Source organism: Actinacidiphila sp. bgisy160 (assembly GCF_965342435.1).
Taxonomy (GTDB): Bacteria; Actinomycetota; Actinomycetes; order Streptomycetales; family Streptomycetaceae; genus Actinacidiphila.
Window position 1 is genome coordinate 55,572 of record NZ_CBDRCM010000008.1, and the last position, 115,343, is coordinate 170,914.

Here is a 115,343-nt window from a genome sequence, read left to right on the forward strand (position 1 = left end):
ACGCGGGTGGTCTTCATACGGCGGCTCGCCGCGAGGTCGGCCGGGCCGAGAGAGATGCCCTGCATCCGGGGGCTGGCCCCGGCGATCTCCTCGACGTTCGCGACGCCCGTCGCGGTCTCCAGGATGGCGTGGACCAGGATCGGCCGCTCGATGCGCGCCTTGGCCTCCAGCTGGGCGAGCAGCCGGTCGACGTAGTGGATGTCCTCGGCGCCCTCGACCTTGGGCACCATCACGACGTCGAGCTTGTGACCGATCTCGGCGACCAGGGTCAGCAGGTCGTCCAGCGCCCACGGAGAGTCGAGGCTGTTGATCCGGGTCCACAGCTGGGTGTCGCCGAAGTCCTGGGTCTTGGCCGTGGCGACCAGGCCGGCCCGGGCGGCCTCCTTGCGGTCGGCGGACACCGCGTCCTCCAGGTTGCCCAGCAGGACGTCCACCTTGGGGGCGATGGAGGGGACCTTCGCCGCCATCTTCTCGTTGCTCGGGTCGAAGAAGTGGATCATCCGCGACGGCCGGAACGGTACTTCCCGTACGGGGGCCGGGGCCCCCACGGCCAGCGGTCGGAAGAAGTCCTTCGCGGAACGCATGCGGTCTCCCAGGGTTCGAGGGTGGGGAGCGTACGGCGCTCACTTTATGATCCGCGGGGCCCGCGCGTTACCGGTCGGTACGTGTGCTGTTGGTCACCGGTTGTCCACGGGTGGCAGACGGTAGGTCAGGTCCGGCTCGCCCTCCTCGTTCGCGGTGCTCTCGCTGCCGGGGACGGCCCGGAAGCCGTGACGTTCGTAGAACGCGCGTGCCGCGGTGTTGCGCCGGAAGACGTGCAACGACAGTGGGCCGTCCGGGTGATGCCGCACCACCTCGCCGAGCAGCCGCGCGCCGATGCCGCGCCCGCGCGCGTCGGGCCGCAGGTAGAGATGCTCCAGCCAGTCGCCTTCGAGGGCCGCGAAGCCCGCCGCGGCACCGGTCGCGGTCTGCTCCGCGACCCACACCCGGCACTGCTCCAGGACGACGTTCGCGACCCACCACCGGGTCTCCTCGTCGCTGTGCAGTCGGGGCAGCCAGGGCATGGCGGCCGCCCGGGACGCGAGGAAGACCGCGGTGATCGCGTCCGCGTCCGCTGCCCGCGCCGGCCTGATTCGTAGCGCTGTGTCATCGGTCACGCGATGACCGTACGCCGGGCGCGGGACGTGATCGAATGGGTTTTCCACACCCGGAAGGACGAGCCCATGACCGCCGCGACCGTGCACTCGCTGACCTGCTACCCCGTCAAGGGCTGCGCCGGCGTGCCCCTGGACAGCGTCGCCGTCACCGCGACCGGGCCGGCCCACGACCGTACGTTCATGGTGGTCGACGCGGCCGACGGGTCCTTCCGCAGCCAGCGGACGCTGCCGGGGATGGCGGTGGTGCGCGCGGACGTCACCGATGGCGGCAAGCACCTGGCGCTGTCGGCGCCCGGCGCCGGGGAGCTGACGCTGGAGGTGGCGTACGAGGGGCCGCCGCGCGAGGTCGTCCTGTTCGACCGGCCGCTGGGGGCGGCGGTGGACCAGGGCGAGGAGGCCGCGCGCTGGTTCTCCGAGGCGCTGGGCGCGCCCTCGCGCCTGGTGCGCGTGCGCCCGGGCTTCGACCGGGACGGCTGGGGCGAGCACCCGGGCAAGGTCAACTTCGCCGACGCCCATGCCCTTTCGGTGGCCTCGCTGGCCTCGCTCGACGGCCTCAACCGGCGCATCGCCGAGCGCGGCGGCACGCCCGTGCCCATGGACCGCTTCCGTCCCAACATCGTGGTCGCCGGCTGGGGCGAGCCTCACACCGAGGACCTGGTACGGCTCATGGACGTCGGCACCACCCGTCTCGGCTACTCCGTCCGCGCGATGCGCTGCTCCGTACCGCTGGTCGACCAGGCGACCGGCCGTACGTCCGGCCCGGAGCCGGTGCGCACCCTGGCCGGCTACCGGCGGGAGCCGGAGTACGGCAACAAGGTGAGCTTCGCGATGAAGGCGGCGGTGCTCCGGCCGGGCACGATCGCGGTGGGCGACCCGGTGGAGGTACGGGCCTGGGCGTGACCGCACTTCCGGTGGACCGAACGGCGGGCGACCGGATTCCGGCCGGTCGCCGCCCGCCGCGAAGTGAACGTCCACAGGTGGTCGCGCGCTGACCCGAGGGCTTCCGCCCCGACGGCCGGCCGTTGCGCCCGCTCTCCGGTGTCCTGCGCTGCTTCCGGACGCCGCCCGCGCGATGGCCGCACCGATGGGGATGCCGCGCGCGGTCGGGGGACGGGAGGAACCGCGGGACCGAGGGGCCGGCCTTCCACCGGGGCCACCTGGAGGTGGCCGAGCCGGCGGAGGCCCAACTCGCCCCGCCCGGGCGGGGCAAGTGCTACGTCCGGGGCAACGGCTTCTGCCTCGGGGGCTGCTGGGAGCGCGGGCCCCAGGAGACGCTCTGCCTGTCGTGGCCGCTGCCGCGCCCGGGCCGCAACGAGGTCGTGGTGCTGGAGCTCGATGGCTGTCAGGCGCCCGTCACCGAGGGCGGGACCGCCCGCGGCTCGGCCGGGACCGGGCCGCGGGCGGCTCACCGCGCGCGGATCAGCAGCCGCCGCAGTTGTAGTACAGGACGTCCCAGTGGTTGCCCTCGTCGGCGTAGATGTTGCCGGAGCCGGAGCGGTACTGGGGGGCGCCGTCACCGCGCAGGCCGATGTAGGTGAAGACGCCGTGGATGTAGTTGGTGACGCAACTGTTCTTGCCGTAGTCGAGCTTGTAGCCGTTCCAGTGCGAGTACGTACCGCCGGCGTGACCGGTCTCGGTGCCGCCGGTGATGTTCAGGGCGCACCCGCTGGCGCCCTTCAGGGTGACGGCGCCCTGGGCGGTGGCCTGGTTGAGCTGGTCGAAGGACGTGCAGGTCGCGATGTTGCGGTTGGAGCAGCCGCCTGACGAGGACCAGGTGATCCCGGCGTTGCGGAACATCGTCGTGGCCTGGGCGTGCGTCAGTTTGGTGACGGCGTAGGCGTCGTGGGACGCGGCGAGGCCGGCGCCGGGTGCGAACAGCACTCCGAGCGCGAGGACGAGCGCGCTCAGGACGGAGCGGAACTTCATGGGGATTCCTCCTGCTGGTGACCGTGCTTCCTGTGGGGCGGCTGTGCAGGTGGAGCAGGTGGAGTGTGCCCGGCGTTCTACGCGCGTATGCACGGCAGTTGGGCCGTCGTGGAAGGGGGGCGCGGACACGGTCGCACCGCGTCCGCGCCGCGCCCGCCGTGCGCCTTGGCCGGCGGCCGTCAGTCCTTCCGGCGCGGCTCCACGCCGGCGCGCAGCAGCCCGTACGCGTAGGCGTCCTCCAGGGCCTGCCAGGAGGCGGCGATGACGTTCTCGCCGACGCCGACGGTGGACCACTCGCAGACGCCGTCGGAGGTGGAGACCAGCACCCGGGTGATGGACTCCGTGCCGTGCTTGCCCTCCAGGATACGGACCTTGTAGTCCACCAGCTCCAGCTTCGCCAGTTGCGGGTAGGTCCGCTCCAGCGCGACGCGCAGCGCGCGGTCCAGGGCGTTGACCGGGCCGTTGCCCTCGGCGGTGGCGACGATGCGCTGGCCGTCGGCCCACACCTTGACCGTCGCCTCGTTGGCGTGGGTGCCGTCGGGGCGGTCCTCCACGATGGCGCGCCAGGACTCGACGCGGAAGTAGTGCAGTGGCCGGCCCTCGACCTCCTCGCGCAGCAGCAGTTCGAAGGAGGCGTCGGCGGCCTCGTAGGTGTAGCCCGCGAGTTCGCGCTCCTTGACGCGCTCCACGACCCGGCCGATCAGCTCGCGGTCCTCGCCGAGGTCGACGCCGAGCTCCTTGCCCTTGAGCTCCACCGAGGCACGGCCCGCCATGTCGGAGACCAGCATGCGCATGGTGTTGCCGACCAGTTCCGGGTCGATGTGCTGGTAGAGGTCGGGATCGACCTTGATCGCCGAGGCGTGCAGGCCCGCCTTGTGGGCGAAGGCCGAGATTCCCACGTACGGCTGGTGGGTGGAGGGCGTCAGGTTGACGACCTCGGCGATGGCGTGCGAGGTACGGGTCATCTCGGCGAGTGCGCCGGCGGGCAGCACCTTGCGGCCGTACTTGAGCTCCAGTGCCGCCACGACCGGGAAGAGGTTGGCGTTGCCGACCCGCTCTCCGTAGCCGTTGGCGGTGCACTGGACGTGGGTGGCGCCCGCGTCGACGGCGGCGAGGGTGTTGGCGACGGCGCAGCCGGTGTCGTCCTGGGCATGGATCCCCAGGCGGGCGCCGGTGTCGGCGAGCACAGTGCGGACGACGGCGGTGATCTGGGCCGGGAGCATCCCGCCGTTGGTGTCGCAGAGGACGACGACGTCGGCCCCGGCCTCGTGGGCTGCGCGCACCACCTCCTTGGCGTACCCCGGGTTGGCCTTGTAGCCGTCGAAGAAGTGCTCGCAGTCGACGAAGACCCGGCGGCCCTGGGAGCGCAGGTGGGAGACGGTGTCCCGGACCATCTCCAGGTTCTCCTCGAGCGTGGTGCGCAGGGCCAGCTCGACGTGCCGGTCGTGGGACTTGGCGACCAGGGTGATGACCGGGGCACCCGACTCCAGGAGCGCCCTGACCTGCGGATCCTCCGAGGCGCTGCCGCCGGCGCGGCGCGTGGCGCCGAAGGCCACCAGCTGGGCGTGCCGCAGGTCCAGCTCGGCGGCGGCCCGGGCGAAGAACTCGGTGTCGCGCGGGTTGGCGCCGGGCCAGCCGCCCTCGATGAAGCCCACCCCGAAGTCGTCCAGGTGCCGGGCGATCGTCAGCTTGTCGGCGACGGTGAGGTTGATGCCCTCGCGCTGCGCGCCGTCGCGCAGCGTGGTGTCGAAGACGTGGAAGCTGTCGTCCAGTACGGCCGTCATGGTTTGTTCCAACTCCTGTCGGGTGAGTGGTTCCGGAGGACCGGGCTCCACTTGCCCCCATCATCCCTCGCGCTGCGCCGCCTCCGGCGCGGGTGGGCCGGGAAACGAAAAAACCCCTCGCGGGTGCGAGAGGTCTGCGCGCGGGTCTGGGACACGGTGATCGCTTCCGCGATGGTCTGCGGTTCGGCGATCACTGAGGACCGGCGCGCCTGCTGCCGATAATCATGGCGAACGAGGGCACATCGGAAGTCTGCCACAGGACCCGCGGACGTGGGACACGGTCTCAGGATGCGGGCACCCGGTCGGCGGCAGGCCGGGAGGCCGTGTCTCCCGGCCGTCCGTCAGCCGGCGGGTGCCGGGGGGAGGGCATCACTCATGCCGACCTGCCGGCCGAGGCCCGCGATGGTCAGCTCTGCGAGCGCCGACCTGCCGTTCCTCCCCCGGACCGAAGCGCACCGAAGAGCCGGCCAAAACGTTCAGCCGCATTCCGTACGCCGCCGAACGGCCGAGGCCCAGCCGCGGGTTGGCCTCGAAGAAGTGGCAGTGCGAGGTCACGCCGACCGGTACGGAGGCGGTGTCGCGGACGGCCCGCACAACCTCCGGCGACCGCTCGGGGTGGGCCGGGCCGGGCAGCACGGCGCCCGGGCCTGCGCCCCCATCGAGCCCCGCCGATCGGGTCGGGGACCCCGGCCAGGCGGGATCCGTCGTCGAAGACGGCCTCGACGTGGACCTCGGTGACGACGTCCGCCACGCCGGGCAGCACGTCGTCGGGACCGAGCACGGCACGGACGGCCTCGACGGCCTCCGCGAGGCGCGCGCCGTCCCCGCGCGGCCTCGCGGACCGCGTCGGCGATCAGGGCGGTGGCCTCCGACACGTTGAGCCGCAGCCCGCGCACCCGGGCCGGCTCCGCGGCGCCGAACAGCAGCAGCCGGTCGCGTTCGGTCGGGGTGGGCCTCACGCCTGCGCACCTCCCACATCGGCCGTCACGGCCGCGGTGTACCTCGTCCTCAACGCGGGCCACGCGCACCCCGTGCCGGCGCGGTCCCCGGACCCGGTCGAGGTCACCGTGTGAGGCGGGCCGTTCCCCTGCCCGGCACCGCCGTCGCGCCGACGGTGTACGGCGCCGCACGGGGGCGGCGGGCGGATCAGCCGCCCAGGGGGTGCATCCAGCCGTGCGTGTCGGGGGACTGACCCGTCTGGATGTCGAGCAGCGCCTTGCGCAGCTTCATGGTGACCTCGCCCGGCCGGCCGTCGCCGACGGTCCAGTCCGCGCGGGTGGACTTCACGGAACCGACCGGCGTGATGACGGCCGCGGTGCCGCAGGCGAAGACCTCGGTCAGCGATCCGTCCGCGTTGCCGTTCTTCCAGTCGTCCACGGAGATGCGGCCCTCGCTGACCTCGTAGCCGAGGTCGGCGGCGATGCGCAGCAGCGAGGCGCGGGTGATGCCGGGGAGGAGGGAGCCGGTGAGCTCGGGGGTGACGATCGTGTTCCCGTACACGAAGTACAGGTTCATGCCGCCCATCTCCTCGATCCAGCGGCGCTCGATCGCGTCGAGCCACACGACCTGGTCGCAGCCGTGTTCGATGGCCTGGGCCTGCGCGACCAGGGACGCGGCGTAGTTGCCGCCGGCCTTCGCGGCGCCGGTGCCGCCGGGCGCGGCGCGGACGTACTCCTCGGAGAGCCAGACGGAGACGGGCTTGACGCCGCCGGGGAAGTAGGCGCCGGCCGGGGAGGCGATGACCATGAACAGATACTCGTTGGCCGGCTTGACGCCGAGGCCGACCTCGGTGGCGAACATGAACGGACGCAGGTAGAGCGACTGCTCCCCCTGGCTGGGAACCCACGCCTTGTCCTGGGTGACCAGCGCGTCGACGGCCGCGATGAAGGTCTCGACGGGCAACTCGGGCATGGCCAGGCGGCGGGCGGAGGCCTGGAAGCGCTCGGCGTTGGCCTCGGGACGGAAGGTGGCGACGGACCCGTCGGGCTGGCGGTAGGCCTTCAGCCCCTCGAAGATCGTCTGCGCGTAGTGCAGCGTCATGTTCGCGGGGTCGATGGAGAGCGGCGCGTACGGCACGAGCTCGGCGTCGTGCCAGCCGCGGCCCTCGGTCCACCGGATCGTCACCATGTGGTCGGTGAAGTGGCGGCCGAAGCCGGGGCTGGAGAGGATCGCCTCGCGCTGCGCGTCGGGCAGCGGGCGCGAGGAGGGCTTGAGCTCGATCGTGGGCGTCGTCATGTGTGGTGTCCTTCGCGTCAAGGTCAGGGCGGACCGCACCCGCCGCCCTCAGGTGCCAGGACGTCCGAGTTTCCCCTCGCACAGCGGCCCCACCGCTGATTATCGCAGCGGCGGGGCCGGGGACATACATGCGCGGCCCGAGAGTCAGGGTCAGTCGTGGTGCGGTCACTGACCGGCCGGGCCGACTGGAGGAGGCTGACCCGGCGGTCAGCCGGCTACTCGCGCGGCGAGCGCGTCGCCGATCGCCGAGGTGCTGCGGGTCCCGGAGCGCTCGGCGAGGTCCGCGGCGACGGCGGCCTCGATCCGCTCGGCCTCGGCGGTGTAACCGAGGTGCTGCAGCAGCATGCCGACCGAGAGCACGGTGGCGGTCGGGTCGGCCTTGCCCTGGCCGGCGATGTCCGGGGCGGAGCCGTGCACCGGCTCGAACATCGACGGGAACTCGCCGCCCGGGTTGATGTTGCCGCTGGCGGCGAGACCGATGCCACCGGTCACGGCGGCGGCCAGGTCGGTGAGGATGTCACCGAAGAGGTTGTCGGTGACGATCACGTCGAAGCGCTCGGGCTGGGTGACGAAGAAGATCGTCGCCGCGTCCACGTGCAGGTAGTCGGTGGTGACCTCGGGGTATTCCTCGCCGACCCTGTCGAAGATGTTCTTCCACAGGTGGCCGGCGTGCACGAGGACGTTGTTCTTGTGGACCAGCGTCAGCTTCTTGCGCGGGCGGGCCTGCGCGCGGGCGTAGGCGTCGCGCACCACGCGCTCGATGCCGAACGCCGTGTTGAGGCTGACCTCGGTGGCCACCTCCTGCGGCGTGCCGGTGCGCAGGGAACCGCCGTTGCCGACGTACGGGCCCTCGGTGCCCTCACGGACGACGACGAAGTCGATGTCCGGCTCGCCCGCCAGCGGACCCTTCACTCCCGGGAAGAGCCGGGAGGGCCGCAGGTTGACGTGGTGGTCGAAGGCGAAGCGGAGCTTGAGCAGCAGCCCGCGCTCCAGGACGCCGGAGGGGACCGACGGGTCGCCGACCGCGCCCAGCAGGATCGCGTCGTGGGCCTTGAGCTGCTCCAGTTCCGCGTCCGGCAGGGTCTCGCCGGTCTCGTGCCAGCGCTTGGCACCGAGGCTGTACTCCTTGGTCTCCAGCTTCACGTCCTGCGGAAGGACGGCGGACAGGACCTTCAGGCCCTCGGCCACCACCTCCTGGCCGATTCCGTCGCCGGGGATCACTGCGAGACTGATGCTGCGAGACATGGCGAGAACCCTACTCCCCCCGTCCATGGAATGACACGCGATGTCCGCATGGCGGACGCCGCGTCGCTCCGCCGGTGCGCTCCCCGGCAGGTGCTCGCCCTCGGGCCGCGGCCCACGTGGAACGGCGCGCGGGCCCGATCGGCGGGCACCTGGCCCTCGGCACCACCCCGGCACCCGGATGAGTCTCCTCGCAGATACCCCTTCCGGTGCGGGCCCTTCGTCCGGGTGCGACCGCGCCCTGGGACCTCGGCGCGGTTCGAGGCCGAGGGGCGCCGCACAGGGCCGCGCGTGCCGGACGGTCACGAAGGGCACGTCCAGGACCTGGACGGCGTGGACGCCTGTCGCCGCTGGGCAAAGGATGCGCACAAGGCCACGCAGACGGTGGAGTGGTCACGCGTCCGCTACACCGGCCACTCGTTCCTGGCCGTGCGGTCGCAGCCACCGCGCCGTCCGGCAGGACGGCGCGGCTGGTCCCTTCGGCGCTCGCCGAGGACGGCAGACGGATCGATCACTTCACCATCGCGCGGACGGCCAGGTAGGCCAGGCGCCGCAGACGGCTGATCCGGCGGGGCACGCTGGGGCCGCTCAACGCGGCTCGTGCCCCGTCGACCCGCCGTTGTCACGGCGGTCCAGGGCGCGCTGGAGGGCTTCGGCGGCGTTCTTGCGGGCGGTCTCGTCCATGGTGAACAGCTCCCGGAGATGAAGAGGAGGGTTGTGTCGCCATAGAACGGGGCGGGGAGCGGCGCTGCAGGGGGTGACCTGCCAAAGGCGCGCGGCTCACGTCCGCCGGTCGCTGGTGGAGCGAGACGTTCGGCTCCTACAAAGCTAGGACAGCTCCGCCGATCTGTCTCCACAATTACTCGGACTTCCTACTATCTGAGACGGCGAAGGCCCGGCACCCCACGGAATCGGGGGTACCGGGCCCTGCCCCTTGCGGGCTCGTCCGGGTGACGCGGAGGTCAGCCCATGTGCGGGTAGCGGTAGTCGGTCGGGGGCACCAGGGCCTCCTTGATCGACCGGGTCGACGTCCAGCGCATGAGGTTCTGCGCGGCACCCGCCTTGTCGTTCGTGCCGGAGGCGCGGCCGCCGCCGAACGGCTGCTGGCCCACCACGGCGCCGGTGGACTTGTCGTTGATGTAGAAGTTGCCCGCGGCGAAGCGCAGCTTCTCCATGACGTGGGCGACGGCGGCGCGGTCACGGGAGACGACCGAGCCGGTCAGCGCGTACGCGGCGACCGATTCCATCTGGGTGAGCATCGCCTCGAAGGCGCCCTCGTCGGCGTCGTCGTAGACGTGGACACCCAGAACCGGGCCGAAGTACTCCTCGCGGAAGATCTCGTTCTCCGGGTCGGAGGAGACCAGCACGGTCGGCCGGACGAAGTAGCCGACGCTGTCGTCGTAGGTGCCGCCGGCGACGACCTCGACGGTCGGATCGGCCTTGGCGCGGTCGATGGCGGCCTTGTTCTTGGCGAAGGCGCGCTCGTCGATCACGGCACCGATGAAGTTCGACAGGTCGGTGACGTCACCCATGGTGAGGCCGTCGACCTCGGCCGCGAACTCCTCCTTGAAGCCGTTCTCCCACAGGGAGCGCGGGATGTAGGCGCGGGAGGTCGCGGAGCACTTCTGGCCCTGGTACTCGAAGGCACCGCGGGTCAGCGCGGTCTTCAGCACCGCCGGGTCGGCCGAGGGGTGGGCGACGACGAAGTCCTTGCCGCCGGTCTCGCCGACGATCCGCGGGTAGGAGCGGTACTTGTCGATGTTGTTGCCGACCGTCTTCCACAGGTGCTGGAAGGTCCGGGTGGAGCCGGTGAAGTGGATGCCCGCCAGGTCCGGGTGCTCCAGGGCGACCTCGGAGACGGCGATGCCGTCGCCGGTGACCAGGTTGATGACGCCCTTGGGCAGCCCGGCCTCCTCCAGCAGCTCCATCAGCAGCACGGCGGCGTGCGTCTGGGTCGGGGACGGCTTCCACACCACGACGTTGCCCATGAGCGCCGGGGCGGTCGGCAGGTTGCCGGCGATCGCGGTGAAGTTGAAGGGGGTGATCGCGTAGACGAAGCCCTCGAGCGGGCGGTGGTCGAGGCGGTTCCAGACGCCGGGGGCGTTGGCGATCGGCTGCTCGGCGAGGATCTGCCGGGCGAAGTGCACGTTGAAGCGCCAGAAGTCGACCAGCTCGCAGGGGCTGTCGATCTCGGCCTGCTGCGCGGTCTTGGACTGGCCGAGCATCGTGGAGGCGGCGATCGTCTCGCGCCAGGGGCCGGCCAGCAGGTCGGCGGCGCGCAGGATGATGGCGGCGCGGTCGTCGAAGGACATGGCGCGCCAGGCCGGGGCGGCGGCCAGCGCGGCGTCGATCGCGTCGCGGGCGTCGTCCTGCGTCGCGTTGGCGTAGGTGCCCAGGCGGGCGCCGTGGTTGTGCGGCTGCACGACGTCGAACCGCTCGCCGCCGCCCATCCGCTTCACGCCGCCGATCGTCATCGGCAGCTCGACCGGGTTCCCGGCCAGCTCCTTCAGCTTCGCCTCCAGCCGGGCCCGCTCCGGGCTCCCCGGGGCGTAGGAGTGCACCGGCTCGTTCACCGGGGCGGGGACCTGGGTCACAGCGTCCATGGAAGACATCTCCTTGTGTCCTTGTGGGGTCGTGGGCTCAGCGGGTGGGGAGGAAGGACCGCAGGAAGAAGGCCAGGTTCGCCGGCCGCTCCGCGAGACGCCGCATGAAGTACCCGTACCAGTCTGCTCCGTAGGGGACGTAGATGCGCATGCGCTCGCCCTCCTCGGCCAGGCGCCGCTGCTCGGCGGTGCGGATGCCGTACAGCATCTGGAACTCGTACGATCCCTGCTTGCGGCCATGGCGGTGGGCGAGCTCCTGGCCGATGGAGATCAGCCGCGGGTCGTGGGAACCGATCATCGGGTAGCCCTCGCCCGCCATCAGGATCTTCAGGCAGCGCACATAGGCGCGGTCGACCTCGGCCTTGTCCTGGTAGGCCACGTCGGCGGGCTCCTTGTAGGCGCCCTTGACCAGGCGCACGCGGGAGCCGGCGACGGCGAGGTTGCGGGCGTCCTCCTCGGTGCGGAAGAGGTACGACTGCAGGACGGCGCCGGTGCCGGGGTGGCGCAGGCGCAGGTCGGCGAGGATCGCGAGGGTGGAGTCGACCGTGGTGTGGTCCTCCATGTCGAGCGTGACGGTGGTGCCGATCTCGCTCGCCAGGTCGGCGACGGGGCGAACGTTCTCCAGGGCGATGTCGTGGCCGCCGGACGGCAGGGCCTGCCCGAAGGCCGACAGCTTGACCGAGACCTCGGCGCGGGTGCCCAGGCCCTCGGCCTTCAGGGCCTCCAGCAGCCGCAGGTAGGCGTCGCGGGTCGCGAGCGCGGTCGCCTTGTCCGTGACGTCCTCGCCCAGGTGGTCGAGCGTGACCTCCAGGCCGGAGGCGGCCAGCGACCGCACGGTCTCCATGGCGGGCGCCAGCTCGTCGCCCGCGATGAAGCGGTTCACCACGGGGCGGGTGATCGGCGCGCCCGCGACGACGCGGCGCATACGGTCGCTGCGCGAGGCGGCGAGCAGCACGGGACCCAGCACGGTCTCCTCCTGGATGAAGGGCTGCCAGGGGGGCAGGCAGCGTCGCCGTGAAATCTAGGATTCACCTACCCCGCCCGCCATCGACAGCTGTCACGCATCCGATCGGCATCCCTCATACAGATGTATGAGGGAGAATGGCGGCGTGCGCGGTGACTACCAGGAGCTGGTCGACGAGGTCTCGGCGCTGCTCGGCGCCCCCGCGACCCTGGAGGACCGCGACTTCCGGCTGATCGCCTTCGGAGCGCACGACAGCGACGACGACAGCGCCATGGACCCGGTGCGCACCCGGTCGATCCTCACCCGCCGTTCCACCGCCGAGGTGCGCTCCTGGTTCGAGCGCTTCGGCATCGCCCGCGCCACGGCACCGGTCCGCATCCCCGCCGCCCCCGACGCCGGGGTCTTCCGGCCCCGGTTGTGCCTGCCGGTGCGGCACGGCGGCATCGTCCATGGCTATGTGTGGCTGCTGGACACCACCGGGCACACCGACGCCCAGCTCACGGCCGCCATGGCGGTCGCGGCCCGCATCGGCGCGCTGCTGGCGGCCGAGTCCCGCGCGGGCGCCGACGCCGGCCGGGCGCTGGGCGATCTCCTCCGCTCCGCCCCCGGGCCCGGCCGCACAGCCGCCCGGGAGGCGCTGCGGGCCGCGCTCGGCCCGGACGCGGACGAGGCCCACGCGATGGTGTGCGTCCTGCCCTGGCCGGGCGGCGAGGACGGCGAGGCCCCGGGACCGCGCAGCGTGCCGGGCGCCGCCGCGGTGTGCGTGGTACCGCCGCAGGAGAGCGCGGGCGAGACGCACCGGGAGCCCCCGGTCGCGGCGCTCGCCGCCCTGGTACGGCTGCGCTCGGCGACGGTGTCGGGGCCCGCGCTCACGGCGGCCACGCGGCTGATGGAGGGCAACGGGCGGCCGGCGGAGCCGAGCGCGCGGGCCGGGATCAGCGCCCCGCGCCAAGGGCTCGCCGAGCTGCCCGAGGCATGGCACGAGGCCGTCTCCGCGGCCCGCGCCGCACGCGCCCAGCCGAGGCTCGGGCGCACGGCGGAGTGGGATGCGATCGGCCCGTACCGGATGCTGGCCGCGCTGCCCGCCGGGGCGGTGGACCCGGCGGTGCGCCCGCTGCTGGACCCCTCGCACGCCGACCTCGCCCGTACCGCCGAGGTGTACCTCGACCGTGCGGGGCAGGCCGGGCGCGCCGCCGCGGAACTGCGGATACACCGCCAGACGCTCTACTACCGGCTGTCCCGCGTCGAGCGGCTGACCGGCCTCGACCTCGACGACGGGGAGGACCGGCTGCTGCTCCACATGGCCCTCAAGACGGCCGGGCTCGGGGACTGAAGGGACTGTTGCCGACCCGAGGGGGCACAAGTAACGTGGCGCGAGGCCGATGGGGGGCTTGATCAACACGTGTGGGACGCGGGCGAACCGCGCGTCCCGCGCGGACACCGCGGATGGCGAAACAAGGGGATCGGGAGCCGGTGACTCATTCCACGGAGGCCCACGGACGCGAACGCCCAGCACTGTGGAGGACACCGCCGGCCGTCGCCGGCAGATCCCGCCCCGACCGTAGGGTAGTCCTGGCCGGGCTGCTGCTGGCCGTGTCGCTGGCCGCCTTCACCGCGCTGTGCGTGTCGATGTCGGTGCCCATGGCCGACATGCAGGTCTACCGCGCCGAGGGCGCGGCCGCCGTCGACGGCACTGACCTGTACGGCTTCACGGTCACCGAGTGGAAGCTCCCGGCGACCTATCCGCCCTTCGCCGCGCTGCTGTTCGTGCCGACGACATGGCTGCCCGTGCCGCTGCTGAAACTGGCCTTCATGGGCGGCAACCTGCTGTTGCTCGGACAGCTCGCGCACCTGTCCTGCCGGGGCACGGGGTGGCCGCGCGCCCGCGGCTCGCGCTGGGTGGTGGTGCTGCTGGCGATGGCCCTCGGTCTGTGGCTGGAGCCGGTCTTCCAGACGATGCTGTACGGCCAGATCAACCTGCTGCTCGCGGTGCTGGTGCTGTGGGACCTGAGCAGGCCGGACGGCGCACGCGGCAAGGGCATCGCGATCGGCGTGGCGGCGGGCATCAAGCTCACCCCGGCGATCTTCGCCGTCTACCTGCTGCTGACCGGCCGGCGCAAGGAGGCCGCGGTCGCCGCCGCCGCTTTCGCAGGCACCACGCTCCTGGGCGCGCTCGCGCTGCCCGGCGCGACGGTCGACTACTGGACCCGCTGCCTGTTCGACACCAGCCGGATCGGCAAGGCCTGGATCGTGGACAACCAGTCCCTGCAGGGCCTCGCCGCCCGTGTGCTGCACACCGCCCACCCCGGCGCCGTGTGGGCGGTCGCCGCGCTCATGGTGGGCTGCGCGGGCCTCGCGGTCTCGGTACGGCTGGGCCGGCTGGGCCGGGAGGCCTGGGGTGTGGTGTGCTGCGCGGTGACGGCGCTGCTCATCACCCCGATCAGCTGGTCGCACCACTGGGTGTGGTGCGTGCCGATGCTGATCCTGCTGGCCGCCGAGGCGCCGCGCTGGGCGCTGCGGGTGGCCGCGGTGGTCTTCCTGGCGCGCACGCTGTGGATCGTGCCGAAGGCCGGTGACCTGGATCTGCACCTGGCGTGGTGGCTGCAGCCGTTCGCCTCGCCCTACCCGGTGCTGGGCCTGGTCTTCCTGGCCGCCGTGGCGCTGCGCTTCCGGCCCGGCTCCCCCGCGGTGGCGGCACTGACGGCGAAGGGGCAGCCGGCCCGGATCACCCGGGTCGGCCGCCCCCAGCGGAGCGAACCGGCGGTCAGTCCTCGAGATTGACCGCGCGGGCCGAGGTCGCACCGATCTCCTCGGCGATCTCGGCCAGCACCGGCGCCGGGATGGCGGTGTCGACCGTCAGCGCGACCAGCGCCTCGCCGCCGGCCTGGTCACGAGCGACCTGCATGCCCGCGATGTTGACGCCGGCGTCGCCCAGGATGCGGCCGATGGTGCCGACGACGCCCGGGCGGTCGGTGTAGCGCAGGAAGCCCATGTGATCGGCGAAGACCAGGTCCACGTCGTCGTCGCCGACCGCGACGATCTTCTGGATGTGCTTGGGGCCCGCCAGCGTGCCGGAGACGGACACCTCGGTGCCGTCGGAGAGGGTGCCGCGCACGGTGACCAGGTTGCGGTGGTCGGGCGACTCGCTGCTGGTGGTGAGGCGGACCTCGACACCGCGCTCCTGCGCGAAGAGCGGGGCGTTGACATAGCTGACGGTCTCGTCGACGACGTCCTCGAAGACGCCCTTGAGGGCGGAGAGCTCCAGTACCTTCACGTCGTGCTGGGTGATCTCGCCGCGCACTTCGACGTCGAGGCGGACCGCGACCTCGCCCGCGAGGGCGGTGAAGATCCGGCCGAGCTTCTCGGCGAGCGGCAGGCCCGGGCGGACGTCCTCGGCGATGACACCGCCCTGGACGTTGACCGCGTCCGGCACCAGCTCGCCGGCGAGCGCGAGGCGCACCGAGCGGGCGACGGCGATGCCCGCCTTCTCCTGGGCCTCGTCGGTGGAGGCGCCCAAATGCGGGGTGGCCACGACGTTGTCGAACTGGAAGAGCGGCGAGTCCGTGCACGGCTCCTTGCCGTACACGTCCAGGCCGGCACCGCCCACGCGGCCCTCCTTGAGCGCGGCGAACAGCGCATCCTCGTCCACGATCCCGCCGCGGGCGGCGTTGACGATGCGGACGTGCGGCTTGACCTTGCGCAGCGCCTCCTCGCCGATCAGACCGACGGTCTCCGGGGTCTTGGGGAGGTGCACCGTGATGAAGTCGGAGACCTGCAGCAGTTCGTCGAGGCTGAGGATCTTCACCCCCATCTGGGCGGCGCGCGCGGGCTGGATGTAGGGGTCGTACGCGACGATCTTCATCCCGAAGGCCGACATGCGCTGGGCCACCAGGGCGCCGATGCGGCCGAGGCCGACCACACCGAGGGTCTTCTCGGCGAGCTCGACACCGGTGTACTTGTTGCGCTTCCACTCGCCCTGCTTCAGCGCCGCGTTCGCCGGGGCGATGTTGCGGGCGACGGCGATCAGCAGGCCGCAGGCCAGCTCGGCGGCGGTGACGATGTTGGAGGTCGGGGCGTTGACGACCATCACGCCGGCCTTGGTGGCGGCGGAGACGTCCACGTTGTCCAGACCGACGCCCGCCCGGGCCACGACCTTGAGCTTGGCGGCGGCGGCGATGGCCTCGGCGTCCACCTTGGTGGCGCTGCGGATCAGGATGGCGTCGACGTCGGTGATCGCGCTCAGGAGGTCGGCTCGGTCGGCACCATTGCAGTGCCGGATCTCGAAGTCCGGCCCGAGGGCGTCGACGGTGGCGGGCGACAGCTCTTCAGCGATGAGTACGACGGGGTTGCTCACGTGAGTCCTCACTAGTCCCAGGTCAACGGCCGCGTCCCGACGGCCGAAGGCGGTGGAGGGGAATGGCATGCCGCGTGGAAGACGCACGACGCTGTGAGCCTGACGCGCTTGTTAATGGAGTGTATCGGCGGCGGGCCCGGCATCCTGCGCCAACGTGGAAGGATCACCCGCACGAGGGTGTACGGGGTGGCCAAAGCGGCCGGTCCCGGGGGCGCGGCGCCCCCGGGACCGTGTCGAACGCGGTGCGAAGGACTTACGCCTCCTCGTCCACCCAGCTCATGAGCTTGCGCAGCTTCTTGCCGGTGGTCTCCAGCAGGTGGTTCTCGTCGGCCTTCTTGTACTCGTTGTACCGCGGCAGACCGGCGTTGTACTCGGCGATCCAGTTGTTGGCGAAGGAGCCGTCCTGGATCTCCGCGAGGACCTTCTTCATCTCGGCCTTGGTGGCGTCGGTGATGATGCGGGGACCGGTGACGTAGTCGCCCCACTCGGCGGTCTCGGAGATGGACCAGCGCATCTTCTCCAGGCCGCCCTCGTACATCAGGTCCACGATGAGCTTCAGCTCGTGCAGGCACTCGAAGTACGCGATCTCCGGCTGGTAGCCGGCCTCGGTCAGCGTCTCGAAACCGGCCTTGACCAGAGCCGCGGTACCACCGCAGAGCACGGCCTGCTCACCGAACAGGTCGGTCTCGGTCTCCTCGGTGAAGGTCGTCTTGATGACGCCCGCACGGGTGCCGCCGATGGCCTTGGCGTAGGACAGCGCGAGCGCGAAGCCGCCGCCGGTGGCGTCCTGCTCGACGGCCGCGATGCACGGGACGCCGCGGCCCTCCTCGTACTGACGGCGCACCAGGTGGCCCGGGCCCTTGGGGGCGACCATGCACACGTCGACGCCGGCCGGGGGCTTGATGAAGCCGTAGCGGATGTTCAGTCCGTGACCGAAGAACAGCGCGTCACCGTCCTTCAGGTTGTCCCTGATGGACTCTTCGTAGACCCGCGCCTGGATCGGGTCCGGGACCAGGATCATGATGACGTCGGCCTCGGCCGCGGCCTCGGCGGGGGTGACCACGCGCAGGCCCTGCTCCTCGGCCTTCGCCTTGGACTTGGAGCCCTCGTGCAGGCCGACGCGCACGTCGACGCCCGAGTCGCGCAGCGACAGCGCGTGCGCGTGGCCCTGGCTCCCGTAGCCGATGACCGCGACCTTGCGGCCCTGGATGATGGACAGGTCGGCGTCGTCGTCGTAGAACAGCTCGGCCACTTCGGGTCTCTCCTTGGTGATCTGGGGGGTTGCCCACACAGTACGTCCGCGGGCTGAATCAAGTGTGGCGGTCTCGCTATGCGGTCCGGTCGAGGGCGCGCAGGGAGCGGTCGGTGATCGAGCGGGCACCGCGGCCGATCGCGATCGTGCCGGACTGGACGAGTTCCTTGATGCCGAAGGGCTCCAGCATCTTCAGCATGGCCTCCAGCTTGTCGGCGCCGCCGGTGGCCTCGATGGTGACCGCCTCGGGTGAGACGTCCACGGTCTTGGCGCGGAACAGCTGGACGATCTCCACGATCTGCGAGCGGGACTCGTTGTCGGCGCGGACCTTCACCAGGACGAGTTCGCGCTGGACGGCGGAGGAGGGCTCCAGTTCGACGATCTTCAGGACGTTCACCAGCTTGTTGAGCTGCTTGGTGACCTGCTCCAGCGGGAGGTCCTCGATCACGTTCACCACGATGGTGATGCGGGAGATGTCGGGGTGCTCGGTGGTGCCCACGGCGAGGGAGTCGATGTTGAAGCCGCGGCGGGAGAACAGGGCGGTGATCCTGGCCAGGACACCGGGCTTGTTCTCCACCAGGACGGAGAGCGTGTGCTTGGACATGTCGCGTCGTTCCTCTGCTTCTCTCTCGGTCCTCAGTCGTCCGCGGCGTCGCCGAAGTCGGGGCGGACGTCACGGGCGGCCATGATCTCGTCGTTGGAGGTGCCGGCGGCGACCATCGGCCACACCATGGCGTCCTCGTGGACGATGAAGTCCACGACGACCGGGCGGTCGTTGATGGCGTTGGCCTTCTCGATGATCTCGTCCAGCTCCTCGGGGGACTCGCAGCGCAGCCCGACGCAGCCCATGGCCTCCGACAGCTTCACGAAGTCCGGGACGCGGGTGCCGGCCGGCGGGGTCTCGCTGACGCCCTGGTGGGAGCCGCGGCCCGCGTTGGTCTCACCGGCGTGCAGGACGGTGTTGGAGTAGCGCTCGTTGTAGAAGAGCGACTGCCACTGCCGGACCATGCCCAGGGCGCCGTTGTTGATGATGGCGACCTTGATCGGGATGTTGTTCAGCGCGCAGGTGACCAGTTCCTGGTTGGTCATCTGGAAGCAGCCGTCGCCGTCGATCGCCCACACGGTGGAGCCGGGCCGGCCGGCCTTGGCGCCCATGGCGGCGGGGACGGCGTAGCCCATGGTCCCGGCGCCGCCGGAGTTGAACCAGGAGTTGGGCCGCTCGAAGGAGACGAACTGGGAGGCCCACATCTGGTGCTGGCCGACGCCGGCCGCGAAGAGGGTGCCCTCCGGAGCCAGCTCGCCGATCCGCTGGATGACCTGCTGCGGGGACAGGCTGCCGTCGGCGGGCAGGTCGTAGCCGAGCGGGTAGGTCTCGCGCAGCCCGTTCAGCAGTTTCCACCAGTCGGTGTAGTCGCCGCGGCGGCCCGCCTCGTGGTCGGCCTGGACGGCGACGATCAGGTCGGCGATGACCTCACGGGCGTCACCGACGATCGGCACGTCGGCCACGCGGTTCTTGGAGATCTCGGCCGGGTCGATGTCGGCGTGCACGATCTTGGCGTACGGGGCGAAGGAGTCGAGCTTGCCGGTGACCCGGTCGTCGAAGCGGGCGCCGAGCGCGACGATCAGGTCGGCCTTCTGCAGGGCCGCGACGGCGGAGACCGAGCCGTGCATGCCGGGCATGCCGACGTGCTGGGAGTGGCTGTCGGGGAAGGCGCCCAGTGCCATCAGGGTGGTGGTGACCGGGGCGCCGGTCAGCTCGGCCAGGATGCGCAGCTCGCCCGTGGCGCGGGCCTTGAGGACGCCGCCGCCGACGTACAGCACGGGGCGCTTGGCCTCGTTGATCAGCCGGGCGGCCTCGCGGATCTGCTTGGCGTGCGGCTTGGTGACCGGGCGGTAGCCGGGCAGGTCGGTGGCGGGCGGCCAGGAGAACGTGGTCTGCGACTGCAGGGCGTCCTTGGCGATGTCGACCAGGACCGGGCCGGGGCGGCCGGTGGACGCGATGTGGAAGGCCTCGGCGATCGTGCGCGGGATCTCGTCCGCGTTGGTGACGAGGAAGTTGTGCTTGGTGATGGGCATCGTGATGCCGCAGATGTCCGCCTCCTGGAAGGCGTCGGTGCCGATCGCCTTGGAGGCCACCTGACCGGTGATCGCGACGATGGGGACCGAGTCCATGTGGGCGTCGGCGATCGGGGTGACCAGGTTGGTCGCGCCCGGGCCCGAGGTCGCCATGCAGACGCCGACCTTGCCGGTGGCCTGCGCGTAGCCGGTGGCGGCGTGGCCCGCGCCCTGCTCGTGCCGGACCAGGACGTGGCGCACCTTGGAGGAGTCCATGAGCGGGTCGTACGCGGGCAGGATCGCACCACCCGGGATGCCGAACACCGTGTCGGCGCCGACCGCCTCAAGAGAACGAATGAGGGACTGGGCGCCCGTGACGCGCTCGGCGGGAGTGGGCTGCGGCGCGGCGCCGCGGGCCCGCGGCTGCGGGTGGTGGGCCCCGGTGGCCTGCTCGGTCATCTGGTTCTCATCTCTCAGGAGTTTGAGGGTGGAGAGGGCGGTATGTCTGGATCCCAGGCAACAAAAAACCCCTCGTGCCGGCAGGCAAGCGAGGGGAGCGCGTCGGTGCGTTCCACGAGGCGGTCAGGGGCCCCGGGTCAGCCGACGCGCTTTCCAAGTACGAGAATTCGGGTGCGCATGAATCTGACCTTCCTCCTCGCGAGCAGGGAGTGTCAAGCGGGTGGGACGGGCGTCTCATTATTTGAGCGTAGCTCTTCCGCCTTCCGTGTGCCGCGCACGGAGATCCGGGCGCTGCCCAGCGCAGTCGGGCCGTCGGGCACGGGGTAGCCCCCGCGGGTCAGGGAGGAGCGCAGCCGGTGCTCGTCCACCGGCCCCGAGAATGCCATGCCCTGACCATGGGTGCAGCTCATCTCCCGCAGGGCCAGCACCTGCTCCGGGCGGTCCACGCCCTCGGCCACCGAGCGGATCCCGAGGTCCTCGGCGATGCGCAGCAGCCCCGCGGTGATCTTTCGCAGCCGTGGGGACTCCACGACGCCCTCGGTGAGCCCCCGGTCCAGCTTGAGCACGTCGACGGGGAGCCGCCGCAGCGCGTTCATGGGCGCGTAGCCGCTGCCGAAGCCCTCCAGGGCGATGCGCACCCCGAGCCCGCTCAGCGCGGTCAGCCGCCGCTCCAGCTCGTCCAGGGAGATCCGCGGGTCCTGGTCGGCGATCTGCAGGACGAGGGAGTCCGGCGGCAGCCCGTGCCGTTCGAGCAGGGCCTCGACGTCCCTGGTGGGCAGCTCGCGGTGCATCAGGCGCCGGGTGGACAGGCGTACGGCGACGGGGACCGGGCAGCCCGCGGCATGGCGCAGCGCGGCCTGGCCGACCGCCTCCTCCAGCAGCCAGCGGGCCAGCTGCGCGGTGCGGTCGGTGTCCTCGGCGACCCGCAGGAACTCCGCGGGGGTGAAGAGGATGCCCTGGGCGGAGCGCCAGCGGGCCTGCGCCTCGACGGCCGTCACCTCGCCGGTGCCGAGGTCGACCACGGGCTGGTGGAGCAGGGCGAACTCGCCATCGCGCAAGGCCGTGCGCAGCCGTCCCGCGAGCTCGGCGCGGCGCACCACCTCGGCCTGCATGGCGGGCGCGTACATCTCGACCCGGCCCTTGCCGGCCTGCTTGGCCCGGTACATCGCCAGGTCGGCGTTGCGCAGCAGCTCGCCGGGGCTCACCCCGGGATCGGCGAAGGCCACGCCGATGCTGGCGGCCACCCGGACCTCGGTGCCGTCCACCCGGTAGGGCTCGGAGAGGGCGGTGCGGAGCCGGTCGGCGACCTCGTGGACCTGGTACTCGCGCAGATGGCGATCGGCGCTGGTGCCGCAGATGAGGGCGGCGAACTCGTCGCCGCCCAGGCGGGCGGCGGTGTCACCGGCGCGCACCGAGTCCTGCAGGCGCCGCGCCGCCTGGACGAGGAGCTCGTCGCCGGCCTGGTGCCCGACGGTGTCGTTGACCGCCTTGAAGCCGTCGAGGTCGATGAAGAGCACCGCTGTGGTACCGGTGTCGCCGTCGCCGGCCCGGCGGCCGCCGATCGCCTGGCGGATGCGCTCGGTGAACAGGGCACGGTTGGGCAGGTCGGTGAGCGGGTCGTGCGAGGCGTTGTGCTGCAACTGGGCCTGGAGGCGGACCCGCTCGGTGACATCGCGGCTGTTGAAGATCAGGCCGCCCTGGTGGCGGTTGACGCTCGACTCCACGTTGAGCCAGCTGCCGTCCCCGTGCCGTATGCGGCACTCGATGCGCGTGGCGGGTTCCTCGGTCGCGTGGGCGGCCAGGAAGCGGCGCACCTCGTGCACCACCCGGCCCAGGTCCTCGGGATGGATGTGGGTGGCGAACTCGGTGCCGACCCACTCCTCGGGATCACACCCGTACACGCCCCTGGCGGCGGGGCTCACGTAGCGCAGCACGCCGGTCGGGGAGGCGATCATGATGACGTCGCTGGAGCCCTGCACGAGCGACCGGAAGTGGTTCTCCTTCTGGGCCAGCTCCTGGGTGAGGGCCATGTTGTCCAGCAGCATGATGCCCTGGCGCACGACCAGGGCGAGCACGACGGTGCAGCCGGTGAGGAGCACCACCCGGTCGCTCTTGCGGCCGTCGATGACGTTGTAGAGGATCCCGAGCACGCAGACCGCGGCGGCCAGGTAGGGGGTCAGCGCCGCCAGCGAGCCGCTCATCCGGCGGCCCTGCTCCTGGTGCCGTGCCCTCGTCCCCCGCTCGGCGGTGTCGCGTTCCCCGACCCATGGGGCGTAGGCGAGCAGCATGCTGCCGGCGAACCATCCGGCGTCCAGGATCTGGCCGGAGGTGTAGTGCTCGCGCAGCAGGGGCGAGGTGAACAGCGCGTCGCACAGCACCGTGAGGGCGAGGGAGGCGATGGCGGTGTTCACCGCCGCCCGGTTGGCCGTGGAGCGCCGGAAGTGCAGCGCCAGCACCATGCTGACCAGCATGATGTCCAGCAGCGGGTACGCCAGGGACAAGGCGATGCGTGCCGTGCCGCGGCCCTCCCACAGGGCCGTCTGGGCCAGGGCCAGGGTCCACGAGAGGGTCAGCAGGGAGCCGCCGATGAGCCAGGCGTCCAGTCCGAGGCAGACCCAGCCGGCCCGGGTGACCGGCCGCTTGGCGAGCACCAGCAGCCCGATGATCGCCGGAGGCGCGAAGAGCAGGAAGCAGAAGTCGGCGACCGAGGTACGCGGCACATCACCGCGCAGCACGACCTCGTACCATCCCCAGATGCCGTTGCCGAGTGCCACCATGGCGGAGGAGACGGCGAACAGCGCCCACGCGGGGCGATACCGGTCGGCGGCGGCCCTGCGGACGTAGACGAGGCAGGAGACGGCCGCGGCCAGCGCGGCCGCGGAGAGCCCGAAGTCGCCCATGACCAGGGCCAGCCGGCTGGAGCCCCAGCCGAAGGCCGAACCGATGGCGTAGCCGCCGCAGAGCACGACCAGCAGCATCTGGGGCAGCAGGCCGGTCCGGTTGCCCGGCGCGGGCGCCTGCGAGAGGACCGCACCGGGCGTGCTCACGGCGTCGTCCCGTGAAGCCGCGAGCGTCCCCGGCACGGTGTGCCGCGGTCCAGCGTCGGATGCTCTCTCCATTGGCCGTACATCGCCCGTCGCCCCCCATCAAGTCCTGAGTCGTCCCACGCCCGTTCGCGGCTCGCCGAGCCGCCCCGGTCGTGCTCCCCCAGTGCGGGACGATACACCAGTCCAGTCACTCAGGGACATAGTTCCTCTACACAGCGTGACCACGCGTAGCGTCCTGCCCCACGCGTGCGGCACCCGGTGCCAGGCGCGCGGTCAGGTGGTCACGACGACGTTCGCGAGGTCATGGCCGGCCGCGAAACGGCGCAGTTGCTCGCGGAGCAGCCGCTTCGCCCTGGGCAGGAAGGCGGAGGTGCTGCCGCCCACATGCGGGCTGACCAGGACACCCGGGGCGTGCCACAGCGGGTGGCCCGGAGGCAGTGGCTCCGGATCGGTGACATCGAGTGCCGCCTGGAGCCGGCCGGCCTCCAGCTCCGCGAGGAGGGCCCTGGTGTCCACCACGGGTCCGCGGGCGACGTTCACCAGCAGGGCCCCGTCCTTCATCCCGGCCAGGAAGCGGGCGTCGGCCAGATGGCGGGTGGCCGGGGTGAGCGGCGTCGACAGGACGACCACGTCCGCCTCCGGCAGCAGCCGGGGCAGGTCCCCCAGGGCGTGCACGGGGCCGTGCGGGGAGCGGCGGGCCAGCCGCGCGACCCGCGAGACACGGCATTCGAAGGGGGTGAGCCGGTCCTCGATGGCGGCACCGATCGATCCGTAACCGACGATGAGCACGTGCTTGTCGGCGAGCGCCGGGTAGAAGCCGGAGTGCCACTCCTCGGCGTCCTGGCCGCGGACGAAGCGGGGGATGCCACGCAAGGCCGCAAGGGTGAGGGCGACGGCCAGCTCGGCGGTGCTGGCCTCGTGCACCCCGCGGGCGTTGCACAGCCGCACACCCGGTGGGAACTCCCGAAGGTGGGGTGCGACGTGGTCGACGCCCGCGCTGAGGGTCTGCACCACCTCGAGCCCGGACATCAGGGGCAGCGGGCGGCCGGCGACCTCCGGGCCCTTCATGTAGGGCACCACGTAGAACGCGACGTCGGCGGGGTCGGCCGGGAACTCCTCGTCGCCGTCCCAGAAGCGGTAGTCGAGTTCGGCGGGGAGCCCTTCGACGTCCTCGGCGGGGATCGGGAGCCAGACCGTGGGGCGGTGGTTCCGGGTGATGTCAGCCATGGTCAGGAGGCTATGGCACAGTGGGGCGGCGCGAGAGGTCAGCGGAGGTCAGCCAGGTGGAGCGCAGGACGGTCGGATCGGCGGCCCTGGAAGTGGGCGCCGTCGGCCTGGGATGCATGCCGATGAGCTGGGCGTACACCGCGTCCCGGCAGGACGGCGAATCGTCACTGCGCGCCGTCCACGCGGCGGTCGACCACGGCACGACGCTGCTGGACACCGCCGACATGTACGGGCCGTTCACCAACGAACTGCTGCTGGGGCGGGTGCTGAGGGAGCGTCGCCGGGAGGTCTTCGTCTCCACCAAGTGCGGACTGCTCGTCGGTGAGCAGCACCTGGTGGCCAATGGCCGCCCCTCATACGTGAAGCGGGCCTGCGACGCGTCGCTGCGGCGGCTGCAGACCGACGTGATCGACCTCTACCAGTTGCACCGGGCCGACCCCGAGGTCCCCGTCGAGGAGACGTGGGGCGCGATGGCGGAGCTGGTCGCGGCGGGCAAGGTGCGCGCGCTGGGGTGGTGCGCGGTGGGGGCGCGGGCGGCCCGGCGCGCGGGCGCGGGCATGTACGACGAGACGCTGCGGCAGTTGCGCCGCGCCCAGCAGGTCTTCCCGGTGAGCTGCGTGCAGGCCGAGCTGTCGGTGTGGTCTCCCGAGGCACTGGCGGATCTGCTGCCCTGGTGCACGCAGCGCGGGGTCGGCTTCATGGCCGCGATGCCGCTCGGCAACGGCTTCCTCACGGGCACGCTCACCCCGGGCCAGGGCTTCGAGCCGGACGACGTACGGGCCCGCCATCCCCGGTTCACGGCCGAGATGATGGCCGCCAACCAGCCGATCGTCGCGGGCCTGCGCAGGGTCGCCGGGGCGCACGGCGCGACGCCCGCGCAGGTCGCGCTGGCCTGGGTGCTGGCCCAGGGACCGCAGGTCGTGCCGATCCCCGGGGCGAAACGGGAACGGTGGACGACGGAGAACGCCGGCGCCGCGGAACTGCGGCTGTCCGACGAGGACTTCGCGGAGATCGCGGCGCTGCCGCCGGCGCGGGGTTCCTGGGACTGAGGTGCCCGTCGGGTCCGGCGGGGCCGAGGGAACCTGCGGGACTTGCCTGAGGGACCTGCGGGACTTGGGGGACTCGAGGGACCGAATGAGGCGGGGGGCGGCGAGGAAGTCCACGGCCGGCGGTGGGAACCACGAACGGCCGGGCGGTGTAGTGATGGACGTGATGTTCTTGGAGTCCGAGCCGGAGAAGCCCCGGGAGGAAAGCGTGGGACGCCGTGCCGCCGTCGTGACCGCCGCGCTGGCCAGTGCCGCGCTGCTCGCCACCGGATGCTCCTCGGACGGTGACCCCGCCCCGCCTCCCCCGGCCTCCGCCTCCGCGAGTCCGTCGGCACCGGCCTCGGGCGGCACGGAGGAGCCCTCGGCGCCGGCGAAGGGCACGGCGGAGGTCACCGGCACCGTCGCGACCGGGCTCAGCACCCCGTGGGGCGTGGCCGTCCTGCCCGAGGGCGATCTGCTGGTGGCCTCCCGGGACACCGGCCGGGTCGTCAGGGTGGCCGCCGGCAGTGGCCGCACGACGCAGGCCGGCACGGTGCCCGGGGTCTCCCCGGGGGGCGAGGGCGGCCTGCTGGGGCTCGCCGTCTCGCGGGACTTCGCGACCGACCACCTGGTGTACGCGTACTTCACCACCGCCTCGGACAACCGCATCGCGCGCATGCTCTACGACCCGGCAAAGCCGGCCGGGGAGCAACTGGGCGCCCCCGACACCATCCTGCGGGGCATCCCGCACGGCGCCATCCACAACGGCGGGCGGATCGCCTTCGGCCCCGACGGCATGCTCTACGCGGGCACCGGCGAGAGCGGCGACCGGGGCCTGGCGCAGGACAAGAAGTCCCTGGGCGGCAAGATCCTGCGGATGACCCCCGACGGCCGGCCCGCGCACGGCAATCCCGAGGCGGACTCCGTCGTCTACTCCTACGGGCACCGCAATGTGCAGGGCCTCGCCTGGGACAGCCGGGGGCGGCTGTGGGCCTCGGAGTTCGGGCAGGACACCTGGGACGAGCTCAATCTGATCGAGCCCGGGAAGAACTACGGCTGGCCGGTGGTGGAGGGCCTCGCCCGCCGCGAGGGCTATGTGGACCCGGTCGCGCAGTGGCGTACGGACGACGCCTCGCCCAGCGGCATCGCCTACGCCGACGGCTCGATCTGGATGGCCTCACTGCGCGGTGCCCGTCTGTGGCGGATCCCCCTGGCCGGGACGAAGGCCGCGGCCGACCCGCAGGCGTTCCTCGCGGGCGAGTACGGCCGGCTGCGCACCGTCGTGGCCGGTCCGGACGGCGGGCTGCTGCTGACCACCAGCAACACCGACGGCCGGGGCGAGCCGCGCAAGGGCGACGACCGGATCCTGCGGCTGCGGGTGAGCTGACCCACGACACCCCGGAGGTGCGATGTTCAACGCGCTGGACGAGCTGTTCGCGCCGGGCCGCAGGCACGCCGAGGACGAACGCAACCGCCTGGAGCTGGTGCGCGACGAGGAGGGCGACGCGGATCCCGGCCGGGGCCCGGTCGACCTGGACTCGGGCACCGTCCTGATACGTCCGCCTCGGGCCGGCCGGCCATCCGCCGTCAGGCCGTGACGGCCGGCTCTGCCGGCCGGTTCAGCCCGGCTGCCCGGCGAACAGCCGCAGCCGGTGGGCGAGCGCGGCCGCCTCGCCACGGCCTGAGACGCCGAGTTTGGCGAGGATGTTGGAGACGTGCACGCTCGCGGTCTTCGGCGAGATGAACAGCTCCTCCGCGATGCGCCGGTTGGTGTAGCCGGCGGCGACCCGGCGCAGCACCTCGCGCTCGCGCGCGGTCAGGCCGAAGGGTTCCGGTTCCCCGGCTGCCTCGGGGGCGGCGTCCGCCTCCTCCAGCGCCAGCCGACCCCGCCGGGCGAGCAACCGGACGGCGTCCCGCAGCGGCACGGCGCCCAGCGAGTCGGCGACCTCGCACGCCCGGCGCAGCAGGCCGGCCGCGTGGTCGCGGGCGCCGGCGTCGTGCCGGGCGAGCAGGGCCTCGGCGTGCCGGAGCCGGACCAGGGCGAGCGAATACGGGCGGTCGAGGCCGGCATAGGCCTCCTCGGCGGCGGCCCAGCGCCCGGGATCCGTGCTCCCCTCGGCGCGCAGCAGTTCGGCCTCGACGAGCAGGGCGTGGGCGGCCCACACCGGGGACCGCCGGGGCAGCCGGCCCGCCGCCTTGCGGATCAGGGCGAGCATCTCGGGGCGCCCGGCCTCCGCGCCGGGCAGCCCCAAAGCGTCCGCCTCCACGGCCGCCGCGGTGTGCAGCATCGGCCAGACGTAACGGTGGAACGCGGGCGGGAACCCGGCCTCCAGGGCGGCGCGCACCGCGGCCCGGGCCTCCAGGAAGCGTCCGCGCCCGGCGGCGACGGCGATGGTCAGATGACGCAGTGGCAGGGTGTTCTGCGGCTGGTGGTCCTGGGGGCCCAGATGGTCCCGCGCGGCAGCGACCTCGGCCTCGGCGCGGTCGTACTCCCCGCGCAGCACGGCGAGATGGGCCAGCAGCGTCGCGGCCCAGCCGAGGTAGAGGGCGTGGTCGGTGCCCTCCCGGCCGCGGGCGGCGACCTCGGCCGCCTCGTCCCAGCGGCCGAGGGCGAGCAGGGACTCGGCCTCGTTGGCGGCCGCGAAGGTGGCGCCGTCGCGCAATCCGTGGCGGGTGGCGCTCTCCACGCCCCTTCGGGCCACCTCGATCGCCTCCTCGGAACGGCCCACGGCCTCCAGCAGGGCGGCGAGGTTGGCGTCGGTGTTCACCGTGAGGTTGCCGTACCGGGCGGCGGCGGCCCGCTCGCGGGCGGCCTCCAGTTCGGCGATGCCGGCATCGGCGTCGCCGGCGTCGGCGAGCAGGATGCCCAGGGTGACCCGGGCGTGGAGCTCGGTCTCCTCGGCGCCGACCAGCCGGGCCAGTTCGATGGCGCGCTCCGCCGTGGCGATGCTGTCCGGCCCCGGGTCGTGCATCATGTCCCAGCCGGCCGCGCTCTCCAGCACCTCGGCGTGGACCGGGGACGGCGGCAGCCCCCGGACGAGTTCCTGGGCCTCGGCGATCTCCGCCCAGCCGTCACCGCGGCCCATCGCGACCATCAGCCGGGAGCGCTGGATCCAGAACCAGGCGGCGCGCAGCGGGTCGCCGGAGCGCTCCAGCAGGCGCAGAGCGCGCTTGGTCACCTCGTAGGCGCCCTCGCGGTCGGCGCTGAGACGCGCGGCCACGGTCGTCTCGGCGAGCAGGTCCATGTACTGCAGGGGCATGCTGCCGGGGTCGCAGCCGCCCGGGTCGCCCACGCCGGGGGCCAGGGGAGGGAACACCTCGACGTAGTCGGCGGCCCGCAGTTTTTCGCGGACCTCCTCGGGGGTGCCGTCCCACAGTTCCAGGGCGCGTTCGAGCAGCCGGTGCTGTTCGGCGTAGGCGTGCCGGCGCCGCGCCTCGACGGAGGCACTCAGCACGGCGGGCAGCGCCTTGCCGGGCTCGTGGGCGTGGTACCAGTAACTGGCGAGCCTGGCCGGGAGTTCGTCGGCGGGTACCAGTCCGGGGGCGGCCTCCAGGACCTGTGCGTAACGGCGGTTGATGCGGCTGCGTTCACCGGGCAGCAGATCGTCGCCGACGGCCTCGCGGACCAGCGAGTGCCGGAAGCGGTAGCCGTCGCCGTCGTCGGTGGGCTGCAGGATCTTGGCGCCCACGGCGGAACGCAGGGCCTCGATGAGCTCGTCCTCGCCGAGCCCGGCGACGGCCTCCAGCAGCCGGTACTCGACGGCGGAGCCGCCCTCGGCGACGACGCGGGCGACGCGCTGCGCGGTCTCGGGCAGCGTCTCGACCCGGACGAGCAACAGGTCGCGCAGGCTGTCGCTGAGGCCGGCGCGGCAGCCCTGCGTGATGCTGCAGGCGAGTTCCTCGACGAAGAACGGGTTGCCGTCGGAACGGCCGAAGACCCGGTCGACCAGGCTCGATGAGGGCTCGGCGTCGAGGATGCCGGCGACCTGGGCGCGGACCTCGGCGCGGTTGAAGCGGGACAGTTCCAGGCGCGCGACGGAACGCATCCGGTCGAGTTCGGCGAGGAAGGGCCGCAGCGGGTGGCGGCGGTGGATGTCGTCGGAACGGTAGGTGGCCAGGACGACGAGCCGGCCGCGGGAGAGCGAGCGCAGCAGGTAGCCGAGGAGTTCGCGGGTCGAGCGGTCGGCCCAGTGCAGGTCCTCCAGCGCGACCACGAGCGTGCGCTCCTCCGAGAGCCGCTCCAGCAGCCGCGAGGTGAGCTCGAACAGCCGGGCGCGGCCGTGCTCGTCGCGCTGGTCGGCGAGGAGGTCGGGGCCGTCCGTCCCGCTCAGTCCGGGCAGCAGGCGGGCGAGTTCGCCCTCACGGCCGGCGGCCGCGGCGACCAGTTCGTCGCCGAGCCGGCGGTGCAGGGCGCGCAGGATCGTCGCGACGGGGGCGAACGGCAGTCCGTCCGCGCCGATCTCCACGCAGGCGCCGACGGCGGTCACGGTTCCCGGTCCGTCCTCGGCCGCGGCGAGGAACTCCTCCACGAGCCGGGTCTTGCCGACGCCGGCCTCGCCGCCGATCACCAACGCCTGCGGCTCGCCCGCGTGGGCGCGGGCGAGCGCGGAGGTGAGGCGGGTCAGTTCGCGGGCGCGGCCGACGAACACCGGGCTGACCGACTGGTTCTGCACGTTCCCGAGCATCGCACGGGGCCCTGACGGCGCGGTACCGGTTTCCACCGGCACCACGGTGCTCATCCGGCGGCCTTCAGCCGCCGGGTGAGGCGGCCGGCCCTCCTTCCGTGCCGCCTTCCCTCGTCCTGGCCGGCGGCGGCCGCGCGCCGGGCGCCGGCGGCCCGGCCGGCCTTGCGAGCGGCCTCGCGGGCCTGCTGCGCCAGGCGGTGTTCGGCGGCCTCGCGCAGCAGTTGCTCCGTCCGCTCACGGCCCAGCAGTTCGTGCATGTACATCTCGCGCTCCTCGGGTTCGGACCGATGTTCCGGAGTCGTTCTCCGTGCCATCAGCCTCGTCCCCAAGGGGTGTGGGGCACATCGGGCAACCGCCCAGGCTTCGGGGGTGATGATGCCTTAGGGCGTGTCGTCACATGAGCGCCGGCCGCCCGGAGGGCGGGCCCCGCGGTGTCTGGTGCGGTGCATCGCAAGGCGGAGAGTCGTCCTCGTAGTGGGCTTCTCGGACGATTCGACAACGCAGCCAGGTGCCGTGCCAGGCGTCGCGGGGCAGGCGGGCATGTGACAAGACGCCCTAGGCCGCACGGCGGACCGCTCAGGTCGCCGGGAACCGCACGGCCGCCTCCTCAGATGCCTCAGCCGCCCGACGAGACCGGCGCCTGTGCCACGGTCGGCAGCCCGCCGAAGAGGTCGAACCACGTCCCGGCCGCGACGAACAGCCCGAGCACGCCGAGGACGAGACCGCCCCAGGCCACGCCGCGCACCCAGGGTGCGGCGTTCCGTCCGGCGAGCAGCACCGCGCCGAGGACGACGAGGCAGGCCAGTGCGCAGACGCCGTTGACGGCGGCCGTGGTGTGCCAGGGGGCGCCATATATCTGCTCGATCTGCTGGGCGGCGCTGCCGGAGGAGGCGTTGATCTGCCCGACCAGCTGCCGCCGCTCGGCCAGTACGGTGCCCAGCCAGGTGCCGGTGAGTGACGCGAGGCCGAGAGCGGCGCCCACGACGGCCGCGGCGCCCGGGACGACGCCGGCGGGGCGGGGTGCGGAGGCGGCTGCGTCCGGCGCGTCAAGGGTGCCGGTCCCGTCGGGGTCGTCGGTCTCGTCTAGGTCGTCGGGCGCGGCGGGCGCCTGCGGCTCGCCGGATGCGGCGGGCTCGGCGTCGGGCGCGGTCGCGGGCGGCGCGACCTCGTCCTCGGTCCGGTCGAGCTCGGCGTCCGCGGCGAGTTCGCCGGCTGCCGCCCCGTGGGTCTTGGTGGTCTCCATGGGCGGCAACCGTACGGTCAGATTCTGAGAGCCTTCTGAGAGCCGGACACGTCCGCGGCGGGCGCGGCGGCTTCCGCCGGGCCCTCGATGCAGATTCGTGGCAGCCGGTGCTCCAGCCAACGGGGCAGCCACCAGTTCCAGTCGCCCAGCATGTGCATCAGCGCCGGCACGAGCAGCGTCCGCAGGATGAAGGCGTCCAGTGCGACCGCGGCGGCCAGGCCGATGCCGAACATCGCGATCACACGGTCGCCGCTGAGCACGAAGGCCAGGAAGACGGAGATCATGATGACCGCGGCGGAGTTGATCACTCGGCTGGTCTCGGCGAGACCGACCCGGACCGCGCGGCGGTTGTCATGGGTCTCGCGCCACTCCTCGTACATGCGGCTGACGAGGAAGACCTGGTAGTCCATGGAGAGCCCGAAGAGCACCGAGACCATGATCACCGGAAGGAAGGGCTCGATCGGGCCGGCCGCCCCCAGTCCCAGCAACTCGCTCCCCCAGCCCCACTGGAAGACGGCGACCACGATGCCGAAGGACGAGGCGACGGCGGCGACGTTCATGACCGCGGCCTTGAGCGGGATGCCGAGGCTGCGGAACGCCAGCAGCAGGAGCACGCAGCCCAGGCCGATGACGGACCCCACGAAGAGCGGGAGCTTGCCGACGATCACCGAGGCGAAGTCCGCGTAGCCCGCGGTGACACCCCCGACGTACACCTCCAGGGAGGTGCCCTCGGTGGCCTCGGGGATGACGTCCTCGCGCAGGTGGGTGACGAGCCGGTCGGTGGCCTGGTCCTGCGGGGAGGTGGTGGGGACGACGTCGATGACGTCCAGCCCACTGGCGTGGCGGGCCTGCTTCATGTGCACCGCGGCGACGCCCTCGGTGTGCCCCAGGACGACGGTGAGCTGTTCCAGCGCCGCGCGGTCGGCGGCGTCACCGGACTTGGCGACCAGTTGCAGCGGTCCGTTGAAGCCGGGCCCGAAGCCCTCGGAGAGCATGTCGTAGGCCTGGCGGGTGGTGCTCCCCGCGGCGCTGTTGCCCTGGTCTGAGGCGCCCAGGTGGAGGGAGGTCGTGGGCAGGGCCAGGACCGCCATGACGACGGCGGCGACCGCGCCGAGGACCTTGGGGTGCCGTTCGACGAACGCCGACCAGCGGGCCGCGAACCCGGTCGGCAGTTCGGGTGACGGCCCGTGCTCGACCAGCCGGCGGCGCTCGCGGCGGCTGAGCGCCTTCGTGCCGATCGTGCCCAGCAGCGCGGGCAGCAGCGTCACGGAGGCGGCGACGGTGAGGATCACGGTGAGGGAGGCGGCGATCGCGACGCCGCCCAGGAAGGACAGCCGCAGGATCAGCATGCCGAGCAGGGCCACGCAGACCGTGCCGCCGGCGAAGACCACCGCCCTGCCGGTCGTGGCGACCGCCTTCTCGGCGGCCTCCCGCACCGGCAGGCCCTGTTTGAGGCCTCTGCGGTGGCGGGTGACGATGAACAGGGCGTAGTCGATGCCGACGCCCAGGCCGATGAGCAGGCCGAGCATCGGGGCGAAGTCGGCGACCCTGATCAGGTGGCCGAGCAGTTCGATGGCCATGTACGCGGTGCCCACGCTGACCAGCGCGGTGACGATCGGCATGAACATCGCGAAGAGCGAGCCGAAGGCCATCAGCAGCACCACGGCCGCGACGGCGACTCCCAGGACCTCGCTCATGTGCCCGCCGCCGCCCTCGGTGAGCGCGATGGCGCCGCCGCCCAGGGCGACCTGGGTGTTGTCGTCGGCTGCGGCCCTGGCCGTGTCGACGACCTCGCGCACCTGGTCCGCGTGCAGGTCGTCCGAGGGCCTGTCGAACATCACGGTCGCGTAGGCGGTGTGTCCGTCCTCGCTGATCTGCGCGGCGCCCTCGGTGCTGTAGGGGCTGGTCACCGAGGCGACCCCGGGGAGTCCGGCCACCTTGTCCAGCGTGCCGGTCAGCCGCTCCCTGACGGACGCGACGCCGACGGTGCCCTTGTCGGTGTGCCAGACGATCGTGTCGCTGTCCCCGGCAGAGCCCGGGAAGGCCTCCTTCAGCAAGGCGGTGGCCTTGCTGGAGTCGGTGCCCCTGATGTCGTAGTCGTTCGAGTAGGCCGACCCGGCAAGCAGGGCGGCCGTGGACAGACCGAGCAGGGCGACGAGCCACAGCAGGACGACGGCGAGACGGCGGTTGAGGCACCAGCGGGCGAGTGCAGCCATTGCTCTCCTGGGATTGCGCGGATCTTTCAGGCCGGGGAAGAGCCCGAAAAGAACACAACACGTACGTCCTCGACTGAACCAGGAAGAAAAGATCGTTGGCCGCATTAGTGCGTTTAATCACACCCCGAGAGGGGAATTTATGCGGCCCTTACAAGCCGCGGACCTGCGACGACACGAAAAGGGGGCGGGCCCCCGACCGGGAGCCCGCCCCTTTTCGCGCCTGTCGGCCGTACTCGGCCGCGCCGTATCAGCCCTGGACGCCCAGCTTCTCCAGCACGAGCTCGCGCACGCGCTTGGCGTCGGCCTGACCACGGGTGATCTTCATGACGGCGCCGATGAGCGCGCCCGCCGCCGCGAGGTTGCCACCGCGGATCTTGTCCGCGACGGCGGCGTTGGCCGCGATGGCCTCGTCGACGGCCGCGCCGAGCGCGCCCTCGTCCGAGACGACCTTCAGGCCGCGCTTCTCGACGACCTCGTCCGGCTCGCCCTCGCCGTCCAGCACGCCCTCGATGACCTGGCGGGCCAGCTTGTCGTTGAGCGAGCCCTCCGCCACCAGCGCCGCCACCCGGGCCACCTGGACCGGGGTGATGGGCAGGGCGGTCAGTTCCACGCCGTCCTCGTTGGAGCGGCGGGCCAGCTCACCCATCCACCACTTGCGTGCGGCGGCCGCGTCGGCGCCCGCCTCCATGGTGGCGACGATGGGATCGATCGCGCCCGCGTTGAGCACCGACTGCATCTCGTGGTCAGAGATGCCCCAGTCCTCCTGCAGGCGCCTGCGCCGCACCCTCGGGAGCTCCGGCAGGCCGGCCCGCAGCTCCTCGACCCACTCGCGGGCCGGGGCGACGGGGACGAGGTCGGGCTCCGGGAAGTAGCGGTAGTCCTCCGCCTCCTCCTTGATGCGGCCGGAGGTGGTGGAGCCGGTGTCCTCGTGGAAGTGCCGGGTCTCCTGGACGATCGTGCCGCCGGAGGAGAGCACGGCGGCGTGCCGCTGGATCTCGAACCGGACGGCCCGCTCGACGCTGCGCAGCGAGTTGACGTTCTTGGTCTCGCTGCGGGTGCCGAACTTGTCGGTACCGTTGGGGCGCAGCGACAGGTTGACGTCGCAGCGCATCTGGCCCATCTCCATGCGGGCCTCGGACACGCCCAGCGCCTTGATCAGCTCGCGCAGCTCGGTCACGTACGCCTTGGCGACCTCGGGCGCGCGCTCACCGGCGCCCACGATCGGCTTGGTGACGATCTCGATCAGCGGGATGCCGGCCCGGTTGTAGTCCAGCAGCGAGTGCGAGGCGCCGTGGATGCGGCCGGTGGCCCCGCCCACGTGCGTGGACTTGCCGGTGTCCTCCTCCATGTGGGCGCGCTCGATCTCCACGCGGAAGACCTCGCCGTCCTCCAGCTGCACGTCGAGGTAGCCGTTGAAGGCGATCGGCTCGTCGTACTGGGAGGTCTGGAAGTTCTTCGGCATGTCCGGATAGAAGTAGTTCTTCCGGGCGAAGCGGCACCACTGCGCGATATCGCAGTTGAGCGCGAGACCGATCTTGATCGCGGACTCGACGCCGGTCGCGTTGACGGCCGGCAGCGCGCCGGGCAGGCCCAGGCACACCGGGCACACCTGGCTGTTCGGCTCGGCGCCCAGCGCCGTCGAGCAGCCGCAGAACATCTTCGTCTTGGTGCCGAGCTCGACGTGGACCTCGAGGCCCATCACCGGGTCATAGGACGCGAGCGCGTCCTCGTACGACACCAGGTCCATGACGGTCACAGTCTTGATACCTCTCAGTTCCCCGTCAGGATGCCAGCACGTCATCGTCGCCGAGCCGCCGCAGCTGGCGGACCAGCAGGGCCACACCGGTGGCGATGGCGGCGGCGCTGACGACCGCGTCGATCAGCAGCAGCGTGTCGTTCTCCGCGCGGCCCCGCTTCAGCTGCCGCGCCACACCGACCGCGCCGAAGAGCGTCGTGCCGATCGACAGGTACGTGCCGGACTTGCTCTTCTTGAAGCCCTTGGCCTTCTCGAGCTTGCTCACAGGATCGGTGCCTCCTCCAGCAGCGGGTGACCCCAGCGTGCGGTGAACGCGGCCTCGACGGCCGCACCGACACGGTAGAGGCGGTCGTCGGCCATGGCGGGGGCGATGATCTGCAGACCGACCGGAAGCCCGTCCTCGGGCGCGAGGCCGCAGGGCACGGACATGGCGGCGTTGCCCGCCAGGTTGGCCGGGATGGTGCACAGGTCGGCGAGGTACATCGCCATGGGGTCGTCCACGCGCTCGCCGATGGGGAACGCGGTGGTGGGGGTGGTCGGCGAGATGACCACGTCGACCTGCTGGAAGGCGCGCTCGAAGTCCCGGGAGATCAGGGTGCGGACCTTCTGGGCGCTGCCGTAGTACGCGTCGTAGTAGCCGGAGCTGAGCGCGTACGTGCCGAGCATGATGCGGCGCTTGACCTCGGGGCCGAAACCGGCCTCGCGAGTGAGCGCGGTGACGTCCTCGGCGCTGCGCGTGCCGTCGTCGCCGACCCGCAGTCCGTAGCGCAGGCCGTCGAACCGGGCCAGGTTGGACGAGCACTCGGACGGCGCGATGAGGTAGTACGCGGCGAGCGCGTACTCGAAGGACGGGCAGGACAGCTCGACGACCTCGGCGCCGAGCTCGCGCAGCAGCTCGACCGACTCGTTGAACCGCTCCATGACGCCGGCCTGGTAGCCCTCGCCCGCGAACTCCTTGACGACGCCGACCCGCAGGCCCTTGACGTCGGCGTTGCGCGCGGCCTCCACGACCGGCGGGACCGGCGCGTTGATGGAGGTGGAGTCCATCGGGTCGTAGCCCGCGATGACCTCGTGCAGCAGCGCCGCGTCCAGCACGGTGCGGGCGCAGGGGCCGCCCTGGTCCAGGGAGGAACTGAAGGCCACCATGCCGTAGCGGGAGACCCCGCCGTAGGTCGGCTTGACGCCTACCGTGCCGGTGACGGAGGCCGGCTGGCGGATGGAGCCGCCGGTGTCGGTGCCGATGGCCAGCGGGGCCTGGAAGGAGGCGAGGGCCGCGGACGAACCGCCGCCGGAGCCGCCGGGGATGCGGGTGAGGTCCCACGGGTTCCCGGTCGGGCCGTAGGCGCTGTTCTCGGTGGAGGACCCCATGGCGAACTCGTCCATGTTGGTCTTGCCGAGGATGACGATGCCGGCCTGCTTGAGGCGGGCGGTCAGCGTCGCGTCGTACGGCGGGATCCAGCCCTCGAGGATCTTGGAGCCGACCGTCGTCGGGACGCCCTTGGTGGTGAAGATGTCCTTCAGCGCCAGCGGGACGCCCGCGAGGGGGCCCAGCTTCTCGCCGGCGGCGCGCTTGTCGTCGACGGCCTTGGCGGCCTTCAGGGCGCCCTCGGTGTCGACGTGCAGGAAGGCGTGGACCTTCTCGTCGACGGCCGCGATGCGGTCAAGGTGGGCCTTGGCGACCTCCACGGCGGAGGTCTGGCCGGAGGCGACGGCGGCCGCGGTCTCCGCGGCGGTGAGCCTGGTCAGATCGGTCATCGTGATCAGTCCTCCCCCAGGATCTGCGGCACCTTGAAGCGCTGCTTCTCCTGGGCGGGGGCGCCGGACAGCGCCTCCGCCGGGGTCAGGCTGGGCCTGACCTCGTCAGGGCGCATGACATTCGTCAGCGGCAGCGGGTGGGAGGTCGGCGGTACGTCCTCGCCGGCCACCTCGGAGACGCGGGCGACCGCGCCGATGATGGCGTCGAGCTGTCCGGCGAAGTGGTCGAGCTCTTCGTCCTTCAGCTCCAGACGCGACAGCCGGCCGAGGTGGGCGACCTCCTCGCGCGTGATGCCTGGCATGCAGCGATCCTCTGGGGGTGAGTTTGGTCTTTTCGCGCCCAATCCTATGGGCGCGGGCGCCCCGGGGGCGAAACGGTTTGCGCTTCACCCGGCCGGGGGCCGCCGTGACGTGCCCGCCGTGGCCACGGTGCAGCTGGGGCCGGTGAGGCCGGCGGGGCTCCCGCGCGCGGCGCGGCGGGTGCGGACCCGCTGGTCGCGGGCCCGCAAACGTTACTGCGCGTCGGGGACCGCGGCCCGCTCCTTCGCGGCCTCCAGCTCCGCCGGGCGGCGCCATCCCGCGCGGCCGCGCAGCCGCAGCCAGGCGGTGGTCTCCTCCGGGGGCATGGCGGCGGCGACGAGCCAGCCCTGGATCGCGTCACAGCCCAGGTCCCGCAGGCGCTCCCACGTCTCGTCGTCCTCGACGCCCTCCGCCACGACGAGGAGGCCGAGGGAGTGGGCGAGGTCGACCGTGCAGCGCACGATCTCCGCGTCCTCGGCGTCGACGGACAGCCGGGCGACGAATGAGCGGTCGATCTTCAGCTCGCTCACCGGCAGCCGCCGCAGGTGCACCAGAGAGGAGTACCCGGTGCCGAAGTCGTCCAGCGACATCTTCACCCCGTGCCCGGTCAGCCCGGCCATCGTGTCGGCGGCGCGCTGCGGGTCCTCCAGCAGCACGTGCTCGGTGATCTCCAGCTGCAGCGCCCCCGGCGGGACCCCGTGCCGGGCAAGGCGCGCGGCGACGGCCCCGGCGAAGCCGGGCGAGTGGACGTCGCGCGGCGAGACGTTGACCGCGACAGGGACGTCGAGGCCCATCGCCCGCCACCGGGCGACCTGCCCGAGGGCGGTCTCCAGGACGTACTCGGTGAGCTGCGGCATGAGCCCCGAGGTCTCGGCGATCGCGATGAACTCCTCCGGGCTGACCCGGCCGCGCTCGGGGTGCACCCAGCGGACGAGCGCCTCCAGGCCGGCGACCTTCCCGTCGAAGCGGACCTTCGGCTGGTAGTGCAGCTCGACCTCGCCGCGGTCCAGGGCCCGGCGCAGGTCACCGAGCAGGCCCAGACGGTCGGGGGTGTTGCCGTCGCGGGAGGACTCGTAGACCTCGACGCCGCTGCGGTCGCGTTTCGCCTGGTACATCGCGACGTCGGCGCGGCGCAGCAGGCCCTCGGCGTCACCGGCGTGATCGGGGTAGACGGCCACCCCGGCGCTGGCCTCGAGGACCAGGGTCAGGCCGTCGAGACTTAACGGCGAGCTCAGCGCGGCGACCAGGGCCCTGGCGATGCGCTGGGCGCGGGTCGGCGCGTCGCAGGTGGGGAGCAGCACGGCGAACTCGTCGCCGCCGAGCCGGGCGACCTCGGCGCCGCGCGGCAGGGCGAGCCGCAGTCGGTCGGCGATCTGCAGCAGGAGCCGGTCGCCGGCCATGTGGCCGAGGGTGTCGTTGACGGAGCGGAACTTGTCGAGGTCGATCAGGACCAGGGCGGCGCGCTCGCCGCTGCGGGCGGCGTCGTCGAGCGCGGTCCAGGTGCGCTCCAGCAGCCACTGACGGTTGGGCAGTCCGGTGAGGGGGTCGCGCAGTTGTTCCTCGGCGCGGGCGTGGGCGATCCAGAGCGTGGAGTCGAGCGCGATCAGGGGCACGGCGAACAGCGGCAGCAGCAGGGGCAGGTCGGCCGCGACGATGATGATCAGCGGGGAGATGCCGAGCAGTGCGACGCCGACGAAGCCCTGGCGTATCAGCGCGGTGCGGGCCACGGTGGGCAGCGCTCCGGCGCGCGGCACGATCGCATACCACAGAAGCGTGCGGGTCGCAGCCAGGTAGCCGAGTGCGGCGGCGAGCACCGCGGGGATGGCGGCCATCCCCCAAGTGGCGGGTTGCCAGGGCTGTTCGACGGACGGGTGGGTCCCGAAGGCGGAGAGCGCGAGCGAGGCCGCGCCGATGCCGAGGATGTCCACGGCGCCGTGCAGCAGCGCCTCCCGCCAGCGGTGCCGGCGGGCCGCGCCGACCAGGACGACGACGGCCAGGCTGACCAGCACCGCGGGCACCCAGCCGTAGAGCAGCAGCATGGCGAGGGTCAGGGCGGCGCCGGAGCCGGTGCCGCCCCACCAGCGGTCCCGGCCCATGGCGACCAGGTGGCCGACGATGATGCCGGTGAGCACGGCGAACGCCCAGCCGACGTCGCCGCCGGGGAAGAACGCGTTGCCGTCCACGAGTATCCGGACGACGCCCACGACCAGGGCCGCCGCGGCAGCGCCCACGACGGAGTACCTGAGTGCCGCCGCGGGCAGCACCGGCGCGGCCGGCCCGAGCAGCCGCTGCGCCGGTCCGGCGCTGTCCGTCGGTTCCATGCCCGTACCCTCTCGCAGCCGCGTGCGCCGTTCCACCACACGCCCTTGCCCGCGGCATTGACCGCCGGGCTGCTGGAGGGCCCAAGCCCGGAAGGCGCGCCTCTCAACAGTAGGGCGACAAAGGCTGTCACGGGCACCGATCGGCTGCTGTTGCCCGAATGGATCGCACTCTCCCGGATCGTTCCACTATGGGCCGAAAGGGTGATGATGGGGTGTCAGCCCTCCGGGTTCACGGCGGCCTCCCGGGCCGCGTCGGCACCCTGTCCGAGCAGCACGGCGAAGCCGTCCTCGTCCAGGATCGGCACCTTCAGCTGCACTGCCTTGTCGTACTTGGAGCCGGGGCTGTCGCCGACGACCACGAAGTCGGTTTTCCTGGAGACCGATCCGGTGACCTTGGCCCCGCGACTCACGAGCGCCTCCTTCGCACCGTCCCGGGTGTGGGTGGCGAGGGTGCCGGTGACGACGACGGTGAGGCCCTCCAGCGGGCGCGGCCCCTCGTCGGAGCCCTCCTCGGTGAAGCGGACCCCGGCCGCCTTCCACTTGCGCAGGATCGCGCGGTGCCACTCCTCCTCGTACCACTGCTTGAGGGAGGCGGCGATGATCCCGCCGACGCCGTCGACCCCCGCCAGGCGCTCCTCGTCGGCGGCGAAGACGGCGTCCAGGTCGCGGAACTCGCGGGCGAGGGCCTCGGCGGCGACCGGGCCGACGTGACGGATCGACAGGCCCGCGATGATGCGGGCGAGCGGGCGCTCCTTGGCCTTCTGGATGTTCTCCAGCATGGCCACCGCGTTCTTCTTCAGCTCTCCCTGCTGGTTGGCGAAGACCGGGACGACCTTCTCCTCGCCGGTGGCCGGGTCGCGCTTGGGCAGGCCGCTGTTCTGGTCGAGGACGTGGGCGCGGATGGGCAGCAAATCCTCGGGGGTGAGGTCGAACAGGTCGCCCTCGTCGCGCAGCGGCGGGTCGGCGGGCTCCAGGGGCCGGGTGAGCGCGGCCGCCGCGACGTAGCCGAAGTTCTCGATGTCCAGGCACTTGCGGCCGGCCAGGTAGAACAGCCGTTCCCGGATCTGCGCCGGGCAGCCCCGCGCGTTGGGGCAGCGCAGGTCGATGTCGCCCTCCTTCATGGGGCGCAGCGGGGTGCCGCACTCGGGGCACTGCGCGGGCATCACGAACTCGCGCTCGTCGCCGGCCCGCAGGTCGACGACCGGGCCGAGGATCTCCGGAATGACGTCGCCCGCCTTGCGCAGCACGACGGTGTCGCCGATGAGCACACCCTTGGCCTTCACCACGTCCTGGTTGTGCAGGGTGGCGAACTCGACCTCCGAGCCGGCCACCGTGACCGGCTCGACCACCGCGTACGGCGTCACGCGGCCCGTGCGGCCCACGCCGACCCGGATGTCGACCAGCTTGGTGTTGACCTCCTCCGGCGCGTACTTCCACGCGATGGCCCAGCGCGGCGCACGGGCGGTGGAGCCGAGCCGGCCCTGCAGCGGGATCTCGTCGACCTTGACCACGATGCCGTCGATCTCGTGCTCGACGTCGTGGCGGTGCTCGCCGTAGTAGGCGATGGTCTCCTTGACCTCGGCGAGCGTGCCGACCACCCGGGCGTACCTGGTGGTGGGCAGGCCCCATTCGTGCAGCAGTTCGTAGGCGTGCGACTGGCAGTCGATGGCGAAGCCCTCGCGGGCGCCGATGCCGTGCACCACCATGTGCAGCGGGCGGCTCGCGGTGACCCGGGGGTCCTTCTGCCGCAGGGAGCCGGCGGCGGCGTTGCGCGGGTTGGCGAAGGGCTTGTCGCCGGCCTCGACCAGGCGGGCGTTGAGCTCCTCGAACTTCTCCATGGGGAAGAAGACCTCGCCGCGGATCTCGACCAGGGCGGGGACGCGCTCCCCCGCCAGCCGGTCGGGGATCTCGGCGATCGTGCGGACATTGGGCGTGATGTCCTCGCCGGTGCGGCCGTCGCCGCGGGTGGCGGCGCGCACCAGGCGGCCGTTCTCGTACGTGAGGTTGACGGCGAGCCCGTCGACCTTCAGTTCGCACAGGAAGTGATAGGTGCCGCCCTCGCCCGCCGGGGGGCCCAGTTCCGCGACGAGGCGGTCGGCCCAGGCGTTCAGCTCCTCCTCGGTGAAGGCGTTGTCGAGGGAGAGCATGCGCTCGCGGTGCTCGACGGAGGTGAACTCCGTCGCGTACACGCCGGCGACCTTCTGCGTCGGCGAATCCGGCGTGCGCAGCGAGGGGTGCTCGTCCTCCAGCGCCTCCAGCCGCCGCAGCAGCTTGTCGAAGTCGGCGTCGCTGATGACCGGCTGGTCCTTGACGTAGTAGCGGAAGCGGTGCTCCTCGACCTGCTCGGCCAGGGAGGCGTGCAGCTCGCGCGCCTTCGCCGGCACATCCTCGTTCCTGGCGCCCTCGGGGATCACGGAGTCCTCCACGTCCACGTCCTTCCTCATCCCAGACTCACTCAGGGTTGTCGACGAGCGAGCGTGCCGCCTTCGCGCAGTGCACCAGAGCGGCACGGGCATAGGCCGGCGAGGCCCCCGCCAGACCGCAGGACGGGGTCACCGCCACGGAGGTGCCCAGATCCCCCGGCGACAGCCCCAGCCTGCGCCACAGCGCCCGAACACCACCGACGCTACCCGCAGGGTCCGACAATGGGGCGTCGGTCCCCGGGACGACACCGGTGAAGAGCGCGGTTCCCGCCTCGACCGCCTCACCGAAAGCGTCCCAGTCACTCTCCGTGAGCAGCGAGAAATCGAACGACACCCCCGCCACGCCGGCCCGCCGCAGCAGCGCGAAGGGCACCTCCGGAGCGCAGGAGTGCGCGATCACCGGTACGTCACCGACGGCCGCCATCACGTCCCGCAGCGCGCCCTCGACGACGCCCCGGTCCGCCGCACGGTGCGTGCGATAGCCGCTGGCGGTCCTGACCCGCCCCTGGAGCACGGCGGTGAGCGAGGGCTCGTCCAGTTGCAGCACGGGCCGCGCGCCGGGGATGCGCCGGCGTACCTCCTCAAGGTGCAGCCGCAGGCCCTCGCCGAGCGAGGCGGCCAGGTCGCGGCAGGCGCCCGGGTCGGAGAGCGCCGCCTCACCGTTCTTCAGCTCGACGGAGGCCGCGAGCGTCCACGGCCCGACGGCCTGGAGCTTGAGAAGGCCCTCGTGGCCCTGGGTGAACTCCTCCAGGGCGTCCAGGTCCTCCCCCAGCCATGCCCTGGCCCGGCGGGTGTCCCGGCCCGGGCGGTCGCCGAACCGCCACCCGCTGGGCTCCACGCGCGCGTACAGCTCGACCAGCAGCCCGAGCGTGCGGCCGATCATGTCCGCGCCCGGGCCCCGCGCGGGCAGCTCCGGCAGGAACGGCAGCGCCTCCAGCGCCCCCGTCGCCGTCCGTGCCGCCTCACGCGCGTCACCTCCCGGCATCGAGCCCACACCGGTGGCCGACCCTTGGGGCAGCCGGAACTTCGCTTCGGTAGCTTCCGTGCTCACCGGTGCAGCCTACGACGACGGGCGCGTCAGGCTCCCGGCCGGATCGTCAGGTCGTTGATCTCGGCGTCCCGAGGCAGGTCGATCGCCGTCAGGATCGCCGTCGCCACCGATTCGGGGGCGATCCAGCGCGAGGGGTCGTACGCCTTGCCCTCCTGCTGGTGCACCTTGGCCTGCATTGGCGTGGCGGTGCGGCCCGGATAGACGGAGGTGACCCGCACCCCGTTGGCGTGCTCCTCGTGACGCAGGGAGTCGGCGAGCGCCTTGAGGCCGTGCTTGCTGGCCGCGTAGGCGCCCCACTCGGCGTGCGCGTTGAGCCCGGCGCCGGAGTTGACGAAGACCACATGGCCTCGGGAGAGCCGCAGTTGGGGAAGGACGAGCCGGGTGAGCTCGGCGGGGGCCACGAGGTTGGCGGCGAGCGTCCGGTTCCAGACCTTCGGGGTGAGCTCGCCGACCGGCGCCAGGTCCACGACGCCCGCGATGTGCAGCAGGGAGTCCAGCCGGTCCGGCGGCGACTGGTGGCCCAGCGCCCAGGACAGCCGCTCCGGCTCCGCGAGGTCACCGACAAGGGTGTGCGCGCCCGGGAAGCGGTCGGCCAGCTCCTTGGCGCGTCCCGCGTCGCGGGCCAGCAGCCACAGTTCGTCGCCGCGGTCGAGGAGGCGCCGCGCCACGACGGCGCCGATGCCGGAGCCCGCGCCGGTGATCAGATGAATCGACATGGGCCCCATGCTGTCATCCCCGCCGGCTCAGACGATGCCGGCGTGCTCCTCCAGGTAGGCGAGCGCCGAGACGCCGTCCTCCGCGAAGAACACCAGGTCGGTGAGGGGCAGCGGCAGGAAGCCCTCCTCGTCCATGCGCTGGAACTGCTCCTTGAGCCCGTCGTAGAAGCCCGCCGTGTTGAGCAGCACGACCGGCTTGGTGTGCAGCCCGTGCTTCTTCAGCTCAAGGATCTCGGTCGCCTCGTCCAGCGTGCCGGTGCCGCCCACCATGACCACCACGGCGTCCGCGCGCGCCAGCAGCTCCGCCTTGCGCCCGGCGAGGTCGGCCGCGATCACCATCTCGTCGGCGCCCTCGCGGGCCTTGGCCGCCAGGAACTCCACCGACACCCCGACCAGGCGCCCGCCGTGCTCCTGCACCCCGTCCGCCATCACCTTCATCAGGCCCACGTCCGAGCCGCCCCACACCAGGGCGTGGCCGCCCTTGCCGATCAACTCGGCGAACTGGCGGGCGGGTTCGGTGTAGCGGGGCTCGAGGTCGGCGGCGGAGAGGAAGACGCAGATGTTCATGCGGGCCAGTCTGGCGCAGGGCCCCGGGCGCCGGGCAGGGGGCCTGCCCCGTTCCGTACCCGAACCCCGCGCTCAGGCGTTGGCGGCGGCGCGGCGGCTGCGCTCCGTCGTGGCGATCGTCGCCGAGCCGACGACGCGCGTGCCGTCGTAGAGCACGACCGCCTGGCCCGGCGCGACGCCGCGAACGGGACCGCCGGTGAAGCGGACGCTCAGTTCGTCACCGGCCAGCTCGGCGGTGACGGGCACGTCGTCGCCGTGGGCGCGCAGCTGGGCGGTGTACGCACGCGGCCCGGCGCCGTCGGGCGCGGTGCCGCACCAGCGCGGGCGGATGGCGGTCAGGGCCGTGACGTCCAGCGCCTCGGCCGGGCCGACGGTCACCGTGTTGTTCACCGGCGAGATGTCCAGTACGTAGCGCGGCTTGCCGTCGGCGGCGGGCACGCCCAGGCGCAGGCCCTTGCGCTGGCCCACGGTGTAGCCGTAGGCGCCGGAGTGGGTGCCCAGGCGGTTGCCGCCCTCGTCGAGGATGTCGCCCTCGGCGGTGCCCAGGCGCTGGGCGAGGAAGCCCTGAGTGTCGCCGTCCGCGATGAAGCAGATGTCGTGGCTGTCCGGCTTCTTCGCCACGGACAGGCCGCGCCGGGCCGCCTCCGCCCGGATCTCGTCCTTGGTGGTGAGGGTGTCGCCCAGCGGGAACATGGCGTGCGCCAGCTGCCGCTCGTCGAGGACGCCCAGCACGTACGACTGGTCCTTGGCCGCGTCGGAGGCGCGGTGCAGTTCGCGGGAGCCGTCGGGGTTGACCACGACAGTGGCGTAGTGGCCGGTGCACACGGCGTCGAAGCCGAGGGCGAGCGCCTTGTCGAGCAGCGCGGCGAACTTGATCTTCTCGTTGCAGCGCAGGCAGGGGTTGGGCGTGCGGCCCGCGGCGTACTCGGCGACGAAGTCGTCGACGACGTCGGCGCGGAAGCGGTCGGCGAGGTCCCAGATGTAGAAGGGGATGCCGATCACGTCGGCGGCGCGGCGGGCGTCGTGGCTGTCCTCGATCGTGCAGCAGCCGCGGGCTCCGGTGCGGAAGGACTGCGGGTTCGCGGAGAGGGCGAGGTGCACGCCCGTGACGTCGTGCCCCGCTTCGGCGGCGCGGGCGGCCGCCACGGCCGAGTCGACGCCACCGCTCATCGCGGCGAGCACGCGGAGGCGACGGCCGTCGCCAGGGCCTGTGGGTGCACCGGGGAAGTCAGTCATAGCGCCTCCTAGAGTACGGCGCCCCGGCGGAACTCCGGCGGGCCGGTTGCCGCGAGTGCGGGCCCCTGGCGGGGGTGCGGGTGCGTGGGCAGGTGGGGGTGCGCATCTCCGGTGCGGGCGCGTGGGCGGGCGCGGGTCCGTTGCGCGTGCGGCGGGCGGTCTCCCACCCGCCCACCGGCCACCGCCTGCGCTGCGTGAACGGGGGGCGGCACGCTGCCGCACACGGTGGCCACCCGCACACGACCACGATGCCGCACGGGCGGGCCGGCGGGACAAGCCCGCCGCGGGCGCTACATGAGGCCCGCGCTGCGGGCGCGGGCCACCGCGGGGCCGATGGCCTCGCCGAGGACCGCGACGTCCTCCGCCGTCGACGTGTGCCCGAGGGAGAACCGCAGGGAGCCCCGCGCGAGGTCGGGGTCGGCGCCCATCGCGAGGAGGACGTGGCTGGGCTGGGGCACGCCCGCGGTGCACGCGGACCCGGTGGAGCACTCGATGCCCTGGGCGTCGAGCAGCATCAGCAGGGAGTCCCCCTCGCACCCGGGGAAGGAGAAGTGCGCGCTGGCCGGCAGGCGGCCGGCGGCGGCGGGATCGCCGTTGAGGATGGCTTCGGGGACGGCCTCGCGGACCCGGGCGACCAGGTCGTCGCGGAGGGCACCGATCTCCCGGGCGAACTCCTCGCGCCGCTGCGCGGCGAGCGTCCCGGCGACGGCGAACGCGGCGACCGCGGGGACGTCGAGGGTGCCGGAGCGTACGCCGCGCTCCTGGCCGCCGCCGTGGAGGATGGGGACCGGCCCCACCTCGCGCCGGAGCACCAGCGCCCCGACCCCGTACGGGCCGCCGATCTTGTGCCCGGTGACGGTCATCGCGTCGAGCCCGGAGGCCGCGAAGTCCACCTCGACCTGGCCGAGGGCCTGGACGGCGTCGGAATGCAGCGGCACCTCGAACTCCCGGGCCACTGCGCTGAGTTCGGCGACCGGGAAGATCGTGCCGACCTCGTTGTTGGCCCACATCACCGTGGCGAGGGCGACATCGTCCGGGTCGCGAGCGACGGCCTCGCGCAGGGCCTCGGGATGGACGCGCCCGTGGGTGTCGACCGGGAGCCACTCGACCCGGGCGCCCTCGTGCGTGGCGAGCCAGTCGACGGCGTCGAGGACGGCGTGGTGCTCGACGGGGCTGGCCAGGACGCGGGTGCGCCGGGGGTCGGCGTCGTGGCGGGCCCAGTACAGTCCCTTGACGGCGAGATTGTCGGCCTCGGTGCCGCCCGCGGTGAAGACGATCTCGCTGGGGCGGGCGCCGAGCGCGGCGGCCAGGGACTCGCGGGACTCCTCCACCGTGCGTCTGGCCCGGCGGCCGGCCGCGTGGAGGGAGGAGGCGTTGCCTGTGACGGCAAGGTGCGCGGTCATCGCCTCGACGGCTTCCGGCAGCATCGGGGTCGTGGCGGCGTGGTCGAGGTAGGCCATGATGAGCGTGATTCTACGGGCGGCGCGGCCCCTCCCCGGACCTGGGCCCGCCCGGGGCCCCGCCGTGCCCGTCGGTGCCCCGCTACATGTGGAGCTCCTCCGCGGCGGTGGTGCGCCGGTGCCAGGCGCGCGGGGCGCGCCAGTGGAAACGCATGGCCAGCAGCCTCAGGACGAAGGCGCTGACGACGGCGAGGACCCCGGTGCCGGGGGTCAGGGCCTCGAACTTGATGAGCAGCACCACGACGGTGGCCCCCACGATGGCCGGCACCGCGTACAGGTCGCGGTCCCAGCGCAGCAGGGAGGGGACCTCGTTGCCGAGCAGGTCGCGCAGCACGCCGCCGCCGACGGCGGTGGCGAGCCCCAGGGTGGCGGAGGCGGTGAGGTTGAGGCCGTAGTCGTAGGCCTTGGTGGTGCCGGCGACGCAGAACAGGCCGAGGCCGGCCGCGTCGAAGATGTTGATGGTGGTGTTGATCCGTTCGACCTGGGGGTGCAGGAAGAACACCACCGTGGTGGCGATCAGCGGGGTCAGGAAGTATCCGAGGTCGGTGAAGGCGGCCGGCGGGACCGCCCCGATGATCAGGTCCCTGATCAGCCCTCCGCCCAGCGCGGTGACCTCGGCGAGCACCGCCATGCCGAAGACGTCGTAGTTCTTGCGTACGGCGAGCAGCGCGCCGGAGATCGCGAAGACGAAGATTCCGACGAGGTCGAGCACGTGCTGGACGGAGTGACTGAACAGTTCGGTTTGCACCGGTCCCATTGTGCCGGGTGGGTGGCTAGGCCTTTTCGGCCGTCTTCCCGGCCGCCCCGCCGCCGGAGTCGCCGTCGGTGTTCTCCGGGTGGTGGCAGGCCACCTCGTGCCCGGTGGCCAGGGTGACCAGCGGTGGCTCCGTGGTCTTGCAGACCTCGGTCGCCTTCCAGCAGCGGGTGTGGAAGCGGCAGCCGGACGGCGGGGAGATCGGCGACGGGACGTCGCCGGTCAGCAGGATCCGCTCACGCTTGGCGCGCCGCTTGGGGTCCGGCACCGGCACCGCGGAGAGCAGCGCGTTGGTGTAGGGGTGCATCGGCTTGGTGTAGAGGGACTCGCGGTCCGCGACCTCCACGATCTTGCCGAGGTACATCACCGCGATGCGGTCCGACACATGCCGGATGACCGACAGGTCGTGCGCGATGATCACGTAGGTCAGGCCGAGCTCGCTCTGCAGATCGTCCAGGAGGTTGACCACCTGGGCCTGGATGGAGACGTCGAGCGCCGACACCGGCTCGTCCGCGACCACGAGCTTGGGCTTGAGCGCCAGCGCGCGGGCGATGCCGATGCGCTGCCGCTGGCCGCCGGAGAACTCGTGCGGGTAGCGGTTGTAGTGCTCGGGGTTGAGGCCGACCAGCTCCAGGAGGTTCTGCACCTCCTTCTTCACCCCGCTCTCCGTCTGCACCTTCTGCAGCCGGAACGGCGCGCCGACGATGGTGCCTACGGTGTGCCGCGGGTTGAGGGAGGAGTACGGGTCCTGGAAGATCATCTGCACGTCGCGGCGGAGCGGGCGCATGCCCGCGGTGCCCAGGTGCGTGATGTCGCGGCCCTCGAACTCGATCTTCCCGCCGGTCGGTTCGAGCAGCCGGGTGATCAGCCGGCCCATGGTGGACTTGCCGCACCCGGACTCGCCGACCACGCCGAGGGTCTCCCCGGGGTTGACGTGGAAGTCGATGCCGTCGACCGCCCTCACCGCGCCGACCTGGCGGCGCAGCAGGCCCTTGGTGATCGGGAAGTGCTTGACCAGGCCGCTCACCTTGAGCAGCGCATCCGACCCGTCGGCGGTCGACTGCTGGGGGATCGTCATCTCCTGGCCTTTCACAGCTTCGGCGCAATCTCTTCGGTCCAGATGCGCTCCCGGTCCGCCACGCCCAGGTGGCAGGCGGCGTGGTGCCGGCTACCGACCTCGCGCAGTTCCGGAACGACGGTGGTGCTGGCGCCGCCGGTGAGCTCCGCGTACGGGCAGCGCGGGTGGAAGGCGCAGCCGGACGGCACGTTGATGAGGCTCGGCGGCGAGCCCTTGACCGGGTTGAGACGTTCGGTGCGCTCACGGTCGAGGCGCGGCATCGAGCCCAGCAGTCCCCACGTGTAGGGGTGCTGGGGCTCGTAGAAGACCTTGTCGGCCGGCCCGCGCTCCACGCAGCGCCCGCCGTACATCACCAGGATGTCGTCCGCGAGCTCGGCGACGACGCCGAGGTCGTGGGTGATGATGACGACCGCGGAGCCGAACTCCTTCTGCAGGTCCCGGATGAGGTCCAGGATCTGCGCCTGCACGGTCACGTCGAGCGCGGTGGTCGGCTCGTCGGCGATGAGCAGGTCAGGGTTGTTGGACAGCGCCATGGCGATCATCGCGCGCTGGCGCATGCCGCCGGAGAACTGGTGCGGGTAGTCGTCGACGCGCTTGTCGGGCTGCGGGATGCCGACGCGGTCGAGCATCTCGATCGCGCGCTTGCGGGCCACGGCCTTGGACACGTCGTGGTGCACCCGGTACGCCTCGACGATCTGTGCGCCGACGGTGAAGTAGGGGTGCATCGCGGACAGCGGGTCCTGGAAGATCATCGCGACGTCCTTGCCGCGCAGCCGCCGGACCTCGTCCGGGTCGGCGCCGATCAGCTCCTTTCCGTCGAGCCAGATCTCGCCGGACATCCGGGCCTTGCTGCGGCCGTACTGGCCGGCCCGGTGCAGGCCCATGATGGCCAGCGAGGTGACGGACTTGCCGGAGCCGGACTCGCCGACGATGCCGAGGGTCTTGCCCTTCTCCAGCTGGAAGGAGAGGCCGTCGACGGACTTCACCAGGCCGTCGTCGGTCGGGAAGTGCACCTTGAGGTCGCGGACCTCCAGAAACGCCGTGGGCTGTGCCTTCCCGGCCACCGGCTCGTTCGGGGCGGAGTCCGCCCCGGTACCGGACTTCTGGATGGGGAGGTCGGTCATGACAGCCTCACGCGCGGGTCGACGACGGCGTACAGCAGGTCTACGAGGAGGTTGGCCACCACCACGGCGACGGCCGCGATCAGCGTGACGCCGAGGATCAGCGGGAAGTCCTTGTCCGAGATCGCCTTCACCGCCGCTTGGCCGATGCCGGGCAGGCTGAACGTCGTCTCGGTGAGGATCGCACCGCCCACCAGGGCGCCGAGGTCCATGCCGAGGATGGTGAGCACCGGGGTCATGGTCGAGCGCATGGCGTGCTTGCCGATCACGACCGGCTCGCGCAGGCCCTTGGCGCGCGCGGTGCGGATGTAGTCCTCGCCCATGATCTCCAGCATGGTGGCCCGGGTCATCCGGGCGTACATGGCGGCATAGAGGAAGGCGAGGGTGACCCAGGGCAGCAGCATGCCGCCGAACCAGCCCGAGGGCGAATCACCGAACGGCACATACTGGCCGTCGATCCATCCGAGCCCGTAGACGACCACCGCGAGGGCGATCATGCCGGTGAAGTAGATGGGGAGCGAGACACCGGCGAGCGCCACCGTCATCAGGGAACGGTCCAGCGCGGAGCCGCGCTTGAGGGCGGAGACGACACCGGTGCCGACACCGACGACGACCCAGATGACACAGGCGCCGGCGGCCAGCTGCAGGGTCACCGGGAGACGGTCGGTCAGGACCGGCCAGATCGCCTGCTCGTTGCGGAAGGAGTAGCCGAAGCAGGGGGCGGGGCAATGGGTGACGTCCGTGCCGTTGGCGTAGTCACGCCCGGCCAACAGCCCCCACAGGAACTTGCCGAACTGCACGAGGATGGGATCGTCGAGGCCCATCTTCTTCCGAATGCCCTCAAGGGAGGCCGGGTCCGCCTGCTTCCCGATGAAGTAGGTGGCGGGGTCGACACCGACCCATTTGGGGATCAGGAAGAAGATCCCGAAGGTCACCAACGTGATGACCAGCAACATGACGACGACAGCGAACAGTCGCCGGATGATGTATGCAAGCACTGTGCTCGGCCCGGCGGCGGCCCGGGGGTTCCCCGGGCCGCCGCACGCGGCCATCACCTGCCCTTCGTGCCTAGCGGGTGTGGCACTCGATCGATTCGAGGGTTGTTACTTCACGCCCAGCGAGGCGTAGTCGTAGCGGCCGTTGTACGCGTCGGCCGTGTAGACGTTGGTCAGGCGCGAGCTGCGCCAGATGATGTTCTTCTCGAAGGTGAAGGGCAGGTAGTACGCGCCCTCGGAGACCTTCTGGTTGATCTGCTTGTACAGCTCGGCCGCCGCGTTCGGGTCGGTCTGCTGCAGCGCCTGGTCGAACAGGCCGTCGATCGACTTGTCCTTGATCTCGGCGAAGTTGTTGTTGCCGCTCTCAAGGATGAACCGGCTGTCGACCAGCGGCTGGAGGAAGCCCTGACCCGACGGGAAGTCGGCGCCCCAGCCCATGATGATGATGCCGTAGCCCTTGGACTTGACCGTCTTCGGGGCACCGATGATGCCGGCGGTCTGCGCACCGTCGAACTCGTCGAGCTCGGTGGTGATGCCGACCTTCTTCAGCGACTCCTGCAGCGACTCGGCCGTCGCGATCTCGATCGGCTTGTTGTTGCGGACCGCGATCGTGGTCTTGAAGCCCTTGGGCTGGCCGCAGGCCTCGAGCTCCTTCTTGGCCTCTTCGACGTTGCCCGTCGTGTCCTTCAGGACGTTGTACGGGTCGTACTTGCCGTCGGCGCCCTTGATGCCCAGCGGGAGCATGTTCGGGGCGATCTCGCCGCCGGCCTGCGGGCCGCCGCGGGCGGTCTGCAGCGACTTGTGGTCGGCCGCGAGGATGACCGCCTTGCGGCAGTGGACGTTGTCCATCGGCTTGACCGTCGTCGGGAAGACCGCGTAGCGGATGAAGCCGGTGTTCGGGTTGTCGGCGTTGGCCTTGTTCTTGCCGAGCACCTCGGCGCGCGCGGCCTGGCCGACGCCGGTGGCGTTCAGGTCCAGGTCGTAGTCGCCGTTGATCAGGCGCTTGTCCATGTCGTCGGCGTTGGTGGTCAGGGTGACCGTGATCTTGTCCGGCAGCGCCTTGCGGAGGTCGTCGGTGGACGCGCTCCAGTTGGTGTTGCGGACCAGGACCATCGACTTGTTCGGCGTGTACGACTGGAACTTGTACGGGCCGCTGGAGAACGGCTTGAGGCCGTACTTCGCACCGGTGTCCTTGGCCGCGGGAACCGGGGAGCCGGACGGCATCGCCAGCATCTGCTCGAAGTCGCTGTTGGGCTTCGGCAGGTGGAAGACGATGGTCTTGTCGTCCGGCGTCTCGATGGCCGTCAGACCGAGCTTGTCGGCGGAGGTGTCCTTGTACGGGCCCTTGTACTTGCCCTCGGGGTCGAGCACCTGCTGCAGGTAGATCGGGCCACCGGAGATGACGTCCTGCGCCCAGATGCGCTCGATGCCGTACTTGACGTCCTTGGAGGTCAGCGGGGAGCCGTCCTCCCACTTCAGGCCGTCCTTCAGGGTGTACGTGTAGGTCTTGCCGCCGTCGCTGACCTTCGCGAGGCCGGTCGCGAGGTCCGGCTTCAGCGTGGTGCTGGCCAGACCCGGCTCCGGGGTGAAGGAGACCAGCTGACGGGTGTAGTACCGGGCGAAGTCCCACATGAAGCCGTAGTAGCCACGCTGCGGGTCCCAGGAGTCGGCGTCCTGCGTGCCGATGAACTTGAGCGTGCCGCCCTTCTTGTCGGACGCGTTCGCCACCTTGTTGACGGCGGCGTTGAATCCGGGGGCCTTGGCGTTGCCGTCGGACTTGCCACCGCCGCCTCCGCCGCCGCAAGCGGCGGTCGACAGCAGCGCGGCGACCACGACGGCCGTCCCTGCGGCCAGCCTGCGCCTCGATGAGCGTGGGGATGTCACTTTTTCGTAACCTCCGTGATTCGCGGTCCGCGGCTTTGCGCGGGCCTGCGGTCCTTCTCGGTGAGAAGCCACCTGACGGGAATGGCAGGGGCGGTGTGCGAGGGCTAGCGGGAGCCCTTCGGGTCCAGCGCATCCCGTACGCCGTCACCGAAGAGGTTGAAGGCGAGCACGGTGATGAAGATCGCGAGGCCCGGGATCAGCATGAAGATCGGGTCCGTCTCGTAGAAGGACAGCGCCTTGAAGAGCATCTGTCCCCACGACGAGGTGGGCGGCTTCACGCCGACCCCGAGGAAGCTCAGGGCGGCCTCGGTGAGGATGTTCGTCGGGATCATCAGCGTCGCGTAGACGGTGATCGGCGCGACGAGGTTCGGGAGCAGTTCCCGGAAGAGGATGTAGCCACGGCCCGCACCCAGGCTGCGGGCCGCGTCGACGTACTCGCGTTCCCGCAGGCTCAGGGTCTGGCCGCGGACGATGCGCCCGACGTAGGGCCAGCCGAAGAACCCGATGACTACCACCAGCACGCCCATGCGCACGCCGGTGCCGCTGAAGCCCAGCAGCGAGTTCGGCATGACCGAGACCAGGGACATGATGAACAGCAGCTGGGGGAAGGCCAGCAGGACGTCCATCACGCGGCCGATGGCGGCGTCGACCCAGCCGCCGAAGTAGCCGGCCATGATGCCGAAGAAGGTGCCGAGGACCACCGCGACGATCGCCGAGAGGAAGGCCACCAGCAGGGAGATCCGCGTCCCGTAGACGATGCGGCTGAAGACGTCGCGGCCGTTGACCGGCTCCACGCCGAGGAGGTAATCCCCGCTGATGCCGCCCCACTTGCCGGTGGGGGTCCCGAAGAGCGGGTCGATCTTGTTCTCGTGGAAGTCGTTCGGCGGGTGACCGAGGGCGCTGACGATGAGGGGGGCGAAGATCGCGACCAGGATGAGGAAGACGACGATCACGCCGCCTGCCAGCGCCACCTTGTCGCGCTTGAGGCGCATCCATGCGATACGCCCGGGCGAGCGGCCCTCGATCGCCTTCGCGGGTATGTCGGCGGCGACGTCGGCGACGGCCGTCTCAGCGGTGTCGTGCAGCGGTGCTGTCATGTCTCCTCGTGCATCCCCCTGCCGGCGGTGGCCGGCTTCGCCTGGCCGTCCGCCCGGGTCGACGGAGCGGACCGACCATGTCGGGCGCAGCTCTTGATGGTGGTGCGGTGGCGCTGGTCTGTGTGTTTGGCTTGTGATGAATCGTTAAGGCGACGTGTGAGGCGCCTTGGTGCGCGAGTCTTCATGGGGCATGGATCACGCGCCAGACCCCACAGGGAAGCGATGCGCAACCGTGATGTGGTGAGCCTTCGCCTGTTATTACCGCAGTGTTACGCGCGTTGACAGATCGCCGCGATGCAACGGGAGTCGCTACCTTCGATCCCATGAATGATCGGCTTCGCTCGGTGTGCGACCTGATGGTCCCCGTGGTCAGGGAGATGGCGGGACTTCACGAGTACGACGGCCAGGTGCAGGATCTGTCGCCCGACGGCGTCCGCCGCGGACTGTCCTCGCTCGCCCACGCCCGGCTCCGCGAACCGGCCCTTCCCGACTCCCACGACGAGCGGCACCTGTCGGTCTTCGAGGACACCCTCAAGGTCCAGTACGGCGAGCTGGAACTGCACCGACGTGACCCATATCCGCATTTGTCCAATCTCGAACTCACCGCGTACGACCGCGAGTACGCGCCCCGCGAGGAGCTCGCCGAGGCCCGCAGGCGCCACCTCCAGCAGTGGCCGGACGCCGTCGACGCGGCCATCGCCTCGCTCGACCGGGTGAGCGCGCCGGTCGCCGGGGCACTCCTCGGGGCGGTCCGCGGCCTGGCCGCCGACCTCGATCCGGACCGTGAGCCGCAGGCCGGCCCCGCGCTCGCCGCGCACGCCAGGCTGGTCGACCACATCGCCCGCGCAGCCGAGACCGGCGACCCCGACCCACGGCTCGGCGGGGCGGCGCTGGCCCTGCTGATGGGCAGTCAAGAAGGCTTGCACGTCGACCTGTCGGCCCTCGCCGACGAGGCCGAGCGCGAGCGGGACCGGCTCACCGCGATCCTCACGGACTCCTGCCGGCGGCTGGACCCGAAGGCCGGCGTGGACGAGCTCATCCCGCGGCTGCTCGCCGACCACCCGGACGCGGACGGGGTCATCCCCGAGGCCGCCCGGCTCACGGACGAGGTCATCGACTTCACCCGGCAGCGGGGGCTCGTGCCCTGGCTCGACGGCGACTGCCTCGTCGGGCCGGCACCGCCGTCGCGCCGCTGGTCGATGGCGATGATGACCTGGGCCGCGCCGGAGGAGGCCGACTCCGCGTCCTGGTACCACGTCACCCCGCCGGAGCCGGACTGGCCGGAGGAGGAACGCGAGGAGTGGCTCTCGGTCTTCAGCCGCACGAGCCTGCCGGCGATCACCGTCCACGAGGTGGCGCCCGGCCATTTCGCCCACGGCCGGGCATTGCGGCACGCAGCCACGCAGGTGCGGCGCGTCCTGCACTCGCTGTCCTTCTGTGAGGGCTGGGCGCACTACGTCGAGGAGGTCTGCCTCGAGGAGGGCTTCCGGGCCCGCGACCCCCGCTTCGCGATCGGTGTGGCCCTGGAGGCGCTCGTGCGCGTCACCCGGCTCGCGTGCGCCATCGGGCTGCACACGGGGGCGATGACGCTGGAGGAGGCCACGCAGCGGTTCATGCGGGACGCCCACCTCGCCCGGGCCGGCGCGGCCTCCGAGGCGCGGCGTGGCACCTTCGACGCGGCGTACGGGCGGTACACCTGGGGCAAACTGGAGATCATGCGGCTTCGTGAGCGCGCCCGGCGCGACTGGGGGCCGGGGTTCTCGCTGCAGCGGTTCCACGGGGCGCTGCTGGAGCTGGGCAGCCCGCCCCTGGGTCTCATCGACGCGGCCCTCTGACCGGGTGGGGCCCTCGCGGGGCGCCTGCGGGTGCGGGAGGGGTGCCCTGCGGGTGCGTGGGCGGGTGCGGGTACGTTGCGCCTGCGGCGGGCCGTCTCCCACCCGCCCGCCACCGCCTGCGTTGCGTGCACGGGGGGCGGCATCGCCCACAGGGGCCACCCGCACCCGCCGACGATGCCGCACGGGTGGGCGGGCGGGAAAAGAGCCCACCGCAGGACAACAACGCGCGAGCCGCCCACGAACCGGCACCGCCGCACCGCGGGGAACCCGCCGCAGGCGTCAGTAGGGCTGTGGGGCCCAGCCGTACGTCGCCCCGGGTGCCCCTGCCACGCCCGGCGCACCGTGGGCGTCGCGGGAGTAGAAGGGTTGCGCGGAGGCCCGCATCCACATGCCGACCGGGTCGTACTCGTCCGTGAGGGCGACCGTGGCGACCGGCAGCCCCTGCGGCACCGCCCCGAGGGCGGACTGCATCATCAGGCGCACCGATTCCGCGGCCTGGGGCCCGGCGTCGTAGAGGTCGACACCGATCGCGAGGTACGGCTCGCCCAGCACGGGCTGGACCCAGGCGCGCCGCAGCGAGCGGACTGCCGGGTTGCGATGGGCCTGCTGGCACAACAGGGCGTAGTACTGGGGGATCTGGAGCGCGGGCTCGCCGATCCGCAGCGGTCCGGCCGGGGAGCGGTCGAGGCCGAGGCAGACACGCCGCAGGTCGAGCCACGGGATGCCGACACCGCCGCCGGGGGCGTGCGGGTTGAGCCACAGGCCCCAGCGGTCGGGGAACAGCGAGGCCGCGATCTCGCGGCCGGACACCACCTCGTGGGCCCGGTTCCAGCCGCTTGCGGCGAACTCCTGCGGTGAGGTCACGCAGGGCGCGTAGCCGTGGCCGGCGACCTCCATGTTGCCGTACTGCGCGTCCGCCCCGCCGGGGGTCCCCTGCCAGAGCAGCATCCACACCTGGCTGTCGGCGAGGGCCCGCAGCACTTCCTCGTAGGCGTCGTACCTACCGGGCGTCACCTGCCGGAGCGCATGCTCCAGCCCCCCGCCCCCTCCCACGCCGGCGCTCACGTGTCCCGCCCTTCCGCGTCTGCCTTGTCCGCGTCGTCTGCTTCGCCGAATGACTCGGGTGTCGTGCCGGACCCAGGTTATGCGCCCGTGCCGACATAGAAGGGTCGCACGCGCTCCAGCATCCAGTCGCCGATGGGGTCCTGCGCGACGTCCAGCAGGACCAGATTGACCTGCCAGGGCAGCGGTACGGCGCCGAGCGCGCGCCCGAGGGCGGCCATGGCGGCGGCCCGGTCCTCCTCCTGCCAGCGGTCGAGTTCGACGCCGACGAAGAGCGTGGCGGGGTCGCCCTCGACGCTGGCCAGCGCGCGGCGGGCGGAGAGCACGACGGGGATCACGGCGAACTCGCCCGCGGCGGCGGCCAGAAAGTCGACCGGCTCCTCGTCCGGCGAGGGTTCCCACAGCCGGACCCGGGCCCCGGTCGGGGTGCCGGGCTCGCGGTCGGTGCGGCACAGCTCCATCACGGCGGCGGGCGGCAGCGGGATACCCACCGCGCCACCGGGGTTGACGGCTATCCCGAGCTGCGGAGGCAGCCCGCGGGCGAACTCGCGTGCGGGGGCGACGGCGAAGCTCATGCCGGAGCCGGCGGCGAGGAACTGCTGTTCGGAGCTGAAGACCGGGACGTAGACGCCGCCCTCGAGTTCGAGGGTCGGCAGGTCGAGGTCGGTGCTGTCGGGGCCGCCGCCGTTCGGCAGCGGGATCCACAACTGCGAGCGCCCGAGCACCTCCAGGACGCGGGCCGTGGCACCCGGGTCGCCGAGTGCCGCGGAGAGCACTTCCTCGAGTTCGTTGGCGGGCCAGCCGCCGGCACCGTGGACCGGCGGGGCGAAGCCGTCCGGTATCCGCTGCCCCGGGATGTTCACTGCGTCTCGCCTCGCAATTTCCTGTGGTGATGCGCTCCGTGGAAACCCTATCCGGCGGCGGGCGGAAGCGACCCCTGATCACACGGCCGTCACGCGAAGCGATCGTCCGGTTGCGAAGCGTGACAACGGCTCCGAAGGTAGGACGAGCAAGGAGAAAACCCTCAACCGGGAGATGTCTCGACATGCGCATCACCAGGATCAACTCCACCCTCATAGCGGCGGCTGTCTGCGCCTCGCTGACGATGGGCCTCACCGGCGGTGTCGCGAGTGCCCACGCCCCCACCCGGAGCACGGCCGTCGAGGTCGAGCACCTCGCCGCCCGCGCGGCGGAGACCGGCGACGCCCAACTCATCGCCAGTCTGGGTGACACGCTGTCCATCGGGGCCAAGCTCACTCAGGAAGCCCAGGTCGAAAGCCCGGACTCGGCGAAGCTGGAGGAACTCCGCAGGGGTCTGGAGGAGGCGAGCCGACAGCTGGCCTCGGTCCTCGACCAGGCTGGTGCGGTGTCTCCCGGCATCACCGACCCGGCGGCCATGGACCCGGGCGCGCCAGAGGCGGGCCTGGACCCAGGCGATCCCGGCCAGTTGGGTGATGTGGGTGATCCAGGCGCCATCGATCAGGTCGGCGGGCCGGGTGACCAGGGCGCCGCGGACGCCGTCGACGACGTCAGGACCGCGCTCACCAGGCTGGGTCAGGACGTCACGGACCTGCTGGCCAAGGTGGTGGCCAAGGACCTCGCGGGCGTGTCGGCCGGTGTCGCCACCGTCGTCGCCGACCTGCAGGCCCTGCTGATGGCGGTGCCGAAGCTGCTCACCGGCGCACTGCCGCTGCCGATTTCGCTGCCGCCACTGCCCCTGAACGACCAGGGGCAGCAGCTGTCGCCCGACGCGCAGTTCGCGCCGCAGGCCCAGCCGGACCCTCAGGGTCAGTAGCGGTTCCACCCCTCACGCGTCGCGGCCCGGCCGCTCAGCCGTCGAAGTCGATGGACTCGAGCTCCCGGGCCGCTTCGCGGTCCAGCAGCACCACCGAGACGCACGCTCCGGGCAGCCGGCCCGCCTCCGCCTCCGCCAGCAGGCGGCGGGAGGCGTTGCGGTGCCGGGCCATGGCGTACCCCGACACCCGGCGGCCGCGTTCGCGCTGGCCGTCCAACGCGGTCCGCACGGGGACGTCCAGCAGCACCAGGTGCATGCCCCGCCCCCGGCGTCGCGCCGCGCGGGCGACCCAGGCGCGCACCCAGCGCAAGGTGCCGCAGTCGTGCAATACGACGCTGTCGCCCGAGCGCAGCGCCCGCCACAGTCCGGCGTAGTGCGCGAGCCGCACCAGGGGCCGGTAGAGGGGGTACGGCAGCAGCCGCGGCAGCCGGGCCTGCCAGCGTTCGCGTACGTCCTGCGAGTCGATGAGGCGGGCGCCGCCCGCCGCGCGGCGCATGAGGGTGCTCTTGCCGCCGCCCGGGAGGCCGGAGACGACCAGGACGTCACCCGCCGGGTAGCGCAGGACGCGCACCGGCCGGCGCCCCCGCCGCAGGTCGAGCAGCCGGCGCGGCCGCACGGCGCGGCCCCCGCGGCGCGCCTCCCCGGCCCGCGCCGTTACCGGCCGGGACACGGCCGGGACCCCGGCCGTCGCATACGCACTCTGCCAACGCACAGTTCGCCCTCCGGGTCAGACATTCAAGAAATGGTAAATCCTGTGTCTTTGCCTACCCAGAGGAACGGCGTCGTTACTACCGGATCGGGACCGGACCGGGACATCCGGGACGCGATCGCGACAACGGCGTACGCCCGTGCAATGATGGCCGCCTCAATCTCATACCGGCCGTTCGAGGCCGCGCGGGAGAGTTTTCCGCACCGCTGCGGCGGGCGGGACGCCGAAGGAGCAAGTCCTCCCTTGAATCTCTCAGGCACAGATACCGCGCGTTCGAGGCACATCTGAAAAGCGGGCGCGCCCTCCCGGTCACGGGGGTGCCGCCCCACCCAAGGTGCAAGCCAGGACTCCTCCACCCGGGGGGTCCAGGTGAACCTCTCAGGTTCCGATGACAGATGGGGAGGACCTGCCCCGTCATCGCCCTACCTGTCCCTTCCTCGCCTTGGGAGCCCGACCGATGAGTGAACCCCGCCGTACCGCACTGGACGCGCTGCACCGCGCCCTCGGCGCCACCATGACCGACTTCGCGGGCTGGGACATGCCGCTGCGGTACGCCAGCGAGCGCGACGAGCACACCGCCGTGCGGACCCGGGCCGGCCTCTTCGACCTGTCCCACATGGGCGAGATCACGGTCACCGGTCCGGCCGCGGGCCAGGCGCTGGACCACGCGCTGGTCGGCCACATCTCGGCGCTGGCGGTGGGCCGCGCCCGCTACACGATGATCTGCGCGCCCGACGGCGGCATCCTCGACGACCTGATCGTCTACCGCCTCGGTGACGAGGAGTACATGGTCGTCGCCAACGCCTCCAACGCCCAGGTCGTCCTCGACGCGCTGACCGAGCGCGCCGCCGGCTTCGACGCCGCCGTCCGCGACGACCGGGACGCCTACGCGCTGCTCGCCGTCCAGGGCCCGCAGTCGTCCGCCATCCTGAAGTCGGTCACCGACGCGGACCTGGACGGGCTCAAGTACTACGCGGGCCTGCCCGGCACGGTGGCCGGCGTCCCCGCGCTGATCGCCCGCACGGGCTACACCGGCGAGGACGGCTTCGAGCTCTTCGTCGCCCCGGCCGACGCGGAGAAGCTGTGGCAGGCCCTGACCGAGGCGGGCGCGGAGGCCGGCCTGGTGCCGTGCGGCCTGTCCTGCCGCGACACGCTGCGCCTGGAGGCGGGCATGCCGCTGTACGGGCACGAGCTGACCACCGCGCTCACGCCCTTCGACGCCGGGCTCGGCCGGGTCGTCAAGTTCGACAAGCCGGGTGACTTCGTGGGCCGTGAGGCGCTGGCCGCGGCCGCCGCCAAGGCCGAGGCCGCGCCGCCGCGCAAGCTGGTCGGCCTGGTCGCCGAGGGCCGCCGGGTCCCCCGAGCGGGCTACCCGGTGGTGGTGGGCGGCGAGGTGGTCGGCGAGGTCACCTCCGGCGCACCGTCCCCGACCCTGGGCAAGCCCATCGCCATGGCGTACGTGGACGCCGGGCACGCCGCGCCGGGCACCTCCGGTGTGGGCGTGGACATCCGCGGTACGCATGAGCCGTACGAGGTGGTGGCCCTGCCGTTCTACAAGCGGCAGCGCTGAGTTCCCGATCACATCGGGCACAGTCGTCCCACCTGTCAAGACAGCCGTTCACCAGCACATACCGTCATCCAGGAGAATTCACGTCATGAGCAACCCCCAGCAGCTGCGGTACAGCAAGGAGCACGAGTGGGTCTCGGCCGCCGACGCGGACGGTGTGTCCTCGGTGGGCATCACCGAGCACGCGGCGAACGCCCTCGGCGACGTCGTCTACGTCCAGCTCCCGGCGGTGGGCGACACGGTCGCCGCGGGTGAGACCTGTGGTGAGCTGGAGTCCACCAAGTCGGTCAGCGACCTTTACGCCCCGGTCTCCGGCGAGGTCACCGAGGTCAACGAGGATGTCGTCAACGACCCCTCGCTGGTGAACTCGGCGGCCTTCGAGGGCGGCTGGCTGTTCAAGGTGAAGGTGTCCGACGAGCCGGGCGACCTGCTCTCCGCGGACGAGTACACCGCCTTCACCGGCAACTGACCGCTCGGGACCTCCCGACCGCTCCGCCCTGTCCACTCCGACCTCCGGACGGATGACCCCCCAGATGTCGCTTCTCAACAGCTCACTGCACGAGCTCGACCCCGACGTCGCCGCCGCCGTCGACGCCGAACTCCACCGCCAGCAGTCCACCCTTGAGATGATCGCCTCGGAGAACTTCGCTCCGGTCGCGGTGCTCCAGGCCCAGGGCTCGGTGCTGACCAACAAGTACGCCGAGGGGTACCCCGGGCGCCGCTACTACGGCGGTTGCGAGCACGTCGACGTCGTCGAGCAGCTCGCGATCGACCGGATCAAGGCGCTCTTCGGCGCCGAGCACGCCAACGTCCAGCCGCACTCGGGCGCGCAGGCCAACGCGGCCGCGATGTTCGCGCTGCTGAACCCCGGCGACACGATCCTGGGCCTGAACCTCGCTCACGGCGGGCACCTGACCCACGGCATGAAGATCAACTTTTCCGGCAAGCTCTACAACGTGGTCGCCTACCACGTGGACGCGGAGACCGGGCAGGTCGACATGGCCGAGGTCGAGCGCCTGGCCAAGGAGTCCCGCCCGAAGCTGATCATCGCCGGCTGGTCGGCGTACCCGCGGCAGCTGGACTTCGCGGCCTTCCGCCGGATCGCCGACGAGGTCGGCGCGTACCTGATGGTCGACATGGCGCATTTCGCCGGCCTGGTGGCGGCGGGGCTACACCCCTCCCCCGTGCCGCACGCGGACGTCGTCACCACCACCACGCACAAGACGCTCGGCGGCCCGCGCGGCGGCGTCATCCTGTGCAAGGCCGAGCTCGCCAAGAAGATCAACTCGGCGGTCTTCCCGGGCCAGCAGGGCGGCCCGCTGGAGCACGTCATCGCGGCGAAGGCGGTCGCCTTCAAGATCGCGGCGAGCGAGGAGTTCAAGGACCGCCAGGTCCGCACCCTGGAAGGCGCGAAGATCCTCGCCGAGCGGCTGACGCAGGGCGACGTCACCGCGGCCGGTGTCTCGGTGCTGTCCGGCGGCACCGACGTCCACCTGGTCCTGGTCGACCTGCGCGACAGCGAGCTCGACGGCCAGCAGGCCGAGGACCGGCTGCACGCGATCGGCATCACGGTCAACCGCAACGCCGTCCCGAACGACCCGCGCCCGCCGATGGTCACCTCCGGCCTGCGCATCGGCACCCCGGCGCTGGCCACCCGGGGCTTCGGCGCGGAGGACTTCCGCGAGGTCGCCGACGTCATCGCCGAGGCCCTCAAGCCGGGCTTCGACCCGGAGACCGCCAAGGCGCTCGGCGCCCGGGTCACCGCCCTGGCCGGCAAACACCCGCTGTACCCCGGCCTGAGGTAACCGGCGTCACCCGGTGTGCGGGACCGCCCGTGAGGACGGTCCCGCACACTGGAGCAAGCGCGGCGCACCCACGCCGCCCACGTACCACCCGGCGGCGACCCCGCCGGCCGCCCGCGGACAACGGGGTCCGCGAACCCGAGGAGTCATCGCACCGTGGCCATCTCCGTCTTCGACCTCTTCTCGATCGGCATAGGCCCGTCCAGCTCCCACACCGTGGGCCCGATGCGCGCCGCGCGGATGTTCGCCCAGCGGCTGAAGAACGACGGCCTGCTGGCGGGCGTCGCCTCCGTGCGCGCCGAACTGTTCGGCTCGCTCGGCGCGACCGGTCACGGCCACGGCACCCCCAAGGCGGTGCTGCTGGGCCTGGAGGGGCACTCCCCCCGCACCGTCGACGTCGACACCGCCGACGAGCGGGTCGAGGAGATCCGCGGCAGCGGCCGCATCAGCCTGCTCGGCGCCCACGAGATCCCGTTCTCCGCGGACGACGACCTGATCCTGCACCGTCGCCGCTCGCTCCCGTACCACGCCAACGGCATGACGCTCTTCGCGTACGACGAGGCCGGCGTCCCCGTGCTGGAGAAGACCTACTACTCGGTGGGCGGCGGTTTCGTCGTCGACGAGGACGCGGTCGGCGAGGACCGCATCAAGCTCGACGACACGGTGCTGAAGTATCCCTTCCGCACCGGCGACGAACTGCTCCGGCTCACCCGGGAGACCGGGCTGTCCATCTCCGGCCTGATGCTGGAGAACGAGAAGGCCTGGCGCACCGAGGCCGAGATCCGCGCGGGTCTGCTGGAGATCTGGCAGGTCATGCAGGACTGCGTGAGGGCCGGGCTGTCCCGCGAGGGCATCCTCCCCGGCGGCCTCAAGGTCCGCCGCCGCGCCTCGGCCACCGCCCGCCAGCTGCGCGCCGAGGGCAACACGGCCGCGCACGCCATGGAGTGGGTCACCCTCTACGCCATGGCCGTCAACGAGGAGAACGCCGCCGGCGGCCGCGTCGTCACCGCCCCCACCAACGGCGCCGCCGGCATCATCCCGGCCGTCCTCCACTACTACGTGAACTTCGTGGCCGCGCAGTCGACGCAGACCGAGCAGGAGGACGGCGTCGTCCGCTTCCTGCTCGCGGCGGGCGCGATCGGCATGCTCTTCAAGGAGAACGCCTCCATCTCCGGCGCCGAGGTGGGCTGCCAGGGCGAGGTCGGTTCCGCCTGCTCCATGGCAGCGGGCGGCCTCGCCGAGGTCCTCGGCGGCGGCCCGGAGAAGGTCGAGAACGCCGCCGAGATCGGCATGGAGCACAACCTCGGCCTCACCTGCGACCCCGTCGGCGGGCTCGTCCAGATCCCCTGCATCGAGCGCAACGGCATGGCCGCGGTCAAGGCCGTCACCGCCGCGCGCATGGCGATGCGCGGGGACGGGCGGCACCACGTCTCCCTCGACAAGGTCATCAAGACCATGAAGGAGACCGGCGCCGACATGAAGGTGAAGTACAAGGAGACCGCCCGCGGCGGCCTCGCGGTCAACGTCATCGAGTGCTAGGGAAACCGGCCCTGACCAGCGTGTTCCTGTCTTTCAGCGCTGTCGGGGCCTGCCCTGCTTACGCGACGGAAAGTCCCTGAAGACAGACGGCCTGTCCCGGGGGATTTCCAGGGCCAAGCGAGCCCTCCTGCGCGGGGTCCGCGCCGGTCTCCCGGGCCGGGAGTTCACGGCGGTGGGTCTGACGTCAGGGGACGAGCCGGCCGCCGTCCGGATAGGGAACCCGCTTCAGCGGTACGTGGCCACCGCCCATGCCGCTGTCGCTGCGACCGCGAGGGCGTAGCAGGCGACGGCGGCGCGGAGGACGCGCGTCCTCGCGGGCTCGCTCACGTGGGTGCGGGACAGCAGCCAGGCCAGGGCCGGCAGGACGAGCACGGCGTGGAGGCTGATGCCGTGGAGGGGCTTGAGGGGGGCCGTCGAGGCGTAGGCGGCGGCCTGGTGGCCGGTGCGGGTGAGGTGGACGCCGCGGGCGATCATGGCCGCACCGGAGAACAGGCCGACGAGCAGGATCGCGAAGCCGGAGCGCAGGGCGAGGGGCATGCCGGTGGGGCCGGTGGGGCGATGCCGGAAGGACGCGAGCGCGAAGGCCGACAGGACGGCGACGAGGACGGCGCCGCCGGCCGCGAGCGTCATGGAGACAGCGGTGTCGAAACCGGTCTCCATGTCGAGGTGCGACGGCACGCGCCGCCACGCCTGCACGGTGATGCCACCGGCCTCGGCCACGCAGTCGGCCGCGAACACGGCGAGCAGGACGCTGCGCAGGCGCGCGCCGACCGCCAGGTAGGAGGTGACCCAGGTGACCGCGAGGAGGGTCAGGCCGAACGAGAGCCCGAAGGTCGCCGGCTTGCGCCAGGAAACCGGGCCGTCCCAGGGGCCGCCGTCCACCACGAGGACGGCGAGGTGGAACAGGCCCGACAGGATCAGCAGGGCCCCGGTCGCGTGGCACAGACGGTCGGCCATGCGGGGGAGCTCGTGCGTCCGTGCCGGGGCGGTGGGAAAAGTGGTCGTCGCCATGGCCCCAGCCTGCCGGGGGTGGCGGGCCCGGTCGTCGTCCGGGGGGAGGCGGGCCGGGTACGACCCGGGGAGCAGCCGTTCCCGCTCAGCGGGTGGCCGCGTGCACGATCCCCGAGGTCGCCGCGATGCGGTCCAGCAGGAACATGGTGCCCACGCACGCCGCGATCCAGCAGCAGAGGATGACGATCCCGCGGGTCAGTCCGTCGTGGTGGAAGTAGGAGAGTCCGTCCATGGCGCGCACGCCCACCCCGGCCGGCATGACGGAGGCCAGCGGCTGCAGCCAGCTCGGCAGGAAGGACGGCGGGAGGACGCCGCCACTGGTGGCGTTGCCGATGATGAGCATGAAGATGGAGCCCAGGGGCACGCCGGCCGGGCCGAAGACGCGGATGAGCGCGACGGTGGCGGCGGCGACCGCGCCGGCCATGAGGGTGACGACGCCGAAGATCCCGAAGAAGGGACCGGGTATCGCGCCGAAGGCCGTGCAGGCGATCAGCGTGGTGGCCAGTCCGCCGAGGACGGCGAAGAGGACGATGCTCAGGACGCGCTGGTTGAAGGAGAGCCGTGGCGCGACCTGGTAGGTCAGCTGACCGAAGAGGAAGCCGGCCAGGATCAGTCCGAAGGAGGCGTAGAAGACCGACAGCCCTCTGCTGTCGCCGGACGACAGCGGCAGGATGTCGACCACGGGGATCTTGTGGGCCTCCCCGTGCGGGACCGAGGCAAGGGGCGCGATCAGGGCGGACACCGCGGGGCCGTTCGCACCGGCGTAGACGACCTCGGCCTTGCCGTCGTCGGAGAGGTAGGCGGCGTAGGCCTTGCGGTGCTCCACGGCGTGCCGGGCCGAGGCCGCGTCCGGGTACCGGTCGACCTGGAAGGCCTCGGGCGCGATGCGCTGGAGGCGGACGTCGAACAGGGCCGCCGAGTGGTCCGAGGCGACGACCGCCACCGGCAGCCGGTGCGCCGTGGGCGTGTGGAAGGCGGCGAGGAAGACGCTCACGAAGGCGAGCCCGACGACGAGCACCGAGATCACCGGGGTGATCACGGCCTTCGGGCCGGTCAGTCCCGGCCGGGTGGGCGGTGCGTCGGTCTGCGGTCCCGGGACGTGCCGATGCCGGTGCCGGTGGTGCGAGGGGGGCGGGTCCGCCGGGGGGTTCGCATCGGTGATGATCACGGTGTCCACAAGGGAGGGTCCCTCCTATAATATAAGCTGACTTATATAAGTTAACAGACAACCAGAAGGTGCCCGGAATGCCCCTGCGCGACCCCAGCGAGCACATCGGCTATCTGATCTGGCAGCTCTCGCAGGCGTACGGGACGCGCATCGAGCAGGCACTGCGGCCGCTGCGACTGACCCAGACGCAGTTCAGCGCCCTGATGCGGCTCACCGTGAACGGAGCCATGTCGGGCGCGGAGCTGGCACGCCGGTGCGGGGTCACCGCGCAGTCGATGGGCACCGCGGTCCAGGGACTGGCCGAGCGCGGACTGGTCGAACGCAGGGCGCATGCGACGCACGGCCGGATCATCGAGGTCAGCGTCACCCCGGAGGGCGAGGAGCTGGCGGGCCGCGCCGAGCGGGCCGTCACGCCCGCCGAGGAGGAGGCCCTCTCGCCCTTCGACCCGCAGGAGCGGGGGCGCGTCCGGGCCGACCTGCGGCGCATGCTGGCGACACTGAACCCGCACGCACTGCCTGAAGGTGATTGAACTCTCATCAGTTTAGATTTCAACAAAGTTTCCCCTATCGTGGCAGGACCACCAACCACCCGATCGCGCTCCACCCACCCGGGTTATGGATTGCACGATCCAGTATTTTTGGGGAATCCCATGGCTCACCTGCTGCACATCGACTCCAGCGCCCGCGCCGAAGGCTCCGCGAGCCGCCGCCTGTCCGCCGCGTACGTCGCCGCCTGGAAGGCCCGCGACCCGCACGGCACCGTCACCTACCGCGATCTCACCGTCGACACGCCGGCGTTCGTCTCGCCCGAGTGGATCACCGGGGTGTTCGGCCCGGCCGAGGCCGCCGACACCGGCACCGAGGCCGCGATGGCCGCCTCCGAACGGCTGATCCGCGAGATGGAGGAGGCCGACGTCCTGGTGCTGGGCGTGCCGATGTACAACTTCGGCGTCCCCGCCGCCTTCAAGGCGTGGATCGATCAGGTGATGATGGCCGGCCGCACCTTCGCCTTCGGCGAGAACGGCCCGGAGGGGCTGCTGAAGGGCAAGAAGGCGGTCGTCCTGCGAGCGTCCGGCAGCGACTTCGACAACCCGGACTTCGCGCCGATGGACTTCCACGCCCCCTACGTCCGCGGCGTCCTCGGCTGGATGGGCATCACCGACGTGGAGATCATCGCCGTCAACGGGTACACCGCCGAACAGCTCGACTCCTCGGTGCGCGGGGCGGGCGCCGCCATCACCGCCTCCCTCGACACGGCCCCGCAGGCCGCCTGACGTCCCGGTCGGCATGGCACCGGTCGACCTCGATGGCACCCCGAAGTCCGCCCGGGGGAACCGCGCAGCCGGGAGGCGGCCCGCCCCGGCTGCGGTCGCGGTCAGGGCTCGCCGCGCCAACCGGCCCCGGCGGCACGGCCGGACAGCGGTCCGGGTGCGGGGCGTGCTCGCCGAGCCCTGCCGGGCGCCGGCCGCGGTCCCGGCGCGCGGACCGGCCCCGGCGCCGTGGACGGCACTGACCGCGACCCGCTGGGAGCGCACGGGTCCGGTGCCGGCCGAGACGGCCGCCGCCGGTCCGGGGCCACTCCCCAACCGACCGGGCTGGGTGCGGTCGGCCGGGGCCAGGTGCGGGTGAACCGCGCGCGGACGGCGTCCCCAGCAGCGTGACCGTAAATCTCGCCGTCGCGCGGGACGCGGTACTCGCCCGGGTGGACGGGGCGTTGGGCGCGGCACCCGCCGGTCGCGCCGTGGCGGTCGCCGTGGGTCCCGGGACCCGTGACCTCCCGGGGCGCCCAGCGTGGCGGATACAAAGTGCCCGTCAGATCGCCGTCCAGCGCGGCGCGCAGAGGCCGCAGGTCCCCGCGGGGCTGGTCACGTTGCCGCACCGGCCGGATGCCGTGGCGGCCCGGATGCCGGCGACGCCGGCGGGAGCGAAGGGCGTCGGCTGGAACGGTCCTGACGGCCGGCCAGGTCCTGGCGCGCGTCGGCGCTGGTACGCGGCGGCCGACGGAACGGTAGCGCCGGGGGTGCCCGGTCACCGGGTCGTGGTGCCCGTACGTCCCTCTCCCGCTGCCGCCTCTGATGCCCCGGCAGAGTGGCGATACTACAAAACCACTCATACTGTCAGATTTCGGGTGACCCGGGACGTCACCCGGAAGGCAGGTACGGCAGTCATGACACTTCGTCGGCCCCACGCGGCCACCGTGGCCGCGGTCGTCTGTGTGCTGGGGCTGTACGCCGTTCCCCGGGCCGGGGCCACGTCGCAGGACGCGCTGGTCGTCCGGCCCGGGGAGTCCGTCCAGGCCGCGGTGGACCGGGCCCGGCCGGGCGACGTCATCAAGATCCTCCCCGGGACCTACCCGGGCAGCGTCAATGTGACCAAGCCGCGGCTGACGCTGATCGGTCACGGCACGGACACCGTCCTCACCCCGGGCGCGCGACCCGACGGGAACGCCTGCGCACTGGCGGGCCACGGGTTGTGTGTCACCGGAACGGAGCAGAGCGGGCTGAGCGGTGTCCGGCTGCTGTCGCTCTCGGTCTCCGGCTTCGGCAAGAACGGCGTCGACGCCTCCTGGACCGACGGCCTGGAGGTCAGTGACGTGACCGCCGAGCACAACGGTCGTCAGGGCATCGGCGTCCAGCACTCGGTGCGGACGCTCCTGCGCGACAACGTCTCCCGGCAGAACGGCGAGTCGGGGATCTTCCTGGCCAACACCGCGGACGCGGAGGGCGGCGCGCTGGACACCCGGCGCACCCGTGTCAGCGGCAACGAGCTGACGGGCAACCGGATCGGGGTCGTGCTCCGCCGGGTGCGCAACCTGGGGGTCGTCGACAACCACATCACCGCCAACTGCGGCGGCGTGTTCGTCGTCGGGGACGAGGGCGTCCCCCGGGCCGGGGGCCTGACCGTCTCCGACAACCTCGTGGCGGCGAACAACAAGTACTGCCCGCGCAACACCCGGCTCCCCTTCATCCAGGGTTCCGGAATCGTGCTGACGGGGGCAGAGCGGACGCTCGTGGTCCGCAACCGGGTCGTGGACAACCACGGCACCTCACCGATGTCCGGCGGGATCGTGCTCTTCCGCAGCGTGGTGGGCGCCCCCGACACCGGCAACACCGTCCGGGGCAACACGACCCTGGGCAACAGCCCGGCCGATCTGGCCGACCGTGACCAGGGCACCGCGAATGTCTTCCGTGACAACACGTGCCGCGTCTCCGAACCGAAGGGGTTGTGCGAGGAATGACCTTGACAGAAACCACCAGCGCGGACGGCACCGCGAAAAGCGCGGCGCCCGCCGAGGCCGCGACACCGCCCGCGATGCGCCTGCGCGAGCTCGTCTTCGGCGCCGCCTGCGCCGCCGCCGTACGGGCCGCGGTCAAGCTGGGTGTGCCGGACGCGCTCGGCAAGGACCCGTCACCCGTCGACGAGCTCGCGGCGATGGTCGGCACGGCGCCCCGCCAGCTTCGCCGGCTGCTGCTCGCCCTGGCCTCGTACGGGATCTTCGAGGAGCAGGCGGACGGCCGCTTCGTCCACACCGAGATGTCCCGGATGCTCCGCAAGGACAGCCCCAACACCCTGCACTACATCGCGCTGTGGTGCACCGAGCCGTGGACGTGGGAGGTCTGGCCGCGGCTGGACGAGGCGGTGCGCGGCGGCCGCAACATCTTCCCGGAGGTCTTCGGCAAGGAGTTCTTCGAGTACCTCCACGACGACGCCCACGAGAGCGCCCGGGTCTTCGACCGCGCCATGACCGCCTCCAGCCGGCAGTCCGCGGAGGACATCGCGGCCCTGCTCGACCTGTCCGGCGTCCGCTCGGTCGCCGACATCGGCGGCGGCCAGGGGCATGTGCTGGCCGCGCTGCTGGAGAAGCACCCCGAGCTGCAGGGCACGCTGCTGGACCTGCCGAAGGTCGTGGCCGGCGCCGACCCCCGGCTGCGCGAGGGCGGCCCGCTCGCCGCGCGGGCCCGGCTGGTGCCCGGGGACTGCCGGGTGGACATCCCGGTGACCGCCGACATGTACATCATCAAGAACATCCTGGAGTGGGACGACGACAGCACCCGCCGCACGCTGCGCAACGTCGTCGCGGCGGGCGGCGCCGGCGCGAAGGTGATCGTCATCGAGAACCTCGTCGACGACACCCCGTCCATGCGCTTCACCACCGCCATGGACCTGCTCCTGCTGCTGAACGTCGGCGGCCAGAAGCACACGCGGGACAGCATGGTGAAGCACATGACCGATGCCGGGCTGCAGGTGGGCGAGGTGACCCCGGTCAACGCCTACCTGCACGCCCTGCACAGCACGGTCGCGGCGCGCTGACCCGCTAGCCGGTCAGCTCCCCCACCAGACCGGTGGTGTGCCGGCCCGCCCGGAACTCCGGGCGGGCCAGCACCTTGCGCAGGAAGCCCGCCGTGGTGCACACGCCCTCGCCGCGCACCCGCAGTTCCTCCAGTACGCGGTCCATCCGGGCCAGCGCCCGCTCCCGGTCGGGGGCCCAGACGACGGCCTTGGCGAGCAGGGAGTCGTAGTCGGGGCCGATCCGCCAGCCGGGGAAGGCATGGGTGTCCACCCGTACGAAGGGACCTCCGGGCACCTCGAACTCCGTGAGCAGGCCCGGGGTCGGCGCGAAGTCCCGGGCGGGGTCCTCGGCGTTGACCCGGCACTCGACGGCGACCCCGCGGTGCACGACGTCCTCCTGGCGCAGGGTCAGCGGATGCCCCGCGGCGGCCAGGATCTGCTCGCGGACCAGATCGATCCCGGTGACCATCTCGGTGACCGGGTGCTCCACCTGGAGCCGGCAGTTGACCTCCATCAGGTGGAAGTCGTGCTCCGGGGTGAGCACGAACTCGAAGGTGCCCACGCCCGTGTAGCCGACCGCCCGGGCGCCGCGGACGGCCGCGTCGCACATCGCCGACCTGAGCAGCGCAGGCAGGTCCGGGGCGGGGGTCTCCTCGACCAGCTTCTGGTGGTGCCGCTGCACCGAGCAGTCGCGCTCGCCGAGGTGGACGACCGCGCCGTGCCGGTCGCAGAGCACCTGCACCTCCACGTGGCGGGCCCGCTCGACGTACCGCTCCAGGTAGAGCCGGTCGTCGCCGAAGACGGCCCGGGCGTGCGCCGCGGTGCGCCGGTAGGTGTCGAGCAGCAGGTCCGGGTCACCGACCACGGCCATGCCGCGTCCCCCGCCGCCCGCGACGGCCTTGAGGATGACCGGGTAACCGGTCCGCTGCGCCGCCTCCTTCGCTTCGGCGGCCCCGGCCAGCGGCCCCGCGCTGCCGGGCAGCACGGGCAGTCCGGCCTCGGCCATCAGCGCGCGGCAGGCCGCCTTGTCGCCGAGCCGGGAGAGCACCTCCGGGGAGGGCCCGATGAAGGTGAGGCCGTTGTCCTCGCAGACCTCGGCGAAGTCGGGGTCCTCGGACAGGAAGCCGTAACCCGGGTGGACGGCCTGCGCGCCGGTGCGGCGGGCGGCCTCGACGACGGCGGGGATGTTGAGGTAGCTCGCCCGCGCCGGCGGCGGTCCGATGTGCACCGCCTCGTCGGCGAAGCGGACGACGGCCGAGTCGCGGTCGGCGGTGGAGTACACCGCGACGGTCCGGATGCCCAGCTCACGGCAGGCGCGCGCGACCCGCAGCGCGATCTCGCCACGATTGGCGACCAGGACGGTGGAGAACACGAGCCTCACTCCCCCACCGGTACCGGCTCCAGTGCGATCAGCGGCTGCTGGAACTCCACGGGCTGCCCGTCCGGGACGACGACCTCCACGACCCGGCCGGCCGCGTCCGCCTCGACGACGCTCATCATCTTCATGACCTCCAGGACGCCCACGGCCTGCCCGGGACGGACGAGCTCGCCGACGCTGACGCACGGGCGCTCGCCGGGTTCCGGTGCGTGGTAGAAGGTGCCCACGGTGGGGGCGCAGACGTAGTGAAGCGACGTGCAATCCTGCGCTTCGTGCGCCCCTTGCGCCTCCGGTGCGCCCTCGGCCGAAGCGGCGGCGGGTGCCGCAGCCGGTGCGGCAGCCGCCGCGGGAGCGGTCGTCGGTGCCGGTGCCGCCGCCACAAACGCGGGCGCGGGGGTCTGCGCCGGGGGCGGTGCCGTCGGTTCGGGCCACTCGATCTCGACCGCCGTCTGTCCGTGCCGCAGCCTGATCCGCCGCGGCATGGTGGGCATGGAGCGGGCCAGCTCCGTGGCGCTGCGGCAGACCGCCTCCAGCACCGGGAGCGCGCCCGGCGCAGCGCCGGGGGACATTCCGTTGAGGGCCTTGCCCGCGCCCGGGGGGCGGGCCGTCCTGTCGTCGCCGTGGAGTGTCACGGTGCTGCCTCCTCCTCCAGTCGGCCGAAACGGTGGAACCGGTCGCGGCGCTCGGCCAGCAGCCGGTCGGGGGGCCAGGGGCGCAGTTCGTCCAGAGCGGCCGAGAGCGCGCCGCCGACGAGGGCGGCAGCCTGGGCGTGGTCCCCGTGGGCGCCGTCGGGCGGCTCGGGGACCACGCCGTCGACGACGCCCAGCCGGAGCAGATCGCGGGCGTGCAGCCGCAGGGCGGCCGCCGCGGTGGGGGCGGCGCCGGGGTCCTTCCACAGGATCGCGGCACAGCCCTCGGGGCTGATCACGGAGTAGATGCCGTTGGCGCTGACCAGGACCCGGTCGGCGACGGCGAAGGCCAGTGCCCCGCCGCTGCCGCCCTCACCGGTGATCACGGCCACGACCGGCACCGGCAGCCGGGCCATCAGCCGCAGGTTCTCGGCGATGGCGAGGGCCTGGCCGCCGCTCTCCGCCTCCGGACCCGGGTTGGCGCCCGGGGTGTCGATGAGGGTCACCACGGGCATGCCCAGCTTGGCGGCGGTGCGCATCAGGCGGGCCGCCTTCCGGTAGCCGGCCGGGGTGGCCATGCCGAAGTGCCGCCGCCTGCGCTCCTCCAGCCCGGGGCCGCCCTTGTGGTGGCCGATCAGCATGACGGGGCTGCCGTGGAGCAGGCCCGGACCGCCGATGACGGCCGGGCAGTCGGCGGCCAGCCGGTCGCCGTGCAACTCGTGGAAGTCCTGGAGCAGATGGGCCGCGTAGTCGGCGGCCGTGGGCCTGTGCGGGTGCCGTGCCAGCCGCACCGCCTCCCAGGCGTCGCGCTCGGGCAGTTCGTCCGCCGCGCGCACGACCCGCACCGCGGGTCCGCGCGGCACGGTCGCCGGCCGGGGCCGCGCGGCGGTCCGGTGCGCCCCCGGGGATCCCTCCCCGGGGCGCAGCCGCAGCAGCCGGCCCAGCGTCGGGCGGAGCGCGGCGCGGGGGACGACATCGTCGATGAGGCCGCGCGCGAGGAGGAACTCCGCGGTCTGGAAGCCCTCGGGGAGTCGCCGGCCGGTGGTCTGCTCGATGACGCGCGGCCCGGCGAAGCCCATCCGGGCGCCGGGCTCGGCGAGGATGACGTCGGCGAGGCTCGCGTAGGACGCGGCAACACCGCCGTAGGTGGGGTCGGTGACCAGGGACACCACCAGGACGCCCGCCTCGTCGAGTTCGGCGAGCGCCTGGGCGGTCCTGGCCATCTGCATCAGCGACAGGGCGCCCTCCTGCATACGGGCGCCACCGGAGGCGGTCACCAGCAGCAGGGGGACGCGCCGTCGCAGGCTGGTCCGGGCGGCCCGGGTGATGTGCGAGCCGACGCCCAGGCCGAGGCTGCCGCCGAGGAAGCGGAAGTCCATCGCGGCGACCACGACCGGACGGCCCTCGACGGTGCCGCGCACGCAGACGACGGCCTCGTCCAGGCCGGTCTCCGCGCGGGCCTCACGCAGCCGCTCGGGGTACGGGCGGGTGTCGGTGAAACCCAGCGGATCGTGCGCCGCCGGCCGCTCGCCGCGCTCGGCGGCGAGCGGCTTGCAGGAGCCGGGGTCCAGCAGCTGGTCGAGCCGCTGCCGGGCGGTGAGCCGGCCGTGCGCGCCGCACTCGGGGCAGACGCGCAGCGTACGGGCGTAGCGCTTGCCGTAGACGAGCGCGGCGCAGCGCTCGCAGCGCACCCAGTCCGGCTCGGCGGTGGCCTTGTCAGCCACTGCGCTCCCAGCGGTAGAACTCCCGGGCCATGGCGTCCTTGGGCTCGCGCCAGGTCTCGGGGTCGTACGCGGAGATGAAGGACGACAGCCGGTCGCTGATGTCCCGGAACGCCGGGTGGTCCTTGTACCTGCCGACCTCCGGGCCGGGCGGCCGGTCGGCCTCCACCAGGTGCAGGTAGACGTCGCCGAACTGGAACAGGCTGCGCCCGGTGACCCCGATCAGGCCGGGCAGCTCGCCCTTGTCCGACTCGGCGAAGACCTGCGCCACCTGCTCCTCGACGCCGGGCTTCATCCTGGCCACGATCAGGCTGCGGTAGGTCTTCATGCCGCGCCGCCCCCGTGGCGCTGCACGATGCGCTCGCGGATCAGCTCCAGCTGGATCTTGGAGTTGTCGTTGATCCGGGCGGTCATCGCCTCGTCGTCGAGAGGGGCGCCGGGCTTCATCGCGAAGTCCTGCGTCCAGCGCATCCGGGTGCCGCCGGGGACCTCCTCGTACTCCCAGTGGATGTCCATGTACTGGAACGGGCCGGTCTCGACCCGGTGCGCGCGCACCGTGCGGGTGGCGCGGTCGGCGACGCGCTCGGAGACCCAGCTCCAGACCTGGCCGTGCTCGTCGGGGTGCATGGTGAGCCGGAAGACGACCCGGTCGCCCTCGCGCTCCACGATCTCCACGGAGGCGTACTCGCTGAACAGGTCCGGCCAGCCCTCCACGTCGTTGGTGACGTCCCAGACGACGTCCATGGGGGCGGGGATGGTGATCTCGTTCTCGGTGTGGCCGGGCATGGGTCAGACTCCTGCCTTGAGTGAGGTGTTCACGACGTCCATGAAGGCGCCGGGGGTCTTGCACGAGTCGGCGTCACCGGCGATCGGGATGCCGCGGTCGTTCTCCAGGGCGCCGACGATGCCGAGCAGGCCGAGCGAGTCCAGGCCGTACTCGGCGAAGGGCGTCTCGGGGTGGCCGTTGAGGAGGGTGGCGTCGACGGTGATGCCGGCACTGGACTTCATCAGGGCGGCGAGTTCGCCGTAGGTCAGTTCCTTGCTCATGGGAGAGCTCTCCTTCACTGCGCCTGCGTCACGCCCGCACGACCAGGGCCGAGTTGGAACCCATGAGGCCGCGGCTGAGCACCAGCGCGGTCCGCAGTTCCGCCGGCCGGGGCCGGCCGGTGACCAGGTCGAGGTCGTGGCAGGTGTCGGTGATGTTGGGGGTGGGGGGCACGACTCCGTGCCGCAGGGCGAACACGGCGGCGGCCACGTCGAGCACCGGGGCACCGCAGTAGGCACGGCCGGTGCCGGTCTTGGGGGCGGTCACGGGGATCTTCCGGGCGCGCCTGCCGAACACGTCGGCCAGTGCCTCCGCCTCGGCGCGGTCGGCCGCCGGAGTGCCGAGGGCGTCGGCGAAGACGACGTCGATGTCCCCGGGCGCGCACCCGGCCTGCGCGAGGGCGTCACGGATCGCGCGGGCCAGTCCCTCGCGGGACTCCGCCCAGCGCGAGGCGCCGGTGAAGGTGGCGCCGTGGCCCGCGATGATCGCCTGCACGGCGGCCCCGCGGCCGGCCGCGTGCTCGGGGTCCTCGACCACGAGCATCGCGCCGCCCTCGGCGGGGGCGAAACCGCGGGCGTGCCGGGTGAAGGGCAGATAGGCCCGTTCGGGGTCCTCCTCAAGGCTGAGTTCTTCGTATCCGAGCTGGCAGACACCCGAGTACGGGGCGAGCGGCGCCTCGGCGGCGCCGACGACCACGGCCCGGGTGCCGGTGCCACGGGTGATGTTGCGGCAGGCGTGGGCGATGGCGTCCAGACCACCGGCCTCGTCGCTGGCGACCACGCCGCAGGGGCCCTTGAAGCCCCCGCGGATCGAGATCTGGCCGGTGCTCGCCGCGTAGAACCATGCGATGGACTGGTACGGGCCGACGAACCTCGGGCCCTTGCCCCACAGGTGCTGCAGTTCGCGCTGGCCGAACTCGCCGCCGCCGGAACAGGCCGCGGTCACCACTCCGATGTCGAAGGGGGCCTCCTCGTCGAAGCGCAGGCCCGAGTCGGCCAGGGCCTGGTCGGCGGCCGCCATCGCGAAGTGGGTGAACCGGTCGGTCTGCACGGTGTAGCGGTCCTCGACGACCGCCGACACCTCAAAGCCGCGGACCTCTCCCGCCACCCGAAGCGGCAGGTCCCGGCAACCCTCGCGGCTGACCGCGTCGAGGACGGCGACACCTTCCCTGGTCGCCTTCCAGAAGGCGTCGGCTCCGATGCCGTTCGGCGCGACGACGCCGATGCCGGTGACCACCGCTTGCGTGTTCATCGCTGGCTCCCCTCCGGTCGGTTGAGGACCACCGCGGACTGGAAGCCGCCGAAACCGCTGCCGACGGACAGCACGGTGCGCAGCTTCAGCTCACGGGCGGTGCGCGGGACGTAGTCCAGGTCGCACTCCGGGTCCGGGGTCTCGTAGTTGGCGGTCGGCGGCACCACGCCGTGGGCGAGGGCCAAGGTGCAGGCGGCGAGTTCGATCGCGCCGATCGCACCCAGGGAGTGACCGACCATGGACTTGATGGAGCTCATGGGCGTGGAGTAGGCATGCGCGCCCAGCGAGCGCTTGACCGCCGCGGTCTCGTGGCGGTCGTTCTGCTTGGTGCCCGAGCCGTGCGCGTTGACGTAGTCGACCTCGGCCGGGTCGATCCTGGCGTGGTCCAGTGCCTGGTCGATGGCCTCGGACATCTCCAGGCCGTCGGTGGTGAGCCCGGTCATGTGGTAGGCGTTGCCGTACGTGGCGTAGCCACCGATCTCGCAGTAGATCCGGGCTCCGCGGGCCTTGGCGTGCTCCAGTTCCTCCAGGATGAGCACGGCGCCGCCCTCGCCCATGACGAAGCCGTCGCGACGGGCGTCGAACGGCCGGGAGGCGTGGGCCGGGTCGTCGTTGTTGGGGGAGGTGGCCTTGATGGCGTCGAAGCAGGCCACCGTGATGGGTGAGATCGGGGAGTCGGACGCGCCGGCGATGATGATGTCGGCGCGTCCCTCCTCGATGGTCTGGAACGCGTAGCCCACGGCGTCGAGGCCGGAGGTGCAGCCCGTGGAGACGGTCTGCACGGGGCCGCGGGCGCCGTGCCGTTCGGCTATTTCCGAGGCCAGCGCGCTGGGCGCGAACGCCCGGTGCAGGTGCGGGCCCGCCTGCCGGTGGTCGACGTCCCATCGGGCGCCGCGTTCGCTGACTCGTATGTAGTCGTGTTCCAGCCGGGTGGTGCCTCCGACGGCGGTGCCGAGGGAGACCCCGACCCGCCAGGGGTCCTCCTCGTCCAGTTCCAGCCCGGCGTCGCGGACCGCCTCGGCGGCCGCGACGAGCGCGAACTGGACGTACCGGTCGGCGCGTTCCACGTCCTGCGGGCTCAGCCCGCAGGCCGCCGCGTCGAAGTCGACCTCGGCGGCGATGCGGGACCGGAAGCCCGTCGGGTCGAAGAGCGTGATCCCGCGGGTCGCCGTCCGGCCGGCGGTGAGCAGTTCCCAGAAAGCGGGGACCCCGACACCGCCGGGGGCGACGACACCGGCCCCGGTGACCGCCACCCGGCGGGTCATGACGCCGCGTCCTCGGTCTGCTCGGTGACCTCGGTGTCGACGTGCCCCAGCTCCGGACGGGGCGCGAGCGGGCCGAGGTGGAAGACGAGCCGGGCCTCGGTGTCGCCCACGTTGCGGAAACGGTGGCGGACGTACGGCGGGATCATCAGGCCCTGCTCCGGGCGAAGCACGTACGGCTCCCCGTCGAGGTCCACCTCCAGCGCACCGCACACCACGTACACGAACTCCTCGGAGTACGGGTGGTAGTGCTCGCCGATCCGGTCACCGGGGTCCACGAGCGCGACGCCCATGAAGCCGCTGGTGGCACCGCACGCGGTCGGGGTGAGCATCGCCCGCAGATCGCCGCCGCGGCGTCGGTTGGGCGGGGTGTCCCCGAGGTTCACGATGGTCGGCGTGAACGGGACGTTCCGCTCGTTGGTCAGAAGATCATCCATGCTTTGCCTCCTCCGGCGGGGCCGGTCCGGGAGCACCCCGGACCGGCCGTCATCTGCCGGCTGCCGATGGCTCGGACGGGTCAGGACGTGGCCGCGCTGCGGTCGGTGACCATGCGCATGTCGCACTCGACGAGGAACCGTTTGAGGCCCTGCTCGTCCGCGAGGTCCCAGTCGGGCCCGAGGTCGAGCAGCCTGGCGAGGACGCCCGCCTTGTGCTTGCCGGCGGCGCCCACGGCGACGAGCGGAGCGTCCTCGACCGGGACCCGCAGGTCCACCAGTCGGACCACGATGTCCTCCCGCAGGTAGACGGTGCTGCGCGCGAGCGCCCCCTTGGCGACGTCCACGGCCTCCTCGTCCTGCTGGGCGAGCATCTTGGCGACGGCCGGGCCGGAGCCCGCCTTGGCCGGATAGATCAGGGCGTGCCGGCGCAGGCCCTCCGGCCGGTCGGTACCCCTGGCCACGTGGTGCACGGCCGGGAGCGCGGCGCGGGCGAAGAACTCCCGTGCCGAGCCAGGGTCGTTGAGGTCCCGGTCCACCTCCAGGTAGGGGTTGATGGCTTCCTCGACCGCCCGCACCTCGGGCTGGCGGGCAACATGGCGCAGTGCCCTGGCCAGGTCGCCCTCCACCTCCACGGCGCGCACGACACGGTTGCCGTGCATGAACAGCGAGGTGCGGCGCAGCCGCGTGTTCTCGTCGACCACGGCCTGCGGCGAGGTGTAGCCGGACAGGATGTCCGCCACCTTCTGTTCGCTGCCGGGCTTCACGGTGAAGGTGATGGCGTGGCGGATGATCCCGTCCCCGACCCTCGGCACGGTCTGCATGCGACCGGACTCGTAGGACGTACGGGTCTCCCGCAGCACCCCGAAGCGGAGCGAGCGGGTGTCCTTCACGCAACCGTGCATCGGCTGCACCATCTCCAGATGGGTCGGGCTGTCCACCCAGGCGAGGAAGTGCAGCGCACTGTCCCACTCACTGGTGATCAGCCACTGCGAGGGATTTTCGATCGACTGGCAAAGCTGGTCGCTGACGTGTCCGGGCACGGCAGCGACGCGGCGGCACATCTGGTCATACGCATCAAGAAACCGCTGCTCGGCGCCGTCCTCGACTTCAAGCATGAGGACGACGCGCAGGCGATTGCCATCGAGCGCGGACTGCGAGACCTTTTCGGCCTGGGCCGGCATATTCCACCTCTTCCGAGAGCGAGCAACCCCCGAGGTCCGTCGTCCAACGATCGTGCTGTGGTGGCCCAACCGGTGCGAGATATGTGATCCAATTGGGTGACGGGCGAAAATACCCCCGGCAATCGGGCATCTAGGGAGCTATGACTCCACAGGCCGAAGACCGGGTCCCGGTCCTCATCGTGGGGGGCTCCCTCGTCGGGCTCTCCAGCTCAGTCTTCCTGGGCCGGCTCGGCGTCCGGCACGTCCTCGTCGAGAAGCACCCGGGTACCTCCATCCACCCCCGTGGCCGCGGCAACAACCTGCGGACCATGGAGCTGTTCCGTACGGCCGGGGCCGAGCCGCTGATCCGGCGGGCCGCCTCCGTACTCGCTGACAACCACGGCATCCTGCAAGCCGACTCACTGACCTCGGACAACGCGGAATGGCTGTTCCGCGAGATCGATCCCGGGGGCCGGCTGTCCGGCATCAGCCCCAGCGGCTGGTGCCTGTGCAGCCAGAACGACCTGGAGCCGGTGCTCCTGGACTACGCCCGGGAGCTCGGCGGCGACCTGCGCTTCAGCACCGAGCTGATGTCGTTCACCCAGGACGACGACGGCGTCACCTGCGAGCTGATGGACCGGGAGACCGGCGACCGCAGCACCGTCAGGACCGACTACCTGATCGCGGCCGACGGTCCGCGCAGCCCGGTACGAGGCGCCCTGGGCATCGGGCACACCGGCCGCGGCGACCTCTTCGCCAACATCAGCGCGACCTTCCGTGCCAAGCGGCTGGCCGACGCGGTGGGTGACCGCCATTTCATCGCGTGCTATCTGACCAACCCGGACGCCGACGGTGTGCTGCTGCCCGTCGACAACCAGGAGAACTGGGTCTTCCACGCGCCCTGGCACCCGGAACGCGGCGAGACACCGGAGGACTTCACCGACCAGCGGCTGGCCGCGCACATCCGCACCGCGGTGGGCGTGCCGGACCTGGAGATCGAGATCACCGGCCGGGCCCCCTGGCGGGCCGCGGAACGGGTCGCGGACTCCTACGGGCGCGGGCGGGTGCTGATGGCCGGCGACTCGTGCCACGAGATGTCCCCCACCGGCGCCTTCGGCTCCAACACCGGCATCCAGGACGCTCACAACCTGGCGTGGAAGCTCGCCGCGGTGACCGGCGGCTGGGCCGGGCCGGGGCTGCTGGAGACGTACGAGGCCGAGCGCCGCCCGGTCGCGGTGGCCACCAGCGAGCGGGCCTCCGCCCGTTCCGCCGAGCACGCCCACCCCGGCTACGCGCCCCCGGCCGGCGGCGGACCCCAGAAGGGCGTCCTGGTGGTCGCGCTGGGCTACCGCTACCCCGAGGGCGCGTTCCTCGGCGCGGCCCCGGGGCGGCCGGTCGTCCCCGAGGACTTCCGGCCGGTCGCCGAGCCCGGTGGCCGTTCCCCGCATGTGTGGGTGACCACCCGGGACGGCGAGCGCCGCTCCACGCTGGACCTGTACGAGCGCTCCATGGTGCTGCTCACCGGTGACGGGCCGAAGGGCACCGCCTGGCACGACGCGGCCCGCGCGGTCGCGGAGCACCTCGGGGTCCCGCTGGAGGCCTACCGGCTCGGTGAGTCCACCCGGGCGGACCTGGTGCCCGAGGCGGGCACCGACTGGACGGCGGTGCACGGGATGACGCCGAGCGGCGCGATCCTGGTCCGCCCGGACGGCTTCGTCGCCTGGCGGAGCCGCGAGGCCGTGGAGGACCCCGCGGCGACGCTGGCCGAGGTGCTCACCTCGGTGCTGCGGCTGCGCTGAGAGCCGCGTCGCGGCACCGGCCGAACGGCGGCCACCACGCTCACGGGAGCGCTGGTGGCCGCCGTTCCCGTGTGCCGGCGCCCCAGGCCCGGGCCGCGCCCTGGGTGCGGTGACCGGCCGGGGCCGGTCACCGCACCGCACGACGGAAAGGGTGCCGCAGGCGCCGTCAGCCCACCGGGCCGCCCCCGCCGTCCACCGAGGACCGCGGCGCGCCCGGCTGGGCGGCGGGCGGCGTGCCCTGCTGGACGGCGGGCGGCGCCGCCGGACGTCCCTCCGGTGCCGCCCCGGGCCGGGTCGCCGGAGGCGCGGACGGACCGGTGGCGGACGGACCAGCGGCGGACGGGCCAGCAGCGGGAGGCGCGGCGGGCCGGCCCTGCGGTGCCGCACCCGGCTGGGCGGTCGGCGGCGCCGAGGGCCGGGCGGCGGGCGGCTGCGCGGCGGGCTCCTTCACCCCCGTCCAGTCGGGGGCGGGCCAGCCGCGCCACGGCGAGTACGCGGGGTTGACCACGCACCGGGCCGTGAGCTCGGCCTTGGTGGCCTTGTCCACGGGGCAGGCCTTCACGACGAACTGACGGGCGATGCCTCCGGGGAAGAGCACGCCCGTGCGGGCCGAGCGCAGTTCGCGGGTGCCGAGGGTCTCGTCGAGCTCGATGCCGCCGGGAGCGTCGATGTAGTAGTGGTAGGCGACGGTTTGCTGCCGCAGGGCCTCGCGGTCGTAGGTGGCGGCCACGAACGGCGAGGGCTGCTCACGGCGGGCATAGGCCTGCAGGTCGTACTCTCCGTCGCTCACGTCCTCGGGGCGCAGGCCGTCCTTGAAGACGGTCTCGGGCGGGCGGTCGTCGCCGCGGAAGAGGGCGTTGCAGTTGGAGCGCCAGGCCGGCTCGTCGGGCCTGATCCGGTCCAGGTCGACGCTGGGGTCCGCGGCGGCGTAGAGCCGGTCGGGAACGACGGGGCACCATTCGGGGACGGCCGGGTCACGTGGAAGACCCGGGGCGACGGCCGCGGCGGCCGCGCAGACGGGGAGTGCGAGCACCCCCAGCGGAAGGGCGGCGGCGCAGAGCCGACGCAGTGTGTGCAGTGTGATCATATGCTCACGATCACCCCACTATCGCCCGGTCTCCGGAATAATCACCCTTGTCGGCGTGTCCCACCGGAAGACGAAAGAGGCCCCTGCGCATCGTTGTGGGACGCTGCTGGGGCCTCTCGATTCGTCGTGGAGCCAGGGGGTGTGATCCACGACGCCATGGGACGACCGAACCCGGGTCAATGGGGGTCGTTGCTCCACAACTATACGAGACATCGCAGCCGAAACCTCACGATGTGGGAGTGAGGTGGGACACTGACCATGTAAACGTAGGTCAGCCGTTCATTTACCGTTCATCGGTCCATGACCCGCATTTCGAACCAGGTGGTCTTGCCGCGCGGCAGCAGATCCACCCCCCAGCGGTCGGCGAGCTTGTCGATCAGGAACAGCCCCCGCCCGCTGACGTCCATCTCGCGCACCGGCATCAGACAGGGCAGCGCCCGGGAGGGATCGCGCACCTCCACCCGGATCCAGCCGCGGCGGCGCAGCATGCGCAGGCCGAAGGTGCGGGCCCCGGTGTGGCGCACGGCATTGCCGACGAGCTCGGAGACGAGTAACTCGACGACGTCGTCGAACTGGGGAAGCCCCCACAACCGGAGCACCGAGCGGCTGAGCCGGCGGGCCGTGGCCGCGGACTCCGGGCGCGAGGAGAGCCGCACCTCGTCCACGGAGGGATTCCCCAACAGATCGAGGGACGTCGCCGCCGGATCGTCGACCACCGTGGGCGGCCGCCCTGCCGCCGGGACCGTCACCCGCTGCGGCTGCTCAGATGCTCCCTGCTGCCCCGCCATGCTCTCATGATGGCCGTACGCGACGGCGGTTCGGGGCGGATCGGGGGAATTGGCGGGGCGGAACGCGTCATTCCGAGTTGCCGTACCGGCATATGTCAAGGGCAATGATGGATCTCATACGACCCCTCCCACCTGCACGAAGAGGGCGCCGGAGAGGAGCGGCCGGTGAATTCGGCGCAGGTCGCCTTAAGGTCCTCTTAAGGTCGGCTTAAGGCGACCCGACAGGTGCCGGCTGTCACTCAACCGGGTTGGCTCTAGCGGAACTTCGCTTTGCCGGGACCCTCCTCGACGAAGCTGCGCATGCCCGTCGTACGGTCCTCGGTCGCGAACAGCCCGGCGAACAGGTTCCGTTCGATGGTGAGGCCGGTCTCCAGGTCGGTCTCCAGCCCGGCGTCCACCGCCTCCTTGGCGGCGCGCAGCGCCAGCGCCGGGCCGCGGGCCAGACGCTCGGCCCAGGCGCGGGCCTCGGCGTACACCTGCTCAGCCGGGACCACCTTGTCCACCAGGCCGATGATGAGCGCCTCGTCGGCCTTGACCATGCGGCCGGTGAAGATGAGGTCCTTCGCCTTGGCGGGGCCCACCAGACGCGACAGCCGCTGCGTGCCCCCCGCGCCGGGGATGAGGCCGAGCAGGATCTCGGGCTGGCCGAGCTTGGCGTCCTCCGCGGCGATCCGGATGTCGGCGCAGAGCGCGAGTTCGCAGCCGCCGCCGAGGGCGTAACCCGTCACGGCGGCCACCACCGGCTTGGGGATCCGGGCGACCGCCGTGAAGGAGTCCTGCAGCGCGCGGGCCCGCACGGCCATGGCCTCGTAGTCCATGACCTGCATCTCCTTGATGTCCGCGCCCGCCGCGAACACCTTCTCGCCGCCCCAGATCACGACGGCCCGCACGTCCTCGCGCCGGGACACCTCCTCCGCCACCTCGCGGAGCCGGTCCTGGGTCGCGACGTCCAGGGCGTTCATCGGGGGGCGGTCCAGGTGGATGGTGCCGACACCCTCGTCGACCTCGAGATTAACTGTCATGGCCGACGAGGGTATCCGTGAACGCCCGTTTACGCTGCGACGTGCCTCACGGGGCGCGTCAGGAGGCGGGGGTCCACTGGCTCCACGGCAGGTTCCAGCCGTTGAGCCCGTTCCACCACTGCACGGTCTTGTCGTGGGAGTTCCTGACCTCCACGACGTCACCGATCATCGAGTTGTTGTAGAACCATGAGGACGGGGTGTCGCCGTTGCCACCCCGCACGTCCCGCAGGCCCACGCAGCCGTGGCTGACGTTGGCGTTGCCGAAAGTGCCGGGCGACGCCCAGTAGTTGCCGTGGATGAAGGTGCCCGAGGTGGTCAGGCGCTGGGCGTTGGGCACGTCCTTGATGTCGTACTCGCCGCCGAAGCCCACGGTGTCGCCGTTCATACGGGTCACCTTGTACCGCTCGGTGATGACCATCTTGCCGTTGTAGGTCGTCGTGCCGGGCCCGCCCGAGGTGATCGGGACGGTCTTCAGCAGTTTGCCGTCGCGGTAGACCTTCATCGTGTGCCTCGCGGCGTCGACGATGCTGACCTGGCTGCGGCCGATGGTGTAGTGCACGTCCTTGGACTGGGTGCCGTAGACGCCCTTGGCGCCCTGAACGCCGTTCAGCCTGAGGGAGAGGGTGATCTTGGTGCCCTTGGCCCAGTACTTCTCGGGGCGGAAGTCGACGCGCTGGTCGCCGTACCAGTGGCCGACGACGGGGACCGAGGGGCTGGCGGTCACCTTGATCGCGTCCTGGACCGCCTTCTTGTCGCTGATCGCCCGGTTGAACTTGAGCGAGACCGGCATGCCGACGCCGACCGTCTGGCCGTCCTCGGGGGTGAAGAAGCCGATGAAGGTGTCCTTCGGGGTGACCGTGGTGAAGCTGGCGTGCTTGGCCGACTCACGGCCCGCGCTGTCCTTGGCTATCGCGTCCACCGAGTACTTGGTGGAGGTGCCGAGCGTCTCGGTCGGCTCCCAGCTGGTTCCGTCGGCGGATATCTTGCCCTCGACCGGGTCGCCCTTGCCGGTCTTCACCACGACCGAGGTCAGCTTGCCCTTGCCGGCGGTGACCTTGAGGTCCCCCGTCGTGGCCACCTCGTCGGCGCCGTCCTCCGGCGCGATGGTGACGACGGCCTGCGACTCGGTCGTGTCGCCCTTGCCGCCCTGTGAGGCCGAGGCACCGGGCCTGGCCTTGTCCCCGTCCTTGCTGTCGCCGCTGGCGCTGCCTCCGCACGCGCTGACCAGGAGCAGCATCGCCCCCACCGCCAGGGCCAAGGTGGTCCGCCTTGCGCCCGGCGTGCCCTGTATCGCCTTCAACTCTCGTCTCCCCAAAACCGGCCCGTGGCCCCGTGGCACGTGTGAGTCCCCCTCACCTTGCGCTTAGAGAACCACACGAGACCGGTGTTGTGGATCCCGGTATTGTCACCGTTCCGTCCCAGTCGCGGGGCCCGGCCTCAGCCGCCGGCCATCCACTGCTCCCAGGTCATGTTCCAGCCGCCCAGGCCGTTGTCAGGAGCGACGGTGCGGTCATGGGAGTTGACGACGGTGACGAGGTCGCCGACGAGGGAGTGGGCGAAGAACCAGCCCGCCGGGGTGGCCGTGCCGCCGCCCTTCACGTCGAGCAGGCCCACGCAGCCGTGGCTGGTGTTGGCCGCGCCGAAGGTGCCGGGGGCGGCCCAGTAACTGCCGTGCACGAAGGTGCCGGAGCGGGTGAGCCGCATGGCGTGCGGGACGTCGGGGATGTCGTACTCGCCGCCGAAGCCCACCGTGTCCCCGTTCATCCTGGTCAGCCGGAGCTTCTCGGAGATGACCATCGAGCCGTTGTAGGTCGGGTTGGACGGAGCGCCCGCCGAGATCGGCAGGACGCGCGTGACCTGCCCGCCGCGGCGCACCGTCAGGGTGTGCGCGGCGGCGTCGACGGTGCTGGTCTGGTCCCTGCCGATGTCGAAGGTGACGTCCTTGGACTGCACCCCGTAGACCCCGGGGGCGGTCTCGACGTCGCGCAGCCGCAACGAGAGCGTCACCTTGGTGCCGGGACGCCAGCGCGTCCGCGGGCGGAAGTCCAGGCGCCGGTCGCCGAACCAGTGCGGGGCGATCTCCACGGCGGGCGAGGAGGCGACGCGCACGGCACGCTCGACGGCGGCCCGGTCGGCGACCGGCCGGTTGAAGTCCAGGGAGACGATCATGCCCGTGCCGACGGTCTGGCCGTCCTCGGGGGTGAAGTAGCCGATGAGGGTGTTCTTGGGGACGAGGGTGGTGAACACCGCGTGCTTGGCGGCGCGCCGGCCCCCCGTGTCCTCGGCGACGGCGTCCACCGTGTACTTCTCCGACAGCGACAGCCTGGAGCGGGCGTGCCAGCCGGACCGGTCGGCGGTGAACACGCCCTCGACCACCTCCCCGTCCCCGTCCTCGACACGCACGGAGGTGAGCCGGCCGTCCTCGGCCTCGACCGTCAGCGGGTCGTCCGCCGCCACGTCACGGGCACCGTCCCCGGGAGTGATCCTGATCCTCGCCTCCGACACCTTCGGGGTGTCGTCGGCCGCCGCACCGGTGTCCGCCGGCCCGAACCCGAGCCCGCACGCCGTCAGCATCCCCGCCAGCCACATGGCGGTGGCAAGCCCCGCCCCCGCGCGCAGAGCGCGCCGCACCGCATTCGTCACGCTCGGTCAACGACCGGACGGCCCTGGGGAAACGTCCGCGATGCCTCCGATCGATCACGCGTGTGACGCCGCAGGGTGAACGGGAAGGTAAAGCGGGAGGGCGCGACGCGCGCGCGGAGGGACACCGCGCCGCGCACGGGCACGGCCGGCGCCGGCCGGGTCCTGCGTCCCCCGAGCCGCAGGAGGCGAGCACGTGTCGGAGACGCGCGAGGACGAATCGGTCGACCGGGCCGGAAGACTGCGCCCCAACGGCCACCGGACCGCCCCCGTGGCCGTGCCGCTGCCGCGCCCGGAGACCGCGCCGGCCGTGCCCGGGCCGGCCGGGGCCGGGGACGCCGTGGTGTGGCCGGGCAGCCCGCAGCCGCTGGGGGCGCGCTTCCACACCGGTCCGGACGGACGCCAGGGCACCAACTTCGCCCTGTGGGCGGGCGGCGCCGAGTCGGTGGAGCTGTGCCTGTTCGACGACGAGGGGGCCGAGACCCGGATCCCGCTGACCGAGCTGACCCATGAGATCTGGCACGGCTTCGTGCCCGGGGTGCGGCCCGGCCACCGGTACGGCTACCGGGTCGGCGGCCGCTGGGACCCGTGGACCGGTGCCCGCTGGAACCCGGCCAAGCTGCTGCTGGACCCCTACGCGAGGGCGGTCGACGGCGACTTCACGCTGCCGCCCGAGGTGTACGGCCACGTCCGCGACTGGCCTGAGCAGGCGGTCGCCGACACCGTGCGGGACAACCGCGACTCGGCCCCGTACGTGCCCAAGGGTGTCGTGGTGGACGACGACGACCCCTGGACGGACGACCGCAGGCCCAAGACGCCCTGGGCCGACTCGGTCATCTACGAGCTGCACGTCCGCGGCTTCACCATGCGCCACCCCGGCATCCCGCCCGAACTGCGCGGCACCTACGCCGGGCTGGCCCACCCGGCGGCGATCGAATACCTCACCGGCCTCGGCGTGACGGCCGTGGAGCTGCTGCCGGTGCACCAGTTCGCCCACGAGGACCACCTGCTGCGCCGGGGCCTGCGCAACTACTGGGGCTACAACTCGATCGGCTACTTCGCGCCGCACGCCGGCTACGCCGCCACCGGCACCCGCGGGCAGCAGGTGGGCGAGTTCAAGCGGATGGTGCGCGCCCTGCACGACGCGGGGCTGGAGGTGATCCTCGACGTCGTCTACAACCACACGGCCGAGGGCAGCGAGTTCGGGCCCACCCTCTCCCTGCGCGGGATCGACAACCGCGGCTACTACCGGTTGCAGGGCGACGCGCGCCGGTACGCCGACTACACCGGCTGCGGCAACACCCTCCACGTCGTCCAGCCCCAGGTGCTCCGGCTGATCACCGACTCCCTGCGCTACTGGGTGACCGAGATGGGTGTCGACGGCTTCCGCTTCGACCTCGCCGCGGCGCTCGCCCGGTCGATGCACGACGTCGACATGCTCTCCCCCTTCCTCGCCGTCATCGCCCAGGACCCGGTGCTGCGCCGGGTCAAACTCATCGCCGAGCCCTGGGACGTCGGCTCCGGCGGCTACCAGGTCGGTGCGTTCCCGCCGCTGTGGACGGAGTGGAACGACCGCTACCGCGACACCGTCCGGGACTTCTGGCGGGGCACCCGGCACGATGTGCGCGACCTGGGGTACCGGCTGTCCGGCTCCAGCGACCTGTACGCCTGGGGCGGGCGCCGTCCGTACGCCTCGGTCAACTTCATCACCGCCCATGACGGTTTCACCCTGCGCGACCTGGTGAGCTACGAGCGCAAGCACAACGAGGCCAACGGCGAGGACAACCGCGACGGCACCGACGACAACCGGGCCTGGAACTGCGGGCACGAGGGCGAGACCGACGACCCGGCCGTGGGCGAGCTGCGCCGGCGGCAACTGCGCAACATGCTGTCGACACTGCTGCTGTCGACCGGCGTGCCGATGCTGGTGGCCGGTGACGAGGCGGGCCGCACCCAGGGCGGCAACAACAACGCGTACTGCCAGGACAACGAGATCAGCTGGGTGGACTGGTCGCTGCCGCAGGATCCGGCCTGGGCCTCGCTGCGAGAGCTGACCGCCCGGCTGATCGCGCTGCGCCGCGCGCACCCCGTGCTGCGCCGGCGGGCCTTCTTCTCCGGCCGTCCGCAGTCCGCCGAGGGGCTGCGGGACCTGGCCTGGTTCACCGCGCGGGGGCGGGAGATGACCGACGCCGACTGGTACGGCCCCACGTCCACGCTCGGGATGTACCTGTCGGGCGCGGACATCCCGCACCGCGACGCGCGCGGCCGCCCGGTCACCGACGACAGCTTCCTGGCCGTCTTCCACGCCTCGCACCGCCCGGTCCGCTTCACCCTGCCGGGCGGGCCGTGGGCCCGCGAGTACGAGCTGCTGCTCGACACCTCGCGTGAGGACCAGGCGGAACCGCCGGGCAGCCGGCACCGCGGCGGGCGGGCGCTGACCGTACCGGGGAGGACGGTGCTGCTGCTGCGCGCCGTCTGAAGGACGAGACGCGGCGGCAAAGGTGTGGACTCGGCCAATTGGTCCAGTCCACACTGGTCGTCCGTGACCTCCGCACCTCCGCCCTCGCCGCCGTGCGCCTCCGGCCCGGCCGCACCGGCCGCCCCCCGGGACCGCCTGTGGTCACGGGGGTTCACCCTGTACTTCACCGCCCGCAGTGTCGCCATGCTCGGCGACTCGATGCTGCCCGTCGCCCTGTCGGCGGGACTGCTCCAGCACGGCTACGGCGCGGGGGACATCGGCTACGCCATGGCCTCCTTCACCGCCTGCTTCGCCGGGCTGGTCGTCCTCGGCGGGGTGTTCGCCGACCGGTTCAGCGCCCGCGGCCTGATGATCGGCGCGGACCTGGTGCGGGTCGGCACGCAGTCCCTGGCCGCCTGGCTCTTCTTCTCGGGGCACGTCGTGCTCTGGCAGATCTGCCTGATCGGCGCCGTCAACGGCGTGGCGGGTGCCATGTTCCAGCCAGGGGTGGCCAGCACGGTGCCCCAGGTGGCCCGGGACGTCCAGGAGGCCAACGGGGTGGTGCGCACCGCCGAGTCGCTGATGGCGCTGGCCGGCCCGGCGCTCGCCGGCGTGCTGGTGGCCTTCACCTCCGCGGGCGGGGTGTTCGCCGCGCACGCCGGCACCTACGCGGTGAGCGCGGTCTGCCTGCTGCTGCTCCGGCTGCCCGGGCCGACCGCGCGGACCGCTCGGGGGCCGCGGGACGCCGCCGCGCGCAGCGGCTTCCGGGCCGACCTGGTGGAGGGGTGGCGGGAGTTCCGGGCCCGCACCTGGATGTGGTCGGTGATCGTCATCTGGATGGGCTTCATGATCCTGGTCATGGGCCCGGTGACCCCGCTGGCGGCCGGCGAGATCCTGCCCGCCCACGGGCCCAAGGCGTACGGCCTGGTCTCCTCCGCGCTGGGGGCGGGCACCGCGCTCGGCGGGCTGCTGGCGATACGGGTGCGGCCGGCCCGGCCGCTGCGGGGCGGGGCGGTGGCGCTGTTCGGGTTCGCGCTCTACCCGGCGGCGGTCGGCGCGGGGCTGCCGGTGCCGGCGGTCGCGGCGGCGGTGCTGGTCGCCGGGACGGCCTGGGCCTTCTGGAGTGTGATGTGGGCCACCAGCGTGCAGACCCAGGTGCCCGGCGAGATCCTCAACCGGATCCACGCGTACGAGGTCGCCGGCTCGGTCGCCATGCTGCCCGTCGGCCAGGCCCTGGCGGGGCCGGCGGCGGGGGTCTTCGGGGCGCGCCCGGTGCTGCTCGCCGGGGGCGCGGTGACCCTGCTGGTGTGCGTGGCGCTGCTGGCCGTGCCCGCCGTGCGCGACCTCGGCCGAAAATCCGGATGAGCGTTGTCGGTGGTCGCCCGTAGTCTCTGAAACGATGCCTGAGCCAACCAACCAACCCGAGCCCGAACGTTCCCGATCCGCCGTGCGCTCGCTCCGGCGCCTGTGGCCGTACGTGAAGCCGGTCAGCCACCGGCTGTTCGGTTCCGCGGGTGTGGCCGTGGTCGCGTCCTGCCTGGCGCTGCTGATACCGCTGGTCCTGAAGTGGATCGTGGACGGCCCGGTCGCCGGCCACGATCCGTCCGGGGTGTGGCTCGGCGGCGGGTTGGTGCTGCTGCTCGGTCTCCTGGAGGCCGGGCTCTTCGGCGTACGGCGCTGGCTGGTCGCGCGCCCCATGGCCGCACTGGAGGCCACGATGCGGGCCGACCTCTACCGGAGGCTGCAGCGCCTGCCGGTGTCCTTCCACGACCGCTGGGGATCGGGGCAGCTGCTCTCGCGGGCCACGAACGACCTGCAGATCCTGCGGATGTTCCTGACCTTCCCGATGGTGTTCCTGGCGGTCAACACCGCCACCATCCTGGCGGGCTTCGGCATCCTGTTCGTGCAGCGCTGGTCGCTGGGGCTGATCCTGCTGGGCCCGGTCGTGCCGCTGGTGATCCTCTGCACGTACTTCGAGGCGCGCTACCAGCTCGCCTCCCGCAGCGCGCAGGACCAGGTCGGGGACCTGACCACGCTGGTCGAGGAGTCGGTGCTCGGCATCCGCATCATCAAGGCCTTCGGCCGGCACCGCAGCCAGGCCGACGCCTTCCGCCGGCAGTCGCGCGAACTGCGCGGCACCGAGCTGCGCAAGGCCGGGCTGCTGGCGGACCTGTGGATGGTGATCACCGGCCTGCCGGACGTGGCACTGGGCGCGGCGCTGGTGCTGGGCGCGGTGCAGGTCGCCGACGGCGACCTGTCGGCGGGCACGCTGGTCGCCTTCCTGTCCACGGCGCTCGCGCTGCGCTGGCCGGTGGAGTCGCTGGGCTGGCTGCTCTCCTTCAGCAACGAGGCGGCCACCGCCGCCGACCGGGTCTTCGAGGTCCTGGACACCGAGGTCCCACCGGAGACCGGCTCGGGAACGGGCACCGGTCCGGTCGACGGCGAGGAGGCGCGGCCCGCCGACGGCATCCGCTTCAGCGCGGTGCGCTTCCGCTACCCCGACGCGCCCGAGGGCAGCCCCGACCTGCTCACCGGGGTCGATCTGCACATCCGCAGCGGCGAGACCGTGGCGCTGGTCGGCGCGACGGGCAGCGGCAAGACGAGCCTGACCTCGCTGATCCCGCGGCTGTACGAGCCGACCGGCGGCCGCATCACGCTGGACGGCACCGACGCCGCGCGGCTCACCCGGTCCGCGCTGCGCTCCCTGGTCGCCACGGCCTTCGAGGAACCGACCCTGTTCTCCGCCAGCGTGCGGGAGAACGTGCTGATGGGCGCTCCCGACGCCGACGAGGCGGACCTGCTGCGGGCGCTGGAGATCGCCCAGTGCGACTTCGTCCACAAACTGCCGCGGGGTGTGGACACCCAGGTGGGAGAGCAGGGCCTGAGCCTGTCCGGCGGTCAGCGGCAGCGGCTCGCGCTGGCCCGCGCGGTCGTCGGCCGCCCCCGCTTCCTGGTGCTGGACGACCCCCTGTCCGCCCTCGACGTGCACACCGAGGCCCTCGTCGAGGCGGCCCTGCGCCAGGTGCTGGCCACCACGACGGCGCTGGTGGTCGCCCACCGCCCCTCCACGGTGCTGCTCGCCGACCGGGTGGCGCTGCTGTCGCAGGGCCGGGTCACCGCGGTCGGCACCCACCAGGAACTCCTGTCCTCCTCCGCGGTCTACCGCCGCCTGATGTCCGGCCAGGGCGAGAGCGCGCCCGCGGCGCCGGACCGTCCGCAATTCGAAGGGAGCACCCGATGACCTCCGTCGCGGAGTCGCAGCCTGCCGAGCAGTCGGCCGACGGGGAACCGGCGGGGCAAGGGGAGACCCAGGGGGCGCAGAAGGACCAGGAGGACGACCTCTTCGACCGCGACCGGCTCCCGGCACCCGAGGGGGCGTCACGCGCCCTGCTGCGGGAACTGGTCGGACCGCACCGGGGACGCGTGTGGCTGGCGGCCGTGGTCCTGCTGCTGCAGCAGGCGGCCGTGCAGGCGGGACCGCTGATCGTGGCGGTGGCCATCGACCGGGCCATCCCGGCACTGCGCCGCGACGACCACGGCCCGCTGATCGCGGTCGCGGTCGGCTACATCGGCTGCGCCGTCGCCGGCGGCCTGCTGCAGCGGACGTTCGTCCGGCAGGCCGGCCGGATCTGCCAGGACGTGCTGGTCGAACTGCGCGGCCGGATCTTCCGCCACGCCCAGGCGCTCGGCCTGGACTTCCACGAGCGGTACACCTCGGGCCGGATCATCGCCCGCGCCACCTCCGACGTGGAGTCGATCCGGGAGCTGCTGACCGAGGGCCTCCAGGAGCTGCTCAACGTCGGGCTGTCGGTGCTCTACATCTCGGCCGTGCTGCTGTGGCTGGACTGGGGGCTCGGCCTGTTCGCGCTCGCCACCGCGGTGCCGCTGGTGGTGACCGTCCGGATCTTCCGTCGCCGGTCGGCCAAGGTCTACACACGCCGCTCCGCGGCGATCGCCGCCGTCATCGTGCGCTTCACCGAGACGATGAACGGCATCCGGCCCGTGCAGGCCTTCCGCCGCGAGAAGGCGAACGACGAGGCGTTCGACGAACTCAACGCCGCCCACCGGCAGGCCAACGGCGACGCGATCCTGGAGATGGGCCGCTTCACGGTCAGTTCCTGGCTGATCGCCAACACCTCGGTGGCGCTGGTGGTGCTGTGGGGCGCGTACCGTGTGGCCGCCGGCTCGCTGGCGCTGGGCGTGCTCGCCGCCTTCGTGCTCTACCTGCGGCGGCTGTACGCGCCGATCGACCCGCTCGGCATGTTCCTCAACTCCTACCAGTCGGCGGCCGCCTCGCTGGAGAAGATCGCCGGGCTGCTGGCCCAGCGGCCCTCGGTCCCGGAGCCGCCGACGCCGCGGGCGCTGCCGGCCACGGAGGCGGACATCCCGGGCCGCGAGGTCGTCTTCGAGCGGGTCCGGTTCGCCTACCGCACGGGCGGCGAGGTGCTGCCCCGCTTCGACCTGTGCCTGCCCGCCGGACAGACGGTCGCGGTGGTCGGCGCCACCGGCGCGGGCAAGTCGACGCTGGCCAAGCTGCTGGCCCGGTTCTACGACCCGACCGACGGCCGGGTCACCCTGGACGGGGTGGACCTGCGCGACCTGGCCCTGCCCGAACTGCGCCGCGGGGTGGTCATGGTGACCCAGGAGGCGTTCCTCTTCTCGGGCACGGTCGCCGAGAACATCGCCATCGGCCGTCCGGAGGCCACCCGCGAGGAGATCGAGGACGCCGCCAGGGCGATCGGCGCCCATGGCTTCATCGCCGCGCTGCCCGAGGGCTACGACACCGACGTCCGCAAGCGCGGTGGCCGCATCTCCGCGGGCCAGCGCCAGTTGGTGGCCTTCGCCCGCGCCCTGCTCGCCGACCCGGCCGTGCTCATCCTGGACGAGGCGACCTCCTCCCTGGACGTACCGGGCGAGCGCGCGGTGCAGCAGGCGATGCGCCAGGTGCTGAGCGGCCGCACCGCCGTGATCATCGCGCACCGGCTGTCGACGGTGGAGATCGCGGACCGGGTGCTGGTGATGGACCAGGGCCGCATCGTGGAGGACGGCACCCCGGCCGAACTCGTCTCCGGCGCGGGCCGCTTCGCCGATCTGCACCAGGCCTGGCGCGACAGCCTGGTCTGACCCCGTCGGCGTCCACGGGGCGCGCTTCGTCCGGATGGCGGACGGGGCGCGCCCCGCTGCGGACGAGATCCGGCCAATTCCGAGCGCGTACATGACATTCACCCCCGTCGGCTGACACGCTTCCGGACGGTCGTCGCGCGGCTTCCCGCGCTCCCCACACGACTCTTGCTTCGCCCTGTCCTGCCGTTCACCGGCATTCCCGAAGGAGCGTAGAAGTGAGACGTCCCCGTAACCGGTCCCGCAGCGCGATAACCACCGGCACCCTGGTGGCCATGGCCGCGCTGCTGGGCGTCGCCCTCCAGACCTCGCCGGCCACCGCCCGTGCCGAGGAGGGCGGGGGGTCCACCGTCCGGGCTGTCCCCGACGCCGGTGCCCTGCAGATCAGGCTCTCCCCCGCCCAGCGGGCCGGTCTGCTCAGGGCCGCGGCGGCCGACCGCGCGGCGACCGCGCGGTCGCTGCGCCTGGGCGCCAGGGAGCAGTTGGTCCCCGCCGACGTCGTCGAGGACGCCGACGGCAGCCTCCACACCCGCTACCAGCGCACCTACGCGGGGCTCCCCGTGCTCGGCGGCGACCTGGTGGTCCACCGGGCGGCCGACGGTTCGACGGCCCGGGTCACCTGGGCGTCCAGCGCCCGGATCAGCCTCGCCACCACGACCGCACAGCGCTCCGCCCCGGCCGCGGGCGCGCGAAAAGTGGTATGGGCCGGCACCGGCGCGGCCGTGCTCGCCTGGGAGACCGTCACCACCGGCACCCGGCACGACGGGACGCCGAGCGAGCTGCACACCATCACCGACGCGGCCACCGGCGAGAAGCTGACCTCATACGAGGCGGTCAAGTCCGGCGTCGGCGACAGCCAGTACAGCGGACAGGTGACCATCGGCACCACGCTCTCCGGCTCCGTGTACGAGCTGACCGATGCGGCCCGGGGAGGCCACAGGACGTACGACCTGAACGGCGGCACCTCCGGCACCGGCACACTGTTCACCGATGCCGACGACGTCTGGGGCAACGGCAGCACCTCCAGCCGCCAGACCGCGGGCGTCGACGCGGCCTACGGCGCCCAGGAGACGTGGGACTTCTACCAGGAAACCTTCGGCCGCAACGGCATCCGCAACGACGGCGTCGGCGCCTACTCCCGGGTCCACTACGGTAATTCCTACGTCAACGCGTTCTGGTCCGACAGCTGCTTCTGCATGACCTACGGCGACGGCTCGGGCAACCAGCGGCCGCTCACCTCACTGGACGTCGCGGGACACGAGATGACCCACGGCGTCACCGCGGCCACGGCCAACCTCCGCTACAGCGGGGAGCCCGGGGGCCTGAACGAGGCGACCTCCGACATCCTCGGGACCGCGGTGGAGTTCCACGCCGCCAACGCCAGCGACCCCGGTGACTACCTCATCGGCGAGAAGATCGACATCAACGGCGACGGCACCCCGCTGCGCTACATGGACAGGCCCTCCAAGGACGGATCCTCGGCGGACTACTGGTCCAAGAACGTCGGACGACTCGACGTGCACTACTCCTCCGGGGTCGCCAACCACTTCTTCTACCTGCTGTCCGAGGGCAGCGGAACCAAGACGGTCAACGGCGTGACCTACAGCAGCGCCACCTACGACGGGCTCGCGGTGCCCGGCATCGGCCGGGCCAACGCCGTGGCCGTCTGGTACCGGGCGCTGACCACCTACATGACCTCGCGCACCAACTACGCGGGGGCGCGGACCGCCACCCTGCAGGCCGCGGCCGACCTCTTCGGGGCGGGCAGCGCGACGTACAACGCGGTGGCCAACACCTGGGCCGCGGTGAACGTCGGCACACGCGTGAGCTGAGCCGCACCCACGGGGAGCCGGGCGCTCGGGGGTCCGGCTCCCCGTCCGCAGGGCGGCAGGCGTCCGTTTAACGAACCATCTGTTCCCCTCACAGGACGAATTCGGCCAACTTCTCGTCACGTACATGACACCGAGCCAGGAACAGTGGCACTCTTCCCCCGGTCGGCCGTCAGTACGCCCACACACCGCACCGCTTCGTGCTGACGCACCGGCCGAACTCCGCACGTCCCACCCGCACGGCTAGTTCCGCCCGGGCAGCACACCCCGTCTGCCCGGCTGTCCCCGGCCGCCAACCGCGGCCGACGCAGTAGGAGTCCGAGTGAGACGATCCCCCCGCAAGGCAGTCGCGGCCGCCAGTGTGGTCGCCACCGCCGCGTTCATCGCCGTCGGCATACCGGCCACGTCCGCCACGGCGAACGCCGCCCCCCACACGAGCCAGCTCCGCACCGGAGCCCTCGAGGCGAAGCTCACCCCCGCCCAGCGCACCGCGCTCATCAAGAGCGCGAGCGACCGCACGGCGGTCACGGCCCGGTCGCTGGGTCTGGGCAGCAAGGAGAAGCTGGTCGTCAAGGACGTCGTCAAGGACGCCGACGGCACGCTGCACACCCGCTACGAGCGCACCTACGCCGGGCTCCCCGTGCTCGGCGGCGACCTCGTCGTGCACACGCCCGCCAAGGGCGCCGGCACGGTCGGTACGACGTTCAACACCGACCAGCGGATCACGGTCGCCTCGACGACGCCGAAGGTCGCCGAGTCCGCCGCGACGACCGCCGCGCTGAAGACCGCCAAGGCGCTCAAGGCCGAGGCGCCCGCCGCGGACAACGCCCGCAAGGTGATCTGGGCCGGCCAGGGCACGCCGAAACTCGCCTGGGAGACCGTGGTGAGCGGTCTGCAGGACGACGGCACGCCGAGCCGGCTGCACGTCGTCACCGACGCCGTGACCGGCAAGGAGCTGCACCGCTACCAGGACGTCAAGACCGGCACCGGAAACACCCAGTACAGCGGCCAGGTGTCGCTGACCACCACGCTGTCCGGCTCGACGTACCAGCTGAACGACACGACCCGCGGCGGCCACAAGACCTACAACCTCAACCGCGGCACCTCCGGCACCGGGACGCTGTTCACCGACGCCGACGACGTCTGGGGCGACGGCACGGGCTCCAACACCCAGACCGCGGGCGCCGACGCCGCCTACGGCGCCCAGACGACCTGGGACTTCTACAAGAACACCTTCGGCCGCAGCGGCATCCGCAACGACGGTGTCGCCGCGTACTCGCGGGTCCACTACAGCAGCGGCTACGTCAACGCCTTCTGGGACGACAGCTGCTTCTGCATGACCTACGGCGACGGCTCGGGCAACACCCACGCGCTGACCTCGCTGGACGTCGCGGGCCACGAGATGAGCCACGGCGTCACCTCCGCCACCGCGAACCTCACGTACTCGGGCGAGTCCGGCGGCCTGAACGAGGCGACCTCCGACATCTTCGGCACGGGCGTCGAGTTCTCCGCGGGCAACAGCAACGACATCGGTGACTACCTCATCGGTGAAGAGATCAACATCAACGGCGACGGCACCCCGCTGCGCTACCAGGACAAGCCATCCCGCGACGGCACCTCGCCGGACAACTGGTACTCCGGCATCGGCAACCTGGACGTCCACTACTCCTCGGGCCCGGCGAACCACATGTTCTACCTGCTCTCCGAGGGCAGCGGCGCCAAGGTCATCAACGGGGTCAGCTACAACAGCCCGACCGCCGACGGCATCGCCGTCGCCGGCATCGGCCGCGCCGCCGCGCTGCAGATCTGGTACAAGGCGCTGACCACGTACATGACGAGCAGCACCAACTACGCGGCCGCCCGCACCGCCGCCCTGAACGCCGCCCAGGCCCTGTACGGCGCGGGCTCCGCCCAGTACGCGGGTGTGCAGAACGCCTTCGCGGGTATCGGCGTCGGCAGCCACGCGCCCGTCTCGGGCGTCACCGTCACCAACCCCGGCAACCAGAGCAGCACCGTCGGCACCGCCGTCAACCTGCAGATCCAGGCCAGCAGCACCAACAGCGGCGCGCTGAGCTACGCGGCGAGCGGCCTGCCGGCCGGTCTGTCGATCAACGCCTCCACCGGTCTGATCAACGGCACCCCGTCCGCCGCGGGCACGTACAACACCACGGTCACGGTCACCGACTCCGCGGCCAAGACCGGCACCGCCTCGTTCACCTGGACCGTCACCACCCCCGGCAGCTGCGCCTCCGCCCAGCTGCTCGGCAACCCGGGCTTCGAGTCGGGCAGCGCCTCCTGGACGGCGAGCAGCGGTGTGATCACCAACTCCAGCAGCCAGGCCGCCCACGGCGGTTCGTACAAGGCGTGGCTGGACGGCTACGGCTCGACCCACACCGACACGCTCTCCCAGTCGGTGTCCATCCCGGCGGGCTGCAAGGCGACCTTCACCTTCTGGCTGCACATCGACTCCGCCGAGACGACCACCAGCACCCAGTACGACAAGCTGACGGTCACCGCCGGGTCGACCACCCTGGCCACCTACTCCAACCTCAACAAGGCCTCGGGCTACACCCAGAAGTCCTTCAGCCTGAACGCCTTCGCCGGCTCCACCGTCACCCTGAAGTTCACCGGCACCGAGGACATCTCGCTGCAGACGAGCTTCGTGGTCGACGACACCGCCGTCACCACCAGCAGCTGATCGCCTCCGGGTGACGCGAACGCCGGGCCCCGGCCGTCGACAGCGACGGCCGGGGCCCGGTCCCGTTCCCTCGGGCGTCGGCTCAGCGCAGCACGCCGGCCGTCATCCCCGCGGCCTCCGGCGGCACCGCGATCAGCCCCAGCTCGGCGACCGAGGCGAGCAGCCGGTGCATCGGCAGGACACGGACGGTGTAGCCGAAGGGGCCGGTGCGGTCGAGGGTGAGCGGGCCCTCGTAGAGCCAGCGGCCCTCCAGGTCCGGCCGGCCGCCCGGTTTGAGGGAGACCACCGTCGGGTCGGCGATCCGGTCGGAGTCGTCGACGCGTCCGGACACCACCTGGACGTCCACGTCCCCGGGCTCCAGGCCGCCGAGGGACACCTGGACGCGCAGGGTGAGCGTGGACCCGAGCTCCGGCGAGCCGCCGACCGAGGCACCGGTCTCCACGTGGTCGACACCGACCATGGGCCACTGCTCGCGCACCCGCCGCTTCCACGCGGCGAGTTCGACCGACTCCCCGCTCCCGGCGAGGCGGTGGGCGCGGGCGGCGGGCGCGTACAGCCGGGTCACGTACTCGCGCACCATGCGCCCGGCGAGCACCTTCGGCCCCAGGGTGCTCAGGGTGTGCCGGACCATCTCGATCCAGCGGACCGGCAGGCCCTGCGCTCCGCGGTCGTAGAACCGGGGCGCGACCTGGTCCTCGATCAGGTCGTAGAGGGCGGCGGCCTCGATGTCGTCGCGGCGGTCGGGGTCGCCGGCCGCGCCGAAGCCGTCGGCGGTGGGGATCGCCCACCCGTTGTTGCCGTCGAACCACTCGTCCCACCAGCCGTCCAGGACGGACAGGTTGAGGCAGCCGTTCAGCGCGGCCTTCATGCCGGAGGTACCGCAGGCCTCCAGCGGCCGCAGGGGGTTGTTCAGCCAGACGTCGCACCCGGGGTAGAGGTGCTGGGCCATGGCCATGTCGTAGTCCGGGAGGAAGACGATGCGGTGCCGCACCCTGGGGTCGTCGGCGAAGCGCACCAGTTCCTGCACCAGCCGCTTGCCGCTGTCGTCGGCCGGGTGCGCCTTGCCCGCGACGACGATCTGGATCGGCCGGGCAGGGTGCAGCAGCAGTTCCATCAGCCGGTCCTGGTCGCGCAGCATCAGGGTGAGCCGCTTGTACGACGGGACCCGGCGGGCGAAGCCGATGGTCAGCACATCGGGGTCGAGGACGTCGTCGACCCAGCCCAGCTCGGCCGAGCCGGCGCCGCGCTGCCGCCAGGAGGCGCGCACCCTGCGGCGCACCTCCCGCACCAGCTGTTCCCGCAGCTCCCGGCGGAGCTCCCAGATCGCGGCGTCGGGGATGCGGAAGACGCTCTCCCAGGTGTCGGCGAGCCCGGTGGTCATCGCGTCCTCGGCGTTCCGGGCGCCGGCCTGCCGGGCGCCGAGCCGGAACACCTCGGGCGCGACCCAGGTGGGGGCGTGCACACCGTTGGTGATGGAGGTGATCGGCACCTCCTCCGGGTCGAAGCCCGGCCACAGCCCGGCGAACATCTCCCGGCTGACGCCGCCGTGCAGGGTGGACACGCCGTTGGCGCGCTGCGCCAGCCGCAGCCCCATCACGGCCATGTTGAAGACGTTGGGGTCGCCGCCGGGGTAGGTCTCCATCCCCAGCTCCAGCACCCGCTGGACGTCCACGCCCCGCAGCTCGCCGCCGTCGCCGAGGTGCCGGGCGACCAGCTCGCGGTCGAAGCGGTCGATGCCGGCCGGTACCGGGGTGTGGGTGGTGAACACCGTGCCGGCCCGCACGGCCTCCAACGCGGAGTCGAAATCCAGCCCTTCTCCGTCGGCCGCGAGCTCGCGGATGCGTTCCAGTCCCAGGAGGCCCGCGTGCCCCTCGTTGGTGTGGAAGACCTCGGGCGCCGGGTGCCCGGTCAGCGCGCAGTAGGTACGCACGGCACGGACGCCGCCGATGCCGAGCAGCATCTCCTGGAGCAGCCGGTGCTCGCTGCCGCCGCCGTAGAGGCGGTCGGTGACGTCCCGTTCGCCCGGGTGGTTCTCCTCGACGTCGGAGTCGAGCAGCAGCAGCGGGACCCGGCCGACCCGGGCCAGCCACACGTGGGCGCGCAGGCCGCGTCCGCCGGGGAGGTCCAGAGCGATCAGGACGGGGGCGCCGTCCTCGTCCCGCAGCAGCGACAACGGCAGCTCGTTGGGGTCGAGCACCGGGTAGTGCTCCTGCTGCCAGCCGTCCCGGGACAGGGACTGGCGGAAGTAGCCGTGCCGGTAGAGCAGGCCGACACCGATCAGCGGCACGCCCAGGTCGCTGGCGGCCTTCAGGTGGTCGCCGGCCAGGATGCCGAGTCCGCCGGAGTACTGCGGAAGCGCCGCGGTGATGCCGAACTCCGGCGAGAAGTAGGCGACGGAGGAGGGGAGTTCGCCTGCCTCGGCGGCGCCCTGGTACCAGCGCGGGTTGCCGAGGTAGTCGTGGAGGTCCTCGACGGCGGTGCCGAGCCGGCGCAGGAACCTGCGGTCCTTGGCGAGGGCGTTCAGCCGGTCCTTCGAGACCGCGCCGAGCAGCCGCACCGGGTCGCCGGCCGCCGCTCTCCAGCCCTCGGGATCGACGGACCGGAACAGCTCACGGGTCTCGTTGTGCCAGGACCAGCGCAGATTCTGCGCGAGCTCCCCCAGGGGACGTAGTGGTTCGGGCAGGACGGTTCGCACGGTGAATCGACGAATAGCCTTCACATCTCCGACGGTAGCGGCATCTTTCGGCGCGGTGGTGACAACCAGGGTCCCAACACCCCGCGGCCGGGCGGCGCCACGCGGCAGGCGTGCCCTGGCGTACCGGTAGGCCCCGGACGTCCCGGCACCCCCGCGCACGGCACCGCGGACGACTCGTCAGCGTGTCGGGCGGCGGCTACGACAGCCGCAGCACGCCGCCCGGCCGGAGCGCACCGCGGGGCCTACGAAGGGCGGCCAGGACCGGAGCGCAGGAGGCGGCCCGGCGCCCCGGAGGCCGCGCGCGCCCACCCGCCGGACGGTGGCCGGTTGTGCGCGTCCGGGCGCCGCCTGGGCCGCCCGGCGCGCAACTTACGCGCCAGTACCCCTTCCCGGGGAGTATTCGACCGTCATCCAATGGGCAGGCTCACCCATGCGCGACGCGGCGCCGAACCCTCCCACACACAACTGGTATCCGCCCACTCGAGTGAACGCGGACAGGAGCGGTCATGCCCACAGGCAGGCATCCGAAGGAGCAGATAAAAAGAGCGGAAGGTACCCGTCCGGCCACCCGCACAAACAGGTGAGGCGCAATGATCGGTCGTATCCCCGTCCTGGACGTCCGCCCGTTGGTCGACTGCGGCCGCCGCCCCGCCAAGGCGGTGGTCGGCGAGACCTTCCAGGTCACCGCCACGGTGTTCCGGGAGGGACATGACGCGGTGGCGGCGAACGTGGTCCTGCGCAGCCCCGCGGGACGCTCCGGGCCACGGATCCCCATGCGCGAACTCGCCCCCGGCACCGACCGGTGGGGCGCCGAGGTGACGCCCACCGCGGAGGGCCGCTGGACGTACACGGTGGAGGCCTGGAGCGACCCGGTGGCCACCTGGCGGCACCACGCGGGCATCAAGGTCCCCGCGGGCATCGACACCGAACTGGTCCTCGCCGAGGGGGCCGGCCTGCACGAGCGCGCGGCCGCCGGGGTACCGAAGAAGGACGGCCGGGCCGTGGTGCTGGCCCTGGTCGACACGCTGCGCGACACCTCCCGCACACCCGCCGAGCGGCACGCCGCCGCCCTCGCGCCCGACGTGGTGGCGGTGCTCGACCGGCACCCGCTGCGCGACCTGGTGAGCGCCTCTCGGCCGGCGGCCCTCCAGGTGGAGCGTCAGCGGGCGCTGTTCGGGTCCTGGTACGAGATGTTCCCCCGGTCCGAGGGCGCCGTGGTGGACCCCACGGGCCGGCGACCACCGAAGTCCGGCACCTTCCGCACGGCCGCCGAGCGGCTGCCGGCGATCGCCGCGATGGGCTTCGACGTGGTCTACCTGCCGCCCGTCCACCCGATCGGCGCAGCGTTCCGCAAGGGACCGGACAACACGCTCGACGCCGGTCCGCACGACGTGGGCTCGCCCTGGGCGATCGGCTCGGCGGAGGGCGGCCACGACGCCGTGCACCCGGACCTCGGGACGATCGAGGACTTCGACTTCTTCGTGGAGCGGGCCCGTGAGCTGCGCCTGGAGATCGCGCTGGACTTCGCGCTGCAGTGCTCCCCGGACCACCCGTGGGTGGGCAAGCACCCCGAATGGTTCACCACCCGGGCGGACGGCTCGATCGCGTACGCCGAGAACCCGCCGAAGAAGTACCAGGACATCTACCCGATCGCCTTCGACGCCGACTTCGGCGGCATCGTGCAGGAGACCGAGCGGGTGCTGCGGCACTGGATGGACCACGGGGTGCGGATCTTCCGGGTCGACAACCCGCACACCAAGCCGGTGGTCTTCTGGGAGAAGGTCATCGCCGACATCAACCGCACCGACCCCGACGTCATCTTCCTGGCGGAGGCGTTCACCCGTCCGGCCATGATGCACACGCTTGCCCAGATCGGCTTCCAGCAGTCGTACACGTACTTCACCTGGCGTAACGGCAAGCAGGAACTGACGGAATACCTGACGGAACTGTCCGGCGAGGCCGCGGGCTACATGCGGCCGAACTTCTTCGTCAACACCCCGGACATCCTCCACGCCTACCTGCAGCACGGCGGCCGCCCGGCGTTCGAGGTGCGTGCGGTCCTGGCGGCGACCCTTTCCCCCACTTGGGGGGTGTACGCCGGATATGAGCTCTGCGAGAACGCGCCGGTGCGCGAGGGAAGCGAAGAGTACCTACACTCGGAGAAGTACGAGCTGAGGCCCCGTGACTGGGCGGCAGCCGAGGCCGAAGGCCGTTCGCTGGCTCCGCTGCTCACCACTTTGAACCGGCTGCGACGCCGCCACCCCGCGCTCCAGCAGCTGCGCAACCTGCGCTTCCACCCCGTGAACAACGACGCGGTGCTGGCGTACTCCAAGCGCTCGGGCGACGGCAGCGATGTCGTACTGGTGGTCGTCAACCTGGACCCGCACCACACCCAGGAGGCGACCGTCTCGTTGAACATGCCGGAACTCGGCCTCGCATGGCACGAGTCCACCCCGGTGCGCGACGAGCTCACCGGCGAGACCTACCACTGGGGCAGGGACAACTATGTGCGCCTCGAGCCGGGCCGTACGCCCGCGCACATCCTCACCCTGCGACCTACTCCATCGACAGGAGGGTCACCCACTTGATCGTCAACGAACCCGTACCTGACACGTTCGAAGACACCCCGGCCAAGGACCGGGACCCCGACTGGTTCAAGCGGGCCGTCTTCTACGAAGTGCTCGTACGGTCCTTCCAGGACAGCAACGGCGACGGCATCGGCGACCTCAAGGGGCTCACCGCCAAACTGGACTATCTGCAGTGGCTCGGCATCGACTGCCTGTGGCTGCCGCCGTTCTTCGCCTCGCCGCTGCGCGACGGCGGCTACGACGTCTCGGACTACACGGCCGTGCTGCCGGAGTTCGGGGACCTGGCCGACTTCGTGGAGTTCGTGGACGCCGCCCACCAGCGCGGGATGCGCGTGATCATCGACTTCGTCGTCAACCACACCAGCGACCAGCACGACTGGTTCCAGCAGTCCCGCACGGATCCCGACGGCCCCTACGGCGACTACTACGTCTGGGCGGACGACGACAAGCAGTACCAGGACGCCCGCATCATCTTCGTCGACACCGAGAGCTCCAACTGGACCTTCGACCCGGTGCGCAAGCAGTACTACTGGCACCGCTTCTTCTCGCACCAGCCCGACCTCAACTACGAGAACCCCAAGGTCCAGGAGGAGATCCTGGCCGCCCTGCGCTTCTGGCTGGACCTCGGCATCGACGGCTTCCGCCTGGACGCGGTGCCGTACCTGTACCAGGAGGAGGGCACCAACTGCGAGAACCTGCCGCGCACCCACGGCTTCCTGAAGATGGTGCGCGAGGAGATCGACGCCCACTACCCCGACACGGTGCTGCTCGCCGAGGCGAACCAGTGGCCCGAGGACGTGGTCGACTACTTCGGCGACTACGCCAAGGGCGGCGACGAGTGCCACATGGCCTTCCACTTCCCGGTCATGCCGCGCATCTTCATGGCGGTGCGGCGGGAGTCCCGCTACCCGGTCTCGGAGATCCTGGCCAAGACCCCGGCCATCCCCCGCAACTGCCAATGGGGCATCTTCCTGCGCAACCACGACGAGCTGACGCTCGAGATGGTGACGGACGAAGAACGCGACTACATGTACGCGGAGTACGCCAAGGACCCGCGCATGCGGGCCAACATCGGCATCCGGCGCCGGCTCTCCTCGCTGCTGGACAACGACCGCAACCAGATCGAACTCTTCACCGCCCTGCTGCTCTCCCTGCCGGGTTCGCCGATCCTCTACTACGGCGACGAGATCGGCATGGGGGACAACATCTGGCTCGGTGACCGCGACGCGGTGCGCACGCCCATGCAGTGGACCCCGGACCGCAACGCGGGTTTCTCCTCCTGCGACCCGGGCCGGCTCTACCTGCCGACCATCATGGACCCGGTCTACGGCTACCAAGTCACCAACGTCGAGGCACAGATGAGCTCCCCGAGCTCGCTGCTGCACTGGACCCGCCGGATGGTCGAGATCCGCAAGCAGAACCCGGCCTTCGGCCTGGGCTCGTACACCGAACTGCCCTCCACCAACCCGGCCGTCCTGGCCTTCCTGCGCGAGTACAAGGACGACCTCGTCCTGTGCGTCAACAACTTCTCGCGCTTCGCCCAGCCCACCGAACTCGACCTGCGGTCCTTCACCGGCCGGCATCCCGTCGAGCTGATCGGCGGGGTGCGCTTCCCGGCCATCGGCGAATGGCCCTACCTGCTCACCCTCGCAGGTCACGGTTTCTACTGGTTCCGGCTGCGCCGCGACGCGGCGTAGGCGGGCCCGCCGGGTGACGGCGACCCGGCGGCCCGGCACGGTTTCGTGCCGGGCCGCCGGGGCAGGCTCCCCCTGCCGGATCCAGCGTCATATCGGATGCTGTACGGGCCCTTGTCCCTCGTACGCCAAGTACGCCAATTGATCCACCGGCTCGGATGATATTCGTCCGACACGTCCCACTCGTCGGACCATCGCCGCAGCGCGCCCCTTCACTTAGGGAACCAGTCAGGCCCGGCACCCGAGGAAAGGACGTCATGTCGGACACCTCGTGGCTTCGCACCTACCCAGTCCGGTCGGGGACCACCGTGCCCCCGGCGCCCGGACTGCTCTCCGCGCTCGTCCCGATGCTGCGGGAGTGGCTGCCCCGGCAGCGGTGGTTCGCCGGAAAGGGGCGGCCGATCAGCGGCATCGGACTGGTCTCGGCCACCGAGCTGCTGCCCGCCGACGGCCGGCTGGGCACCCCTGGACTGCTCCATCTGCTGCTCGACGTCCACCAGGACGTGCAGGAGCGGGCGCCCGGCGCCGGGCAGGGGCAACCGGCCGACACCTACCAGCTGCTGCTCGGCACCAGGGCGTTGCTGCCGCCCGCGCTCGCGCCCGCGCTCGTCGGGCACGCCGTCGGCGGGCCACTGGACGGCCTCACCATCTACGAGGCGCTGCACGACCCACGTCTGACGTCCCTGCTGCTGGAGCGGCTGCGCGCCCCCGGCCGCACCGGGCACCTGCGCTTCGGCTCCGAGCCGGGCACGGCGATCCAGGCGGGGCTGACGCCGCGGCTGTCCACCGCGGAACAGTCCAACAGCTCGGTCATCTACGGTGACGCCTTCATCCTCAAGCTGTTCCGGCGGGTCGCCCCCGGCCCCAATCCCGATCTGGAGCTCTCGCTCGCCCTCGCGCGGGCCGGCTCGCGGCGCGTCGCGGCTCCCGCCGCCTGGTTCGAGGCGCTGGGCCTGTACGACGAGCCCGCCACGCTCGGCGTGCTGCAGCGTTTCCTGCCAGGTTCCGCCACTGCCTGGGAACTCGCCCTGCAGGCGGTGGAGTACGGCACCGACTTCTCCGGTGAGGCGCACGCGCTGGGGCGTGCGACCGCCGAGGTCCACCTGGCGCTGGCGCGCGCCCTGCCCACGAGTACCCTGCGCCGGCCGCAGATCGAACTGCTCGCCGCCGCGATGACCGGACGGCTGGACGCCGCCGCCGCGGCGGTGCCCGCCCTGCGGCCGTACCGCGCGGCACTGCGGGCCGCCTTCGACGACCTCGGCGCGCTCGGCACACGCGGCACGACCCTGGCCGCCCAGCGCGTCCACGGCGACCTCCACCTCGGGCAGGCCCTGCGGACCGGCGCACCGGCGCTACCGCGGGACTCCGGGATGGGGGTGCCCCCGGGTCCGAAGGACTCCGGGATGGGGGTGCCCCCGGGTCCGAAGGACTCCGGGATGGGGGTGCCCCCGGGTCCGAAGGACTCCGGGGGATGGGTGCTGATCGACTTCGAGGGCGAGCCGGCCCGGCCGCTGCCCGAACGCCGCCGTCTCGCGCCCCCGGTGCAGGACGTCGCCGGGATGCTGCGCTCCTTCGACTACGCCGCCCGGCACCACGACCCCTCAGCCCCCGGGGCGCCCGAATGGGCGCAGACGCAGCGCGCCGCCTTCTGCACGGGCTACGCGGAGGCCGCCGGGTCCGATCCGAGGGACGAGCCCGTCGTCATACGCGCCTTCGAGACCGACAAGGCCGTCTACGAGGTGCTCTACGAGGCCAGGCACCGGCCCGCCTGGCTCCCCATCCCCATGGCCGCGGTGCGCCGCCTCGCGCAGCCGCCGCACGGCCGCACCCCCTGACCGGGCGCCCCCACGCCCATCCGAGGAGGACCTGATCGTGACCGATCGCCAGCCGTTCCCCGACGCCACCCCCGGCCCGGGCGGGAACGGGAGGGCCCGCGCCGCACGTGCCGCACGCGGCTCCGGGTCCGAGGGCTCGGCACCCCCGCCGCCCCCCGCAGTCCCGCCGACCCCGCCGGCCCCGGCCACCCGGCCGCAGAAGGCAGCCGGCGCGAAGCCCGCACGCGGTGGAAAGGCCGCCGGCGCGCGACCCGCGGCCAAGGGCGCCCGCCCGGCCGCCGCGGCGAGCCCGCCGGCGGACGGCTCCGGGTCGACCGAGGCCGTCGCGCGGGGCTACGACCCCACCGGGTCCGGGCGGCGGCCCGCCTCGGGCACGGCGCCGCGCGCCGCGGGCCCCGCGGGGGTCGGCCACCAGGCACCACCGCCCGCGCCCGAGGTCACCCCCGCCGCGGGCACCGTGCCCGGCGACGTCCCGCCGGCCCCGGAGCTCGCCCCGGGTGAGCTCCGGCGGCTGCTGGACGGCGCCCACCACGACCCGCACGGGCTGCTCGGCGTCCACCGGGTGGCGGAGGGCCTGGCCTTCCGGACGCTGCGGCCGTTCGCGCGGAGCGTGGCCGTCCTCACCGGCGGGACGCGGACGGTGCTGCACCACGAGGGCGACGGGCTGTTCAGCGGCGTGCTGCCGCTGACGGAGGTCCCCGCGTACCGGCTGGCCGTCACCTACGACGGCGACGAGCGAGAGGTGCACGACCCGTACCGCTTCCTGCCGGCGCTCGGCGAGTTCGACCTGCACCTCATCAGCGAGGGGCGGCACGAGCAGCTGTGGAAGGTGCTCGGCGCCGAGCCGATGACCCACGAGGGTGTCACCGGCACCCGGTTCACCGTGTGGGCGCCCAACGCCCGCGGGGTGCGGGTGCTCGGCGACTTCACCTGCTGGGACGGCACCGCCTTCCCGATGCGCTCGCTGGGCTCCTCCGGCGTGTGGGAGCTGTTCCTGCCCGAGGTCGGTGAGGGGCAGCGTTACAAGTTCGAGGTCTGCGGCCCGGACGGCGCGCGGCGGCTCAAGGCCGACCCGATGGCCCGCCGCACCGAGGAGCCGCCGGCCACCGCCTCGATCGTGACCGCGTCCCGCCACGAGTGGCAGGACGCCGACTGGATGGCCTCGCGCGGCCGCCTGCCGGTGCACGAGGCCCCCTTCTCGGTCTACGAGGTGCACCTCGCCTCGTGGCGGCCGGGGCTGTCGTACCGCGAACTGGCCGAGCAGCTCCCGGCGTACGTGCGGGACCTGGGTTTCACGCACGTGGAGCTGATGCCGGTCGCCGAGCACCCCTTCGGCGGCTCGTGGGGCTACCAGGTCACCTCGTACTACGCCCCGACCGCCCGGCTGGGCACCCCGGACGACTTCCGGTACCTGGTGGACGCGCTGCACCGGGCGGGCATCGGCGTCATCATGGACTGGGTGCCGGCCCACTTCCCCAAGGACGACTGGGCGCTGGCGGACTTCGACGGCACCAACCTCTACGAGCACCCCTGGCGCGGGGACCATCCCGACTGGGGGACGCTGGAGTTCGACTTCGGCCGCACCGAGGTCCGCAACTTCCTGGTGGCCAACGCGGTCTACTGGTGCGAGGAGTTCCACATCGACGGGCTGCGGGTGGACGCGGTCGCCTCGATGCTCTACCTGGACTACTCGCGCGAGGACGGCCAGTGGGCGCCGAACGCGTACGGCGGCCGCGAGGACCTGGACGCCGTCGCCTTCCTGCAGGAGATGAACGCGACCGTCTACCGGCGCTGCCCCGGCGTCGTCACCATCGCGGAGGAGTCCACCGCCTGGGACGGCGTCACCCGGCCCACCCACCACGTCGGCCCGGCCGGCTTCGGCGGTCTCGGTTTCGGCCTCAAGTGGAACATGGGGTGGATGCACGACTCGCTGGAGTACATCAAGCACGAGCCGGTGCACCGCAAGTACCACCACAACGAGATGACCTTCTCGATGGTGTACGCGTACAGCGAGAACTACGTCCTGCCGATCTCGCACGACGAGGTCGTCCACGGCAAGGGCGCGCTGGTGGCCAAGATGCCCGGCGACTGGTGGCAGCAGCGCGCCACCCACCGTGCCTACCTGGGCTTCATGTGGGCCCACCCGGGCAAGCAACTGCTCTTCATGGGACAGGAGTTCGCGCAGGGCGCCGAATGGTCCCACGACCACGGGCCGGACTGGTGGCTGCTGGACGAGACCTACTCCGCGGCGGGCGACCACCGCGGCGTGCGGGACCTCGTCCGGGACCTCAACACCCTCTACCGTGCCACGCCGGCGCTGTGGCAGCGCGACACCACCCCGGACGGCTTCGCCTGGCTCGACGGCGGCGCCGCCGAGGACAACGTCTTCTCCTTCGTACGCCTGGACGCCGACGGGAACCCGCTGGTCGCGGTCAGCAACTTCTCACCGGTCGTCAGGCACCGCTACCGGATCGGCGTGCCGGACGGGGTGGAGGCCCTGCGGGAGGTGCTCAACACCGACGCCGCCGGATACGGCGGGAGCGACGTCACCAACCCCGAACCCCTGAAGTCCGAGCCCGTCGCCTGGAACGGCCGGCGCCAGAGCGTGCAGCTCACGCTGCCGCCGCTGGCCACGGTCTGGCTGCGGCCCGCCTGAGCGGGCGTCACGGGAGGCCGGGTGCGGCCCGCCTGCGCCACGTCAGGTCACGGCAGGCCCGCCCGGCGGGGCGCGGCGCGAGTTCGGCCGGACGCCTACTGGGCGGCCGTCCCCGCCACGCCCATACTGGGATGACTGCGGGATTCGGCGAGTACGGGGGGCCGCTGCCGATGGTGAGCGAACGCGAGTTGCTCCCGGACCTGTTCTGGGCCGCCGACCGGGCGTCACTGCGCGGCCAGTTGCTGACCGTACGGCTGTCGCGCCGGCAACTCGGCCTGCTCACCGCGGCCTCCGTCTTCAGCTCGTTCGACGCCACCGCGGGCCGCCTGCACTGGGCCTCGTGGCTCGCGGCCGTCCTCTTCGCGCTCGCCGCGTGGACCACCTGGGTGATCCACCGCCAGAACCCGCAGGCGCTCTGGTACGAGGGGCGGGCGCTGGCGGAGTCCATGAAGACGCTCGCCTGGAAGTACTCGGTGCGGGCCGACCCGTTCACGCCACCGGGCGACGAACGCGACCCGGACGCCCTGTACCGGCTGCAGCTCGGCGACGTCCTGCACACCTTCCGGAGCAGCAGGGCCGTGCCCTCGTACGTCGACTCGGGCATCACCCCCGCGATGCGGCGGCTGCGGGACGCGCCGTTGCGTGTGCGGCAGGACGTGTACCTGCGCGAACGCATCCGGGTGCAGCACGAGTGGTACACGGTGAAGGCGGCCCGCTGCGAGGTGAACGGGCGCCGGGCCGGACGGCTGGCGATGGCGTTCCCGCTGCTCGGCGTCCTGTTCCTGGTTCTGCGGGCGGGCGGCTGGTCCCCCTTCGACACCCTGGGCTTCGTTTCGGCCATCACGGCCTCGGTCGCGGCCTGGGCGCAGCTGCGCCAGTACAGCCCGCTGGCGGCGGCGTACCGGGTGGCGGCGGACGAACTGGAGCTGGTCCGGGTGCAGCTGGCGTCGCTGGACCTGGACGACCCGCACGCCGAGCACCTGTGGTCGCAGCTGACCCGGGACGCCGAGGACGCGGTGTCCCGGGAGCACACCACCTGGCAGGCGAGGCGCGAGATGCGCGTGTGAGGACGGGACGGGGACGGGCCGAAGGACACACGAGAGGGGGCCGCTCGGGTGCGTGTGGTGCGGGCGGGTGACGGGCGGGAACTGGCGGTGGAGACCCGGGGCGATCCCCGGGGCAGGCCGGTGTTCCTGCTGCATGGCACACCCGGCAGCCGGCTCGGTCCGGTGCCGCGCAGCGCGGTGCTGTACCGGCTGGGGGTGCGGCTGATCTCCTTCGACCGGCCCGGGTACGGCGGTTCCGAGCGGCTGCCCGGCCGGCGGGTCGCGGACGCCGCCGCCGATGTCGCGGCGATCGCCGACGCCATGGGCCTGGACGCGTTCGCGGTGGTCGGCCGCTCGGGCGGCGGGCCGCACTCGCTGGCGTGCGCCGCCCTGCTGCCCGGCCGCGTGACGCGGGTGGCGGTGCTGGTGGGGCTCGCGCCGCGGGACGCGCGGGGGCTCGCCTGGTACGCGGGGATGACCCGGTCCAACGTCCGTGACCACACCACCGCCGACGCGGCGCAGCGGCGGCTCGCCGCCCGGCTGGAACTGCGCTCCCGCACCATCCGCGACGACCCGGCGAGCCTGCTCGCCGTGCTCCGGGAGGAGATGCCCGAGCCGGACCAGCGGGTGATCGCGGACGCGGGTCTGCGCACGATGCTGCTGCGCACCTACGCGGAGGCGCTGCGCACCTCGGCCGACGGCTGGATCGACGACACGCTGGCGTTCAACCGGAGCTGGGGGTTCGGCCTGGACCGCATCGCGGTGCCGGTGCTGCTGTGGCACGGCGAGGACGACGTGTTCTCGCCGGTGGCGCACTCCCGCTGGCTGGCCGAGCACATCCCCGGCGCGACCATGGTGGTGCAGCCGGGGGCCGCGCACTTCGCGGCCCTGTCGGTGCTGCCCCGGGTGCTGGCCTGGGCGGCCGCCGGGGGCGGTCAGGCACGGTCGGTGCCGGCCTGACCGCCGCTCACACCGGCTGCGGCTCCAGGTCCCGGTTGACCCGGTACCACTCGCGGGCGGCCCGGCTGAGGGGGTGCTCCTCGCCGAGCAGCCGTACGCATTCCGGGAGCACCTTGCCGCGGATCTCCTGCGCCCGCGCGTGCCGGCCGGACTGCCGCAGGGCGTAGGCCAGGTTGATCTCGCACGCCAGGGCGTCCGGGTGCTCGGGACCGTAGCGCTCGGTGAGACCGCGCAGGGCGGTCTCCAGGAGGGTCACGGCCCGGTCGGTGTCGCCCAGTTCGCCGGTGGCGTTGCCCAGGTTGATCATGCAGTTGAGGGTGTACGGGTGGCGGGGGCCGACCGCGCGTTCCAGCCGGGCCAGGGTGTCGGTGCCGACCGCCACGGCCTCCTCGGCGTTGCCGCTGCCGCGCAGGTAGATGGCGAGGTTGTTGCGGCAGGCCAGGGTGAACGGGTGGTCGTCGCCGAGGAGGCGGCGGTAGGAGGCGAGGGCGTCCGAGGCCAGGTCACGGGCCCGCTCCTTGTCGCCGGCCGCCGAGTAGTCGGCGGCGAGGTTGAGCGCGCAGGCGAGCGTGTCGGGCACGTCGGGTCCGTACCGCTCGAGGTAGCGGTCGTAGGTCACCTGGGTGAGCCGCATCGCCTCGGCGGCGCGGCCCGCCTTGCGCAGCGAGACCGCGAGGCTCTTGGCGTTGCGGAGCGTCTCGGGCACGTCGGGGTTGAGGACGTCCTGGAAGACGTCCATCACCTCTTCGAGCATCGCGACGGAACCCGTGTAGTCGCCGATCTCCCGCAGGTCGCGGGCGAGGTTGGCCTTGGTGGACAGCGTGTAGGGGTGCCGGTCGCCGAGCATCGGGGTACGCCGGTCCACGGTCTCCTGGTCCAGGCGGCGGGCGAGTTCGGAGTCCCCGGTGAGCCGGTAGTCGATGGCCAGGTTGTTGGCCGCGACGAGCGAGCGCGGGTGCTGCTCGCCGAAGATGTCCTTGAATCCGGCGTAGATCTGCTCGTCGCGCTCCCGGGCCTCCTGGTAGAGGCCGAGCGCCCGCAGGTCCGCCGCCAGGCTGCCGCCGGTGATCAGGGTGTGCGGGTGGCCGGCGGGCAGCAGGGCGGTCTGCCGGGCCAGGGTGTCCTCGTCGTACTGCCGGGCCTCCTGGTACTTGCCCTGCGAACGCAGCACGTTGGCCAGCTCGAACTGCAGGTTGAGGGTCTGCAGGTCGTCCTCGCCGAGGGACTGCTGCCACACGCCGAGCAGTTGCTCGGCCAGTTGCCTGGCCTGCTCCAGTTCGCCGCTCTTCCACAGGTAGCGGACGCGGTTGACCAGCAGCTGGCGCGGCTTCTCCTCGCGGCAGTCCTCGGCCTGCGACGGCGCGAGGTGCGGCCAGATCAGCTCGAACCCGGGCCAGTTCGCCGGGTCGTTGATCGCGTCCTCCGGCGGCCGGGCCTCGGCGAGGATGCGGTGCACCTCGTGCATCGTGTCCTGCTGGTCGTCCTCCGACATCTCCGAGCGCACGGCGGCCTGCACCAGCCGGTGCACCTGGATGCTGCTGTCGGCCGGATCGACCTTGGCCAGGGCGAAGCGGTTGAGCGCCTGGATGACCTTGCCGAGCATGTAGCGGTCGCGCAGTTCGGGGTCGTGGGGCAGCAGCGCCTGGATCATGGAGTCGCTCTCGATCAGCGTCATCGAGATCGGCTCGGCCGCGAAGAACGCGCACAGCTCCAGCAGCCGGACGGCGGCCTTGGACTGGTTGCGCAGCCGGCTGATGGAGATGCTCCAGGTCGCGCCCACCTCCCGCGGGTAGCCCGCGGCGGTGGTGACCGACAGCGCCTTGGTCGTCTGCTCCTTGAGCTGGTGCACGTAGACGTCGACGGGGGTCGCGGTCTCGGCGAGCCACGCGGCGGCCACCTCGACCGCCAGCGGCAGGTCACCGACCGCCTCGGCCACCTGCCCGGCGTCCTCCCGGCTCATGCCGCCGACCCGGCGGCGCAGGTGCTCCACGCTCTCCGAGCGGTTGAAGACCTCGATCTCCAGGGGCTCGGTCGCTCCCGTCGGCGGCTTGTTCCGGGCGGTGACCACGATGTGGCCGCGTCCCCCGGGGAAGAAGCGGCGCACCCGCTCGGGGTCCTCGACGTTGTCGAACACCAGCAGCCAGCGCGGGAAGCGGGTGCCGCCGGCCAGTTCCTCGCGGGCCGCCTCGGCGGCCTCGGACACGCTGTCGCCGACCCTCAGCTCCAGGCGGCGGGCGAGTTCGGCGAGGGAGGGCGCGATCCGGTCCTCCTGCTCCGCCTCGATCCACCACACGAGGTCGTAGTCGGCCTTGAAGCGGTGCGCGTACTCCAGCGCCACCTGGGTCTTGCCGACGCCGCCGAGGCCGTGGAGCGTCTGCGGGAACGGCTGGACGGAGGGGTTGCCGCCGCCCAGGCGGTCGCGCAGCCGGTCCAGGACGGTGGAGCGGCCGGTGAAGAAGGTGTTGCGAGGCCGCAGGTTGGACACCTTGGGGTCGCCGACGGGGTAGCGCGGGCCACCCGCCATGGCGGTCGTGTTGAGGTCCGCGTCGTCACGGCCGAGGGCGCGCAGCAGGGTGGTGGCGGCCGCGGAGTGGTCGAGCCGCACCAGGCTGACCGGGCTGCGCTGGGCCAGCGGCGGGCCGGGGCGTACGTCGCCGACCCGGATCGGCAGCAGTTGGTGCTGCGGGCCCGAGGGGTCGGTGCCCGAGCTCGACTCCCACACCCGCATGGCCCGCCGGGAGCGCAGGTAGGCGGCGGAGAGTACGACGAGGGTGCGGG

The 115,343-nt window shown here is 72.2% G+C and carries 86 protein-coding genes, 1 pseudogene and 1 riboswitch (2 of these 88 cut by a window edge); of the genes and pseudogenes, 29 read left to right on the forward strand and 58 right to left on the reverse strand.

The window, feature by feature from the left end; translation table 11 throughout:
- Positions 1-584: the 5' portion of an HpcH/HpaI aldolase/citrate lyase family protein gene (locus tag ACRWNP_RS09945; RefSeq protein WP_431960693.1), read on the reverse strand. 493 nt of this gene lie to the left of the window's left edge; the window shows 584 of its 1,077 coding nt (coding positions 1-584); its start codon is at positions 582-584; its stop codon lies off the left edge, out of view.
- A gap of 93 nt (positions 585-677) precedes the next feature.
- The gene (locus ACRWNP_RS09950) at positions 678-1,157 is read right to left on the reverse strand and encodes a GNAT family N-acetyltransferase (protein ID WP_431960694.1); all 480 of its coding nucleotides are present in this window, start codon (positions 1,155-1,157) and stop codon (positions 678-680) included.
- Between the two features lie 66 nt (positions 1,158-1,223).
- Here ACRWNP_RS09950 and ACRWNP_RS09955 point away from each other — a divergent pair, with 66 nt between their 5' ends.
- Positions 1,224-2,057, forward strand: a complete 834-nt coding sequence (locus ACRWNP_RS09955) for an MOSC domain-containing protein (protein ID WP_431960695.1) — start codon at positions 1,224-1,226, stop codon at positions 2,055-2,057.
- 519 nt (positions 2,058-2,576) lie between these two features.
- On the opposite strand, the gene ACRWNP_RS09960 is transcribed toward ACRWNP_RS09955, so the two are convergent.
- From ACRWNP_RS09960 to ACRWNP_RS09990, 7 genes and pseudogenes are all read right to left on the reverse strand, one after another.
- Entirely contained in the window at positions 2,577-3,083 is a 507-nt protein-coding gene (locus ACRWNP_RS09960) for a hypothetical protein (protein WP_431960696.1), read from the reverse strand.
- A gap of 179 nt (positions 3,084-3,262) precedes the next feature.
- On the reverse strand, positions 3,263-4,867 hold the full coding sequence (gene cimA / locus ACRWNP_RS09965; RefSeq protein WP_431960697.1) for a citramalate synthase: 1,605 nt from the start codon (positions 4,865-4,867) through the stop codon (positions 3,263-3,265).
- Positions 4,868-5,287: 420 nt separating this feature from the next.
- A pseudogene (gene ureA / locus ACRWNP_RS09970) lies at positions 5,288-5,826 on the reverse strand (urease subunit gamma); the annotation flags it as partial.
- A gap of 187 nt (positions 5,827-6,013) precedes the next feature.
- Positions 6,014-7,102, reverse strand: a complete 1,089-nt coding sequence (locus ACRWNP_RS09975) for a branched-chain amino acid aminotransferase (protein ID WP_431960698.1) — start codon at positions 7,100-7,102, stop codon at positions 6,014-6,016.
- 207 nt (positions 7,103-7,309) lie between these two features.
- Positions 7,310-8,347, reverse strand: a complete 1,038-nt coding sequence (locus ACRWNP_RS09980) for a 3-isopropylmalate dehydrogenase (RefSeq protein WP_431960699.1) — start codon at positions 8,345-8,347, stop codon at positions 7,310-7,312.
- A 959-nt stretch (positions 8,348-9,306) separates the two neighbouring features.
- Entirely contained in the window at positions 9,307-10,947 is a 1,641-nt protein-coding gene (gene pruA, locus ACRWNP_RS09985) for an L-glutamate gamma-semialdehyde dehydrogenase (RefSeq protein ID WP_431960700.1), read from the reverse strand.
- A 37-nt stretch (positions 10,948-10,984) separates the two neighbouring features.
- The gene (locus tag ACRWNP_RS09990) at positions 10,985-11,914 is read right to left on the reverse strand and encodes a proline dehydrogenase family protein (RefSeq protein WP_431960701.1); all 930 of its coding nucleotides are present in this window, start codon (positions 11,912-11,914) and stop codon (positions 10,985-10,987) included.
- A 142-nt stretch (positions 11,915-12,056) separates the two neighbouring features.
- Between ACRWNP_RS09990 and ACRWNP_RS09995 the strand changes: the two genes are divergently transcribed.
- Together ACRWNP_RS09995 and ACRWNP_RS10000 are read left to right on the forward strand one after the other, a co-directional pair.
- A complete protein-coding gene (locus ACRWNP_RS09995; protein WP_431960702.1) occupies positions 12,057-13,244 on the forward strand; it encodes a PucR family transcriptional regulator in 1,188 nt (395 codons plus the stop codon).
- Between the two features lie 140 nt (positions 13,245-13,384).
- A complete protein-coding gene (locus ACRWNP_RS10000; RefSeq protein ID WP_431960704.1) occupies positions 13,385-14,692 on the forward strand; it encodes a glycosyltransferase 87 family protein in 1,308 nt (435 codons plus the stop codon).
- Here ACRWNP_RS10000 and serA read toward each other — a convergent pair.
- From serA to ACRWNP_RS10030, 6 genes are all read right to left on the reverse strand, one after another.
- Positions 14,676-16,265, reverse strand: a complete 1,590-nt coding sequence (gene serA / locus ACRWNP_RS10005) for a phosphoglycerate dehydrogenase (RefSeq protein WP_431960705.1) — start codon at positions 16,263-16,265, stop codon at positions 14,676-14,678. The two genes, ACRWNP_RS10000 and serA, sit on opposite strands and share 17 nt — an antisense overlap.
- 253 nt (positions 16,266-16,518) lie before the next feature.
- On the reverse strand, positions 16,519-17,517 hold the full coding sequence (gene ilvC / locus ACRWNP_RS10010; protein WP_431960706.1) for a ketol-acid reductoisomerase: 999 nt from the start codon (positions 17,515-17,517) through the stop codon (positions 16,519-16,521).
- Positions 17,518-17,593: 76 nt separating this feature from the next.
- Entirely contained in the window at positions 17,594-18,121 is a 528-nt protein-coding gene (gene ilvN / locus ACRWNP_RS10015) for an acetolactate synthase small subunit (RefSeq protein WP_361792575.1), read from the reverse strand.
- Positions 18,122-18,153: 32 nt separating this feature from the next.
- Entirely contained in the window at positions 18,154-20,031 is a 1,878-nt protein-coding gene (locus ACRWNP_RS10020) for an acetolactate synthase large subunit (RefSeq protein ID WP_431960708.1), read from the reverse strand.
- Positions 20,032-20,243: 212 nt separating this feature from the next.
- Positions 20,244-23,078 carry a putative bifunctional diguanylate cyclase/phosphodiesterase gene (locus ACRWNP_RS10025; RefSeq protein ID WP_431960709.1) on the reverse strand — a complete coding sequence of 945 codons (2,835 nt, stop codon included), beginning with the start codon at positions 23,076-23,078 and terminating at the stop codon, positions 20,244-20,246.
- A 273-nt stretch (positions 23,079-23,351) separates the two neighbouring features.
- Positions 23,352-24,305 carry a 2-hydroxyacid dehydrogenase gene (locus ACRWNP_RS10030; protein ID WP_431960710.1) on the reverse strand — a complete coding sequence of 318 codons (954 nt, stop codon included), beginning with the start codon at positions 24,303-24,305 and terminating at the stop codon, positions 23,352-23,354.
- Between the two features lie 56 nt (positions 24,306-24,361).
- Here ACRWNP_RS10030 and ACRWNP_RS10035 point away from each other — a divergent pair, with 56 nt between their 5' ends.
- From ACRWNP_RS10035 to ACRWNP_RS10045, 3 genes are all read left to right on the forward strand, one after another.
- Positions 24,362-25,354 (forward strand): aldo/keto reductase, encoded by a 993-nt coding sequence (locus tag ACRWNP_RS10035; protein WP_431960800.1) that lies wholly within the window; start codon positions 24,362-24,364, stop codon positions 25,352-25,354.
- 226 nt (positions 25,355-25,580) lie between these two features.
- Complete coding sequence (locus tag ACRWNP_RS10040; protein WP_431960801.1) at positions 25,581-26,717, forward strand: PQQ-dependent sugar dehydrogenase; 1,137 nt, start codon at positions 25,581-25,583, stop codon at positions 26,715-26,717.
- Between the two features lie 22 nt (positions 26,718-26,739).
- Entirely contained in the window at positions 26,740-26,928 is a 189-nt protein-coding gene (locus ACRWNP_RS10045) for a DUF6191 domain-containing protein (protein WP_431960711.1), read from the forward strand.
- Positions 26,929-26,949: 21 nt separating this feature from the next.
- On the opposite strand, the gene ACRWNP_RS10050 is transcribed toward ACRWNP_RS10045, so the two are convergent.
- The 21 genes from ACRWNP_RS10050 to ACRWNP_RS10150 all read right to left on the reverse strand — a co-directional run bounded on the left by ACRWNP_RS10050 (position 26,950) and on the right by ACRWNP_RS10150 (position 53,988).
- Positions 26,950-30,015: a helix-turn-helix transcriptional regulator gene (locus tag ACRWNP_RS10050; protein ID WP_431960802.1), complete on the reverse strand. Its 3,066-nt coding sequence runs from the start codon at positions 30,013-30,015 to the stop codon at positions 26,950-26,952.
- 50 nt (positions 30,016-30,065) lie between these two features.
- The gene (locus tag ACRWNP_RS10055) at positions 30,066-30,278 is read right to left on the reverse strand and encodes a hypothetical protein (RefSeq protein ID WP_431960712.1); all 213 of its coding nucleotides are present in this window, start codon (positions 30,276-30,278) and stop codon (positions 30,066-30,068) included.
- Between the two features lie 353 nt (positions 30,279-30,631).
- A complete protein-coding gene (locus tag ACRWNP_RS10060) occupies positions 30,632-31,258 on the reverse strand; it encodes a hypothetical protein (protein ID WP_431960713.1) in 627 nt (208 codons plus the stop codon).
- 17 nt (positions 31,259-31,275) lie between these two features.
- On the reverse strand, positions 31,276-33,474 hold the full coding sequence (locus tag ACRWNP_RS10065; protein WP_431960714.1) for an MMPL family transporter: 2,199 nt from the start codon (positions 33,472-33,474) through the stop codon (positions 31,276-31,278).
- Between the two features lie 247 nt (positions 33,475-33,721).
- Positions 33,722-35,275, reverse strand: a complete 1,554-nt coding sequence (gatB, locus tag ACRWNP_RS10070) for an Asp-tRNA(Asn)/Glu-tRNA(Gln) amidotransferase subunit GatB (RefSeq protein ID WP_431960715.1) — start codon at positions 35,273-35,275, stop codon at positions 33,722-33,724.
- Entirely contained in the window at positions 35,256-35,495 is a 240-nt protein-coding gene (locus tag ACRWNP_RS10075) for a hypothetical protein (protein WP_431960716.1), read from the reverse strand. The genes gatB and ACRWNP_RS10075 overlap by 20 nt, the downstream gene beginning before the upstream one ends.
- Positions 35,492-36,985 (reverse strand): Asp-tRNA(Asn)/Glu-tRNA(Gln) amidotransferase subunit GatA, encoded by a 1,494-nt coding sequence (gatA, locus tag ACRWNP_RS10080; protein WP_431960717.1) that lies wholly within the window; start codon positions 36,983-36,985, stop codon positions 35,492-35,494. Before gatA ends, ACRWNP_RS10075 begins: the two co-directional genes overlap by 4 nt.
- Before the next feature lie 5 nt (positions 36,986-36,990).
- Positions 36,991-37,287, reverse strand: a complete 297-nt coding sequence (gene gatC / locus ACRWNP_RS10085; RefSeq protein WP_431960718.1) for an Asp-tRNA(Asn)/Glu-tRNA(Gln) amidotransferase subunit GatC — start codon at positions 37,285-37,287, stop codon at positions 36,991-36,993.
- Between the two features lie 210 nt (positions 37,288-37,497).
- Positions 37,498-39,606 (reverse strand): putative bifunctional diguanylate cyclase/phosphodiesterase, encoded by a 2,109-nt coding sequence (locus ACRWNP_RS10090; protein WP_431960719.1) that lies wholly within the window; start codon positions 39,604-39,606, stop codon positions 37,498-37,500.
- A 215-nt stretch (positions 39,607-39,821) separates the two neighbouring features.
- Entirely contained in the window at positions 39,822-42,050 is a 2,229-nt protein-coding gene (gene ligA / locus ACRWNP_RS10095) for an NAD-dependent DNA ligase LigA (protein WP_431960720.1), read from the reverse strand.
- A gap of 7 nt (positions 42,051-42,057) precedes the next feature.
- Entirely contained in the window at positions 42,058-43,080 is a 1,023-nt protein-coding gene (locus ACRWNP_RS10100) for a methionine synthase (protein ID WP_431960721.1), read from the reverse strand.
- Between the two features lie 26 nt (positions 43,081-43,106).
- Entirely contained in the window at positions 43,107-43,805 is a 699-nt protein-coding gene (locus ACRWNP_RS10105) for an SDR family oxidoreductase (RefSeq protein WP_431960722.1), read from the reverse strand.
- An 18-nt stretch (positions 43,806-43,823) separates the two neighbouring features.
- Positions 43,824-44,363: a TIGR00730 family Rossman fold protein gene (locus ACRWNP_RS10110; protein ID WP_431960723.1), complete on the reverse strand. Its 540-nt coding sequence runs from the start codon at positions 44,361-44,363 to the stop codon at positions 43,824-43,826.
- Between the two features lie 72 nt (positions 44,364-44,435).
- Positions 44,436-45,599: a tRNA 2-thiouridine(34) synthase MnmA gene (mnmA, locus tag ACRWNP_RS10115; RefSeq protein WP_431960724.1), complete on the reverse strand. Its 1,164-nt coding sequence runs from the start codon at positions 45,597-45,599 to the stop codon at positions 44,436-44,438.
- A 290-nt stretch (positions 45,600-45,889) separates the two neighbouring features.
- The gene (locus tag ACRWNP_RS10120; protein ID WP_431960725.1) at positions 45,890-47,059 is read right to left on the reverse strand and encodes a cysteine desulfurase family protein; all 1,170 of its coding nucleotides are present in this window, start codon (positions 47,057-47,059) and stop codon (positions 45,890-45,892) included.
- A gap of 82 nt (positions 47,060-47,141) precedes the next feature.
- Complete coding sequence (locus tag ACRWNP_RS10125) at positions 47,142-47,807, reverse strand: trimeric intracellular cation channel family protein (protein ID WP_431960726.1); 666 nt, start codon at positions 47,805-47,807, stop codon at positions 47,142-47,144.
- Positions 47,808-47,832: 25 nt separating this feature from the next.
- Positions 47,833-48,891, reverse strand: a complete 1,059-nt coding sequence (locus tag ACRWNP_RS10130; protein WP_431960727.1) for an ABC transporter ATP-binding protein — start codon at positions 48,889-48,891, stop codon at positions 47,833-47,835.
- Between the two features lie 11 nt (positions 48,892-48,902).
- The gene (locus ACRWNP_RS10135) at positions 48,903-50,015 is read right to left on the reverse strand and encodes an ABC transporter ATP-binding protein (protein WP_431960728.1); all 1,113 of its coding nucleotides are present in this window, start codon (positions 50,013-50,015) and stop codon (positions 48,903-48,905) included.
- A complete protein-coding gene (locus tag ACRWNP_RS10140) occupies positions 50,012-51,010 on the reverse strand; it encodes an ABC transporter permease (RefSeq protein WP_431960729.1) in 999 nt (332 codons plus the stop codon). The genes ACRWNP_RS10135 and ACRWNP_RS10140 overlap by 4 nt, the downstream gene beginning before the upstream one ends.
- Positions 51,011-51,115: 105 nt before the next feature.
- On the reverse strand, positions 51,116-52,891 hold the full coding sequence (locus ACRWNP_RS10145) for an ABC transporter substrate-binding protein (RefSeq protein WP_431960730.1): 1,776 nt from the start codon (positions 52,889-52,891) through the stop codon (positions 51,116-51,118).
- 104 nt (positions 52,892-52,995) lie between these two features.
- The gene (locus ACRWNP_RS10150; RefSeq protein ID WP_431960732.1) at positions 52,996-53,988 is read right to left on the reverse strand and encodes an ABC transporter permease; all 993 of its coding nucleotides are present in this window, start codon (positions 53,986-53,988) and stop codon (positions 52,996-52,998) included.
- Between the two features lie 323 nt (positions 53,989-54,311).
- Between ACRWNP_RS10150 and ACRWNP_RS10155 the strand changes: the two genes are divergently transcribed.
- Complete coding sequence (locus ACRWNP_RS10155; RefSeq protein ID WP_431960733.1) at positions 54,312-55,823, forward strand: DUF885 family protein; 1,512 nt, start codon at positions 54,312-54,314, stop codon at positions 55,821-55,823.
- Between the two features lie 279 nt (positions 55,824-56,102).
- On the opposite strand, the gene ACRWNP_RS10160 is transcribed toward ACRWNP_RS10155, so the two are convergent.
- Both ACRWNP_RS10160 and ACRWNP_RS10165 read right to left on the reverse strand, forming a co-directional pair.
- Entirely contained in the window at positions 56,103-56,888 is a 786-nt protein-coding gene (locus ACRWNP_RS10160) for an enhanced serine sensitivity protein SseB C-terminal domain-containing protein (protein ID WP_431960734.1), read from the reverse strand.
- Positions 56,889-56,965: 77 nt separating this feature from the next.
- Positions 56,966-57,748, reverse strand: a complete 783-nt coding sequence (locus ACRWNP_RS10165) for an enhanced serine sensitivity protein SseB (RefSeq protein ID WP_431960735.1) — start codon at positions 57,746-57,748, stop codon at positions 56,966-56,968.
- Between the two features lie 182 nt (positions 57,749-57,930).
- Here ACRWNP_RS10165 and ACRWNP_RS10170 point away from each other — a divergent pair, with 182 nt between their 5' ends.
- Entirely contained in the window at positions 57,931-58,680 is a 750-nt protein-coding gene (locus tag ACRWNP_RS10170; protein WP_431960736.1) for a hypothetical protein, read from the forward strand.
- A gap of 34 nt (positions 58,681-58,714) precedes the next feature.
- Here the strand turns inward: ACRWNP_RS10170 and ACRWNP_RS10175 are convergent, their stop codons facing one another.
- Entirely contained in the window at positions 58,715-59,350 is a 636-nt protein-coding gene (locus tag ACRWNP_RS10175; protein ID WP_431960737.1) for an AAA family ATPase, read from the reverse strand.
- A gap of 215 nt (positions 59,351-59,565) precedes the next feature.
- A riboswitch (glycine riboswitch) is annotated at positions 59,566-59,667 on the forward strand.
- Positions 59,668-59,846: 179 nt separating this feature from the next.
- Here ACRWNP_RS10175 and gcvT point away from each other — a divergent pair.
- From gcvT to ACRWNP_RS10195, 4 genes are all read left to right on the forward strand, one after another.
- Entirely contained in the window at positions 59,847-60,959 is a 1,113-nt protein-coding gene (gene gcvT, locus ACRWNP_RS10180) for a glycine cleavage system aminomethyltransferase GcvT (RefSeq protein ID WP_431960738.1), read from the forward strand.
- 85 nt (positions 60,960-61,044) lie between these two features.
- Positions 61,045-61,425, forward strand: coding sequence for a glycine cleavage system protein GcvH (gene gcvH / locus ACRWNP_RS10185; protein ID WP_431960739.1), 381 nt, complete (start codon positions 61,045-61,047; stop codon positions 61,423-61,425).
- 64 nt (positions 61,426-61,489) lie between these two features.
- Complete coding sequence (glyA, locus tag ACRWNP_RS10190) at positions 61,490-62,761, forward strand: serine hydroxymethyltransferase (RefSeq protein WP_431960740.1); 1,272 nt, start codon at positions 61,490-61,492, stop codon at positions 62,759-62,761.
- A 153-nt stretch (positions 62,762-62,914) separates the two neighbouring features.
- Positions 62,915-64,297 carry an L-serine ammonia-lyase gene (locus tag ACRWNP_RS10195; protein WP_431960741.1) on the forward strand — a complete coding sequence of 461 codons (1,383 nt, stop codon included), beginning with the start codon at positions 62,915-62,917 and terminating at the stop codon, positions 64,295-64,297.
- 225 nt (positions 64,298-64,522) lie between these two features.
- Here ACRWNP_RS10195 and ACRWNP_RS10200 read toward each other — a convergent pair whose 3' ends face one another.
- Both ACRWNP_RS10200 and ACRWNP_RS10205 read right to left on the reverse strand, forming a co-directional pair.
- Positions 64,523-65,308: a hypothetical protein gene (locus ACRWNP_RS10200; RefSeq protein ID WP_431960742.1), complete on the reverse strand. Its 786-nt coding sequence runs from the start codon at positions 65,306-65,308 to the stop codon at positions 64,523-64,525.
- An 85-nt stretch (positions 65,309-65,393) separates the two neighbouring features.
- Entirely contained in the window at positions 65,394-66,485 is a 1,092-nt protein-coding gene (locus ACRWNP_RS10205) for an ABC transporter permease (protein WP_431960743.1), read from the reverse strand.
- Positions 66,486-66,553: 68 nt separating this feature from the next.
- Here ACRWNP_RS10205 and ACRWNP_RS10210 point away from each other — a divergent pair, with 68 nt between their 5' ends.
- The 4 genes from ACRWNP_RS10210 (at position 66,554) to ACRWNP_RS10225 (ending at position 70,787) form a co-directional block, all read left to right on the forward strand.
- Positions 66,554-67,006 (forward strand): MarR family winged helix-turn-helix transcriptional regulator, encoded by a 453-nt coding sequence (locus ACRWNP_RS10210; RefSeq protein ID WP_431960744.1) that lies wholly within the window; start codon positions 66,554-66,556, stop codon positions 67,004-67,006.
- Between the two features lie 120 nt (positions 67,007-67,126).
- Complete coding sequence (locus tag ACRWNP_RS10215; RefSeq protein ID WP_431960745.1) at positions 67,127-67,750, forward strand: FMN-dependent NADH-azoreductase; 624 nt, start codon at positions 67,127-67,129, stop codon at positions 67,748-67,750.
- 893 nt (positions 67,751-68,643) lie between these two features.
- Positions 68,644-69,714 (forward strand): right-handed parallel beta-helix repeat-containing protein, encoded by a 1,071-nt coding sequence (locus ACRWNP_RS10220; RefSeq protein ID WP_431960746.1) that lies wholly within the window; start codon positions 68,644-68,646, stop codon positions 69,712-69,714.
- Positions 69,711-70,787: a methyltransferase gene (locus tag ACRWNP_RS10225; protein WP_431960747.1), complete on the forward strand. Its 1,077-nt coding sequence runs from the start codon at positions 69,711-69,713 to the stop codon at positions 70,785-70,787. The genes ACRWNP_RS10220 and ACRWNP_RS10225 overlap by 4 nt, the downstream gene beginning before the upstream one ends.
- A 4-nt stretch (positions 70,788-70,791) precedes the next feature.
- On the opposite strand, the gene ACRWNP_RS10230 is transcribed toward ACRWNP_RS10225, so the two are convergent.
- The 10 genes from ACRWNP_RS10230 to ACRWNP_RS10275 form a co-directional block, all read right to left on the reverse strand.
- Positions 70,792-72,138 carry an acetyl-CoA carboxylase biotin carboxylase subunit gene (locus ACRWNP_RS10230; RefSeq protein ID WP_431960748.1) on the reverse strand — a complete coding sequence of 449 codons (1,347 nt, stop codon included), beginning with the start codon at positions 72,136-72,138 and terminating at the stop codon, positions 70,792-70,794.
- 5 nt (positions 72,139-72,143) lie between these two features.
- Entirely contained in the window at positions 72,144-72,776 is a 633-nt protein-coding gene (locus tag ACRWNP_RS10235; RefSeq protein WP_431960750.1) for an acetyl-CoA carboxylase biotin carboxyl carrier protein, read from the reverse strand.
- The gene (accA, locus tag ACRWNP_RS10240; RefSeq protein ID WP_431960751.1) at positions 72,773-74,497 is read right to left on the reverse strand and encodes a carboxyltransferase subunit alpha; all 1,725 of its coding nucleotides are present in this window, start codon (positions 74,495-74,497) and stop codon (positions 72,773-72,775) included. The genes ACRWNP_RS10235 and accA overlap by 4 nt, the downstream gene beginning before the upstream one ends.
- Positions 74,490-74,822, reverse strand: coding sequence for a TcmI family type II polyketide cyclase (locus ACRWNP_RS10245; protein ID WP_431960752.1), 333 nt, complete (start codon positions 74,820-74,822; stop codon positions 74,490-74,492). Before ACRWNP_RS10245 ends, accA begins: the two co-directional genes overlap by 8 nt.
- On the reverse strand, positions 74,819-75,280 hold the full coding sequence (locus ACRWNP_RS10250) for an SRPBCC family protein (RefSeq protein ID WP_431960753.1): 462 nt from the start codon (positions 75,278-75,280) through the stop codon (positions 74,819-74,821). The genes ACRWNP_RS10245 and ACRWNP_RS10250 overlap by 4 nt, the downstream gene beginning before the upstream one ends.
- Before the next feature lie 3 nt (positions 75,281-75,283).
- On the reverse strand, positions 75,284-75,541 hold the full coding sequence (locus tag ACRWNP_RS10255; RefSeq protein WP_431960754.1) for an acyl carrier protein: 258 nt from the start codon (positions 75,539-75,541) through the stop codon (positions 75,284-75,286).
- Positions 75,542-75,569: 28 nt separating this feature from the next.
- The gene (locus ACRWNP_RS10260; protein ID WP_431960755.1) at positions 75,570-76,790 is read right to left on the reverse strand and encodes a ketosynthase chain-length factor; all 1,221 of its coding nucleotides are present in this window, start codon (positions 76,788-76,790) and stop codon (positions 75,570-75,572) included.
- Complete coding sequence (locus ACRWNP_RS10265; RefSeq protein WP_431960756.1) at positions 76,787-78,055, reverse strand: beta-ketoacyl-[acyl-carrier-protein] synthase family protein; 1,269 nt, start codon at positions 78,053-78,055, stop codon at positions 76,787-76,789. The genes ACRWNP_RS10260 and ACRWNP_RS10265 overlap by 4 nt, the downstream gene beginning before the upstream one ends.
- Positions 78,052-78,489, reverse strand: a complete 438-nt coding sequence (locus ACRWNP_RS10270) for a cupin domain-containing protein (RefSeq protein ID WP_431960757.1) — start codon at positions 78,487-78,489, stop codon at positions 78,052-78,054. Before ACRWNP_RS10270 ends, ACRWNP_RS10265 begins: the two co-directional genes overlap by 4 nt.
- Before the next feature lie 80 nt (positions 78,490-78,569).
- On the reverse strand, positions 78,570-79,670 hold the full coding sequence (locus ACRWNP_RS10275) for a SchA/CurD-like domain-containing protein (RefSeq protein WP_431960758.1): 1,101 nt from the start codon (positions 79,668-79,670) through the stop codon (positions 78,570-78,572).
- 140 nt (positions 79,671-79,810) lie between these two features.
- Between ACRWNP_RS10275 and ACRWNP_RS10280 the strand changes: the two genes are divergently transcribed.
- The gene (locus tag ACRWNP_RS10280) at positions 79,811-81,448 is read left to right on the forward strand and encodes an FAD-dependent oxidoreductase (RefSeq protein WP_431960759.1); all 1,638 of its coding nucleotides are present in this window, start codon (positions 79,811-79,813) and stop codon (positions 81,446-81,448) included.
- Positions 81,449-81,614: 166 nt separating this feature from the next.
- On the opposite strand, the gene ACRWNP_RS10285 is transcribed toward ACRWNP_RS10280, so the two are convergent.
- The 5 genes from ACRWNP_RS10285 to ACRWNP_RS10305 all read right to left on the reverse strand — a co-directional run bounded on the left by ACRWNP_RS10285 (position 81,615) and on the right by ACRWNP_RS10305 (position 86,988).
- Positions 81,615-82,535 carry a scabin-related ADP-ribosyltransferase gene (locus ACRWNP_RS10285; protein ID WP_431960760.1) on the reverse strand — a complete coding sequence of 307 codons (921 nt, stop codon included), beginning with the start codon at positions 82,533-82,535 and terminating at the stop codon, positions 81,615-81,617.
- 290 nt (positions 82,536-82,825) lie between these two features.
- Complete coding sequence (locus tag ACRWNP_RS10290) at positions 82,826-83,323, reverse strand: ATP-binding protein (RefSeq protein WP_431960761.1); 498 nt, start codon at positions 83,321-83,323, stop codon at positions 82,826-82,828.
- A gap of 254 nt (positions 83,324-83,577) precedes the next feature.
- Positions 83,578-84,345, reverse strand: coding sequence for an enoyl-CoA hydratase/isomerase family protein (locus tag ACRWNP_RS10295; RefSeq protein ID WP_431960763.1), 768 nt, complete (start codon positions 84,343-84,345; stop codon positions 83,578-83,580).
- Between the two features lie 58 nt (positions 84,346-84,403).
- Entirely contained in the window at positions 84,404-85,582 is a 1,179-nt protein-coding gene (locus tag ACRWNP_RS10300) for a L,D-transpeptidase (RefSeq protein ID WP_431960803.1), read from the reverse strand.
- Between the two features lie 200 nt (positions 85,583-85,782).
- Complete coding sequence (locus ACRWNP_RS10305; protein WP_431960764.1) at positions 85,783-86,988, reverse strand: L,D-transpeptidase; 1,206 nt, start codon at positions 86,986-86,988, stop codon at positions 85,783-85,785.
- A 193-nt stretch (positions 86,989-87,181) separates the two neighbouring features.
- Here ACRWNP_RS10305 and glgX point away from each other — a divergent pair, with 193 nt between their 5' ends.
- From glgX to ACRWNP_RS10335, 6 genes are all read left to right on the forward strand, one after another.
- Positions 87,182-89,464 (forward strand): glycogen debranching protein GlgX, encoded by a 2,283-nt coding sequence (glgX, locus tag ACRWNP_RS10310; protein WP_431960765.1) that lies wholly within the window; start codon positions 87,182-87,184, stop codon positions 89,462-89,464.
- A gap of 135 nt (positions 89,465-89,599) precedes the next feature.
- On the forward strand, positions 89,600-90,808 hold the full coding sequence (locus ACRWNP_RS10315) for an MFS transporter (protein WP_431960804.1): 1,209 nt from the start codon (positions 89,600-89,602) through the stop codon (positions 90,806-90,808).
- Between the two features lie 34 nt (positions 90,809-90,842).
- Positions 90,843-92,684: an ABC transporter ATP-binding protein gene (locus ACRWNP_RS10320; protein WP_431960766.1), complete on the forward strand. Its 1,842-nt coding sequence runs from the start codon at positions 90,843-90,845 to the stop codon at positions 92,682-92,684.
- Positions 92,681-94,567, forward strand: a complete 1,887-nt coding sequence (locus tag ACRWNP_RS10325; protein ID WP_431960767.1) for an ABC transporter ATP-binding protein — start codon at positions 92,681-92,683, stop codon at positions 94,565-94,567. The genes ACRWNP_RS10320 and ACRWNP_RS10325 overlap by 4 nt, the downstream gene beginning before the upstream one ends.
- A 272-nt stretch (positions 94,568-94,839) precedes the next feature.
- The gene (locus ACRWNP_RS10330) at positions 94,840-96,396 is read left to right on the forward strand and encodes a M4 family metallopeptidase (RefSeq protein ID WP_431960805.1); all 1,557 of its coding nucleotides are present in this window, start codon (positions 94,840-94,842) and stop codon (positions 96,394-96,396) included.
- A 319-nt stretch (positions 96,397-96,715) separates the two neighbouring features.
- Entirely contained in the window at positions 96,716-99,091 is a 2,376-nt protein-coding gene (locus tag ACRWNP_RS10335) for a M4 family metallopeptidase (protein WP_431960768.1), read from the forward strand.
- Between the two features lie 82 nt (positions 99,092-99,173).
- Here the strand turns inward: ACRWNP_RS10335 and glgP are convergent, their stop codons facing one another.
- The gene (gene glgP / locus ACRWNP_RS10340) at positions 99,174-101,810 is read right to left on the reverse strand and encodes an alpha-glucan family phosphorylase (RefSeq protein WP_431960769.1); all 2,637 of its coding nucleotides are present in this window, start codon (positions 101,808-101,810) and stop codon (positions 99,174-99,176) included.
- 566 nt (positions 101,811-102,376) lie between these two features.
- On the opposite strand from glgP, the gene ACRWNP_RS10345 reads away from it, so the two are divergent.
- The 6 genes from ACRWNP_RS10345 (at position 102,377) to ACRWNP_RS10370 (ending at position 112,565) form a co-directional block, all read left to right on the forward strand.
- The gene (locus ACRWNP_RS10345; protein ID WP_431960770.1) at positions 102,377-104,374 is read left to right on the forward strand and encodes an alpha-1,4-glucan--maltose-1-phosphate maltosyltransferase; all 1,998 of its coding nucleotides are present in this window, start codon (positions 102,377-102,379) and stop codon (positions 104,372-104,374) included.
- A complete protein-coding gene (gene treS, locus ACRWNP_RS10350) occupies positions 104,371-106,071 on the forward strand; it encodes a maltose alpha-D-glucosyltransferase (protein ID WP_431960772.1) in 1,701 nt (566 codons plus the stop codon). The genes ACRWNP_RS10345 and treS overlap by 4 nt, the downstream gene beginning before the upstream one ends.
- Before the next feature lie 254 nt (positions 106,072-106,325).
- Complete coding sequence (locus tag ACRWNP_RS10355) at positions 106,326-107,903, forward strand: maltokinase N-terminal cap-like domain-containing protein (RefSeq protein WP_431960773.1); 1,578 nt, start codon at positions 106,326-106,328, stop codon at positions 107,901-107,903.
- A 37-nt stretch (positions 107,904-107,940) separates the two neighbouring features.
- A complete protein-coding gene (gene glgB / locus ACRWNP_RS10360) occupies positions 107,941-110,559 on the forward strand; it encodes a 1,4-alpha-glucan branching enzyme (RefSeq protein WP_431960774.1) in 2,619 nt (872 codons plus the stop codon).
- Between the two features lie 131 nt (positions 110,560-110,690).
- Positions 110,691-111,626: a DUF4231 domain-containing protein gene (locus tag ACRWNP_RS10365; protein ID WP_431960776.1), complete on the forward strand. Its 936-nt coding sequence runs from the start codon at positions 110,691-110,693 to the stop codon at positions 111,624-111,626.
- A gap of 48 nt (positions 111,627-111,674) precedes the next feature.
- Positions 111,675-112,565 carry an alpha/beta fold hydrolase gene (locus tag ACRWNP_RS10370; RefSeq protein WP_431960777.1) on the forward strand — a complete coding sequence of 297 codons (891 nt, stop codon included), beginning with the start codon at positions 111,675-111,677 and terminating at the stop codon, positions 112,563-112,565.
- Between the two features lie 7 nt (positions 112,566-112,572).
- On the opposite strand, the gene fxsT is transcribed toward ACRWNP_RS10370, so the two are convergent.
- A protein-coding gene (gene fxsT, locus ACRWNP_RS10375; RefSeq protein WP_431960778.1) for an FxSxx-COOH system tetratricopeptide repeat protein crosses the window boundary here: on the reverse strand, positions 112,573-115,343 show its 3' portion. 1,147 nt of this gene lie beyond the right edge of the window; only the last 2,771 of its 3,918 coding nucleotides appear in the window; the start codon falls outside the window, past its right edge — the gene reads right to left on this strand; the stop codon is at positions 112,573-112,575.

Bases quoted from the DNA above. Each gene is read 5' to 3' on its own strand.
- glyA (WP_431960740.1), top strand. From the start codon at position 61,490: ATGTCGCTTCTCAACAGCTCACTGCACGAGCTCGACCCCGACGTCGCC.
- ACRWNP_RS10215 (WP_431960745.1), top strand. From the start codon at position 67,127: ATGGCTCACCTGCTGCACATCGACTCCAGCGCCCGCGCCGAAGGCTCC.
- ACRWNP_RS10065 (WP_431960714.1), bottom strand. From the start codon at position 33,474: ATGGCTGCACTCGCCCGCTGGTGCCTCAACCGCCGTCTCGCCGTCGTC.
- ACRWNP_RS10345 (WP_431960770.1), top strand. From the start codon at position 102,377: ATGATCGGTCGTATCCCCGTCCTGGACGTCCGCCCGTTGGTCGACTGC.
- ACRWNP_RS10275 (WP_431960758.1), bottom strand. From the start codon at position 79,670: ATGCCGGCCCAGGCCGAAAAGGTCTCGCAGTCCGCGCTCGATGGCAAT.
- ACRWNP_RS10225 (WP_431960747.1), top strand. From the start codon at position 69,711: ATGACCTTGACAGAAACCACCAGCGCGGACGGCACCGCGAAAAGCGCG.
- ACRWNP_RS10090 (WP_431960719.1), bottom strand. From the start codon at position 39,606: ATGGAACCGACGGACAGCGCCGGACCGGCGCAGCGGCTGCTCGGGCCG.
- ACRWNP_RS10300 (WP_431960803.1), bottom strand. From the start codon at position 85,582: ATGCTGCTCCTGGTCAGCGCGTGCGGAGGCAGCGCCAGCGGCGACAGC.
- ACRWNP_RS10055 (WP_431960712.1), bottom strand. From the start codon at position 30,278: ATGTACATGCACGAACTGCTGGGCCGTGAGCGGACGGAGCAACTGCTG.
- ACRWNP_RS10280 (WP_431960759.1), top strand. From the start codon at position 79,811: ATGACTCCACAGGCCGAAGACCGGGTCCCGGTCCTCATCGTGGGGGGC.
- ACRWNP_RS10295 (WP_431960763.1), bottom strand. From the start codon at position 84,345: ATGACAGTTAATCTCGAGGTCGACGAGGGTGTCGGCACCATCCACCTG.
- ACRWNP_RS09980 (WP_431960699.1), bottom strand. From the start codon at position 8,347: ATGTCTCGCAGCATCAGTCTCGCAGTGATCCCCGGCGACGGAATCGGC.
- ACRWNP_RS10250 (WP_431960753.1), bottom strand. From the start codon at position 75,280: ATGCCCGGCCACACCGAGAACGAGATCACCATCCCCGCCCCCATGGAC.
- ACRWNP_RS10220 (WP_431960746.1), top strand. From the start codon at position 68,644: ATGACACTTCGTCGGCCCCACGCGGCCACCGTGGCCGCGGTCGTCTGT.
- ACRWNP_RS10045 (WP_431960711.1), top strand. From the start codon at position 26,740: ATGTTCAACGCGCTGGACGAGCTGTTCGCGCCGGGCCGCAGGCACGCC.
- ilvN (WP_361792575.1), bottom strand. From the start codon at position 18,121: ATGTCCAAGCACACGCTCTCCGTCCTGGTGGAGAACAAGCCCGGTGTC.
- ACRWNP_RS10020 (WP_431960708.1), bottom strand. From the start codon at position 20,031: ATGACCGAGCAGGCCACCGGGGCCCACCACCCGCAGCCGCGGGCCCGC.
- ACRWNP_RS10200 (WP_431960742.1), bottom strand. From the start codon at position 65,308: ATGGCGACGACCACTTTTCCCACCGCCCCGGCACGGACGCACGAGCTC.
- ACRWNP_RS10285 (WP_431960760.1), bottom strand. From the start codon at position 82,535: ATGATCACACTGCACACACTGCGTCGGCTCTGCGCCGCCGCCCTTCCG.
- ACRWNP_RS10260 (WP_431960755.1), bottom strand. From the start codon at position 76,790: ATGAACACGCAAGCGGTGGTCACCGGCATCGGCGTCGTCGCGCCGAAC.
- ACRWNP_RS10135 (WP_431960728.1), bottom strand. From the start codon at position 50,015: ATGACCGACCTCCCCATCCAGAAGTCCGGTACCGGGGCGGACTCCGCC.
- ACRWNP_RS10245 (WP_431960752.1), bottom strand. From the start codon at position 74,822: ATGAAGACCTACCGCAGCCTGATCGTGGCCAGGATGAAGCCCGGCGTC.
- cimA (WP_431960697.1), bottom strand. From the start codon at position 4,867: ATGACGGCCGTACTGGACGACAGCTTCCACGTCTTCGACACCACGCTG.
- ACRWNP_RS10270 (WP_431960757.1), bottom strand. From the start codon at position 78,489: ATGGATGATCTTCTGACCAACGAGCGGAACGTCCCGTTCACGCCGACC.
- ligA (WP_431960720.1), bottom strand. From the start codon at position 42,050: ATGAGGAAGGACGTGGACGTGGAGGACTCCGTGATCCCCGAGGGCGCC.
- ACRWNP_RS09960 (WP_431960696.1), bottom strand. From the start codon at position 3,083: ATGAAGTTCCGCTCCGTCCTGAGCGCGCTCGTCCTCGCGCTCGGAGTG.
- ACRWNP_RS10320 (WP_431960766.1), top strand. From the start codon at position 90,843: ATGCCTGAGCCAACCAACCAACCCGAGCCCGAACGTTCCCGATCCGCC.
- ACRWNP_RS10120 (WP_431960725.1), bottom strand. From the start codon at position 47,059: ATGGCCTACCTCGACCACGCCGCCACGACCCCGATGCTGCCGGAAGCC.
- ACRWNP_RS10330 (WP_431960805.1), top strand. From the start codon at position 94,840: ATGGCCGCGCTGCTGGGCGTCGCCCTCCAGACCTCGCCGGCCACCGCC.
- gatA (WP_431960717.1), bottom strand. From the start codon at position 36,985: ATGACCGATCTGACCAGGCTCACCGCCGCGGAGACCGCGGCCGCCGTC.
- mnmA (WP_431960724.1), bottom strand. From the start codon at position 45,599: ATGACTGACTTCCCCGGTGCACCCACAGGCCCTGGCGACGGCCGTCGC.
- ACRWNP_RS10105 (WP_431960722.1), bottom strand. From the start codon at position 43,805: ATGGGGCCCATGTCGATTCATCTGATCACCGGCGCGGGCTCCGGCATC.
- ACRWNP_RS10030 (WP_431960710.1), bottom strand. From the start codon at position 24,305: ATGGCTGACATCACCCGGAACCACCGCCCCACGGTCTGGCTCCCGATC.
- gcvH (WP_431960739.1), top strand. From the start codon at position 61,045: ATGAGCAACCCCCAGCAGCTGCGGTACAGCAAGGAGCACGAGTGGGTC.
- ACRWNP_RS10210 (WP_431960744.1), top strand. From the start codon at position 66,554: ATGCCCCTGCGCGACCCCAGCGAGCACATCGGCTATCTGATCTGGCAG.
- ACRWNP_RS09955 (WP_431960695.1), top strand. From the start codon at position 1,224: ATGACCGCCGCGACCGTGCACTCGCTGACCTGCTACCCCGTCAAGGGC.
- ACRWNP_RS10265 (WP_431960756.1), bottom strand. From the start codon at position 78,055: ATGACCCGCCGGGTGGCGGTCACCGGGGCCGGTGTCGTCGCCCCCGGC.
- ACRWNP_RS10290 (WP_431960761.1), bottom strand. From the start codon at position 83,323: ATGGCGGGGCAGCAGGGAGCATCTGAGCAGCCGCAGCGGGTGACGGTC.
- ACRWNP_RS10325 (WP_431960767.1), top strand. From the start codon at position 92,681: ATGACCTCCGTCGCGGAGTCGCAGCCTGCCGAGCAGTCGGCCGACGGG.
- ACRWNP_RS10155 (WP_431960733.1), top strand. From the start codon at position 54,312: ATGAATGATCGGCTTCGCTCGGTGTGCGACCTGATGGTCCCCGTGGTC.
- ACRWNP_RS10150 (WP_431960732.1), bottom strand. From the start codon at position 53,988: ATGACAGCACCGCTGCACGACACCGCTGAGACGGCCGTCGCCGACGTC.
- ACRWNP_RS10170 (WP_431960736.1), top strand. From the start codon at position 57,931: ATGCGCATCACCAGGATCAACTCCACCCTCATAGCGGCGGCTGTCTGC.
- ACRWNP_RS09975 (WP_431960698.1), bottom strand. From the start codon at position 7,102: ATGACGACGCCCACGATCGAGCTCAAGCCCTCCTCGCGCCCGCTGCCC.
- ACRWNP_RS10355 (WP_431960773.1), top strand. From the start codon at position 106,326: ATGTCGGACACCTCGTGGCTTCGCACCTACCCAGTCCGGTCGGGGACC.
- gatB (WP_431960715.1), bottom strand. From the start codon at position 35,275: ATGACGTGCTGGCATCCTGACGGGGAACTGAGAGGTATCAAGACTGTG.
- ACRWNP_RS10365 (WP_431960776.1), top strand. From the start codon at position 110,691: ATGACTGCGGGATTCGGCGAGTACGGGGGGCCGCTGCCGATGGTGAGC.
- pruA (WP_431960700.1), bottom strand. From the start codon at position 10,947: ATGGACGCTGTGACCCAGGTCCCCGCCCCGGTGAACGAGCCGGTGCAC.
- gatC (WP_431960718.1), bottom strand. From the start codon at position 37,287: ATGCCAGGCATCACGCGCGAGGAGGTCGCCCACCTCGGCCGGCTGTCG.
- ACRWNP_RS10255 (WP_431960754.1), bottom strand. From the start codon at position 75,541: ATGAGCAAGGAACTGACCTACGGCGAACTCGCCGCCCTGATGAAGTCC.
- gcvT (WP_431960738.1), top strand. From the start codon at position 59,847: ATGAGTGAACCCCGCCGTACCGCACTGGACGCGCTGCACCGCGCCCTC.
- ACRWNP_RS10130 (WP_431960727.1), bottom strand. From the start codon at position 48,891: ATGACGATCCCCCAGCAGTCGACCGCCGACGGGTCGGATGCGCTGCTC.
- ACRWNP_RS10060 (WP_431960713.1), bottom strand. From the start codon at position 31,258: ATGGAGACCACCAAGACCCACGGGGCGGCAGCCGGCGAACTCGCCGCG.
- ACRWNP_RS10110 (WP_431960723.1), bottom strand. From the start codon at position 44,363: ATGAACATCTGCGTCTTCCTCTCCGCCGCCGACCTCGAGCCCCGCTAC.
- ACRWNP_RS10050 (WP_431960802.1), bottom strand. From the start codon at position 30,015: ATGCTCGGGAACGTGCAGAACCAGTCGGTCAGCCCGGTGTTCGTCGGC.